The sequence below is a fragment of the Luteimonas dalianensis genome (assembly GCF_049339425.1).
Classification (GTDB): Bacteria; Pseudomonadota; Gammaproteobacteria; order Xanthomonadales; family Xanthomonadaceae; genus Luteimonas; species Luteimonas dalianensis.
The window spans coordinates 168,804-281,497 of sequence record NZ_JBMPPO010000004.1 but is presented as its reverse complement, the minus strand read 5'-3'; the positions used below and the strand labels follow the sequence as shown (position 1 = coordinate 281,497).

The window sequence follows — 112,694 nt, the reverse complement described above, 5'->3', positions numbered from 1 at the left end:
TGGAAGGCGGGGTGATGCGGGTGCTGGGCGGCAGCCGCCGCCAGCTCCGGCTGGCGCAGGCGTCGGAGTTCGCCGCGATCGGCCTGCTGGCCGGGCTGGTGGCCGCCATTGCGGCCTCGGTGCTCTCGGGCGTGGTCGCCACCCAGGTGTTCGACCTGCCGTGGCGGCCGAACTGGGCGATGGCCGCCTTCGGCGGCGCGCTGGGCATGCTGGTGACCCTGGCCGCCGGCATGTTCGCCACCCGCCGGGTGCTGGATGCGCCGCCCTCGGTGACCCTGCGCGAACTGCAGGGGTAGGGCGCGCTCGGGCTGTTTGCACGCGTTTCCGGCGGATAAGGCGTGGCGACGTAGAATCCAGCACGCCCTTTGCCACCCGTTGATCCGATGCCGCCCCGCCAGGACGATCCCGCGCTTGAAGCCCTGCTGTTCCCGTTCCTGACCGGCCGCCTGCAGTGGCCGCGCGCGGGCTCGCTGTTCCTGCGCGCGCGGGCGGGCCGGGGGCTGGTGCCGTCGGCGTGGCCGGGACTGGTGTGCGAGCAGAGCTTCAGGCCGGAGGCCGGGGAGCTGGAGCGGGCGGGGTTCAGCCTGAATGCACAGGGCGGCAGCCGGCACCCGCTGGTGCTTGTCCTGCCGCCGCGTCAGCGCGAGGAGTCGCGCGCGCTGCTGGCCGAAGCGGTGGCGCGGGTGGAAGGGGCCGATGGCGTCGTGATCGCCAGCGTGCCCAATGCCGAGGGCGCCAAGGCGATCGAGGCGGATCTGGCGCGCATCGCCGGGCCGGTGAGCACGCTGTCCAAGCACAAGTGCCGGGTGTTCTGGGCGCGGCCGAATGCCGGCCAGGGGGACGCCGGGCTGGCCGCGCAGTGGCGCTTGCTGGATGCGCCGCGGCCAATCCTGGAAGACACCGCCCTGGCGGGGCGCTTCACAAGCCGCCCGGGCGTGTTCGCCTGGGATCGCATCGACCCGGCGTCGGCGCTGCTGGCCGGGCACCTGCCCGAAAGCCTTGCCGGCCGCGCCGCCGACCTTGGCGCGGGCTGGGGTTTCCTCTCCGACGCGCTGCTGCAGCGCTGCCCGGGCATCACTTCGCTGCACCTGTATGAAGCCGAGGCGCGCGCGCTGGATCTGGCGCGGGTGAACCTGGCGCCGCACGCCGACCGCGCGGCGCTGGAGTTCCGCTGGCACGACGTCACCGCCGGGCTGCCGGATCGCTACGACGTGATCGTGACCAACCCGCCGTTCCACGACCACGGCCGCGCCACCCGGCCCGACATCGGCCGCGCCTTCATCCACGCCGCGGCGCAGGCGCTCGAACCCGGCGGCGCGCTGTGGCTGGTGGCCAACCGTCACCTGCCCTACGAGCAGGCGCTGGCCGAAGGCTTTGCCGAAGTGGAGACCGTTGCCCAGCAGGCCGGCTTCAAGGTGGTGCGCGCGCGCAGGGCGGGCCGATGAAGCTGGTTCGGCTGATCGCCAACCTCGGCTACGGCAGCCGCAAGCAGGTGGCGCAGATGTTCCGCCAGGGCCTGGTCACCGACGCCCGCGGCGAGGTGCTCTACGCCGACGACCGCGTGGATCACGCCGATATCCGCATCGACGGCGAGCCGTTGGATCCGGCGCCGGGCCTGCTGCTGATGCTGCACAAGCCGGTCGGCCATACCTGTTCGACGAAGGATCCCGGGCGCGTCGTCTACGACCTGCTGCCGCCGCGCTTTCGCCTGCGCAAGCCGCTGCTGTCCACGGTCGGCCGGCTGGATCGCGACACCTCCGGCCTGCTGCTGATGACCGACGACGGCGCGCTCTTGCACCGGATCACCTCGCCGAAGTCGCAGGTGCCCAAGACCTACGAAGCAGGACTGGCCGAACCGCTGCGCGGCGACGAGGCGGCGCTGTTCGCCAGCGGCACCCTGATGCTGGAATCGGAAACCACGCCCCTGCAGCCGGCGCTGCTGGAACCCACCGGCGAGCGCAGCGCCCGCCTGGTCATCACCGAGGGCCGCTACCACCAGGTGCGGCGGATGTTCGCCGCCGCCGGCAACCACGTCCAGACCCTGCACCGCAGCCGCGTCGGCGCGCTGGAGCTGGGCGACCTGCCCGCCGGTGAATGGCGCCCGCTCGACAACGCCGAGCGCAACGCCATCTTCAACGGCGAAACGTAGGAGCGCGCCACGCGCGCATGGCGCGCTCCTACCGGGGGTGGTCTTCGGCGGCGTGGTCGAGCATGTCGGTGAGCATGTGGCGCACGTGCTCGTCGGCGGTGGCGTACAGGATCCGCCGCTGCTGGCGCTCGCCGCGCACCAGGCGCGCGCCGCGCAGCAGGCGCAGGTGGTGGCTGACCAGCGGCTGCGAGGCGCCGATGCCGGCGGCGATGTCGCCCACCGCGATCGGGCCGTGCATGCAGGCCAGCAGCACCCGCAGGCGGGTGGGGTCGCCGAGCAGGCGGAAGGTGGCGGCGATGGTTTCGATGCGGGCGTCGTCGCCGCTGCTCACCGTTCCAGCTCCGGCGCCGGAGCGGGGCCCAGCACGCAGGCGGGCGGCGGCTCGAACAGCACCTCCACCGTGGCGTGGCCGATGCCGAAGTGGTCGGCCAGCGCCTGCTTCACCGCCGGCACCACCCGGCCCTGGTCGGCGCCGGGCGCCAGCCCGAGCTCGAGCGTGGCCAGCACCTTGCCCGAGGTGATCGACCACACGTGCACGTGCTGCACGTGGGCCACGCCGGGCACCTGTTCCAGCAGGTGCCGCTGCAGCCGGTCCACGTCGATGTCCGGCGGCGCGCCCTCCATCAGGATGTGGAAGGTGCTGCGCAGCAGCGCCCACGCCGCGCGCAGGATCAGCAGGCAGATCAGCACCGACAGGATCGGGTCGATCGGCATCCAGCCGGTCAGGCGGATGGTGACCGCCGCCGCGATCGCCGCCACCGAGCCGAGCATGTCGCCGACCACGTGCAGCATCGCGCCGCGGATGTTGACGTGGTCGCGGTCGCCCCGGTGCAGGATCACGAACACGGCGATGTTCACCAGCAGCCCGATGATCGCCACCGCCAGCATCGGCCCCGACAGCACCTCCACCGGCTGGCGCAGGCGCTGCACCGCCTCGAAGAAGATCCAGGCCACCAGCGCGAACAGGGTCAGCGCGTTGATCAGCCCGGCCAGCACCTCCATGCGCATGTAGCCGAAGGTGCGGCGCGCGTCGGCGGCGCGGCGGCCGATGCGGAAGCCCGCCCAGGCCAGCGCCAGCGCGGCGGCGTCGGTGAGCATGTGGCCGGCGTCGGCCAGCAGCGCCAGCGATCCGGACAGCAGGCCGCCGGCCACTTCCACCAGCATGTAGCCGGCGGTGAGCGCGAGCGCGGTGAGCACGACCCGCTCGTTGCGGGTCGAGACCTCGGGCGCGTGCGAATGCGTGTGCCCGTGGTCGTGGTGGCCGTGGCTATGGGCGTGTGACAAGGCGATGGGGCGGCGATGGCCGGACTGGCGGGCGGGCCATCATATCAACATATGTTTATGTGTTGAACTTCAGTCGGTGAACAGCTTGCGCCAGCCCTTGTGCCCCAGCGCCTGGAGCGTGCCCAGGTTGCGCTCGATGATCACGTCCGGATCCGGGTACGCCTCCACCGCCCGGCTCACGCTGTCCTCGCGCAGCAGGTGCAGGGTGGGATAGGGCGAGCGGTTGGTGAAGTTGCCGATGTCGTCCTCCCCGGCATCGGCAAAGCGGTAGTCCGGGTGGAAGCTGGCCACCTGCAGCACCCCGTCCAGCGCCATGTCCTCCACCAGCGCGTCGGCCAGGTCGAGGAAGTCGTTGTAGTCCAGGAAGTCGCCCAGCACCTGCGGATGGATCAGCAGGGTGGTGTCGGTCTGCGCCGGATCCGCATCGCTTAGGTGCGCCAGCTCCCGCCCCAGCTCCTCCAGCAGCGCCTCGGGCGTGGTGGCATCGCTGAGCACGAAGCGCACCTGGTCGCGCACCGCCACGGCCTTGGCGAACGGGCACAGGTTCAGGCCGATCACCGCGCGCTGCATCCACTCCCGGGTGCGGGCAACGGGGTCGTCGTGGTCGCGGGGCGTGGTCATCGGCGGGCTCGCAGGCGGGAGAGGCAACATGGTAGGCCGGCGGCGGCTGCAGCGCGCGGCGCAGGCCGCTGCTGGTAGGCTGTCGGCCCGTTCCGCGCCGATCAGGGCCCATGTCCGTTTCCGACCCCAGCCGCCGCGCGATCCTGCTGATGCTGCTGGCCGTGGGGCTGTTCGCGCTCATGGACGGCGGCATGAAGTGGCTCGGCGCCGACTATCCGCCATTGCAGGTGGCCGCGCTGCGCGGCGCGGTGGGCCTGCCGCTGGTGGTGGCGTGGATCATGATGCGCCGGCGCATGCACACCCTGTGGCCGATCCGCTGGCCGCTGCACCTGCTGCGCGGCGCGCTGGGCATCGCGATGATGACCGGCTTCGTCTACGGCCTGGCGCGGATGCCGATGTCCACCGCCTATGCGATCACCTTCGTCGCCCCGCTGGTGATCACCGCGCTGGCGGTGCCGCTGCTGGGCGAGCACGTGGGGCCGCGGCGCTGGGCGGCGATCGTGGTCGGCCTGCTCGGCGTGCTGGTGGTGCTGCGCCCCACCGGCGAGGGCATGGTGAGCCTGGCCGGCCTTGCGCTGGTGGGGGCGGCGATCTGTTACGCGCTGGCGGCGATCACCGTGCGGGTGCTGACCCGGCACGACAGCACCGAGGCGATGGTGTTCTGGTTCCTGGCGATGCTGGCGGTGGGCGCGGGCCTGCTGGCGCTTCCGGGCTGGGTGTCGATCCGGCCCGGCGACTGGTGGGTGATCCTGGGGGTGGGCGTGAGCGGGGCCCTGGGCCAGGTGGCCCTGACCAGGGCCTACCGGGTGGGCGAGGCATCGCAGCTCGCGCCGCTGGAATACACCGGCCTGGTGTGGGTGGTGCTGCTGGACCTGACCGTATGGGGCGTGCTGCCCGACAACGCCACCTGGATCGGCGCCGGCATCATCATCGCCAGCGGCATCTACATGCTGCACCGCGACCGGATCAAGGATCCCGATCGCGACCGCCCGCCGGTGGAGCCGCTGTGAGGCAATGAAGCGGGGACGGCGCGCAGCCGTCCCCGCCGGTGTTGCCATGGCGCGGGTGCGCCGGGATCAGAAGCGCGCGCCCAGGCCGACGCCGACCGTCCACGGGTCGAGCTTGAGCTCCTCGCCGGTGGGCTGGCCGGCCACGTTGACGTCGCTGCGGGCGCGCATGTAGCGCGCGTCGGCGCGGGCGAACCAGGTCGGGGTGATGTTCACGTCCACGCCCACGGTGCCGATGGCGCCGCGCGGGGTCTCAAGGCCGACGTGGTCGCCGCCCTGGGCGATGTCCTCGTTGCTGATGTTGGACTCGTACACGCCCAGGCCCACGAACGGGCGGAAGGTCATGTCCGGTTCGCCGAAGTGGTACTGGCCGCTCAGGGCGACCGGCTGCTGCTCGATCGTGCCGATCTTGCCCTCGGGGCCGCGCACGCGGTGGTTGAAGCGATCCGCCGCGCCCCACAGCTCCACGCCCCAGTTGTCGTCCACGTGCCAGGTGGCGCTGAGGGTGGGGGCGGGGCCGCCGTCGATGTCGATGCCTTCGGCCGGGTCGCTGTGCGGCTCGAGCAGGGTCACGCCGCCGACGACCGAGACGCGCTTGCCGCCGTAGTCGCTGTCCTGGGCCTGCTGGGCGAATGCGGCCGGGCTGGCGGCCAGGGTGATGGCGGCGGCGATGGTCAGTTTGGTGGGGAAGGAAGTCATGTGGGGAGTCCTCTGTTGTTATGGGTAATGCTGCGTGCCTGAGGTGGCACGCGGGGCCATCCTGTCCGCCGCCGGGTGAATCGCGCTTTGCTGATTCGTTAAATCGGGAGGGCTGCTTTCACAACCGCTTCAGAAACGCCGCACGCGCGCGCCGCGGTTGGCGGGCGGGCGGCATGCGTCCACAATACGAAGCCTGTCCCTCCTGTTCTGGCGGAGAAGCCGCATGGCCGAGCTGAAAGAAGCGCGTGTACCCGACATCGGTGATTTCGATGGTGTTCCGGTGATCGAGATCCTGGTCGCGCCCGGCGATACGGTCGAGAAAGATCAGGGCCTGGTGCTGCTCGAATCCGACAAGGCCACGATGGAAGTGCCCTCGCCGTTCGCCGGCGTGGTCAAGGAGATCAAGGTCTCCGTCGATGACAAGGTCGCCGAGGGCGCGCTGGTGGCCACGATCGAGGCCGGTGGTGAGGACAGTGGCGAAGATGCTGCCGGGGCCGATGACGGCGGCAAGGCCGGAAAAGACGGCGACGGGGACAAGGCTCGCAAGGACGGGGATGGCAAGGCCGGATCCGCGCAGCCCGGAGGCACCGATGAGCGCGCCGAGCCCGCAGGCCAGGCACCGGCGGCCGAACAGGACGACCCGGCGGTCGAGCCGGCCTCGCCCGGCAGCCGGCCCGACAACATCGCCAAGGCGGCGATGGATCATGCCCCGGCCGGCGGCGGCGCGCCGCCGGTGCGTTTCGAGGCGGCCGCGGTGCTGCCCGACAAGGTGCCCTATGCCAGCCCCGCGGTGCGCCTGTTCGCACGCGAGCTGGGCGTCAACCTGGGCCAGGTGGAAGGCAGCGCGCGCGGCGGGCGCATCACCCGCGAGGACGTGCAGAAGTTCGTCAAGTCGGCGCTGGCCGGCGGCGCCGGCAGGGCGGCTGCGGCCGGTGGCGGCGGCGGGCTGGATCTGCTGCCGTGGCCGAAGGTCGACTTCAGCAAGTTCGGCGAGGTCGAGGAAAAGCCGCTGTCGCGGATCCAGAAGATCTCCGGCGCCAACCTGGCGCGCAACTGGGCGATGATCCCGCACGTCACCCAGCACGACGACGCCGACATCACCGGGCTGGAGGAACTGCGCAAGCAGCTCAACCGGGAGAACGAGAAGGCCGGCATCAAGCTCACCATGCTCGCCTTCCTGATGAAGGCCAGCGTGGCGGCGCTGCAGAAGTACCCGCAGTTCAACGCCTCGCTCGACGCCTCCGGCGAGACCCTGGTGATGAAGAAGTACTTCCACATCGGCTTCGCCGCCGACACCCCGAACGGGCTGGTGGTGCCGGTGGTGCGCGACTGCGACAAGAAGGGCGTGATCGAGATCGCCCAGGAAACCTCTGCGCTGGCGAAGAAGGCCCGCGACGGCAAGCTCGGCCCGGCCGACATGTCCGGCGGCTGCTTCTCGATCAGCTCGCTGGGCGGCATCGGCGGCACCCACTTCACCCCGATCGTCAACGCGCCGGAGGTGGCCATCCTCGGCGTGTCCCGGTCGGAGATGAAGCCGGTCTGGGACGGCAAGGAGTTCCGGCCGCGGCTGGTGCTGCCGCTGTCGCTGTCCTACGACCACCGCGTGATCGACGGCGCCGCCGCGGCGCGCTTCACCACCTACCTGGGGCAGCTGCTGGCCGACATGCGCCGGGTGCTGCTGTGAGCGCGGTGGAGGTCAAGGTCCCGGACATCGGCGATTTCTCCGACGTGCCGGTGATCGAGGTGCTGGTCAAGCCCGGCGACACCGTGGAGGTCGACCAGGGCCTGGTGCTGCTGGAATCGGACAAGGCCACCATGGAAGTGCCGTCCTCGGCGGCGGGCGTGGTCAAGGAACTGCGGGTCAAGGAGGGCGACAGCGTCTCCGAGGGCCAGGTGGTGGCGGTGCTCGAGGCCGACGGCGCCGATGGATCGTCCGGCGACGATTCCGGCGGTGGGGACGCGGACAAGGCGAAGGGCGAAGACAAGGACCAGGACAAGGACGAAGCCCCCGCGAAGGACGCCGGCGACAAGGCCGGCCCCGGCAAGCCGCCGGTGGCCACCTCGCACCGCGCGCCGGCCGAGCCGGACCCGGTCAGGGCCGCGCCGTCCTCGGGCCGCAAGGCCGACGTGGAATGCGAGGTCGTGGTGCTCGGCTCCGGCCCAGGCGGCTACACCGCCGCCTTCCGCGCCGCCGACCTGGGCCTGGAGACGGTGCTCATCGAGCGCTACGACACCCTGGGCGGGGTCTGCCTCAACGTCGGCTGCATCCCGTCCAAGGCGCTGCTGCATTCGGCCGCGGTCATCGACCAGGCACAGCACGCCGCCGACTACGGCGTGGAGTTCGGCAAGCCGAAGATCGCGCTCGACAGGCTGCGCGAGTACAAGGACGGCGTCGTCGGCCAGCTCACCAAGGGGCTGGCCGGCATGGCGAAGCAGCGCAAGGTGCAGGTGGTGCAGGGCACCGGAAAATTCGTCTCCGCCAACGAGATCGAAGTCGATGCCGGTGACGGCAAGACCAAGCTTGTGCGCTTCGGGCAGTGCATCATCGCCGCCGGCTCGCAGGCGCTGAAGCTGCCCGGCTTCCCGTGGGACGACGAGCGGATCATGGATTCCACCGACGCCCTGGAGCTGGCGGAGGTGCCGAAGAACCTGCTGGTGGTGGGCGGCGGCATCATCGGCCTGGAGATGGCCACCGTGTACCAGGCGCTGGGCAGCGAGGTGACCGTGGTCGAGCTGGCGGGCCAGCTGATCCCGGGCGCCGACGCCGACCTGGTCAGGCCGTTGGCGGCCCGGCTCAAGAAGCAGGGCGTGGCGGTGCACCTGAAGACGAAGGTGACCGAGGCCAAGGCGCAGAAGAACGGCATCGCGGTCACCTTCGAGGGCGACTCGATCCCCGAGCGCAAGCGCTACGAGCGGGTGCTGGTGGCGGTGGGCCGCAGCCCCAACGGCGCGAAGATCGACGCCGACAAGGCCGGCGTGCGCGTGGGTGAGCGCGGCTTCATCAACGTCGACGCGCAGATGCGCACCAACGTGCCGCACATCTTCGCCATCGGCGACATCGTCGGCCAGCCGATGCTGGCCCACAAGGCCACGCACGAGGGCAAGCTGGCGGCGGAAGTCGCGGCCGGCGAAAAGAAGGAATGGGTGGCGCGGGTGATCCCGTCGGTGGCCTACACCGACCCGGAGATCGCCTGGGTGGGCATCACCGAGGCCGAGGCCAAGGAGAAGGGCCTGAAGCTGGGCGTCGGCAAGTTCCCGTGGGCGGCCAGCGGCCGCGCCATCGGCATCGGCCGCACCGAAGGCTTCACCAAGTTGCTGTTCGACGAGGCCACCAAGCGCGTGGTTGGCGCCGGCATCGTCGGCCCGCATGCGGGCGACCTGATCTCGGAGGCCGCGCTGGCGATCGAGATGGGCGCCGAGGCCGCCGACATCGCCCACACCATCCACCCGCACCCGACCCTGAGCGAATCGGTGGCGATGGCCGCCGAGGTCTACGAGGGCACCGTCACCGACCTGTACGTGCCCCGCAAGAAATAACGCCGGCCCGACGCCGGCCTCGGGAGGCCGGTTTCACGCGCCCGGTCACGTGGCCGGGTGACCGGCTTCGCGTTTCCGTGATCTCTAGGGAATTCCCCAGCTGTCGCCGCGGTCGCGGCGGGCGTATCGGATGGGTACGGGCGGCAGCCGCCGCTTCCGGGGCGGGGGGGATCGACCAGGCGCATTCGCGCAGAGGGAAGATCATGGAGACACGTACCAGGGAAGTGCTGGCCGCCGCACTGCTGTCCGGGGTGGCCGTGTTCGCTGTATCCGCGCAGGACCTGCACGCGCAGGACAGGCTGGACAGGCCCGGCCCGGCCGGGGAGGCCGTGGAGTACCAGCCGCAGCTGCTGCAGCACCTGCGCCAGGAGGAAGCCCGGCTGCGGGCCGAGCGCGCGGCCTATCCCGCCTATTTCGCCCGCGCATACCGGGCCTATCCGTCGATTCCGCGGGGCACCCTGGAGGCCATCGCCTTCGTCCAGAGCCGCTGGCATCACGTCGCGGCAGCGGCGGACGAGCCGATGCATGGCCACCACCACATGCCCCGTGCCCACGGCCTGATGGGGCTGTATGCGGGCGAGGGCTTCGCCGACCAGGTGGGCGAGGCGGCGGCGCTGCTGGGCGTCCCCGCCGACCAGGTTCGCGATGACCCGGCCACCAACGTGCTGGCCGCCGCGGCGCTGCTGGATCGCCAGCTGCGCGGCCGCCAGGTCGACGGGCTGGAAGCCATGGCCCCCGAGCTGGCCCGCTATGCGGGCCTCTCCGCGGCGCCTGATGGCGGCGCGATCGACGACTACGCGCGCGCCAGCTTCGCCTTCGACGTGCTGCTGGCGCTGGATCGCGGCGTGGACGAAAAGGGCATGGTGGTGCCGATGCGCGAGGTGGCGTGGGAGCAGGCGTTCGAGCCGGACATGCTGGTGGCGCTGAACGCCCCGTTCGTGCGCCTGGACGCGGCCGCCGACCGCATCGAAGCGGGCGACTATGCGGTCGATCCGGTCAGCGAGCAGCTGGTGCGCCAGCCGACCGCCAGCGGCGCCCCGCGCGGGCTTGAGCAGCCGCTGAGCACCGACTACGGCCCGGCGATCTGGAATCCGGCACATTCGTCCAACTACACCGCATCGCGCAGCGCCGCGGCCAGCGCCGCGGTCATCCATACCGCGCAGGGCACCTATGCCGGCACCATCTCCTGGTTCAAGAACCCGGCGGCGAACGTCAGCGCCCACTACGTGATCCGCAGCTCCGACGGCCAGGTGACCCAGATGGTCCGCGACGCCCACACCGGCTGGCACGTGCGCAACCACAACGGCTACACGCTGGGCATCGAGCACGAGGGCTACGTCAACAACAGCAGCTGGTACACCAGCGCCATGTACAACGCCTCGGCGGCGCTGGTGCGGCACTGGTGCGCGCGTTTCAGCGGCATCAGCTGCTCCAGCGCCTACCGCGGCGCGCCCAGCAGCGGCATCAACGTGCTGCCCACCAGCGTGCGGATCAAGGGCCACCAGCACTACAGCGGCCAGACCCACACCGACCCGGGCATCAACTGGAACTGGGGCCACTACTACAACCTGCTCAACCCGGGCGGTGGCGGCGGCAGCACCAGGATCCTGGATTCGTTTGAAAGCACGGTCGGGCACTTCAACACCAGCCCGGCGTACTCCGGAAGCACGGTGGGCATCTCCACCGCTTCCAGTGCTACCCGCAGCTGCACCATCCGCCGCAACGGCAACTGCTCGCTGCGGGTTCTGCTGCGCGACAACCCCAACAGCAGCGCCAACTGGTCGGTGCGCCTGCTCTCGGGCGCCGGCCGCCCGGCCAGCAACGTGTCGCTCAGCCGTGCCAACGGCCGGGTCGGCTTCTGGGCGTTCGCGGCGGGCAGCGGCATGAGCGTGGCGGTCGGCATCGACGACAGCGACGGCACCGAGCGCTCGGTCAGCCGCGCGCTGCCGGCCAACCAGTGGACGTACGTGCAGTGGAACCTGGCCGACGCCGCGCAGTGGAACGCCTGGGTCGGCGGCAACGGCGCGATCACCGCGGGCACCGTGACCCTGGATGCGATCTGGCTGTACCGGGCGCAGACCAGCTACGACGTCAACGTGTACATCGACGACGTGCAGATCAACAACTGATCGCCCGGGCCGCGCCTACGCCAGCGCCCCGGTCGCCACCGGGGCGCTGGCCGTCACGGGAACCCGTGGGCGCGGGGCCGGAAAAGAGCGAGCCCCAGCAGGGCCGGGGCTCGGGTGGCGATCTGGGGCTGGACCGACGAGGAAGTGCGCCAGATCGGGCACACGGGGTCAGACAGGCGCCTGGCGCGGAAGTTCCCTGAATTCGTGCTTCCGGGCGCAGGACTGCCGGCGGTTGTGACCGGTTCGTGTCGGCTGTTATAATTCCGCGGCTCGACCGGACCGTTTTGCTGGGTTCGGCCCCTTTCAAACCTCCGGAATCCTCAAGTGATCACGTTCGCCGCCGAAGGTCGGCGCCTGGCACGGCGCGCCATCATCTGGCAGGCCGCTGCGGTCGCAGTGGCAGCGCTCGCGTTCCTGGCCAGGGGGGCTGAATGGGCCGCGGCGGTGGCGGTGGGTGGAGCGGCGATCGCGGCCGGCGCCTGGCTGTCGAGCGTGATCGCGCTGGGGGGCGGCATCAGCCCGTCCACGGTCGCGCTGGCGCGGCTGATGGCGGGGGTGGCGGTGAAGTGGGTGGTGGTCGTGGGTGTGCTGCTGCTGGGCATTGCGCTCGCAGGCCTCCCGCCGCTGCCGATGTTGGTGGGAGTGGTTGTGGCCCTGGTGGCGCAGCTGCTTGCAATGGCCGGGCCGGCGCCCAGGCCCTGAATCGTTGACTGGCAGGATCATCTGACTCATGGCGGCTGAAACACTCACCCCCTCCAGCTACATCCAGCACCATCTGGCCAACCTGACCGCGTCGGTGGGCGAGGGCGAATTCTGGACGCTGCACGTGGACACCGTGGTCGGCGCGCTGGTGCTGGGCGGCATCATGTACCTGATGTTCTGGGCCGCGACCCGCAAGGCCACCGCCGGCGTGCCGGGCAAGTGGCAGGCCTTCGTGGAAATCCTGCTCGAGTTCGTCGACCGCCAGGCGCGCGACACCTACCACGGCTCCAGCAAGCTGGTGACGCCCATCGCGATCACCCTGTTCTTCTGGATCCTGCTGATGAACATGATGAAGTTCATCCCCGCGGACTTCATTTCCAAGCCGCTGGAGCTGCTCGGCGTGGGCTACTGGAAGCCGGTGCCCACCGCCGACGTCAACGCCACCCTCGGCCTGTCGATCAGCGTGTTCTTCCTGACCCTGTTCTTCGGCCTGCGGGCCAAGGGCATCGGCGGCTTCACCAAGGACTTCCTGGTCACCCCGTTCGGCAAGTGGATGTTGCCGTTCAACCTCATCCTCAACATCGTCGAGTGGATCTCCAAGCCGATTTCGCTGGCGATGCGTCTGTTCGGCAACATGTTCGGCGGCGAGATCGTGTTCCTGCTGATCTGGGTGCTCGGCGGCTCGGCCCTGCTGGGCGTGCTCGGCGGCGCCGTGTTCGGCCTGGGCTGGATGATCTTCCACATCCTGGTGGTGCCGCTGCAGGCCTTCATCTTCATGATGCTGTCGATCGTCTACCTCAGCCTCGCCGAGGATTCCCACTGACCGGTCGCAACATCCCGGTTTCGATTCAGTTCCACCCCTCACCTCAACTTCCAACTAGCAAGCCGTTCTGGAGACAACCATGGAAACCGCACTCGCACTCATCGCTTCCGTCCAGGCCTCGACCGCAATGGCCGTGGGCCTCATGGTCGGACTGGCCGCGCTGGGCGCCGGCCTGGGCATGGCCATCATGGCCGGCAAGTTCCTCGAGTCCGCCGCCCGCCAGCCGGAGCTGATCCCGGTGCTGCAGGTCCGCATGTTCATCACCGCCGGCCTGATCGACGCCCCGTTCATCATCAGCGTCGCGGTCGGCCTGCTGTTCGCCTTCGCCAACCCGTTCCTGGTGGGTGGCCTGGCCCCGTAACCGGAAGGTTCCGGAGCAACGAGCGCCGGACGGGCCACAGGGCCTGTCCGGTCGCAACACGGACAGCCCCGGCATTCGTGCCAGGGGCGCCCCGAGTACAGGCAGAGCACGACGATGAGTATCAATCTGACCCTAATCGCCCAGGCGCTGGCCTTTGCAGGCTTCATCTGGCTGATCGCCACCTTCGTGTGGCCGCCGCTGCTCAATGCGATCGAGGAGCGGCAGAAGAAGATCGCCGAAGGGCTGGCCGCGGCCGACAACAGCCAGCGTGCGCTGGCCCAGGCGCAGGAAACCGCGGACGCCGAGCTCAAGGCCGCGCGCACCAAGGCCAACGAGATCATCGACCAGGCGCACAAGCGCGGTGCCCAGATCGTGGAGGCCGCCAAGGCCGAGGCGGTCACCGAGGGCCTGCGCCAGAAGGCCCTGATCGATGCCGAGATCGAGGCGTCGGCCACCCGCGCCCGCGAGGAGCTGCGCCAGCAGGTCTCGCTGCTTGCGGTGAGCGGCGCCGAGCGCCTGCTCAAGCGCGAGATCGACGCCGGCGCCCACAAGGCGCTGCTTGACGAACTCGCCGCGGAGATCTGAGCCCATGTCCACCACCATCGCCCGCCCCTATGCACGCGCCGCCTTCGCGGTCGCGCGCGAAGACGGCAAGGCCGCGGAGTGGTCGCAGGCACTGGCGTTCGCCGCCCGCGTGGCGGCCGACCCCGGGGTCGAGGCGCTGCTGGCGCATCCGGCCCTGGCCAGTCAGCAGGCGGTCGAGCTGCTGGCGCCCGAGGGCGCCGACGGGAAGTTCGCGGCCTTCCTGGCCCAGCTGGCGGACAACGGCCGGCTGCCGGTGCTGCCGGAGATCGCCGGCATGTTCGAGCAGCTGCGTGCCGAGGACGAGCAGGTGGTGCTGGCCACGATCACCTCGGCCGCCGAGCTGCCCGAGGCCGAGGTGGAGCAGCTGCGCGGCGCGCTCAAGCGCCGCTTCGGCCGCGAGGTGCAGGTGGAGACCGCCATCGATGAAAGCCTGATCGGCGGCGCGGTCATTTCTGCCGGCGACGTGGTCATCGACGGCTCGCTCAGGGGCAAGCTCGGGCGCCTGCAGTCGGCGCTGGCGCATTGAACCATCACAGATAACGAAGGGCGGGCCCGGCTCGCCACCAACGGCGGCCTCCGGGCCGACCCCACAGGAAAAGACGCAATGGCAACCACCACGCTCAACCCTTCCGAAATCAGCGAGCTGATCCGCTCGCGCATCGACAAGGTCAAGCTGTCCGCCGAGGCCCGCAACGAAGGCACGGTGACCTCGGTCGCCGACGGCATCGTGCGCATCCACGGCCTGGCCGACGTCATGCAGGGCGAGATGATCGAACTGCCGGCGACCGCCGATGGCACCGCCACCTACGCGCTGGCGCTGAACCTGGAGCGCGACTCGGTCGGCGCGGTGGTGCTGGGTGACTACGAGCACCTGAGCGAGGGCAACACCGCCAAGACCACCGGCCGCATCCTGGAAGTGCCGGTCGGCCCCGAGCTGCTGGGCCGCGTGGTCAACGCTCTGGGCGAGCCGATCGACGGCAAGGGCCCGGTCGACGCCGCGCTCAGCGCGCCGGTCGAGCGCGTGGCGCCGGGCGTGATCTGGCGCAAGTCGGTCGACCAGCCAGTGCAGACCGGCTACAAGGCCGTCGACTCCATGATTCCGATCGGCCGCGGCCAGCGCGAGCTGGTCATCGGCGACCGCCAGACCGGCAAGACCGCCCTGGCCATCGACGCGGTGATCAACCAGAAGGGCACCGGCATCAAGTGCGTGTACGTGGCGATCGGCCAGAAGGCCTCCACGGTTGCCAACATCGTGCGCAAGCTGGAAGAGAACGGCGCCCTGGAGCACACCATCGTGGTCGCCGCCACCGCGTCCGAGTCGGCTGCGATGCAGTACATCAGCGCCTACGCCGGCTGCACCATGGGCGAGTACTTCATGGATCGCGGCCAGGACGCGCTGATCGTGTACGACGACCTGTCCAAGCAGGCCGTGGCCTACCGCCAGATCTCGCTGCTGCTGCGCCGCCCGCCGGGCCGCGAAGCCTACCCGGGCGACGTGTTCTACCTGCACTCCCGCCTGCTCGAGCGCGCCGCGCGCGTGTCCGAGGAGTACGTGGAGCAGTTCACCAAGGGTGAAGTGAAGGGCCAGACCGGCTCGCTCACCGCGCTGCCGATCATCGAGACCCAGGCCGGCGACGTGTCCGCGTTCGTGCCGACCAACGTGATCTCGATCACCGACGGCCAGATCTTCCTGGAAACCGACCTGTTCAACGCCGGCATCCGCCCGGCCGTGAACGCCGGCATCTCGGTGTCGCGCGTGGGTGGCTCGGCCCAGACCAAGATCATGAAGAAGCTGTCGGGCGGCATCCGTATCGCCCTGGCCCAGTACCGCGAGCTGGCGGCCTTCGCCCAGTTCGCCTCCGACCTGGACGACGCCACCCGCAAGCAGCTCGAGCGCGGCCAGCGCGTGACCGAGCTGATGAAGCAGAAGCAGTACGCGCCGATGAGCGTGTTCCACCAGGCGCTGTCGATCTACGCGGTTGACAAGGGCTACATGGACGACGTGCCGGTGAACCGTATCGGCAGCTTCGAGGAGGCGCTGCACGCGCACTTCGAGAACACCGCCGGCGAGCTGATCGGGAAGGTCAACGACAGCGGCGCCTGGAACGACGAGATCGAGAGCGCGTTCAAGGCCGGCATCGAGGACTTCAAGAAGACCGGTTCGTACTGAACCGGCGTGGCTGGTACCTGGTAACCCCGACGAGCGGAGCGAGTTAGATGGCAGGCGGCAGAGAAATCAAGACCAAGATCAAGAGCGTGCAGAACACCCGCAAGGTGACGCGCGCGCTGGAAATGGTCTCGGCCTCCAAGATCCGCAAGGCGCAGGAGCGCATGCGCGAGTCGCGCCCGTACGCGCGCGCGATGAAGCAGCTCATCGGCCACCTGGCCCAGGCCAACTCGGAGTTCCAGCACCCGTACCTGGTCGAGCGCGAGGACGTGAAGCGGGTCGGCTACGTGATCGTGTCGTCCGACCGCGGCCTGGCCGGCGGCCTGAACAACAACCTGTTCCGCAAGCTGCTGGGCGAGTTCCGCAAGCACCAGGAGAACGGGGTGGAGGTCGACCTGGTCACCATCGGCCAGAAGGCGACCACCTACTTCCGCCGGATCAAGGTGAACATGCTCGCCACCGTCACCCACCTGGGCGACACCCCGCAGGTGGAGCAACTGGTGGGCGTGATCAAGGTCATGCTCGACGCCTACAACGAAGGCAACGTGGATCGCGTGTACCTGGTCTACAACGACTTCGTGAACACGATGGTGCAGCGCGCTGCGTTCGACCAGCTGCTGCCGCTGCCGGCTTCCGAGGAGAAGGTGGCCCGGCACGACTGGGACTACATCTACGAGCCGGATCCGGAAGGCGTGCTCGGCCACGTGCTCACGCGCTACATCGAATCGCTGGTGTACCAGGCGGTGATGGAGAACGTGGCCTCCGAACACGCCGCGCGCATGGTGGCAATGAAGGCCGCCAGCGACAACGCCAACAAGCTGATCGACACCCTCAACCTGTCCTACAACAAGGCCAGGCAGGCAGCGATCACCCAGGAAATCTCGGAGATCGTCGGCGGCGCGGCGGCGGTCTGATCAATCATCAACGAATCAAACAGAGTCAGTGGAGTTCCACAAATGAGCAACCAGGGCAAGATCGTCCAGATCATCGGCGCCGTCGTCGACGTCGAGTTCCCGCGCGACAGCGTGCCGAACGTGTACGACGCGCTGAAGGTGGACGGCACCGAGATCACGCTTGAAGTGCAGCAGCAGCTGGGCGACGGCGTCGTGCGCACGATCGCGCTGGGTTCCACCGACGGCCTGAAGCGCAACCTCGTGGCCACCAACACCGGCAGCGCCATTTCGGTGCCGGTCGGCGAAGGCACGCTGGGCCGCATCATGGACGTGCTCGGCCGCCCGATCGACGAGGCCGGCCCGGTCGACGCCAGCGCCAACTGGGAAATCCACCGCGCCGCGCCGTCCTACGAGGATCAGTCCGCGGCCAACGAGCTGCTGGAAACCGGCATCAAGGTCATCGACCTGATGTGCCCGTTCGCCAAGGGCGGCAAGGTCGGCCTGTTCGGCGGCGCCGGCGTGGGCAAGACCGTCAACATGATGGAGCTGATCAACAACATCGCCAAGGCGCACGAGGGCCTGTCGGTGTTCGCCGGCGTGGGCGAGCGTACCCGCGAGGGCAACGACTTCTACCACGAGATGAAAGACTCCAACGTCCTGGACAAGGTGGCGATGGTCTACGGCCAGATGAACGAGCCGCCGGGCAACCGCCTGCGCGTCGCGCTGACCGGCCTGACCATGGCCGAGTACTTCCGCGACGAGAAGGACGCCAGCGGCAAGGGCAAGGACGTGCTGCTGTTCGTGGACAACATCTACCGCTACACCCTGGCCGGCACCGAGGTCTCGGCGCTGCTGGGCCGCATGCCGTCGGCGGTGGGCTACCAGCCGACCCTGGCCGAGGAAATGGGCGTGCTGCAGGAGCGCATCACCTCCACCAAGACCGGCTCGATCACCTCGATCCAGGCCGTGTACGTGCCCGCCGACGACCTGACCGACCCGTCGCCGGCCACCACCTTCGCCCACCTGGACGCGACCGTGGTGCTCAGCCGCGACATCGCCTCGCTGGGTATCTACCCGGCGGTGGATCCGCTGGATTCCACCTCGCGCCAGCTGGATCCGAACGTGATCGGCACCGAGCACTACGAGGTCGCCCGCAAGGTGCAGTCGACCCTGCAGAAGTACAAGGAGCTCAAGGACATCATCGCGATCCTGGGCATGGACGAGCTGAGCGAAGAGGACAAGCAGGCCGTGTCGCGCGCGCGCAAGATCGAGCGCTTCTTCAGCCAGCCCTTCCACGTGGCCGAGGTGTTCACCGGCTCGCCGGGCAAGTACGTGCCGCTGAAGGAAACCATCCGCGGCTTCAAGGGCATCGTCGAGGGCGAGTACGACCACCTGCCGGAACAGGCGTTCTACATGGTCGGCAGCATCGACGAGGCGGTCGAGAAGGCCGCCAAGATCGCCGAGAAGGCGTAAGAAGGCAGGCCCATGACCACCATCCGCTGTGACATCGTCAGCGCCGAGGCCGAGATTTTCCGCGGCGAGGCCACGCTCGTCGTCGCCACCGGCGAGATGGGCGAGCTGGGCATCGCCCCGCGCCACGCGCCGCTGATCACCCGCCTCAAGCCCGGCAAGGTCGTGGTCACCCAGGCCGACGGCAGCAAGCTGGACTTCGCCATCGGCGGCGGCATCCTGGAGGTGCAGCCGCAGGTGGTGACGATCCTGGCCGACACCGCGATCCGCGCCGACGAGATCGACGAGGCCGCGGTGAAGGCGGCCAAGGAAGAGGCCGAGCGCGTGCTCGCCGGCCGCGGCGAGGCGATGGACATCGCCGAGGCCCAGCAGAAGCTGGCCGAGATCACCGCCCAGCTGCAGGCGCTGGAGCGGCTGCGCAAGAACCTCAAGCACTGAGGCGACGGGCAGTTGCACCCCGTCCGAACGCCGGCCCCGCGCCGGCGTTTTCTTTTCCCGGCAACCCTCCGGATTGCCTCTCCTCTGTAGGAGCGCGCATGGCGCGCTCCTACCCGTGGTTGCGGATCTTCGTGTCGGGGGCTAGGTTCGCGGGATGATCCGGCTTTTGCTCCTGCTGGCCGTCGCGCTGGCGCCTCTGGCAGCCCAGGCGCAGGACATGGCCCCCGGCGAACGTCCGCGTGCCAGGGACGCCGGCGTGGTCATCGGCACCCTGCCCACCGGCCCGCGCAACGCCATCGTCGACGTGGAGGGCGTTGCCGTCGGCCACGCGACCCTGGATGACGAAGACGGGACGATCCGCACCGGCGTCACCGCGATCCTGCCTCACGGCGGCGACCTGTTCCACGAGCGGGTGCCGGCGGCGATCCACGTCGCCAACGGCTTCGGCAAGCTGCTCGGCGTGACCCAGGTGCGCGAGCTGGGCGAGCTGGAGACGCCGATCCTGCTCACCGGCACCCTCGGCGTGTGGAAGGCCGCCGACGCCATGGTGGACTGGCAGCTGGCGCGGCCGGGCATGGAGCAGGTGCGCTCGGTCAACCCGGTGGTGGGCGAGACCAACGATGGCTTCCTGAGCGACATCCGCGCCCGGCCGCTGCGGCCGGAGCACGTGGTGCGGGCGCTGGAGTCGGCTTCCATCGATGATGTCCGCGAGGGCGCAGTGGGCGCGGGCGCGGGGACGGTCGCATTCGGTTGGAAAGGCGGCATCGGCACCAGCTCGCGGCGGGTTCCCGCCACCGGCGGCGAGTACACCGTGGGCGTGCTGGTGCAGAGCAACTACGGCGGCGAACTGGTGGTGGCGGGCGTGCCGGTCGGGGGCCGTCTTCCCGATCCGGCGCATTACCTGCAGTCCGGGGGCGAGACCCCCGTCGCCGATGGCGACGGCAGCATCATGATCGTGGTCGCCACCGACGCGCCGCTGGATGCGCGCCAGCTCGGGCGCCTGGCCTCGCGCGCGATCGTTGGCCTGGCGCGCACCGGTGCTTCGATGTCCAACGGCTCGGGTGACTACGTGATCGCCTTCTCCACCGCCCGCCAGAGCCGGCGCGCGCCGGGACTTGCGGTGCTGGCGCCGGCCACGCTGTCCAATGACGCCATGACCGGGATGTTCGTGGCCGTGGCCGAGGCCACCGAGGAGGCGATCCTCAACTCGATGTTCCGTGCCGAAACCATCCGCGGCCACCGCGGCACCGTGCCGGCCCTGCCGCTGGAGCTGGTGCTGCCGATGGTGCGCGCCTCAGCGCCGGTAGACCCAGTGCTTTGACAGCGTGAACCCGACCGCCGCCAGGCCCAGCTCCACCAGCGGCTTGGCCAGCCAGGCCCATTTCAGCCCGAGCACGTCGTCCACCCGGCCGATGGCCCAGGTGCTGACGATGGTGGTGCCGATCCACAGCACGACGAAGCGCTGCAGCTGCACGCGCCCCAGCGCGGTGTCCTCGCCGGCGAAGGTGATCTTGCCGTTGGCCCAGAAGCCGAGCAGGGCGCCACACACGCGGCCGGCCACGTTGGCCTGGCGCACCGGGATCCCGGCGTGGCTGAGCGCCACCATCACCGTCCAGTCCAGCAGCCACTGCAGGCCACCGATCACCAGGTAGGAACGCGATTGCCGCAGCAGGCTCAAGGATTGAGGGCGCCTTCAGGGAATCGCGGCATCCTAGCAGCGCACCCCGTTAGAATCCCGCATTCAACCTGCACGGAGCCGTCATGAGCGCACCCCTCCACGTCATCATCCTCGCTGCCGGCGAAGGCAAGCGCATGCGTTCCACGCTGCCCAAGGTGCTGCAGAAGGTCGCCGGCCGGCCGATGCTGGCGCACGTGGTCGATGCCGCGCGCGGGCTGGGCCCGGCGGCCATCCACATCGTGTACGGCCACGGCGGCGACCAGGTGCAGGCGGCATTCGAAGGCCAGGCCGGCCTGCAGTGGGCCGAGCAGGCCGAGCGCCTGGGCACCGGCCACGCCGTGCAGCAGGCGCTGTCTGCGGTTCCGGACGGCGCCGAAGTGCTGGTGCTGTACGGCGACGTGCCGCTGATCACCACCGATACCCTGCGCAGGCTGGTCGCCGACGAGCGCGAAACGCGGCTGGCGGTGCTGGTGGCCGAACTTCAGGATCCCACCGGCTACGGCCGCGTGGTGCGTGATTCGGAGGGACACGTGGCGGCAGTGGTGGAGGAGAAGGACGCCAGCCACGAACAGCGCGCCATCAGCATCGTCAACACTGGCATCCTCGCCGCCGAGTCCACCGCGCTCAAGCGCTGGCTGGGCGCGGTGTCCAACGACAACGCCCAGGGCGAGTACTACCTGACCGACGTGTTCGCCCTGGCCGCGGACGAATTCAGTTCGGCCGAGATCGTGATGATCGACGACCCGGTGGAGGCCGAGGGTGCCAACGACCCCTGGCAGCTGGCCCAGCTGGAGCGCGCGTTCCAGCTGCGCCAGGTGCGTGAACTGTGCCGCCGGGGCGTGCGCTTCGCAGACCCGGCGCGGGTGGACATCCGCGGCGAGGTCATCGTCGGCAACGACGTGGAAATCGACGTGGACGTGGTGCTCGAAGGCCGGGTGGAACTGGGCGATGGGGTGCGCATCGGGCCCTTCTGCCGGCTGCGCGACGTCAAACTGACCCTGGGCACCGAGGTGCGGGCGCACTGCGACCTGGAGGGCGCGGTGACCGAGGGCGCGGTGCGCATCGGCCCGTTCGCGCGCCTGCGGCCGGGCACGGTGCTGGCCGACGGCGCGATGGTGGGCAACTTCGTGGAGATCAAGAACAGCGTCGTGGGCGTGGGCAGCAAGGCCGGCCACCTCACCTACCTGGGCGATACCACCGTCGGCGCGGGCGCCAACATCGGTGCCGGCACCATCACCTGCAACTACGACGGCGCCAACAAGTCGAAGACGGTGATCGGCGACGGCGCCTTCATCGGCTCCAACGCCTCGCTGGTGGCGCCGGTGACCATCGGCAAGGGCGCCACCACCGCCGCCGGCTCCACCATCGTCGCCGACGTGCCGGACGACACCCTGGCCATCGCCCGCGCCCGCCAGACGACGGTCGAAGGCTGGGAACGCCCGAAGAAGAAATAGGAGCGCGCCATGCGCGCGAAGCCGCGTGAACGCTGGCGCGGCGCGAAGCATCGGAACCGGTGCGGCATCCGAAGCCACGTCCCACGCGATCCGTCACGCGGCTTCGCGCGTAAGACGCGCTCCTACCCCCAAGGGCCGATCATCCGTCAGGGCCGATCATCCCGTCCGGTTTTCAGCCCGGGAAGGTGAGGCCGACCCTCAGCCCGCCGCCTTCGCGGTTCTGCAGGGCGATCCGGCCGCCGTGGGCCTCGCAGATCTCGCGCGCCAGGGCCAGGCCCAGGCCGGTGCCGTTGCGCTTGGTCGAGTAGAACGGCAGCAGCGCGTTGGCCAGCACGGCATCGTTCATGCCGCTGCCGCGGTCGAGCACCTCGATCCGCCAGGCGTCGGGCAGCCGGCGCAGCTCCAGCCGCACCTGCGAGGCCGGCGAGCCGGATTCGTGGGCGTTGCGCAGCAGGTTGATCAGGCACTGCTCCACCTGCACCTGGCCGACCTGGCCCTCGAACGGCGAGCGCAGGGTGAGGGCATCGACCTGGCGCTGGACTTCGGCCACCACCGCGCGCTGGCGCTCGGCCAGCAGCTGGCGGTTGCGGGTGTCCAGGCCCGAGCCCTGGCCCTGCAGGCTGTAGTCCTCGTTGGCCGACTCCAGCCCGATCTGCGCGCTCTTGAGCCGGTCGCGCGCGCGGGCCAGGTCGACCTCGGCCACCGCGCCGCCTTCGAAGGCGCGCTCGTAGCGCTCCACGTCGCGTTGGGCGGCCACGCGCTCCACTTCGGCCTGCTCCACCAGCTTGCGCGCGCTGGATCGGACGATGCGCGCATCCAGGTCCGCGCGGTCGGCCTCGGCCTCCAGGCTGGCCAGGGTGGACTGCTCCTGCACCAGCTGGCTGCGCAGCTCCGGACTGTCGATCTCGGCCAGCACCTGGCCCCGCTCCACCCGGTCGCCGGCGACCACCTGCAGGCTCACCGTGCCGCCGGCGATCGCGTACAGGGTGGGGCTGTTGGCCGAGATCACCCGGCCGTCGGCGGCGATGTCGCGCACCAGGCCGCCGCGCGCCACTTCGGCCACGCGGATCCGCGCGCCGTCATGGGAGCGGGCGCCGGCGCTCCAGGCCGAGATCGTCCATGCCAGCAGCCCCAGCACCACCAGCGCGCCCACCGCCGGCAGCAGCCAGCGCTGCAGGCGCTGGCGCGGCGTGGGCGCAGTGTCCAGCACCGTGTCCTGGGCGGAGGTGTCCTGGATCTGTCCGGGTCGTGGCATTGTTGCTTCAGCTGTCGTCAGGGGCGTGGCCCTTGGAACTACGCAGGATGCATGCCAGTATCCAAGATGTTGATTGAGCAGTATTTTTTATCGCTCCTGCGGTGTCCGTCCGGGCCGCGGACGCGTCCGCCCGGACACCCGCTGCGGTTACAATTGGCGCCTTGCGAACAAGGGAAGTGCTGTCTCCATGTGTGGAATTGTTGGTGCGATTGCCGATCGCGATGTCGTCCCCGTCCTGGTCGAAGGACTCAAGCGCCTGGAATACCGGGGTTACGACTCGGCCGGCATCGCCGTGGTCGAGGGCGACGACATCCGCCGCGTGCGCCGCACCGGCCGCGTGTCGGAAATGGAAGCCGCCGCCGTCGATGAGAATCTCCAGGCCAGCCTGGGCATCGGCCACACCCGCTGGGCCACACACGGCGGCGTCACCGAGTCCAACGCCCATCCGCACATCAGCCACGGCGTGGCGCTGGTGCACAACGGCATCATCGAGAACCACGAGGAGCAGCGCGAGCGGCTGAAGGCGCTCGGCTACGCGTTCGAGTCGCAGACCGACACCGAGGTCATCGCCCACCTCATCCATCACTACCTGGAAGGTGGCGATGACCTGCTGGCCGCGCTGCAGCGCGCGGCCAGGGAGCTGCACGGTGCCTATGCGCTGGCCGTGGTCAGCCGCAAGGAGCCGGGCCGCATGGTGGTTGCGCGCATGGGCTGCCCGCTGCTGGTGGGCCTGGGCGAAGGCGAGAACTTCATCGCCTCCGACGTCTCGGCGATCGTGCAGGCCACGCGCCGGGTGATCTTCCTGGAAGATGGCGACACCGCCGAGCTCACCCGCGCCGGCGTGCAGGTCTTCGATGCCGATGGCGCCACCATCGATCGCCAGGAGCACCTGTCCGACGTCTCGCTGGCCTCGCTGGAGCTGGGCCCGCACGCCCACTACATGCAAAAAGAGATCCACGAGCAGCCGCGCGCGCTGGGCGACACCATCGAGGCGATCATCGACGCCGGCGCGTTCGTGCCCGAGCTGTTCGGCGCCGACGCCGAGGACGTGCTCAAGGACATCGAGGGCGTGCAGATCCTCGCCTGCGGCACCAGCTTCTACGCCGGCTCGGTGGCGCGCTACTGGATCGAGGACATCGCCGGGGTTCCCTGCAGCGTGGAGATCGCCAGCGAGTACCGCTACCGCAATGCGGTGGCCAACCCGAAGCACCTGGTGGTCACCATCTCCCAGTCGGGCGAAACGCTCGACACCATGGAGGCGCTCAAGTACGCCAAATCACTGGGCCAGGAGCGCACGCTGTCGATCTGCAACGTGCCCGAGAGCACCATCCCGCGCGCGAGCCGGCTGGTGTTCCTGACCCGCGCCGGCGCCGAGATCGGCGTGGCCTCCACCAAGGCCTTCACCACCCAGCTGGTGGCGCTGTTCGCGCTTGCCGTCACCCTGGCCAAGCTCAAGGGCCGGCTGCCGGAGGACAAGGAGGCCGCGTACCTGGAAGACCTGCGCCACCTGCCCGGCAGCGTGCAGCACGCGCTGAACCTGGAGCCGCAGGTGAAGGCCTGGGCCCACGGCCATTTCGCGGCGAAGGACCACGCGCTGTTCCTGGGCCGCGGCGTGCACTTCCCGATTGCGATGGAAGGCGCGCTCAAGCTCAAGGAAATCTCCTACATCCACGCCGAGGCCTATCCGGCCGGCGAGCTCAAGCACGGCCCGCTGGCGCTGGTGGACGACCAGATGCCGGTGGTGGTGATCGCGCCCAACGACCTGCTGCTGGAGAAGGTGAAGTCCAACGTCCAGGAAGTGCGCGCGCGCGGCGGCCAGATGTACGTCTTCACCGACGCCGACAGCCAGTTCGGCGAGTCCGAGGGCGTGTACGTGATCCGCACGCCGCGCCACATCGGCGTGCTCAGCCCGATCGTGCACACCATCCCGGTGCAGATGCTCGCGTATCACACCGCGCTGGCCCGCGGCACCGACGTGGACAAGCCGAGGAACCTGGCCAAGTCGGTGACGGTGGAGTAGCCGCTAGAAGCGGGTGTTGAGGTGAACCTAATAAATTAAGTCTGTAGAAAATAACGAAGTCTGTGGCGACAAGCCTGATTCGGTGCCACCCCATGCCTGACGAGCCGGTCTGGAGTCAGTACATCCGGACCATGCACATAAACGGCCTGCCAAGTGATCAGGCCATGCTCGACGCCATTCACGCATTGGGAGATCCGTCCCCTCGGCATAAGCGCAGGATTGCTTTGTATTTTCTTGCCGGCACACATCACACTTGGGACTACCTCCGGGCGCAGGCTTGATGATATTCGCTGAAAGTTATAAAAAACAACCATGAAGTTGGAAAAGAAAACGATAGCCGCAGGGCGCGCGCCGAAGCGCTGGTACCAGGACGCCTGCGGCACCGCGCTGGCGCTGGAGTTCGTGGGCGAGCGCTGGGCGCTGCTGGTGATGCGCGAGCTGATGCTGGGGCCGCGCCGGTTCTCCGACCTGCGCGCCGACCTGCCCGGCATCAGCGCCAACGTGCTGACCCAGCGGCTGGAAGGACTGGAGCGGTCGGGGATCGTGCGTCGGCGCAAGCTGCCGCCGCCGGCCGCGGCCCAGGTCTATGAGCTGACCGGGTGGGGCCTGGAGGCGGAGCCGATCTTCCAGGCGATGGGACGCTGGGCGGTGCGCTCGCCGTGCCACGACCCGATGCTGCCACTCTCGCCGGTGTCGGCGATGCTGTCGCTGCGAACCATGCTCAGGCCCGACCGCAAGCCGCTGTCGATGACCGTGGGCTTTCGTTTTTCCGACAGCGTCTTCGTCGGCCGGCTGTCGCCGGACGGCCTGGAGATCGCCCGCGGCGAGCCGGAAGCCGCCGACGTGGTGTTCGACACCGACACCACCACCTTCGCCACCCTGGTCTACGGCAAGCACCCGCTGGAACAGGCCGAAGCCGACGGCCGGCTGCGCCTGCAGGGCGGCCGCAGGCTGGCGCGGCGCTTCATCGACTGCTTCGCCCTGCCGCCCAAGCTGGAGCCGGAAGGGCCGGAAGGCGGCCCCTGACCCGCCGCATCGCGACCGGCGGCTGGGGCACAATGGTTGTCCCTGAACCGGATGAGCGATGCGATGACGCGTATTCCCCTGCGCACCTTCGCCGCGGCCCTGGCGGGCCTGGCGCTGGCAGCCTGCGGCAACGAGGCGCCGCTGGACGCGGCCGCGCCGGTTATCCCGGATACGCCATCGGCCGAGGTGGCGCCGGGCGAAATCAGCGGCGACAACCTCGCCGCGCACCTTCGCATTCTCGCCTCCGATGAATTCGAAGGCCGCGCGCCGGCCACCCCGGGCGAGGAAAAGACGGTTGCGTACATCAGCGAGCAGTTCGCCGCCGTCGGGCTGCAGCCGGCCGGCGAGGACGGCGGCTGGACACAGGCGGTGACGCTGGAGCGCACGGAGATCGCCGGGCCGGTGGCGGCGTCGTTCACGGTCGGCGGCCAAACCCGGGAGCTGGCCAACGGCGAGGACATCGCGCTGGAGACCCTGCACCCGGACGGCAATGTCGACCTGCGGAACCTGCCGGTGGTGTTCGCCGGCTACGGCATCACCGCGCCGGAGCTGGACTGGGACGACTACGCCGGCATGGACGTCACCGACAAGCTGGTGCTGGTGTTGGTCAACGACCCGGACTTCGAGACCGAACCCGGCCGCTTCGGCGGCCCGGCCATGACCTGGTACGGGCGCTGGGTCTACAAGTACCTCGAGGCGGCCGGGCGCGGCGCGGCGGGTGTGCTGATCGTGCACGAGACCGAGCCGGCGGCGTACCCGTGGGCCACCGTGCGCAACGGGCGCGCGGCGCCGCAGTTCGACATCGTGCGCGAGGACGCCGCCGAGCATCACCTGCGGGTGCGTGGCTGGATCCAGCGCGCCACGGCCGAGCGCCTGTTCGCCGATGCCGGGCTGGACTTCGAAGACGCAAAACGCGCCGCGCAGCAGCACGGCTTCCGCGCCCACGCGCTGGGAGATGCCACGTTCTCCACCGCGTTCCAGGTCGAGCGCGGCCGCATCAGCACCGACAACGTGCTCGGTCTGCTGCCCGGAGGCGGGCGCGCCGACGAGACCGTGATCGTGTCCGGCCACTGGGACAGCTTCGGCATCGGCGAGCCGGACGCGGATGGCGACGCGATCATGAACGGCGCGGTCGACAACGCCACCGCCATCGCCTCGATGATCGAGATCGCACGGGTCATGGCCGAAGGCTCGCCGCCGGCGCGCAGCGTGCTGTTCATCGCCCTGACCGCGGAGGAGAGCGGCCTGCTCGGCGCCACCTGGTACGCGGCCAACCCGCTGCGCCCGCTGGCCACTACCGCCGCCGCGATCAACATGGAGATGTGGAGCCCCGACGGGCCGACCCGCGACATCTCCAGCTGGGGCCTGGGCAAGGTGTCGCTGGAGCGCGACCTGGTGGCCGCCGCCGAAGCGCTGGGCCGCGGCTACTCGCCGGACCCGAACCTGGAGGCCGGCTTCTTCTACCGCGCCGATCACTTCGCCTTCGCCCAGGCCGGCGTGCCGGCGATCACCGTCGGTCCCGGCATGGATCAGCTCGACGGCGGCGTGGAAGGCGGCCTGGCCGCGCGCGCCGAATATTTCGACAGGCACTACCACCAGCCCGGCGACGAGTTCGGCGACTGGTGGGACATGCGCGGCCCGACCGAAGACACCGAAGTGGTGCTGCGGCTGCTGCGCGACGTCGCCAACGCCGACGCCTGGCCCGCGTGGGATGAGGACAGCGAGTTCCGCGCCGCGCGCGAAGCCAGCGCGGCGGAGCGGGTGCGTTGAGCAACGGCGTTTCCAGGCCGCTGCCCCACGCCCCCGCCTGCGACCGCAACCGCGATCCCATCCTCGAAGTGCTGCGCGAGCACTTCGCCGACCGCCGGCGGGTGCTGGAGATCGGCAGCGGCACCGGCCAGCACGCGGTGTATTTCGCCCGGGCCATGCCGTGGCTGCAGTGGCAGGCGAGCGACGTGGCGGACAACCTGCCGGGCATCCGCGCCTGGCTGGACGAAGCGCGCCTGCCAAACACGCCGGCGCCGCTGGCGCTGAACGTGCTGCAGCCGTGGCCGGTGGTACGGGCGGACGCGGTGTTCACCGCCAACACCCTGCACATCATGGGCTGGAACGGGGTGCAGGCCTTCTTCCGCGGGGTGGGGCAGGCGCTGGCCGATGCGCCCTGCGGCACCCTGGTGGCGTACGGCCCCTTCAGCTATGGCGGCGATTACACCAGCGACAGCAACCGCGAGTTCGATGCGTGGCTGAAGGCGCGCGATCCGCAGTCGGGCATCCGCGACATCGAGGCGGTCGATGCGCTGGCCGGCGAAGCGGGCCTGCGGCTGGAGGCGGATATCGCCATGCCCGCCAACAACCGCTGCCTGGCCTGGCGGCGCCCGGCCTGAGCGGGCCAGAGCGCCTGTCTGGCTCCCTGGCGCTATTCGATGTGGGCGTTGAGCGCGTTACCCGCCGTCTTTTGCATTCGCACGGCTTTGCGCGAACTCGGGGAAGGCCTCCGCCAGCGACATCGTATCGGGCAGGATGTAGAACACGCCGCCCCGTTCGAACGTCGGCTGCATGATCCGCTCGTAGAACCCCGGCTCGACGTTGATGCACCCATGGGTGACGCGGTTGTCGTCGGGCGAAGCCGAGGCCAGGCGTTCGGGGCGATTTTCGGACGGGACGCCGGTGGCGGTGGGGTGGATGGAGACCGCGGAATCGTAGTCCACCCACAGCACGCGCCCGGCGTCGATCGACGGGCCGTAGCCGCCCACGAAGCGGCCGGCGGGCGTCGTGCGATCCCGGCCCGGGATCTCGCGCAGCGCCAGTCCGGCAATGCCGGGGGCCGTGTGATCCCCCGTCGCCGAGCCGAACAGCCCGGGTGCCGCACCGCGCAGCCGGCCGTCACCGTCGAACACCAGGATCTGCGCCGCGTCCTTGTCCATGATCGCGAACGGATAGCCCTGGCTGTCATTGCTTGCGACCACCCAGCCCGCAAGCTCGATCACCGTGTCGGACACGTCCTGGCCTGGCGGAAGCTGGTCGGCGGCGACCGCCGGCTGGGCGGCGGCCTCCCCCGCGTTGGCGAGGCCGAAGCCGGCGCACGCCAGCGCCAATACCAGCGCGCCGCGGGTGATGCGCGGCGCGCGGGGGATACCGGTGCGGATCGGACGATGCAAAGCGGTTAGCCGCGCGGCGTCCGGCGCGGCGCCGTTTCGAGCTGCTGGACGCGGCTTTCGATCTGATCCAGCCGCTGGTTGGCCTGCTGGGCGGACTGGTTGGCGGATTCGGCGCTCTGGGCCGCCCCCTGCACCCGGCTGTCGAGCTGGTCGAGGCGCGAGTTGATCGTTGCGAACTCGGCGTCATAGGTGGCGCAGCCGGCAAGGCCCACGGCGGCAACAGCCGCCACGCCGAGCATACGCACCGTCGTCATCTGTCGTTTGGTCGAAAGCATTGCAGTCTCTCCTTGCGTGGGGCTTCGAATATATACCGCCTCCTTGCCGCTGCTCCGGCGGCCCTTCAGCTGGCGTTGGAATACATTGATGTGCCGTGAATGCGTGGCCGGGGCCTGCCCCGCGGCCGATAAAGCGCTAGATGCCGCTGCCGCCCGCCGGCCTGTGGTAAAACCGGGGTTCATCCGCACAGCGGGATCCCGCGATGATCACCCGACGCCAATACCTGAAGCTGTCCGCCCTGGCCGGCGTGACGCTGGCCATCAAGCCCGGGCTGCTGCTGGCAGACGACAGCCCGCGCGAACTGATCACGCGGGTGATCCCCGGCACCAGCGAACGGCTGCCGGTGGTGGGGCTGGGCAGCTCGGCCTCGTTCTCCCGCATCGCCGGGGAGGGCAACGTCGATCGCATCCGCGAGGTGCTGCAGGCGCTGGTGGAGCAGGGCGGCCGGGTGTTCGACACCGCGCCCAGCTACGGCGCGGCCGAGGAGGTCGCCGGCAACGTCGCCCGCAACAGCGGCCTGGCCGAAAAGATCTTCTGGGCCACGAAGCTCAACGTGGTGCCGCGCGGCAGCGACGACGGGGCCGACCCGGAGGCGGCGCGCGCGCAGGTGGAGCAGTCCTTCGCCCATGTCGGCAAGGATCCGGTCGACCTGATCCAGGTGCACAACATGGCCGACGTGGCCACCCAGCTGCCGATCCTGCGGGAGTACAAGCAGGAGGGCCGGCTGCGCTACGTGGGCGTCACCACCACCTCGTCCAGGACCTATGGCGCGCTGGAGGCGCTGATGCGCAGCGAGCCGCTGGACTTCATCGGCGTGGACTATGCGGTCGACAACCGCACCATGGAGCAGACCATCTTCCCGCTGGCCGCCGAGCGCGGGATCGCGGTGCTGGTGTACGCGCCGTTCGGACGCACCCGGCTGTGGCAGCAGGTGGAAGGCAGGCAGGTGCCGGACTGGGCCGCCGAGTACGACATCGCCACCTGGGGCCAGTTCTTCCTCAAGTTCGTGGTCTCGCACCCGGCGGTGACCGCCGCCACCCCGGCCACCAGCAATCCGAAGCACCTGGTCGACAACATGGGCGCGGCCATGGGCCGGCTGCCGGACGAGGCCGCCCGCCAGCGGATGATCGAGCACATCGAATCGCTCGGATGAGGCGCGGCGGGCCCTGACCCGCCACGGCTGGCGCCGGGGGAGGCGCCGAACCTGAACGCGGATGCTGCGTTGCAAAATCCGCTTTGACAAAAAAAGAATGATCGTTCATTCTATCTCGCGCCGCCGGGATCACGCCCGGCGGTTTTCCTTTTCCCGATCGAGCCTCCCCCATGCGCACACCCGCCTTCCGCCTGGCCATTCCCCTGTTCATGTCCCTCGCCCTGGTGGCCTGTGGTGGAGACGAGGAGGCCGCGCAGCCGCCGCCGCCGGAGGTGTCGGTGGTGACCCTGGACGCGGAGACCGTCACCCTGACCCGTGAGCTGCCGGGCCGCACCAACGCCTATCTGGTCGCCGAAGTGCGCCCGCAGGTGAACGGGATCATCGAGGAGCGCCTGTTCACCGAGGGCACGGTGGTGAAGGAGGGCGAGCCGCTGTACCGGATCGACGCCGCCGACTACCAGGCCACCGCCGCCAGCGCCCGCGCCCAGCTCGCCCGCGCCGAGACCGCGCTGGTCAACGCGCGCTCGCTGGAAAGCCGGATGCAGCAGCTTGCCGGCACCCGCTACATCTCCGCGCAGGAGCTGGAGAATGCCGAGGCCGCCGCGCGCCAGGCGCAGGCCGAGGTCGGCGCCGCGCGCGCCTCGCTGGACGCCGCCAACGTCACCCTGGGCCGCGCCCGCATCACCGCGCCGATCTCCGGCCGCATCGGCCGCTCCTCGGTGACCGCCGGCGCGCTGGTGACGGCGGCCCAGGCACAGGCGCTGGCCACCATCCAGCAGCTCGACCCGATCCACGTCGACCTCACCCAGTCCGCCAGCGAGCTGCTGGATCTGCGCCGCGAACTGGCCTCCGGGCGGCTTGAGAACGGCTCCGAACTGCCGGTCACGATCCTGCTGGAGGACGGCACCCCGTTCCCGCACCAGGGCACGCTCGCCTTCTCGGAGGTCAGCGTGGATCCGTCCACCGGCAGCTTCGGCCTGCGGGTGGTGGTGGACAATCCCGACCACATCCTGATGCCCGGCATGTACGTGCGCGCGGTGGTCGGCGCCGGCGTGCGCCAGGACGCGGTGCTGGTGCCGCAGCGCGGCGTGGCCCGCGACCCCAAGGGCAACACCAGCGTGATGCTGGTCAACGCCGAGGGCGTGGTGGAGAACCGGCCGGTCACGGTCAGCCGCACCATCGGCGACCAGTGGCTGGTCGAGGACGGCCTGGCCGCCGGTGACCGGGTGGTGGTGGAAGGCCTGCAGAAGATCCAGCCTGGCATCCCGGTACAGGCGGTGCCGTTCGAGGCCGGCCAGGCGCCGGCCCAGCCGGCAGCGCCCGCGCCCGCCGCCGAAGACGCGGCGCCGGCCGCGCACCCCGATGCGGCCGAACCGGCCGCCGACGCCCCGGCCTCGCAGCAGTAAGCGGAGAACCCCATGGCACGCTTCTTCATTGACCGCCCGATCTTCGCGTGGGTCATCGCAATCGTCATCATGCTCGCCGGCGGCCTGGCCATCACCGGCCTGCCGGTGTCGATGTACCCCACCGTGGCCCCGCCGGCGGTCGAGATCCGCGCCACCTACCCGGGTGCTTCGGCGCAGGTGGTGAGCGACTCGGTGACCCAGGTCATCGAGCAGAACATGACCGGCCTGGACGGGCTGATGTACTTCTCGTCGCAGTCCTCCTCCAACGGCATCGCCACCATCTCGCTGACCTTCGAGACCGGCACCGACCCCGACATCGCCCAGGTGCAGGTGCAGAACAAGCTGCAGCTGGCGATGCCGCTGCTGCCGCAGGCGGTACAGCAGCAGGGCGTGAACGTGGCCAAATCCACCTCCGGCTTCCTGCAGGTGGTCGGCTTCGTGTCCACCGACGGCAGCATGGATCGGGTCGACCTGGCCGACTACGTCAACGCCAACGTCGTCGATCCGCTCAGCCGCGTGCCCGGCGTGGGCAACATCCAGGTGTTCGGCGGCAAGTACGCCATGCGCATCTGGCTGGATCCGAACAAGCTGCACACCTACGCGCTGTCGGTCGACGAGGTCGTGGCCTCGATCCGGGGCCAGAACGCGCAGGTCGCCATCGGCGCCCTGGGCGGCGCGCCGGCCGTTGACGGCCAGATGATCAACGCCACCATCAACGCGCAGGATCGGCTGGAGACGCCGGAACAGTTCCGCGACATCGTGGTGCGCGCCGAGCCGGATGGTTCCGTGCTGCGCCTGGGCGACGTCGCCCGGGTGGAGATGGGTACGGAGATGTACGAGTTCGACTCCCGCTACAACCGCCAGCAGACGACGGGCATCGCGATCTCCCTGGCCACCGGCGCCAACGCGCTGGATACCGCCGCCGGCGTGCAGGCAACGCTGGCCGAGCTGGAGCCGTACTTCCCGGCGGGGATGGAGTCGGTGATCCCGTTCGACACCACCCCGTTCGTGCGGGTGTCGATCAAGAGCGTGATCATGACCCTGATCGAGGCGATCGCCCTCGTGTTCCTGGTCATGTACCTGTTCCTGCAGAACTTCCGCGCCACCCTGATCCCGACCATCGCGGTGCCGGTGGTGCTGCTGGGCACCTTCGGGGTGATGGCCGTGCTCGGGTTCTCGGTGAACATGCTGACCATGTTCGGCATGGTGCTGGCGATCGGCCTGCTGGTGGACGACGCCATCGTCGTGGTCGAGAACGTCGAGCGCATCATGACCGAGGAGGGGCTCTCGCCCCTTGAGGCGGCGCGCAAGTCGATGGATCAGATCACCGGCGCGCTGGTGGGCATCGGCGTGGTGCTGTCGGCGGTGTTCGTGCCGATGGCCTTCATGGGTGGCTCCACCGGCGTCATCTACCAGCAGTTCTCGGTGACCATCGTGACCGCGATGGCGCTGTCGGTGCTGGTGGCGATCGTGCTGACCCCGGCGCTGTGCGCCACGATGCTCAAGCCGCTGAAGAAGGGCGAGCACTACGACAGCGGCACCGGGTTCATGGCGCGCTTCTTCCGCTGGTTCAACCGCAGCTTCGACAACACCAGCGGCAAGTATCGCCGCGGCGTGCGCGGGATCCTGTCGCGTCCGGGGCGCTCGATGGCGATCTTCGGCCTGATGGTGGTGCTGATGGGCCTGCTGTTCATGCGCGCGCCCACCTCGTTCCTGCCGGATGAGGACCAGGGCGTGCTGATGGCGATGGTGCAGACCCCGGTGGGCGCGACCCAGGAGCGCACCATCGAGGCGATCAAGCTGCTGGAGGATCACTTCCTGGAGAACGAGCCCGATGCGGTCGAATCGACCATGGCGGTGCAGGGCTTCAGCTTTGCCGGCATGGGCCAGAACAACGGCATGGCCTTCATCAAGCTCAAGGACTGGGGCGAGCGCGCCGCCGACTCGCTCAGCGCGGCGGCGGTGGCCGAGCGCGGCATGGCGGCGATGAGCCAGGTGAAGGACGCGATGATCTTCGTGCTTGCGCCGCCGGCGATGCCGGAGCTGGGCGTGGCCGCCGGCTATTCGTTCTTCCTCCAGGACAACGGGGCCCTGGGCCACGAGGCCCTGCTGGACGCGCGCAACCAGCTGCTGGGCATGGCCGCGCAGAGCGACCTGCTGGTCAACGTGCGTCCGAACGGCCAGGAGGACACCCCGCAGCTCCGCGTGGACGTGGACGTGGCCCGGGCCGCGGCGCTGTCGCTGCCGCAGGCGTCGATCAACCAGACCCTGGCCGCGGCCTGGGGCGGGCAGTACATCGACGACTTCATCGATCGCGGGCGGGTCAAGCGGGTCTATATCCAGGCCGATGCGCCGTTCCGGATGACGCCGGAGGACTTCAACCAGTGGTCGGTGAAGAACACCCAGGGCGAGATGGTGCCGTTCTCCGCGTTCGCCACCACCCACTGGGAGTACGGCTCGCCGCGGCTGGAGCGCTACAACGGCGTGCCGGCGATGGAGATCCAGGGCGAGGCCGCGCCGGGCGTGTCCACCGGTGACGCGATGGCCGAGATCGAGCGCCTGGCCGGGGAACTGCCGCAGGGCTTCGGCGTGGAGTGGACCGGGCTGTCGTACCAGGAGCGCGAGGCCGGTACCCAGACCCCGCTGCTGTACACCCTGTCGCTGCTGATCGTGTTCCTGAGCCTGGCCGCGCTGTACGAGAGCTGGAAGGTGCCCACCGCGGTGCTGCTGGCCGCGCCGCTGGGCATCCTGGGCGCGGTGCTGGCCGCCAACCTGTTCGGCCTGGATCGCGACGTGTACTTCCAGGTGGCGATGCTGACCACGGTGGGACTGGTGAGCAAGAACGCGATCCTGATCGTGGAGTTCGCCAAGCAGAACCTGGAAAGCGGCATGGAGCTGATCGAGGCCACCATGCAGGCGGTGCGCGACCGGCTGCGCCCGATCATCATGACCTCGCTGGCCTTCGGCCTGGGCGTGACGCCGCTGGCGCTGTCCACGGGCGCGGGCTCGGGCGCGCAGAACGCGATCGGCACCAGCGTGCTGGGCGGCATGATCGTGGGCACCCTGATCGGGGTGTTCTTCATCCCGCTGTTCTTCGTGGTGGTGCAGAAGGTGTTCGGCGGGCGCAAGGCCGACAAGGAGCCGGAGGCGATTCCGGCGGCGGGCAGCAGCGATGGCTGAGCCCCGCACGGCCCGCGTCGAGGCCCAGCGCAAGCGCATCCTCGACGCCGCCCAGCAGTGCTTCATCGAGCACGGCTTCCACGGCGCCAGCATGGCCAGCATCGCCGAGACGGCGGACATGAGTGCCGGGCTGATCTACCGCTACTTCGAGAACAAGAGCGCGATCATCCTGGCCATCGTGGAAGAGCAGCTGGTGCTGCTGCGCGAGGAAATCAGCCTCAGCGACCGGCCCGACCTGGCGACGCTGATGGCCGACAACTACGCCCGCACCTGCGGCGCCCGGCGTGGCATGAACGCCGCGCTGCTGCTGGAGATCTCCGCCGAGGCCACCCGCGACCCGCAGATTGCCGCGGCGCTGGACGATTACGACGCCACCGTGCGCCAGGCGCTGTGCGAGTGGCTGGCGCGCGATGCGGAAGCGGGAGGGTTCGGCCAGGAGCCGGGGCTGGCCCGGCAGCGGGCGCTGGTGCTGCAGTGCCTGTTCGAAGGACTGAAGCTGCGCGAGACGCGTGAGCCCGGCCTGGATCGCGGGCTGCTGCTGGCCGCGCTGCAGGGCGTGATCCCGGGCATCCTCGAACCCTGATCCGGTCGCACCGGCTGCCCGGCGGCGGCCGATAATGGGGCGTGCGCAAGATCCTGCACATCGACATGGACGCGTTCTACGCGTCGGTTGAACAGCGCGACGACCCCTCGCTGCGTGGCCGCCCGGTGGTGGTGGCCTGGCGCGGCGCGCGCTCGGTGGTGGTGGCGGCGTCCTACGAGGCGCGGCCGTACGGGGTGCGCTCGGCGATGCCGGTGGCGCGCGCCGAGCGGCTGTGCCCGGACGCGATCTACGTGGCGCCGGATTTCACCCGCTACCGGGCGGTGTCGCAGCAGGTGCGGGAGATCTTCCGCGAACACACCGAGCTGGTGGAGCCGCTGTCGCTGGACGAGGCCTACCTGGACGTCACCGCGCCGAAGATCCCTTCGCCCAGCGCCACCGCCACCGCCCAGGCGATCCGCGCGCGGATCCGCGAGGTGACCGGGCTGACCGCGTCGGCCGGGGCGGCGCCGAACAAGTTCCTGGCCAAGATCGCCTCGGACTGGAACAAGCCGGACGGGCTGTTCGTGATTTCGCCGGCACGGGTGGAGGCCTTCCTGACGCCGCTGCCGGTGGCGAAGATACCGGGCGTGGGCAAGGTGATGCAGGGCCGGCTGGAGGGGCTGGGCGTGCGCACGGTGGGCGAGCTGCGGCAGATTCCGCGCGAGGAGCTGCAGGCGCATTTCGGAAGCTTCGGCCTGCGCCTGCATGAGCGCGCGCGCGGCATCGACGAGCGTCCGGTGCAGCCGCACCAGCCGGTGCAGTCGATCTCCTCGGAGGACACCTTCGAGACCGACCTGCCGCTGGAGGCGCTGGAGGAGGTGATCCGCGCGCTGGCCGACAAGACCTGGGCCGCCACCCGCAAGACCGAGCGCGTGCCCCGCACGGTGGTGCTCAAGCTCAAGACCGACCGCTTCCGCATCCTCACCCGCAGCCACACGCCCGAAGTTCCACCCGCGTCGGCGGCCGAACTGGCCGCGATCGCACTGGCCCTGCGCGAGCGGGTGGGGCTGCCGCCGGACACCCGCTACCGGCTCGCCGGCGTCGGCCTGTCCGGCTTCCGTGACCGCGAAGAAATCCCCACCCAGCCCGCCCTCTTCATGTAGGACGCACTTTCTACAATAGGAGGCCCGCCTTTCCGGAGTGAGCCGTGCCGTTTCCGTTTTCCGCCGTCCTGTTCGACCTCGACGGCACCCTCGTCGACAGCGCTTCCGACATCGCCGAGGCGGTCAACCGCATGCTCGCCGAGCAGGGCCTGGGCCCGGCCGACGAGGCGCTGGTGCGCAGCTGGATTGGCGAGGGCTCGCGGATGCTGCTGGAAACCGCGCTGGAGCACTTCGGCAGCAGCGCCAGTGCGGAAGTGCTGATGGAGCGCTTCATGCTCCACTATGGCGACTGCCTGCTGCGCAGCCCGCGGCTGTATCCCGGCGTGGCCGAAACCCTGGCCGAGCTCGACAGGCGCGGCGTGTCGATGGCGGTGTGCACCAACAAGCCGGAGCGCTTCGTGGCGCCGATGCTCGAACACATGGGCATCGCCGGCCGCTTTGCCGGCGTGGTGGGTGCCGGCACGCTGCCCGAGCGCAAGCCGCATCCGCGCCCGCTGCTGCACCTGGCCGAACGGATGCGGGTAGAACCCGGCCGCTGCCTGATGGTCGGCGATTCGCAGACCGACTTCCTGGCCGGACAGGCGGCCGGGATGCCGGTGGTGCTGGTCAGCTACGGCTACGCCCGCGGCTTCGACCTGCGCGCCGCCGGCGCCCTGGCCGTCATCGACCGCTTCCAGGATCTCCTCACCCTCGACATGTAGGAGCGCGCCATGCGCGCTCCTACAGCGGGGGTGTCCGGCGTCAGGGGGCGGGGCGCCAGCGCAGGGTCAGGCCGTACTCGCGGCCGGGCTGGTTGTACCAGGCGATGGTTTCGTAGTCGCGGTCGAAGACGTTGCCGGCCCGCGCCAGCAGCGTCCAGTCGCGGTGGAAGGCGTACTCCAGGCGCAGGTCGGCGGTGGCGTAGCCGCCCAGGCGCACGCTGTTGGCGGCGTCGTCGTAGCGGCTGCCGGCGCCCTGCACGGTGATGCCGGCGCGCACCGGGCCGAAGCCGCGATCCAGGTCGATGCGGCCGCTGGCGCGCGCGCGGCGGGCCAGCAGGTTGTCGTCGTTGAAGCCGCCGCTGCGATCGCGCGGATCCGTATAGCTGAGCTGGGTGGACAGGTCGAAGCCGGCGAACGAGGTGCCGAAGGTCGCCTCGGCGCCGCGGATGCGGGCTTCGTCCACGTTCGCGCCCACGCCCTGGAAGGTCGGCGGCTCGTAGGTGAACACGATCAGGTTGTCGATCCGGCTCTCGTAGAGGTTGAACGACCAGCTGAAGTCCTCGGTGGCCTGAGACACGCCCAGGTTCAGGCTGGTGGACTTCTCCGGCTGCAGCCACGGGCTCTCCGAACCCGGGTAGTACAGGTCGTTGAAGGTCGGCGCCTTGAAACCGGTGCCGACGGTGGCATTCAGGCGCAGGCCGCTGTCGAACGACAGGCCCCAGCCGAGGCTGCCGGTGGTGTGGCTGCCGAACTGCTCGTTGTCGTCGTGGCGCAGGCTGGCCTGCCAGCGCTGGCGGCCGGCGCCGCCGTCGTAGCCGACGAACACGCCGGTGTTGTCGCGCTCGTCGGCGCTGTAGGCGGTGGTGCTGTCGAGGACGTCGTTGCTCCAGTCCACGCCCAGGCTGAGCAGGTGCGCCGGCGCCAGGCGCACGTCGGCCTGCACCGAGGCGCTGTCGCGGCGGGTCTCGAAGGTGCTCATGTGCACGTCTTCGTGGTAGTCGTTGGAGCGGTCCTTGCTGCGGCCGACCGCGGCCTTGAGCGCAAGGCGGCCGTCTTGCGGCGCGTACTCCAGGGTGGCTCCGGACACCTGCTGCCGGGTTTTGGAGCGGTTGGTCCAGGTGCCGTCGTATTCGTTCTCGCCGGCGATGTCGAGGAAGCTGCCTTCCAGGGCCAGCGCTTCGGTCAGCTGCATGCCGCCGCGCACGTTCATCGACACGCTACGGTAGCCGTCGTCGTCGGGCTCGTCCGTCCAGCAGCCGGCGAACAGCTCGGCCGAGCCGCGGCAGGCATTGAAGCCGTCGGTGCGCTGGTAGCCGCCATGGGCGCCCAGCCAGCCGCGCTGGCCGCGGTAGTTGAATCCGCCGCTGACCTCGCGGGTGGCGTTGCTGCCCGCGCCGAGGGACAGGTGCGGGGCGAAGCCTTCGGCGTCGTCGCCGCGGGTGAAGATCTGGATGACGCCGCCGATCGCCTCGGCGCCGTAAAGGCTCGAGCGCGGGCCGCGCACGATCTCGATGCGCTCGATCTGCGACAGCGCGAGATCCTGGAAGGCCGCCATGCCCGAGGTGGCCGAGCCGATCTTGATCCCGTCGACCAGGACCAGCACGTGGTCGGACTCCGCGCCGCGCAGGAACAGGCTGCTGAGCTTGCCACGGCCGCCCTGGTTGCTGATGTCCACGCCGGCGCGTCCGCGCAGCAGGCCGACCAGGTCGGTGGCCTGGGTGCGTTCGATCTCCTCGCGGTCGATGACCTGCGCCGGTACCAGGCTGTCGGTGAGCAGCACCTCGGTGCGGGTGCCGGTGACGACCACTTCGTCCAGGTCGGTGGCCTGGATCAGGCTGCTGGCCGCGGCGGCCGGGGACAGGGCCAGGGCCACTGCCAGGGTGAGGATCTGGTGCTGCGCTTTCATCGGGTTCTCCATGCATCGCGCACGCCCGCGCGACCGTAACGGTGTGGGGCTGGATGCATGGGGGCGACGGTAGGGACGTGCCGGGCATGGCGCGCGCTGCCGCCGCAATGCCCTCCGCATCGCAACCAGTCTTCTCCCTGGCCGGTCTCCGGGCTTGCGGGAGGAGCGATGCGGCTGCTCCGGCCCCGGCGCCTTCCCGTGCGATGCACAGTGGCGGTTTGCCGGGGGTGTTCCACGCTTACCGTTGCGGGGGCAGCGCCGGAATGCTTCCCCGCCGTGGCGGCGGGCGGAAGGTCACCGGCTTCCCGTTTCAACCCTTGGGGGAATCCCCTCGGGTCACCAGAAAGTCGGCGCAGTTTAAGCCATTGCCGCCGCGTGCGCCAAAGCCGGTGCGCGGCTGTCGGAGGCCGCCAGCCGATAGAATGCCGCCTTTTCACTGGATGCCGGACAGATGGAACAGGGGTGGTGGAGCCAGGCGTGCAGGACGCCGTCGATCGGGCATGCCGACCGGGCGCGGGCGCGCCAGCAGCAGCTGACCAAGCCGCCCGGCGCCCTCGGCCGGCTGGAGACCCTGGCCATCGAGCTGGCCGCCCTGCAGGCCCGCGACCGGCCCCGCGCCCAGGTGGTTCCGGTGCTGCTGTTCGCCGGCGACCACGGCGTGGTCGCGCAGGGGGTGTCGGCGTTCCCGGCCGAGGTCACGGTGCAGATGCTGGCGAACTTCGCCGCGGGCGGCGCGGCGATCTCGGTGCTGGCGCGCGAGCTGGGCCTGCCGCTGCACCTGCGCGACGTGGGCACGCTGGCGGACGGCGCCGTGGCCGGCGCGGTCGTGGACAAGCCCTGCCGCGGCACCCGCGACCTGGGCGTGGAGGCGGCGATGTCCGCCGCCGAGGTGGCCCATGCCCTGGACGCCGGCCGCCGCGCGGTGGAGGAGGCCGATGCGGGCGCAGACCTGCTGCTGCCCGGCGAGATGGGCATCGGCAATACCACCGCCGCCAGCGCGCTGGCCTGCATGCTGGGCGACCTGCCGCCGGCGGACTTGGTGGGCGCCGGCACCGGCCTGGACGAGGCCCGCATTGCGCTCAAGCAGGCCGTGGTGGAGCGTGCCATGAACCTGCACCGCGATGCGGTTGCGGCGGCGCCGCAGCCCGCGCTGGAAGCCCTGCGCCGCGTCGGCGGGCTGGAGATCGCCGCGCTGGCCGGGGCCATGATCGCTGCCGCCCGCCGCGGGGTACCGGTGCTGGTGGATGGTTTCATCGTTTCCGCCGCAGCGCTGGCGGCGGTGCGCATCAACCCGGGCGTGCGCGACTGGCTGCTGTTCTCGCACTGCTCGGCCGAGCGCGGCCACGCCCGCCTGCTCGAAGCGCTCGATGCGGAACCGCTGCTGCGGCTGGATCTGCGCCTGGGCGAGGCCTCCGGCGCCGCCCTGGCGCTGCCGCTGCTGCGGCTGGCCTGCGCCCTGCACAACGACATGGCGACCTTCGAGGATGCCGCGGTGGCGGGGGCAACGCCGGCGTGATCCTGGATCTGGTGCGCCATGCGGATACCGGGCGCCGCGGCCGCATGGACGGACGGAGCGATCCGCCGCTGCTGGCGGGCGTTGCGGATGCATTGGCCAGCCGCCACGCCGGCATAGGCTGGGCGCGCGCGGTCACCTCGCCGCTGCGCCGGGCGCACGACACCGCGCTGGCGCTGGCCGCGCCGCAGGGGATCGGGGTCACCATCGACCCGCGCTGGGCCGAGTTCGACTTCGGCGGCTGGGACGGCCGGCGCGGCGATGAGCTGCCGGCCGAGGCCGTCGCCGCCTTCCATGCCGATCCGCTGCGCCACCCGCCGCCGGGCGGCGAGGACTGGGGGATTTTCGGCAAGCGCATCGCGGACGGGCTGCGCGCGCTGCTGGCCCATGGCGCCGATGGCGATGGCCCGGTGCTCGTGGTCAGCCACGCCGGCGCGCTGCGCATGGCGCTGACGCAGGCCTGCGGCCTGCCGCTGGCGGCGCTGTGGGCGCTGCGCATCGACTACGGCACGCGGCTGCGGCTGCGGCTGGGAGAGGACGGGGAAGGCAGGCTGTGGGGCGAACTGCTGGAGCTGTCCCAGCCATGAGCCTGCGCCGCCTGATCCTCGCCTTCCAGTTCCTGACCCGGTTGCCGACGCCGCAGGTGCACGACTTCCGCGATGACGACCTGACCCGTTCGGCCGTCTACCACCCGCTGGTCGGCATCGTGATCGGCCTGCTGCTGGCGCTGGTGCTGTGGGGGCTGGGCGATCGTCCCTGGCTGGCGGCGGTGCTGGCCATGGCGCTGTGGACCTGGGTGACCGGGGCGCTGCACCTGGACGGCCTGAGCGACGTGGCCGACGCCATGGGCGCGGCGCACCGGGATCCCGATCGCTTCCTGGCCGTGCTCAAGGATCCGCACGTGGGCGCGTTCGGCGTGGTGGTGCTCATCGTGCAGCTGCTGCTCAAGCTGGTGCTGCTGGCCGAGCTGGCCGGATCCACCTGGTGGGCCGGCATCGTGCTACTGCCGGCCTGGGCGCGCTGGGGCACGTTGTGGTGGAGCCGACGCCTGCCGCCAATCCAGCATGCGGGGATGGCCGAGCGCTTCTCGTGGAAGCTGGGCATGCGCGCGGTGTGGCTGTGGGCGGTGGCGCTGGCGGCGCTGAGCCTGCTCGCGGCGCCGCCGCTGCTGGCCGCGCTGGTGCTGGTGCCGCTGGTCGGCGTGTACTGGAAGCGCCGGCTGGGCGGCATCTCCGGCGATTGCCTGGGGGCCAGCATCGAGGTGATGGAAACGATGCTGCTGCTCGCGCTGGTGCTTGCGTCCGGCTAGGAGCGCGCCCCGTGCGCGCAAAGGCACGCGCCTACAGGGAGTCGTCGCCGTCCGGGTCGGGCTGCATGATGGTGGTGCGCACCGGGCCGGCCTCCTGCTGGCCGCGCGGCAGCGGCAGCTCGGCGATGGCCGCCTCGGCCGCTTCCACCAGTTGCTTGCGGCGGGTGTCCGGCACGTCCTGCCAGTGGCAGTCGTTGAGCGCGCCTTCCAGCGCGTAGAGCAGGTTGAGGCTGGGCCGGAAGCCGGCGCGGCGCACCCGCATGTAGGCGTCCACCGGGCCGGCGGCCTCCAGGTCGGCGCGGGTGTGCAGCCCCACCTGGCGCAGCCAGGCGGCGGACTTGGGGCCGATGTTGCGCAGCTTGTCTTCGCTCATCGCAGCGACTCCATGAAGGTGGCGGCGATGCGCTCCAGGCCCGCCTGGTCGTCTTCGTCGAACCGGCCCGGCAGCGGGCTGTCGATGTCGAACACGCCCACCAGGCTGCCGTCGGCATCCACCAGCGGCACCACCAGCTCCGAGCGCGAGGCGGCGTCGCAGGCGATGTGGCCGGGGAAGGCGTTGACGTCCTCCACCCGCTGGGTGGTGCGGGTGCTGGCCGCCGCGCCGCACACGCCGCGATCGAGCGGGATGCGCACGCAGGCCGGCTGGCCCTGGAACGGGCCGACCACCAGCTCGGTGCCGTCGTAGAAATAGAAGCCGGCCCAGTTCAGGTCGGGCAGGGCGTGGAAGACCAGCGCGGACAGGTTGGCGGCGTTGGCGATGCGGTCGGATTCGCCGGCCAGCAGCGCGCGGGCCTGTGCATCCAGCTGGTCGTACTGGCCGGGCTTGTCCCCGTAGAGGGCTTGCGATGCGAACATGTGGCCAGTGTAGCAAGCAGGGTCGAAGGCATATGGGCAGCGCAATGGCGGTGGGAAGGGTTCAAGCACGGCGGGGATGCGCGGGCGGGGCAGGGCGGTGAGCGCGGCTTCGCTGTTCGTGACCGGCACCGACACCGGCGTCGGCAAGACCCTGGCGTCCGCCGCGCTGCTGCACGCGCTGCGCGCCCGCGGCCTGCGCGCGGTGGGCATGAAGCCGGTGGCCAGCGGCTGCGACGGCACGCCCGATGGCTGGCGCAACGAGGATGCGCTGATGCTGCAGGCGGCGAGCGAGCCGCGCCCGGCCTATGAGGACGTGAACCCGTTCGCACTGCCGGCGCCGACCGCTCCGCAGCTCGCCGCGCGCGAGGCTGGCGTTGAAGTCGACCTGGAAACACTCCTGGCCGCCCACGCGCGGCTCGCGGAAGGCGTGGATCGGGTGGTGGTGGAAGGCGTCGGCGGCTGGCTGGCACCGCTGGCCGACGGCCTCGACCAGTCGGCGCTGGCCGCCGCGCTGGGGGCGCCGGTAGTGCTGGTGGTCGGCCTGCGCCTGGGCTGCCTGAGCCACGCGCGCCTGACCGCACGCGCGGTCGAGGCCGACGGCCTGCGCCTGGCCGGCTGGATCGGCAGCGGAGTCGACCCCGTGTTCGACCGCAGCCAGGATTACCTGGCCCTGCTGCGCGATGCGCTACCCGCCCCGTGCCTGGGCGTCATCCCCCACCTGCCCGAACCCGACCCGACCCTCGCCACCCCCACCCTCGACGCATCCCCGTTGTAGGAGCGCGTCCTACGCCTGCGGGACCGGCTCGCTTTCGCGGTCGTGCGAATGATCGCGCGCCAGGAACAGGTAGAACGCCGGCAGCACGAACAGGGTGAACGCGGTGCCGATGGTCATGCCCGCGGCCACCGTCATGCCGATCGCGAAGCGCGCCGCCGCGCCCGGCCCTGTGGCCAGCAGCAGCGGCACCATCGCGAACACCAGCGCGGCGGTGGTCATCAGCACCGGGCGCAGGCGGATGCCGGCCGCGCGCTCGATCGCCTCGCGCTTGGACAGCCCCTCGTCCACCTGCAGCTTGTTGGCGAACTCCACGATCAGGATGCCGTGCTTGGCGATCACGCCCACCAGCGTCACCAGGCCCACCTGGGTATAGATGTTGATGCTCATGCCGGGGAACATCTCCAGCCCGGCGAACTGCAGCACCCCGCCCAGGATCGCCAGCGCGTTGAGCACCAGCAGCGCGCCGCTGATCGCCATCGGCACCGTCACCAGCATGATCAGCGCGTCGCGGAAACTCTCGAACTGCGCCGCCAGCACCAGGAAGATGAACACCAGCGCCAGCAGCAGGGTCACCAGCATGCCGGCGCCCTCCTGCTTGAACTGGCGCGACTCGCCGGCGTAGTCGACGCTGTAGCCCTGCGGCAGTACCTCGGCCGCCGCCTCCTCCAGCACCCGCAGCGCGTCGCCCTTGGACACGCCCGGGCGCGGCATGAAGGTGATCGCCACCGCGTTGAGCTGCTGGAAGCGCTTGAGGTTCTGCGGCTGCACGCTTTCCTTGAGCGTCACCAGCGTGGACATCGGGATCAGCTCACCGTCGCGGGTGCGGGTGTAGTAGTTCTCCAGCTGCGCGGGGTTGAGCCGGTCGACGCGCTGCACCTGCGGGATCACCCGGTAGGAGCGGTTCTCCATCGCGAAGCGGTTGACGTAGCCGCCGGCCAGCATCGCCGTCAGGTCGGCGGCCAGGGTGCGCATGTCGATGCCCATCATCGCCGCCTTTTCGCGGTCGATCTGCACTTCGATGCGCGGGCTGTCGATCTTCAGGTCGGTGTCCAGGAAGATGAAGCGCCGGCTTTCCTGCGCCCGCTCCAGGATCGCGTCGGCCAGGGTGCTGAGCTGCTCTTCCGAACCGATGCCGCCGATGATGAACTCGCCGCCGCCGCCGCCGCCCGCGGTGGGCAGCGAGGGTGGCACCTGGGCGAAGAAGTTCAGCCCCGCCAGCTCGGCGAGCTTGGGCTGCAAGTCCTGCTGCAGCACCTGGTTGGCCGAGCGGCTGCGCTCGCTCCAGGGTTCGAAGATGAAGCCGGCGATCGCCGCCATGCCGCTGCCCGGGCCCATGCCGCCGTTGACCAGGAACACGTCGCTGATCTCGTCGATCTCGTCGACGTAGCCGTTGATCTCGGCGGTGTAGCGCTCGATGTAGTCCAGCGTGGCCGGGGCGTCGGCGAAGGCGATGCCGAAGATGAAGCCCTCGTCCTCCATCGGCGCCGGCTCCTTGGGCGCGATCATGTACAGGCCGACGCAGGAGGCGAACACCAGCGCGCCGAAGATGCCGATCACGCCCTTGGTGTCGAGCGCGCCGTGCAGCTTGCGCTGGTAGGTGGCATGCAGCCGGTCGAACTTCGTGTCCAGCCAGGCTTCCAGCCGGCCCTTGCCGTCCCCGTTGCCATCGCCGTGGCCCTTGAGCAGGCGCGCGCACATCATCGGCGACAGGGTCAGCGCGACCACGCCCGACAGCAGCACCGCCCCGGCCAGGGTGAAGGCGAACTCGGTGAACAGCACGCCGGTCATGCCGCCCTGGAAGCCGATCGGCAGGTACACCGCCACCAGGGTGGTGGTCATCGCCACCACCGGCCAGGCCAGCTCGCGCGCGCCCTTGAGCGCGGCCTCGGTGGGCGTGAGCCCTTCCTCGATGTGGCGGTGGATGTTCTCCAGCACGATGATCGCGTCGTCCACCACGATGCCGATCGCCAGCACCATCGCCAGCAGGGTCAGCAGGTTGATGGTGAAGCCCATCAGCAGCATCAGGAACATCGCGCCCACCAGCGACAGCGGCACCGCGATGGTCGGGATCAGCACGCTGCGGATCGAACCCAGGAACAGGAAGATCACCACGATCACGATGATCAGCGCCTCGATGATGGTGCGCACCACCTCGTTGATCGCGTCCTGGATCGCCTCGGTGCTGTCGTAGGCGATCGTGGCCACGATCCCCTCGGGCAGCTGCGGCACCACCTCCTCGCCCAGCACCCGCCGCACCTCGGCCATCACGTCCAGCGAGTTGGCGTCGGGCGAGGTGAACATGCCCATGAACGTGGCCGACTCGCCGTTGATGGTGACCGAGGCGTCGTAGTTCTCCGAACCCAGCTCGACCTCGGCGATGTCGCCCAGGCGCACGATCGCACCGTCGGATTCGTACACCACCAGCTCGCGGAACTCCTCCGGCGTGCGCAGGTCGGTGCGCGCGGTGAGGTCCACCGACACCATCTGCCCGCGGGTGGAGCCCAGCGCCGACAGCACGTTGTTGGACTGCAGCGCCATGTGCACGTCGCTGGCGGTCACGCCCAGCGCGTTCATGCGGTCGGGCTGCAGCCACACCCGCATCGCGAACGTGCCCGCGCCCATGATCTCGGCGCGCTGCACGCCGGGGATCGTGGCCAGGCGCGGCTCCACCACCCGCACCAGGTAGTCGGTGATCTGGTTGTCGTTGAGATGCTCGCTGGAGAACGACAGGTACATGCCCGCCACCTGCTGGCCCTGCTGCAGGTCGATCACCGGGTCCTCGGACTCGGCCGGCAGCTGGCTGCGCAGCTTGTTCACCTTGGCCGCGATCTGGGTCAGCGCCTCGTTGGCGTCGTAGTCCAGGCGGATGTAGGCCTGGATGATGCTGATCCCGGCCGCGCTGGTGGAGGTGATGTAGTCGATGCCCTCGGCGCTGGCGACCTCGCGCTCCAGCGGGGTGGTGATGAAGCCCTGGATCAGGTTGGCGTCGGCGCCGAAGTAGGTGGTGCTGACGGTGACCACTGCGTTCTGCAGCTCCGGGTACTGGCGCACGTTGAGCTCGGTGTACGAGCGCATGCCCAGCAGCAGGATGAACAGGCTGACGACCATCGCCAGCACGGGCTTCTTGATGAACAGGTCGGTGAATTTCATCAGCGGTTGGCCGGTTGCGGGTCTTCGTCCGCGCTGGGCTGCACTTCGTTGTTGACCACCACCGCGGCGTCGTTGCGCAGGCGCAGCAGGCCGCCGTTGACCACGGTCTCGCCCGGCTCAAGCCCGCGGGTGACCTCGATCATGTCGCCGCGGGTGCGGCCGGTGGTGACGAAGCGCTGGCGGGCGACCAGGTTCGGCCCCTCGGCGTCATCCTGGTCGGTGGCCTCGCCCTCGGGGCCGGGCACGACCAGGTACACCACGTTGCCATACGGGTTGAAGGCGACCGCGGTCTGCGGGATCACCACCACGTCCTCGTCCCCGCCCACGTCGAACCCGACCCGGGCGAACGAGCCGGGCCGCAGCAGGCGCTCGGGATTGTCCAGCGTGGCCTGGACGCGGAAGTTGCGGGTGGCTGCGTCCACCGCCGGCTCGATCGCGGTCACCGTGCCCTCGAACTCGCGCCCCTCCAGCGAATCCACCCGCGCGCGTACCAGCATGCCCTCGCGCACCTGGCCCAGCTCCTGCTCGGGCAGGGTGAAGTCCAGGAAGATGGGGTCGAGCGACTGCAGGCTCACGATCGGATCGCCCGGGGCCACGTACTGGCCCAGGTTGACCCGGCGGATGCCGAGCTCGCCGTCGAACGGCGCGCGGATGCGCTTCTGGGCGATCAGCGCGCGCTGGGATTCGGCCTGGGCGCGGGCGGTGGCGGCCTGGGTGGCGCGTTCTTCCACCTCGGCCTGCGAGACCAGCCGGTCCGCGCCCAGGGTGCGCCAGCGCTCGGCCTGCACCGTGGCCAGCCGGGCCGAGGCCTCCAGCGCTTCCAGGCTGGCCAGCTCGGCGGCGGAGTTGAGCTCCACCAGCAGGGTTCCGGCGCTGACCGGCTGGCCGGCCTGGAAGGCGATCTTCTGCACCACGCCACCGGCCTCGGTGGTCACGTCGGTGCCGTTGACCGCCACCAGCGTGCCCACCGCCTCAAGCTGCCCGCTCCACTGCTCGGCGCGGGCGTCGAAGGTGGCCACCGACACCGGCGGCTGCGGCATGTCGTCGAAGAAGGCGTTCATCATCGACTGCATCAGCGCCCAGACGGCGAATACGCCGCCAAACACGAGCACGGTGATCAGCAAAGTCCAGAACATGCGCTTGCGCGCGGACGGCGGGCGTTTGGCGTGGGAAGCGGCCATGGGATTCTCGCGTGGAGAGCGGGCAGGGACTGCGTCGGGGGAGCGGGGGAACGGGCGGGCTGCGTCCAGTGATCCTGCAGGAGGAGGCTAGCGGCGTTGCGCACCCGCGGGCACCTGCCGATCGTAAGCCTGCCGATGGAGGGGGTTCCAGCGGGAGAGGCCAGACCGGATCGCGGCGCAAGCATACAGTTCTTGAACTGTCAGGTACAGCAATGAGCCCGGGCCGCCTGCGCGGCCGCGCGCACAAAAAAACCCGGCCGCTTGCGCGGCCGGGTTCCAGAAGACGATGGCTGCCGGAGAGAGCCGGCAGCCTGTCGTTTGCTTCAGGCCTTGCGGGCAGCCTTGGTCGCCTTGCTGGCAGCGCTCTTGGCCTGCTCGGTGGCGGACTCGATCTGGCCCTTGGCGATCTGGCCGATGGCCTCGCTGGTCTTCAGCGAGCTGGCGAAGGCTTCCTGGCCGGCGTTGACGCTGCGCTCGACGTTCTCGCGGGCAACCTGCACGCCCTTCGGCCACAGGGTCTTGTAGCTGTCGGCGTCGCGGGCCTCGGCCACTTCACCCAGGAAGGCGAAGGCGGCGTTGGTGTTCTGCTCGATGATGCCCATCTGCAGCGCGAACACCTTCTCGGCGTTCTCCAGGGCCAGCTGGTTGACCTGGGCGGCGGTGTCGGCGAACTGACGGGTGGCGGCGGCGAACTGCTCGTTGTACTGGTTGTACTGGTTCATGGCGATGCTCCTGCGTGGGGGTGGTGCCGGCAGGGTTTTGCCGGTTTGTGCGATGCAGCATAACCGGGCTTTTGTTGCAATGCAACATTCTGGGGCGATTTTTATTCAGCCCCGGCAATTATCCTTGTGAATCAGCCATGTAGGAGCGCGCCATGCGCGCGAAGCCGCGTTACGAGCCGCGGTAGCGGCAGCCGGCGGTGCAGGTTTCGTGCACCACCACCTCGTCCAGCGCGGGCAGGGCCGGCTTCAGCCGTTCCCAGATCCAGATCGCCAGGCGCTCGCTGGTGGGATTCTCCAGCCCTTCGATGTCGTTGAGGTAGTGGTGGTCAAGCTGGCGGTACAGCGGCTCGAAGGCCGCCTTGACGTCGGCGAAGTCCATCACCCAGCCGCTGTGCTCGCCCGGCTCGCCGGCCACGTGCAGTTCGATGCGGAACGAATGCCCGTGCAGGCGCGCGCACTTGTGGCCCTCGGGCACGTTGGGCAGCCGGTGCGCGGCCTCGATGGTGAAGACCTTGAAGATGTGCATGGAAGGCAGCCGCTCGACGCGGGCAGGAAAAAAGGCGGGCGCACAGGATACCGCCACGGGTGTCCGGTAAGGTGCGGGTTTCCCCCACAGCATCCGGCCCCCCCGTGAGCACCTACGCCCTCGACGCCGTTTTCAGTCCGAAGTCGGTCGCGCTGGTCGGCGCCAGCCCGCGCGAGCGGTCGCTGGGGCGGCTGGTGCTGCGGCAGCTGCTGGACGGCGGCTTCCCCGGGCCGGTCGGGGTGGTGAACGCGCGCTACCCGGAGATCGACGGCGTGCGCACGGTGCGCCGGATGCAGGAACTGGATTTCACGCCCGACCTGGTGCTGATCGCCGTGCCGCCCAAGGACGTGGCCAAGGTGGCCGGGCATGCCGCCGACTGCGGCGCGCGCGCGGTGGCGGTGCTGACCCGCGGCATGGGCGCCGGGCCGGGCTCCTACAACGCCGCGCTGGAAGCGGTGACGCGCCCGCGCGGGCTGCGCGTGGTCGGGCCCAACTGCCTGGGCGTGGTGGCACCGCATTCGAAGCTGTTCGCCAGCTTCGCCGCCAGCCGCCCGCTGGCCGGCGACCTGGCGCTGGTGTCGCAGTCCGGGGCGGTGAGCGCGGCGGTGCTGGAGTGGGCGCACAGCCGCTCGATCGGGTTCTCGGCCGCGATCTCGCTGGGCGACTCGGTCGACGTCGACTTCGCCGACATGCTCGACTGGTTCGCCATCGACCGCCACACCCGCGCGATCCTGCTCTACATCGAACAGGTACGCGATGCGCGCAAGTTCCTGTCCGCCGCCCGCGCCGCCGCCCGCGCCAAGCCGGTGGTGGTGGTCAAGCCCGGCCGCCATGCGCCGCTGGCCAGCGCACCGCGCACCCACGCCGCGGCGCTGGCGCCGCCCGACCACGTCTACGACAGCGCGTTCCGGCGCGCCGGCATGCTGCGGGTGCATGCGCTGGACGAACTGTTCGCCGCCGCCGAGACCCTGTCGCACCTGGTGACCCTGCCCGGCAACCGGCTGGCGGTGCTCACCAACGGCCTGGGCACCGGCATGCTGGCGCTCGATCGCCTGGTCGATGCCGGCGGCACGCCCGCCAGGCTGTCGGCGCAGACCATGGAAACCCTGGACGCCGGGCTTCAGCGCGGCTGGTCGCGGCGCAACCCGGTGGATCTGCTGGGCGATGCGGACGGCCCGCGCTATGCGCAGGCGCTGGAGGCGCTGCTGGCCGACGGCGACACCGACGCCGTGCTCGCCATCCACGTGCCCACCGTGCTCTCGCCGCCGCTGGACACCGCGCGGGCGGTGGCCGACGCGCTGCGCGCCGGCAAGGGCCGGAGCCGGCGCAAGCCGACCCTGGCGGTGTGGATGGGCGGCGACGGCGAGGCGACCCGGATGCTGGGCGAGGCCGGGGTGCCGACCTACGCCACCGAGGCCGAGGCGGTGCGCGGCTTCATGTACCTGGCGCGCCACCGGCAGGCGCAGATTGCCCTGCGCGAGACGCCGCCCAGCCTGCCGGACGATTTCAACGTCGACGTGGACGCCGCCCGCGCGCTGGTGCGCGAGGCGCTGGACGCCGGGCGCGAGTGGCTGGATCCGGTGGAGGTGGCCCGGCTGTTCGCCGCCTACGACATCCCGATCGCGGCCAGCGTGGTGGCGGCCGATGCCGCTGCCGCCGCCCAAGCGGCCCGGCCGCTGCTGGACGCGGGCCATCCGGTTGCGGTGAAGGTGTTTTCGCCCGACATCCCGCACAAGTCGGACGTGGACGGCGTGCGCCTGAACCTGGTCAGCGCCCAGGCCGTGCGCGAGGCGGCCGGGGAGATCCTGGCGCGGGCGGCGCAGCTGCGTCCGGGCGCCCGGCTGGACGGGGTGACCGTGCAGCCGATGATCCTGCGGCCCAAGGCGCGCGAGCTGATCTGCGGCATTGCCGACGACCCGGTGTTCGGGCCGGTGGTGGTGTTCGGCCGCGGTGGGGTGGCGGTGGAGATCATCGACGACAAGGCGCTGGCGCTGCCGCCGCTGGATCTGCGCCTGGCCCACGAGCTGATCGGCCGCACCCGGGTCTCGCGCATCCTCAAGGCGTATCGCGACGTGCCGGCCGCCGATGAGCGTGCGGTGGCGCTGCTGTTGGTCAAGCTGGCCCAGCTGGCCGCCGACCTGCCCGAGGTCAGCGAGGTGGACATCAACCCGCTGCTGGCCGACCGCGAGGGGGTGATCGCGGTGGACGCGCGGGTGTCGATCGCGCCGTCGCGGCGCCTGCACCGCGGCCGCGGCCATCCGCGCTTCGCGGTGCTGCCGTATCCGCGCGAATGGGAGCGCACGATCACCCGGGCGGACGGGAAGGAGGCCTTCGTGCGGCCGGTGCGGCCGGAGGACGAGGCGATGTTCCGCGCGTTCTTCGACAAGGTGTCGCAGGACGACCTGCGGCTGCGGTTCTTCCAGGCGGTGAAGGATTTCAGCCACGAGTTCATCGCCCGCCTCACCCAGCTCGACTATGCGCGGCAGATGGCGCTGGCGGCGATCGACCCGGACAGCGGCGAGATGCTGGGCGCGGTGCGGCTGGTGTCGGACGCCAACTACGATCGCGGCGAGTACGGGATCATGGTGCGCTCCGACCTCAAGGGCGCGGGCCTGGGCTGGCAGCTGATGCAGGTCATGATCGAGCTGGCCGGCTGGCTGGGCCTGAACACCATCGAGGGCCAGGTGCTGCGCGAGAACACCACGATGCTCTCGATGTGCCGCAACCTGGGCTTCAACGTCGCCCCGGATCCGGACGACATGACGGTCATGCTCGTCACCCTGCCGGTCAAGAAACCACCCGTGTAGGAGCGCGCATGGCGCGCTCCTACACGGGCGGGTGGTTCGGATGGGTGTGGGCAAGCGACGCCGTCACGGGGCTTCGCGGCCGCCGGCGACGGGCAGGCGCCAGCCCTTGCGGACGGCCAGCCAGCGCAGGGTGAAGCACAGGGTGGCACCGGCCACGGCGACGGGCACGTGGGGCAGGCCGAGTTCGTGGCCGATGACCATCACCACCGCGGCGGCCAGCGCGGCCAGCGCATACAGCTCGTAGCGCAGCACGGTGGGCACCTGGGCCACCAGCACGTCGCGCACGATGCCGCCGCCGATGCCCGAGAGGATGCCCATCATCACCGCGCCCACGGGGCCGATGCCGGCGTGCAGGGCCTTGTCGGAGCCGATGACGGCGAACAGGGCCAGGCCGACGGCGTCGGTGAGCTGGACGGGATTGCGCAGGCGTTCGACTGCCTCGTGGCGGAAGAAGGTGAGCAGGCCGGCGGCGATGGAGAGGGCGAGGTAGCGCCAGTCGGTGACGGCCACCGGGGTGATGTTGAGGATGACGTCGCGGGTCATTCCGCCGGCGGTGGCGGCGGCAAACGAGAGCACCAGCACGCCGAACAGGTCGAGGCGGTGGCGCACGGCGACCAGGCCGCCGCTGATGGCGAAGGCGAAGGTGCCGATGAAGTCGAGCAGGGTGACGAAAGACAGGCCCATGGGTGGAGTAGACCCTGTGGGGATTCAGGATGGAAGCCGGTGGGGGGTTTGAGGTTTGGGGTGTGGGGTTCGTGGGCTGTGGGGCGTGGGGTTCGGGGGGCGTGGGCTGTGGGGCGGAGGCTTCGGGGGGACGCCGTGCCCTGCCGGGAGGGGGTATCGCTTTTCGCGCGGCGGGACGTCGTGTCCCGACGCGCGCGCAATACGTCCTTGTATTGCTTGGCGCGATACCCCCTCCCGGCAGGGCACGGCTCGCTCCAGCGGTGGGGACGGCTCTTCGGTGGCAAGGGAGGCGTTGTTTCCTGGGTGCAGGGGGTGCGGCCATGCGCCTGAGGCCCTGCGACTTCCACGTTCTCGCGGTTGCTGCGGGTGGCGTGGCCGGTTCAGCGACAAAAATCTCCGGTTGGAGTACAAATGTACTCCATGAACTCTTCCCTCAGCCCCCGCCGCGCCGCCGTCCTTTCCTTCATCCGTGACCGGGTGGCCGGCCATGGGCAGCCGCCGACGCTGGCGGAGATCGCGCAGGCCTGCGGGCTGGCCTCGCGCGGGGCGGCGCGCAAGCACGTGCTGGCGCTGGCCGGGGCCGGGCTGGTGGAGGTTGCGCCGGGACAGGCGCGCGGGGTGAGACCGGCGGGGATGCGGGCGCGGGCGGATCTGCTGCGGGTGCCGGTGCTCGGCAGGGTGGCGGCGGGCGCGCCGATCGGGGCGGATGCGGGGCTGGCGGACACGCTGACGCTGGATGCGCGGCTGTTTTCCTCTACGCCGGACTACCTGTTGCGGGTGGAAGGCGATTCGATGATCGACGACGGGATCCTCGACGGCGACCTGGTGGGGGTGAAGCGCACGCCCGAGGCCCGCGACGGTCAGACGGTGGTGGCGCGGCTGGACGGGGAGCTGACGATCAAGCGGCTGGCGCGTTCGGCCGATGCGCTGCGGCTGCTGCCGCGCAATCCGGCCTATGCGCCGATCGAGGTGGAGGCGGGGCAGGACTTCGCGGTGGAAGGGGTGTTCTGCGGGCTGGTGCGGCGGGGCTGAGATGGGCGCGGTGGTGGCGATCGATGCGCTGCTGGATCAGCGCCGGATCTGGAAGGGCCGGCCGGCGCCGCGTCCGGCGTCGGGGCAGCCGACCGGGCATGCGGGGCTGGATGCGGCTTTGCCGATCGGCGGCTGGCCGGAGGCGGCGCTGAGCGAAATCCTCATCCCGGCCGACGGCGTGGGCGAGCTGCGGCTGCTGTGGCCGGCGCTGGCGCGGCTCACGCGGGCGGGGGAGCGGGTGGTGCTGGTGGCGCCGCCGTACCTGCCGTTCGCGCCGGCCTGGCAGGCGGCGGGGGTGGACCTGCGACAGGTGGAAGTGGTGGAAACGGATTCGCCGCGCGATGCGCTGTGGGCGAGCGAGCAGTGCCTGCGTTCGGGCAGCGCCGGCGCGGTGCTGTGCTGGCCGCTGAAGGCCGACGACCGCGCGCTGCGCCGGCTGCAGGTGGCGGCCGAGGCCGGGCGCACGCTCGGGTTCGCGACCCGGCCGCTGGCGGCGGCGCGCAATCCGTCGCCGGCGGCGCTGCGGATCGCGATCGATGCGCACCCCGCGCAGCTTCGCGTGCTCAAGTGCCGCGGCGGGCTGGCGCCGCCGCGGCCGATCCCGCTGGACGCCTGAGCCATGCGCTGGGCCTGCATCCTGCTGCCGCGGCTGGCGCTGGACGGCGCGCAGCGGCGCTGCGCCGACCCGGAAGCGCCGCTGGCGCTGGTGTCCGGCGCGCGCCAGCGGCGGGTGCTGCACGCGGTCAATCCGGGCGCGCGCGCGCTGGGCCTGCGCCGGGGCATGACGCTGACCGCGGCGCAGGCGCTGGCGGACGGCTTCGCCACCATCGACCACGACCCGGACGAGGAGGCGCGCTGGCACCGCTTCCTGGCCGCGTGGGCCTACCGCTTCAGTTCGCAGGTGAGCACCCGCTGGCCGCACGCGCTGCTGGTGGAGATCCGGGGCAGCCTGGGGCTGTTCGGGCCGTGGCCGCGGTTCCAGGCGCGGCTGCGCGATGAGCTGCGGCAGCTTGGCTTCGCGCACCGCATCGTGGCCGCGCCCAACCCGGTGGCGGCGCGGGCGCTGGCCAACGTCCACGACGGGCTGGCGATCGATGCCGATGCGCCGCTGCGGCGCGCGCTGGGCCAGCTTCCGGTCGAGCGCGCGGGCTTCGGGCCGGACACCGCATCTGCGTTCGCGCGCATGGGCCTGCGCACGCTGCGCCAGGTGTGGGCGCTGCCGCGCGATGGCATTGCGCGGCGCTTCCCGGCCGCGGTGCTGCGGCACCTGGATGAGCTGGCCGGCGAGCGCGAGGTGGCGCTGGACTGGTACCGGCCGCCGGACCGCTTCCAGATGCGGATCGAGCTGGGCCATGAGGTCGAGTCCTCGCAGGCGCTGCTGTTCCCGCTGCGGCGCCTGGCCGCGGACCTTGCGGCGTACCTGGCCGGGCGCGACGGCGGGGTGCAGCGGTTCGCGCTGCAGCTTGAGCACGAAGGCCGCGCGGACACGCGGGTGCCGGTGGGGCTGCTGGCGCCCGAGCGCGACGCGGCGCTGCTGTTCGAACTGGCGCGCGGGCGGCTGGAGCAGGCGCCGGTGCCGGCGCCGGTGCGGGCGATCGCGCTGGTGGCCGACGAGCTGCCGGCGTTCGTGCCCGCGCACCGCGAGCTGTTCGACCAGCGCCCGCAGCAGGCGATGGCCTGGGAGCAGCTGCGCGAACGCCTGCGCGCGCGCCTGGGCGAGGCTTCGGTGCACGGCCTGCGCGTGCACGCCGACCATCGGCCGGAGATGGCGTGGCGTGCGGAAGAGGAGGGCGATGGCGGCCTGCCGCCGCTGCGGCCGCCGCGGCCGGGATGGCTGCTGCCGCGGCCGATCCCGCTGCGCGGGCCGCCGCCGCGGGACATCGGCGGCTGCGAGCGCATCGAGACGGGATGGTGGGACGGCGGCGACGTGCGCCGCGACTATCGCCTCGCGCGCCTGTCTACCGGTCAACAGGCGTGGGTGTTCCAGCCGGTGCCCGGCCAGGGCGACTGGTGGCTGCACGGATGGTTCGCATGAGCGCGGGCTACGCCGAGCTGCACTGCCTGTCGAACTTCAGCTTCCAGCGCGGGGCGTCGAGCGCGCGCGAGCTGTTCGAACGGGCCAGGCGCCACGGCTACGAAGCGCTGGCGATCACCGACGAGTGCACCCTGGCCGGGATCGTGCGCGCCTGGCAGGCGGCGAAGAAAGCGGGCCTTCCGCTGATCACCGGCAGCGAGATGCGGGTGGAGGGCGGGCCGAAGCTGGTGCTGCTGGCCGAAGACCTGGCCGGCTACCAGGCGCTGTGCCGGACCATCACCGCCGCGCGCAGGCGCGCGCCCAAGGGTGAATACCGGCTGCTGCGCGAGGACTTCGAGGAAGGCGTGGACGGCCTGCTGGCGCTGTGGGTGCCCGATGACGCGGCGATGGACAGGGACGCGCAGTGGCTGCGCAGGCTGTTCCCCGACCGCCTGTGGATTGCGGCGGAACTGCACCGCGGTGCGGATGACGCCGCGAAGCTGGTCCGGCTGCAGGCGCTGGGCGAACGCCTCGGCCTGCCGCTGGTGGCCGCCGGCGACGTGCACATGCACGCGCGCGGCCGGCGCGCGCTGCAGGACGTGATGACCGCCATCCGCCACCACGTCAGCGTGGCCGAAGCCGGCTGGCGGCTGTTTCCCAACGGCGAGCGCCACCTGCGCCCGCCGTCCGCGCTGGCGGAGCTGTATCCGCCGGAACTGCTGGAAGAGAGCCTGCGCATCGCCCGCCGCTGCCGCTTTGACCTGGGCCAGCTGCGCTACCGCTACCCGCACGAGCTGGTGCCCGCCGGCCACACCGCGACTTCCTGGCTGCGCGCGCTGACCGAAGAGGGCCTGCGCTGGCGCTGGCCGGAAGGCATTCCCGCCAAGGCGCGCACGCTGGCGGAAAAGGAGCTGGCGCTGATCGCCGAGCTCGGCTACGAGAGCTACTTCCTCACCGTGCACGACATCGTGCGCTTCGCCCGCAGCCGCGACATCCTCTGCCAGGGCCGCGGCTCGGCCGCCAACTCGGTGGTCTGCTACGCGCTGGGGATCACCGCGATCGACCCGGACCGGATCGGCATGCTGTTCGAGCGCTTCATCTCGCGCGAGCGCAACGAGCCGCCGGACATCGACGTCGACTTCGAGCACGAGCGGCGCGAGGAGGTGATCCAGTACGTGTTCGAGCGCTACGGCCGCCACCGCGCCGCGCTCACCGCCATCGCCAGCAGCTACCGCGGCGCCGGCGCGGTGCGCGACGTGGCCCGCGCGCTGGGGCTGCCGCCGGACCAGGTCGATGCGCTGGCCGGCTGCGTCGGGCGATGGAGCGATGCGGTGCCTTCGGGCGAGCGCCTGCGTGAAGCGGGGTTCGACCCGGACGCTGCGCTGATCCGCCGGGTGCTGGCGCTGACCGCCGAACTCATCGGCTTCCCGCGCCACCTGTCGCAGCACCCCGGCGGGTTCGTGATCAGCGAGCAGCCGCTGCACGCGCTGGTGCCGGTGGAGAACGCCAGCATGCAGGGGCGCACCGTGGTGCAGTGGGACAAGGACGACCTGGACGTGCTGGGCCTGCTGAAGGTGGACGTGCTGGCGCTGGGCATGCTGACCGCGCTGCGCAAGACGTTCGACCTGGTCAGGCGGCACCACGGCCGCGAGTTGACGCTGGCAACGATCCCCGCCGATGACGGCGACACCTGGGACATGATCGGACGCGCCGACACCGTCGGCGTGTTCCAGATCGAATCGCGCGCGCAGATGGCGATGCTGCCGCGGCTGCGGCCGCGCGGGTTCTACGACCTGGTGATCCAGGTGGCGATCGTGCGGCCGGGGCCGATCCAGGGCGACATGGTCCACCCCTACCTGCGGCGGCGCAGTGGCGAGGAGCCGGTGAGCTATCCGTCCAAAGCGCTGGAAAAAGTGTTTGGACGTACCCTGGGCGTGCCGCTGTTCCAGGAGCAGGTGATGGAGCTGGCGGTGGTGGCCGCGGGCTACACGCCGGGCGAGGCCGACGACCTGCGTCGTTCGATGGCGGCGTGGAAGCGCCACGGCGGGCTGGAGCACCACCGCGAGCGGCTGACCGCCGGCATGCTCGAACGCGGCTACACGGCCGGGTTCGCCGCCCGCATCTTCGAACAGATCAAGGGTTTCGGCAGCTACGGCTTCCCCGAGTCGCACGCGGCCAGCTTCGCCCTGCTGACTTGGGCGAGCTGCTGGCTCAAGCAGAACTACCCGACGGCCTTCGCCTGCGCCCTGATCAACAGCCAGCCGATGGGCTTCTACAGCCCCGACCAGATCCTGCAGGATCTGCGCCGGCACGGCGGCCGGGTGCGGCCGGTGGACGTGCGCTGGAGCAACTGGGACTGCAGCCTGGAGGCGGACGGCAAGGACGGCTTTGCGCTGCGCATGGGGCTGCGGATGGTGCGCGGCTTCGGCGAAGAAGACGCGCTGCGCATTGAACGCGCGCGCATGGCGCATGCCTTTGCGGACGTGGAAGACCTGTGCGAACGCGCTGCGCTCAATTCCCGCGCACGCGAACTGCTGGCCGACTCCGGCGCCCTGCGCGGCCTGGCCGGGCATCGCCACCGCGCGCGCTGGGCGGTGGCCGGCGTGGAGGAGCGGCGGCCGCTGCTGGGTGCGGCCACGCAGCCGCGCGAGCAGCAGGCGGCGCTGCCGCTGCCCAGCGTGGGCCAGGATCTGCAGGCCGATTACGCCACCGTTGGCACCACCCTGGGCCGGCACCCGATGGCGCTGCTGCGCGCGCAGCTTCGCGCCCGCCGCTGCCGCAGCTCGAAGGAACTGCCCGGCATCGAACACGGCCGCAGCATCGCCGCCGCCGGCCTGGTGGTCGGCCGCCAGCGCCCGCAGACCGCCAGCGGCGTCACCTTCGTCACCCTGGAAGACGAGCACGGCATGATCAACGTCGTCGTCTGGCGCCAGCTCGCCGAACGCCAGCGGCGCCCGTTCCTGGAGGCGAAGCTGCTGATGGTGGAAGGCCGGCTGGAAGCCGAGAACGGCGTGCGCCACCTCATCGCCAGGCGCCTGCACGACCTCACCCCCCTGCTGGGCAGGCTCGACACCCGCAGCCGGGATTTCAGGTGAACGCTCCAATCCGGGGCACAAGGAATGCGCCCCGGATTGGTGGTCTTCAGAACCGGTAGTTCAGATCCACGAACCAGGTGCTTCCGATCTCCAGGTTCGCGCGGAACAGGTCGTTGTTCGGGCCGATCGTGCGTCCGCGTTCCTTGCTGAAGATGCTCCGCCCGCGAAGGCGGAGCTGCAGGTTCTGGTCAATCCGCCATTTCGCGGTCAGGTCGAAGGTGGTGAACGGCTCGATCCAGAGGTTCTGCCAGGGGTTGGCGGCGAACTCGTTCATGTACTCGCCCTGGAAGTTGGCGGCCAGGCGCACCTCGGTTCCGGGGCGAACGTCCAGAACACCGCGGCGTTGCCGGCGTACTTGGACTGGTACTGCAGCTGGTCGATCTCCTGCAGGACGTCGTTGTAGATGTATGAGGACTCGCCGTCGCATCGCGCCGATCAATGTAGGTGTTCCAGTTCTCGTAGTTCGACGGATCCCTCAGCGCGTCTGAATCGTCCGCGGTGAAGGGCCGGTCCAGGTCGGTGAGGTCGTAGCTGAGCCGGCCAGCGCCGCGGAAGCGGAACGCCGAGAACGGGCGGTCGGAGCGGTACCAGGCCTTGGACCTGCCCAGCTGCAGGTTGAGGTGTCCGTGCTCCTCGAAATCCCACTCGGCCTGGCCCTGGATGCCCATCTGGTCGCGGTTGAAATCGTTGTAGCGCCACTGGTGATCCGCCGCGCGGATGTTGGCGGTGCCCGTGTACTCGGTCTGGTCGCGGTGCTGGTTGAGGTTGAGCACCTGGCTGGTATTCCGGTTTTCCTGCTCGTCGGACAGGTAGGCGAAGCCGATCTGGAACGTCTATAAGATGGGGCGCTGCGTCCGCTGCTGTCCGTGTCGGCCTCACCGCGAATTCACCGCCAATGGCGGACTTTCATGGCGCCATGGAAGCAGTCGCACACAGCCTGTTCTCGCTTGGCCACCCGTGGTGGGAGCTGCTGCTGCGCGCCGTTGCCGTCTACGTGGCGGTGCTGGTGATGGTGCGGATCGTGGGCAAGCGCACCGTCGGCCAGTACACGCCGTTCGATCTCATCGTGGTGGTGCTGCTCGGTACCGCGGTGCAGAACTCGCTGGTCGGAAGGGATGTCTCGCTGGTCGGCGGCCTGCTGATCGCCGCGACCCTGCTCGCGCTGAACTGGGTGGTCGGTTTCTTCAGCGCCCGCTCGCTGCTGTTCGACACCATCGTGGAGGGCCGGCCGGTGGTGCTGGCCCGGCACGGCGAGCTCTATCCCGACGCGCTGCGCCAGCAGTCGGTCAGCCAGCGCGATTTCGACGTCGCCATGCGCGCCGCCGACTGCCGCGAGGTGTCCGAGGTCGACCTGGCGATCCTGGAAACCTCCGGCCATATCAGCATCCTGAAGAAGAGCGCCTGAGGCGGCCGGAGTCCCGGCCCGGCCCGACCTGCCTGCGGATCCGGGATTGCGACTTCATGCGGCTGCTGTCAGAGTAGGCAGGCGCACAGGTTCAGGGAGCGGTCGAATGAAAGCTGCAAGCCTGGTGTCAGTCCTCAGTTGGGTTGGGCGGCTCGTCCTGCTGCTCATGGCCGTGGCCGTGATCTACGCCGGCTACACCGCGATTTCCTATTGGCCCGATATCCGCGTCTGAGGAAAGCCCCATGAACAAGCGGCAGTCCAGAATCTTCGCCATCGTCGCAACCGGCCTGGCCGCGGTTGCCTTCCTCGGCTTGACCGTGCACAGCCACATGCGCTTCGGCGAGCTGACCAACGCGGAGAACATCACTCCCGAGGTCACCGCCGGCAAGGATGTCTGGCACAAGTACAACTGCATCAACTGCCACACCCTGTTCGGCGAAGGCGCCTACTACGCGCCCGACCTGACCAAGATCACCCAGCATCGCGGCGAGGCCTACCTGACGGCCTACATGCGCGATCCGTCCCAGTTCTACGACGAGCAGCGGCATCGCCGCCTGATGCCCACCCAGGATCTGAGCGACGAGGAAATCCACAACCTCATCCAGTTCCTGGACTGGGTGGCCAACGTCGACAACCAGGGCTGGCCGCCGCGGCCGATCCTGGTGACCGGCAGCGGCATGAGCGTCGCCGCCGAGGGCGCCGGGGCCTCACAGGAGGTCAGGCCGGTGACCGCCGACAGCGACCCGCGCGCGATCGGCGAGCACCTGTTCCGCACCGCGGTGCCGGTGTGCACCGCCTGCCACTCGCTGCAGCCGGGCGTGCAGCTGGCCGGGCCGTCGATGGCGCACATCGCGCGCACCGCCGAGCAGACCCTGGCGTCTCCCGAATACACCGGCAGCGCCACCGACGTGGAGGGCTACCTGCGCGAGTCGATCACCGATCCCAGCGCGCACCTGGTGCCCGGCGCGATGTTCTCCGCGGGCGGCACGTCCTTCATGCCCAACACCTACGCGGATGAGCTGACCGAAGAGCAGATCGACCAGCTCGTGGCCTACCTTGCAACGTTGAACTGACGGCGCGCGCGCCGCGCCGGCACGGGGAGATTTCCATGCGATACAAGTCCCAATCGGTGGCCTACTGGTATTTCGCCTTCGCCATGGTGCTGTTCGGGCTGCAGATCGTGTTCGGGCTGCTGTCGGCGGCCAAGTACCTGGGGCCGGATCCGCTGCTCTACATCCTGCCGTTCGACGTCACCAAGACCATCCACACCAACCTGCTGATCGTGTGGGTGCTCACCGGCTTCATGGGCGCCACCTACTGGATGGTGCCGGACGAATCGCGCACCGAGCTGTACAGCGTCAAGCTGGCCTACTGGCAGCTCGGGCTGTGGGCGCTGATGGGCGTGAGCGCGGTGATCGGCTACCTGTTCCGCTACGGCACCGGCAACAAGCTGCTCGAACAGCCGCTGCCGCACAAGATCGTCATCGTGATCTGCATGCTGATGTTCCTCTACAACATCGGCATGACCATCAAGCGCGCGGGGCGGCTGACCACCACCGAGGGCGTGCTGCTGCTGGGCCTGGGGCTGTCGGCGCTGCTCTACATCCCGGCGCTGCTGCACTACGAGAACTACACCGTCTCCATCTTCTACCGCTGGTGGACGATCCACCTGTGGGTGGAGGGCGTGTGGATGATGATCATGGGCAGCTTCCTGGCCTACCTGCTCATCCGCCTGTCGGGCATCGACCGCGAGGTGATGGAGAAGTGGCTGTACGTGATCGTGGGCCTGGTGTTCTTCGCCGGCATCCTGGGCACCGCGCACCACTACTACTGGGTCGGCGTGCCGTACTACTGGCTGCCGATCGGCGGCTTCTTCAGCGCGCTCGAGCCGCTGGCGCTGGCGGCCATGGCCATCTACGCCTACACCGCGATGCGCCGCGGCGGGGTGCGCCACCCGAACACCCTGGCCCTGCACTGGACGATCGGCGCTGCGATCTTCGCCCTGTTCGGCGCCGGCCTGCTCGGCCTGGCCCACACCTGGCCGTCGGTGAACAAGTGGACGCACGGCACCCTGATCACCGCCATGCACGCGCACTCTGCCTTCTACGGCGCCTACGCGATGATCACCCTGGCGATGATCACCTACGCGCTGCCGGGCCTGACCGGGCGGCCGCAGGACAGGTACTCGCCGCTGGGCTTCTGGGCGTTCTGGCTGCAGGTGACGGGCATGTTCGGCATGACCCTCTCCTTCGGCACCGCCGGCATCGCCCAGGTGTACCTGGAGCGGATCATGGGCATGGGCTACCTGGACGCGCAGCTCAAGATCCAGGTGCACTTCATGATGCTGATCCTGGCCGCGACCATCTTCGCGGTGGGCGTTGCGCTGTTCATCATCGACTTCTTCCGCCATCGGCCGCGCTTCGAGGTGGTGGACGAGGCCGTCGAGGGCGAGCCCGCGGTGGCAAGGGAAAGCTGATTGGTGGAGCAGCGCAACGGGCCGGAGGCCGCCGGGCCTTACTACCTGCCCAGCGGCAACGAAGTCGAGGTGGTCGAGCAGTGCCATGCCGGCGGCCTGGCGGTGATGCTCAAGGGGCCGACGGGCTGCGGCAAGACCCGCTTCGTCGAGCACATGGCGTGGCGGCTGGGCCGCCCGCTGATCACCGTGTCCTGCCATGACGACCTCACCGCCAGTGACCTGATCGGGCGCTTTTTGATCCGCCACGACGAGACCGTCTGGCAGGACGGCCCGCTCACCCGGGCCGTGCGCGAAGGCGCCATCTGCTACCTGGACGAAGTGGTGGAGGCGCGCCAGGACACGATCGTGGTGCTGCACCCGCTCACCGACTACCGCCGCATCCTGCCGATCGACCGCACCGGCGAGACCATCGAGGCCGCGCCCGGTTTCCAGCTGATCATCAGCTACAACCCCGGCTACCAGCGCATGCTCAAGGATCTCAAGCCGAGCACGCGCCAGCGCTTCGTCGCCATCGACCTGGACTTCCCCAGGCCTGAGGCGGAAGCGGCGATCGTCGCCGCCGAAAGCGGGGTGGAGAACGGCACCGCGGTGGCGCTGGTGGAGCTGGCCGGCCGCGTGCGCCTGCTGCGCGACCGCGGCCTGGCCGAGGTGCCGAGCACGCGCCTGCTGATCGCCGCCGGCCGCCTGGTGGCCAGCGGCATCGGCCTGCGCGAGGCCTGCAACGTGGCGGTGATCTCGCCGCTGAGCGACGACCCGACCCTGCTCGCGGCGATGCGCGAACTCGTTGACGCGATGTTCCCGTAGGCGGATGCCGGCGTGTCCGAGCCCGAAGACCTGGTCATCGATGCGGCGCGCCACGCGACGATCTTCATCCGCGACACCTGGCGCCGGCACTATCCCGAAGACCCCGACGAACCGGTAGCGCTGGCCTCGTTGGCGCGGCGCCTGGACCTGCTGCTCTCGGCCGCCTGCGGCGCCAGCCTGCCCATGCGCGTGGCGCTGCCACCGGCGCGGCCGACCATGCTGCACCGGTTCTTCAAGCCGGCCGCCTACCCGCGCCATCGCCGCGCGCTGCCGGCCACCAACGGCGATGCCATCTGGCTGCCGGCGCACCTGGACACCTGTGATCCCGCCGAGGCGTCGGCGCTGTACCGGGCGATGGCCCTGCAGCAGGCGTTCCGGGCCAGGCGCGGCACCGCCCGGGCGATCCTGGCGCTGCCGAACCCGCTGCTGCGCGACGCCGCCCTGGTGCTGGAAGCACAGGCCGCCGAGGCCGAGGTCGCGCGGGGCTTCCCCGGCCTGGTGCCCGCGCTGATGCGGCTGCGCCGGCTGGCGCTGGAGGCGCGCCCGAAGCCGGATGCCCTGGCGCCGCCAAGGCGTCCGCTGGAGCGGCTGGTGCGGGAGATCCTCGAAGACGGGCTGTCGCCCGCCGCCAGCGCCGCGCCCGGCACGGTGGAGGGCTCCATCGCCCGTGCCCGGCGGCTGCTGGAGGAATGGAACATCGACCGCGCCCAGTCCCGCCGCGTGGGCCCGATGCCGCTGTACCGCGACTGGTGGACGGGGGAGCTGCGCGACGCCACGGGCACGCCGGCCCACGTCGCCGACGGCGAGCCGTTCCAGCACGACGATGCGCCCGAGGAAGTGCGCAGCGCGCGGATGGATCGGCGCCCCGAGCAGCGCGAGGCGACCGAGGACGAGGACAAGCCCGGCGACCCGGGTGCCTGGATGATCCAGCAGGACGCCCCGCACGAGGTCGCCGAGGATCCCTTCGGCCTGCAGCGCCCGGTGGATCGCGACGACCAGACCAGCGCCGACGAGTACGGCGACATGCTCTCCGAGCTCGCCTCCACGCGCATGGTGGCCGCGCCCGATCCGCCGCGCGAAGTGCTGCTCTCCGACGATCCGCCCGACAGCCGCGCGGTGCTGGAGTTCAAGGGCCAGGGGGAAGCGGAGGCCCGCTACCGCTATCCCGAGTGGAACCATGTCGACGCGAGCTACGTCGAGGACGGCGTCACTGTGCGCATGCGGCCGCCGCCGGCCGGCGACCCGCGCTGGGTCGACGCTACCCTGGCCCGGCACCGCTCGCACCTGGACGGCATCCGCCGCCAGTTCGAGGCCCTGCGCCCCGAACGCGTGCGCCTGCGCCGCCAGGCCGACGGCGAGGACATCGACATCGACGCCTGCGTGGAGGGCCGCGCCGACCTGCGCGCCGGCGGCTTCCTGCGCGAAGGCCTGTACGAGCAGCGCCGCCCCGGCCGCCGCAGCATCGCGGTCTCGCTGCTGGTGGACGCCAGCGGCTCGACGGACGGCTTCATCGGCGACGGCCGCCGGGTGATCGACGTCGAGCGCGAGGCGCTGCTGCTGGTGTGCATGGCCCTGCAGGGCCTGGGCGAGCCGTTCTCGGTGCTGTCGTTCTCCGGCGAGGGCCCGCACGGGGTTTCGATGCGCTCGCTCAAGGCGTTCGACGAAGCCTACGGCGACGACGTCGCGCTACGCATCGCCGGCCTGGAGCCGGAGCACTACACCCGCGCCGGCGCCGCCATCCGCCACGCCACCTCGCTGCTCATGCGCCAGCCCGCCGAGCACCGCCTGCTGCTGATGCTCTCGGACGGCAAGCCCAACGACGCCGACCGCTACGACGGCCGCTACGGCGTGGAGGACATGCGCCAGTCCGTCACCGAGGCGAAGCTGCAGGGCGTGTTCCCCTTCTGCCTCACCGTCGACCTGCAGGCGCCGGGCTACCTGCCCAAGGTGTTCGGCCCGGACAACTATGCGGTGCTGTCCACGCCGGAAAGGCTGCCGACGGTGTTGCTGGATTGGACGCGGCGGTTGTTGGCGAGGTGAGGGGCGCCCAGTGACGTCCTCCCCTCACTAGGACCGACCGGAACTGGAAAATTCGGCAGCGCCCGGCCCAGAATCGGTAGCGGGATCGGTGCAGGCGCAAGGTGTCAGGGTCATTTCGGCCGCGAACAGCCCCGATGGCCTGCATGACTTGGGCACGGAACCGGGCACAGGCGTTTTTGCCCGTCTGGAAGGAGCCGGCGGTGAACCCTTTGCTGAACGGCGCCGAGACCCGTTGTGCCCCCTGATTGGGCACAAAAAAGCCCGCGTCGATGGCGGGCTTTCATCATCTAACTTGTTGTTTTTGCGCGGAAATTTGGTGGCTATGGGTGGAATCGAACCACCGACCTCGGGATTATGAGTCTCGCGCTCTAACCGTCTGAGCTACATAGCCACTGCGTGCCGCACGCTGGCGCGGCGAACCCTCAATTTTCCATGCTTGCCCCCTTGCCGTCAATCTCCCGGGCCCGCGCTTGTCGGAGGGGGCGGTGCGTGGCAGAGTCGGGGCAGTCAAATTTTTCGGAGTCCGTGCCGTGATCGATCCGGACGGATACCGGCCCAACGTCGGGATCGTGCTGATGCACGACGATGGCCGGGTGTTCTGGGCCCGACGCGTGCGCCGCGATGGTTGGCAGTTCCCGCAGGGCGGGATGAACACCGACGAGACGCCGCTGGAGGCCATGTACCGCGAGCTGCACGAGGAGACCGGGCTGCTGCCCGGCCACGTGGTCGTGCTGGGCGTCACCCCCGGCTGGCTGCGCTATCGGCTGCCGCCGCGGGCGATCCGCCGCAACGACCGGCTGGTGTGCATCGGCCAGAAGCAGGTGTGGTTCCTGCTGCGCTTCACCGGCCAGGAGACGGATCTGAAGCTGGATCTGACCCCCAAGCCCGAGTTCGACCACTGGCGCTGGGTGGATTTCTGGTACCCGATGGACAACGTGGTGACCTTCAAGCGCGGGGTGTATGCCAGCGCGCTGCGGCACCTGGCGCCGTTTGCGCGCCAGGTGGCGGGGCCGCAGGCGATCCCGTTCATGAAGTTCGACCCGCCGCGCCGGCACGGGACGCGGCGGCGCCGTCCGCATCGCGAACGCGTGGGCGGCGGCCCGAACCAGGCGCCGGGGCAGGGCCGGGAAAAAGATCCGGGCTGAGAATCGTTTTCGTCCAGAATTGACAATCATTCTCGGTTGGGCCCAGAATGCACCTGTCCCACGATCCAGGTGCGCGCCCTTGTACGTCTGCCTCTGCCACGGCATCACCGACAGCGAAATCCGCGACGCGGCGGAAGCCGGCTGCGGCTCCATGTCGGAGCTGATGATGCGCACCGGCTGCGGTTCCAACTGCGGCAGCTGCATCGAGACCGCGACCGGTCTCATGGCCGAAGCCCTCCTGCCGCTGCCGGTCATCGACCAGGCTGCCTGAGCCCTCCGCGCGGCGTCGCCGCCGCCCCTTGAATGATGACGATTCGCGTTCCGCCATGAAAATGGCGGGAGCGGTACAGTGGTGGGCGATCGATCCAGGAGACCCCAGATGAAAGGTGACAAGAAGGTCATCGAGTTCCTCAACAAGGCGCTCTACAACGAGCTGACCGCGATCAACCAGTACTTCCTGCACGCCAAGATGCTCAAGAACTGGGGGCTGGGGCGCTGGGCCAAGCACGAGTACGAGGAATCGATCGACGAGATGAAGCACGCCGACAAGCTGGCCGAGCGCATCCTGTTCCTCGAAGGGCTGCCGAACTTCCAGGCCCTGGGCAAGCTGAAGATCGGCGAGGGCCCGCGCGAGATCCTCGAGTGCGACCTGGCGCTGGAACTGGAAGGCATCCCGCTGCTGCGCGAGGCGATCGCGTACTGCGAGCAGGTCGACGACTACGTCAGCCGCGAACTGTTCGTGGACATCCTCGAGGACGAGGAGGAGCACGTGGACTGGCTGGAGACCCAGCTCGACCTGGTCGAGCGGGTTGGCCTGGAGAACTGGCTGCAGGAGCAGATGGAGGACTGACCGGGGTCAGGCCCCGGTGCGGATCCCGGCCTTGAGCTGGCGCCGCGCCCGCGCGAACTCGTTGACCACCAGGGCGACGGCGACGGCCGGCCGCTCCAGGTTGCGTTCGCGCGCGCCCAGCTCCACCCGCCTGGCGGCGGCCGAGAGCAGCATCGCGCCCAGGTTGGCGCTGGACGACTTGAGTGAGTGGGCGGCGTCGCGCAGGTCGTCGTAGTCGGGGCCGGCGGCGGCGATCTCCAGCCGCGCCAGCAGTTTCGGGGTGTCTTCCAGGAACACGTCGACCAGGTGTTCGACCTCGTCGCCCAGGATGGTGCGCAGCTCGCCGAGCACTTCCTCGTCGATCACCGGCGGAGCCTGGCGAACCGGGGCGGCGGGTGCCGCGGGAGGCTCGACGGCGGGGCTGGGCGGCGCGGCCGGTTCGATGTCCGCCGCGCCGGGCGCGGCCGCGGGAAGAGCGGAGGTGGGCTCGACGGGTGTCGCGGCTTCGGCGACGGCCGCGGCGCCGGGCGCCGCCGTTCCGGCTGCGGCCGTTTCAACGCGGTCGCTGGCTGCGTCCGCGTCATCGCCGATGTCGGGGGCATCCCCGGCCGCGGCCATCTCCGGCCCGGATTCCTCCTCCTCCATCCCGGGCTCGTCGCGCGCGGGCTGGTCGGGGTTCCACCAGTGGTAGATGCAGCGCTCCAGTTCGCTGCGGGTCACCGGCTTGGGCAGGTAGTCGTCCATGCCCGCGTCCAGGCACTTCTGGCGGTCGCCGGCCATGGCGTTGGCGGTCATGGCGATGATCGGCAGGTGGCGGGTGCCGCCGGCCTCGATCTCGCTGTTGCGCCACTGGCGGGTGGCGGTGTAGCCGTCCATGACCGGCATCTGGCAGTCCATCAGCACCAGGTCGTAGCGCGAGGCGGACATGCGCATCAGCGCCGCCTCGCCGTTGCCGGCGGTGTCGCAGGTGATGCCCAGCATCGCCAGCAGGCGCTGGCCGACCATCAGGTTGACGGGGTTGTCTTCCACCAGCAGCACCCGCGGGGTGCGCGCCGGGCGCGCGGTGGCAGGGTCGGTGTCGGTGGCTGCGGGCGCCGTGCCCGCGGCGGCGGGAGGCGTGGCCGGGGCGAATGATTCGGGTGATCCGGCCGGCACGATCTCCGCGCCCGCGGTGTCCCCGTCCAGCAGCATCTGCGACCGCGCCTCGGGCTGGCCCAGCAGGGCCGCGCGCAGGTCGGCGTCGGGGGCCTGGCGGCTGAGCACGGTGGTGTCGCGGCGCAGTTCCTCGGGCACTTCATCATCTCCGTACAGGCACACCAGCTTGAGGTCGCCGTAGATGGCCTGGCGGCCAAGGTTGCGGTGCAGGGCCAGCGCGGTGTGGCGCATGCCGGCCAGGTCGGCCAGCACGGTCGAATACGCCCACGGCTCGCCCTGGCTGGCCGCCGAGCGCAGCCGGTTGAGCGCTTCCTGGGTGGTCTCCACGGTACTCACCCGCAGCCCCCAGTTGGGCAGCAGCATCGACAGGCGCAGGCGCAGGCGCGGGTCGGTGCTCAGCAGCAGCAGGCGTCCGCCGTCGGCCAGGCGCTCGTGCGTCGGCATGTCGCCGTGCACCTTGAGCAGCGGCACCTCGAACCAGAACATGGCGCCCTGGCCGGCCTCCGACTCCACCCCGATCTGCCCGTCCATCAGCTCCACGATGCGCTTGGAAATCGCCAGGCCCAGGCCGGTGCCGCCGTACAGGCGGGTGGTGGAGGCATCGGCCTGGTTGAAGGCCTGGAACAGCCGCCCCTGCGCGGCCTTGGCGATGCCCACGCCGGTATCGCGCACTTCGAACCGCAGCTGGTGCTGGGCGGTGCTCTCGCCGATCCGGCGCACGCTGACGCTGATGGAGCCGCGCTCGGTGAACTTCACCGCGTTGCTGAGCAGGTTGCCCAGCACCTGGCGCAGCCGCACCGGGTCGCCGCGCACCGGCAGCCGCACGCCCGGGTCGATCTGCAGGTGCAGGCGCAGGCCCTTGCTCTGGGCCGGGCGCTCCATCAGCTCGATCACGTCTTCCAGCAGCTCGCGGATGTTGAAGGCGGTGGATTCCAGCTCCAGCTTGTCGGCCTCCAGCTTGGAGTAGTCGAGGATGTCGTCGACGATCCGCAGCAGCTGCTGCGAGGAGGTGTGGGCGGTGCGCACCAGCTCGGCGTGGTCGGGCGCCAGGCGCGCGTGCATCAGCAGGTCGAGCATCGGCACGATGCCGTTGAGCGGGGTGCGGATCTCGTGGCTCATGGTGGCCAGGAACTCGCCCTTGGCCATCACCGCGGCTTCGGCGGTGCGCTTGGCGTGGCGCAGCTGCTGCTCCAGCTGGGCCTGGCGTTCGATCTGTCCGCGCAGCTCCTCGCGCTCGGCTTCGCTGCGCTTGACCAGCGCCTCGATGTCCTCCAGCTCGCGCTCGTGGCGGTGCATGGCGATCGTGGTCGCGCTGACCGCGAAAGCGGCCAGCAGCACCAGCACCAGTCCGATGCCCTGCCAGGGGCCGGCCAGGCCGAAGTAGTCCAGCAGCAGCACCAGCGCCGCGCCGCAGGCCGCGCCCAGCGCGAGCCAGCGGAGCATCAGGGCGAACGGGCCAATCCTTGCCTGCGTACGCATGTTCAGAGCACCGAGTCGTGGAAGTCGAAGTCCAGTTCACCTGCGGCCTGCTGCACCAGGTTGCCCTGGATGAAGTCGATGCCGCTCATCCACAGCGTGGCCGCCGCCTGCGGATCCTCCACCTGCTGGCCGATCACCAGCAGGCCGTGGCGGTGGGCGCGCTCGATCGCCTCGCGCATCCGGTCGCGCACCGCGCCGTCGGTGAGCTTGCTGGAGAAGTCCGGCGCCAGGCGCACGAAGCTCAGTGGCAGCTGGCTGAGCAGGGCGTCCACCTCACCGCCCGGGTCGTAGTGGCCCAGGCACAGCTGGACGCCGGCCGGTACCATCTTCGCGCCGAACTCCAGCAGTGAAATGCTGTGGATCAGGGCGTCGTCCTGGCGCACGTCGATCACCAGCGCGGAGGCCTCCACGCCGGCGGTCGCCAGTTCGCCCAGCAGCCACTCCGGATAGCCCTCGTGCGACAGGCTGTGCGGGGACTGGGACACGAACAGCCGCACCGGCGCGCCCTTCTGCTGCTGGCGCGCGAGCACGGTGATGGCCAGCTCCATCACCTGGCGGTCGATCTCGTGCATCAGGCCCGATGCCTCGGCGACCGGCAGCAGCGCGCCGGCCGGGTGCAGCACGCCTTCGCCGTCGCGCATCCGCAGCAGGGTCTGGTACTGCGCGTCGTCGCCGCCGGCCACCGCCACGATCGGCTGGTAGGCCAGCTCCAGCCGGCGCTCGGACACCGCGTCGGCAAGCTGCCGGGACAGGCCCTCGGACGCGCTTTCCTGGGCGGCCGGCGCGGCGTACACGGCGATGCCATGGGCGGCGGCGCGGGCCTCGCGCAGCGCCTGCTCGGCCGCCGCCAGCGCGGCGCCCGCACTGTCGAAGGCGGGGGTGATGCGCGCGCTGCCCACCGCGGCGCGCAGGCGCAGGCTCCCGGTTCCGGCGGTGAACGCATCGCGGGCCAGGCCGTCGCGCAGGTAGCGGGCGAAGTCTTCCACGTCGCCGTCGCCGGCCACGTGGATCAGGAAGGTGTTGTCGTTGATGCGGGCGGCGGGGTGGTCGCCGGCCAGCGTGGCCATCTGGCGCGCGGCTGCGCCCAGCACTTCCTCCAGGGCGGTGTAGCCCAGGCGGGCGCGCAGCGCCGACAGGCCCGCGATCTCCAGCACGTGCAGGGCGCCGCTGTCGTTGGGGATGGCCGCGGCCAGGCGCTGGAACATGCGGCTGCGGGTGAGCAGGCCGGTGCCCGGGTCGGGCCTGTCGGCCGCGCGCCGGGCCTGCTGCTGGCGGGCACGCATGATCCGGTTCTCGACCGCGGCCACCAGGTGGCGGGGGCGCACCGGCTTGGTCAGGAAGTCGTCGGCGCCGATCTCCAGCACTTCGAACTGGCGCTCCGGATCCGGATCGCCGGTGAGGAACACGATCGGGGTGTGCGAGAGGGTGGCGTGCGAGCGGATCATGTCGGTCAGCTCGGCGCCGTCGATCGCCGGCATGTGCAGATCCATCAGCACCAGGTCGGGGCGCAGCGACTCCAGGGTGGCGATCACCTGTTCCGGATCCGACACCGCCTGGGCCTGGATGCCCGCGCCGCCCAGCACGCTTGCGGCGAACAGCGCCTGGCTCGGATCGTCCTCCACCACCAGCACGCGGTAGGGCGGCTCGCCGCTGCTGGCGGCGGCGGACGCCGGGCCGGGCACGGCGGGGCGATCCGCGTGGGCCTGCGCGGCATCGGGCTCGGCGGCCGGCAGCGTCGGCGGATCCGCGTCCGCGCACCAGCGTCGCCAATACCGCGCCGGCGGGAATTCGGCGCGGGGAATGTCTGTGCTCGTCCCCATCATTCGACTGTGCCGCTATTGGCGGATGCAGGCAAGCCGCCGCGCGGGCGCGGGGCTTCGTCCGGTGCAACGTGGATCATGCTTGGTGCCGGCCGCAGGTTCCGTGCGCCGGCGCACAATCAGGCGCTCAGGAGCGGATCGGCTCCGGCGGCCGGCGGCGCCTGAACAGCCGCCGCCACACCCACCACACCACCAGCGCGCTGCCGATGCCGATCGTCAGTACCAGCGCCAGGGCCAGCCACGGCGAGGCAAGCGCCAGGGCCAGCGCGCCCACCACCACCGCGTCCTCGGAGGTGGATACGGCCAGGTTGCTGACCGGTTCGGGCGAGGTGTTGAGCATGGCCCGCGAGACGGCCTTGAGCACGTGGCTGCCCAGCGCCACGCCGGCGCCGGTGGCCAGCATCCCCGCGCCCAGCTCTCCGTCCGGCGACAGCGCGGCGGCGGCCAGGAAGGCGCCGGCCGGCACCCGCGCCAGGGTCTGCAGCAGATCCCAGGCCGAATCCACGCCCGGGATCTTGTCGGTGAAGAATTCCAGCAGCGCCAGCACGCCGGAGATACCCAGCACCCACGGCGAGGTGGTGACCTGCAGCGCCTCGGGCAGATCCAGCCAGCCCAGCGCGCCGGCCAGGCCCACGCCGAACACGGTCAGGTAGGCGCGGATGCCGGCCAGCCAGGCCAGCAACACGCCGATGGCGAACAGGTGGGCTTCGGACATGGGGCCTCCGGGTGCCCGCGGCACGGCGGGACGCTGTGGCGAGTATAGGCAATGGGCGTGCTGAACCCGCGCGAACCCCGGGCGGGGCCGGCCGTGTCGCAGCCGCGGGCGGGCGATACCATTGGCCGGATGAGCAACAGCGAGCACCCCGGACAGGAGGCGCGGGACGAGGCCGTGCCCGGCGGCCCGGCCCCGGCTGCCGGCGACGGCGATGCGCCGGCCGGGCCACGCGAGTTGCACGTCAACTGGTTCTACGGGCTGTTCGCGCTGGTGCTGCTGTCGCTTGCCTTCGGCATCTGGGGCACGTGGATCGTGTTCGGCGCCGGGCCGGGCGAGGATCCGGCCACCCTGCGCCAGCAGCTCGACGAGCTGGAGCAGCGGGTGACCACGCTGGCGCGTTCGGATCAGATCAGCCGCGAGGCCAACCGCGACCTGCAGGGCGCCCTGGCCGAGCGCGAGGAGCAGGTGGCCGGACTGCGTGCCGAGGTCGCCTTCTACGAGCGCTTCGTCGGATCGACCGCCGAGCGTCGCGGCCTGACCGTGCACGAGCTGCAGATCCGGCCCGGGGAGGGCCAGGTGTGGCACTTCTCGGCCACGCTGACCCAGAACCGGGAGCGCGGCCAGGCCAGCGAAGGCACGCTGACCCTGGCCATCGAAGGCAGCCGCAACGGCCGCCTGGAAGAGCTGGCGTGGACGGATCTGCGCCAGAACGACGACGCGCCGGCGGTGGACTACTCGTTCAGGTATTTCCAGCAGGTGCAGGGCGACATCGTGCTGCCCGAAGGGTTCACCCCGGTGCGGGTGACGGTGCGCGCCGCGCCCGCCCGCGGCAGCGCGGTGGAGCAGTCGTTCCCGTGGGCGGATGCGACGGGACGTTCCACCCCAGGCGCTTGAACCGGGCGCGCCGGGCCCCCATGCTGGCCACATGGATATCGTTGGGCTCCCCGAAAACGACGCCGGCTACCAGTCGCTGCAGCGGCCGATCGACTTCACCCCCGCCGCGGCGGCCAAGGTCAGGGAACTGATCGCCGGCGAGGGCAATGAGGCGCTCAAGCTGCGTGTCTACATCCAGGGCGGCGGCTGTTCGGGCTTCCAGTACGGCTTCGAGTTCGACGAGGAGCAGGGCGACGACGACGTGGCGGTGGATACCGACGGCGTGCGCCTGCTGGTCGATCCGCTCAGCCTGCAGTACCTGATGGGCTCGGCGGTGGACTACGTGGAAAGCCTGCACGGCGCCCAGTTCACCATCCGCAATCCGAACGCCAAGACCACCTGCGGCTGCGGCTCCAGCTTCACCATGTAACTTGCCGGCATCGGCGGCCGTGCGATGATGGCGGCCATGGCATTTTCCTTCGTCGACGCGCCGCTGGATCGCGCCGAACACCTGCGCAGCAACCCGTCCGGGCTCGCGGCACTGTGGCCGCAGGCGCGCCTGCTGCTGCTCGACGGCGAAGGCCTGGCGCTGGCGGACGCGCAGGATGCGCTGCTGGCGGTGAGCGGCGGCGACGTGGCCGCGGCGCTGCCGGCGGACGCGGTGTTCCTGGGCCTGGACGATGGGCGCGGCTGGTTCGCCCTGCCGGCCGAATCGGCCGGCCTGCCGGCGCCGCGCCGGATCGCACTGCGCGCGGCGGCTGCGGCGTGGCCGGTGCGCGAGGCGACCGCCTTCGCCCAGGCGCGGGCGGTGCTGCACTGGCGCTCGCGGCACCGCTACTGCGGCGCCTGTGGCGGCGAGCTGGCGTTTGAACGCGCCGGCTGGCTGGGCCGCTGCGGGCGCTGCGCGATCGAACACTATCCGCGCACCGACCCGGCGGTGATCGTGTCCGTCAGCGACGGCGAGCGCCTGCTGCTCGGGCGCGAGGCGACGTGGCCGGCGGGACGCTGGTCGGTGCTGGCGGGCTTCGTGGAGCCGGGCGAGACGCTGGAGCAGACGGTGCTGCGCGAGGTGTTCGAGGAATCGGCGGTGCGGGTGACCGCCTGCCGCTACCTGGCCTCGCAGCCGTGGCCGTTCCCGTCCTCGCTGATGCTCGGCTTCGAGGCCGACGCCGGGCCCGACGAGCCGGTGCCCAACACCGACGAGCTGGAGGCGGTGCGCTGGTTCACCCGCGAAGAGATCGGCGCCGCCCTGCGCGGCGAGGGCGAAATCCAGCTGTCGCCGCGGATCTCGATCTCGCGCTGGCTGATCGAACGCTGGCACGCCCGCCCGCGCAACTGACCACCCCCGTAGGAGCGCCTGAGAGGCGCTCCTACGGGTTGGGGCCGCGCAATTCCCTGACCCGCGCCTCCAGGCTCTCCGCGGTCGCGTCCGCGCCGGTGACCGGCGGGCCGGCGACTACGCCGATGCGCGCGCGCAGGCGGCGCGGCAGGCGCATCCGGCCGGGGCCGCCGGCCTCGGCCGCGGCGCCGCGCCGGCTCCACATGCTGGCCCACATGTTGCGCAGCGCCATCGGCACCACCGGGATCTGCTGCCCGCGCGCGGCGGCACGCTCGACGATGTGCTCGATCCCGCGCCGGAACGGCGCGATCTCCCCGTCCACGGTCAGTCGCCCCTCGGGGAAGATCGCCACCAGCCCGCCCTCGGCCAGGGTGCGGTCGATCTCGTCAAAGGCCCGCTGCATCAGCGCCGGATCCTCCTTCTCCGGCGCGATCGGGATCGCGCGCGCGGTGCGGAAGATCCAGCGCATCACCGGGATGTCGAAGATCCGGTGGTACATCACGAAGCGCACCGGCCGCGGCGTGCTGGCCGCCAGGATCAGCGCGTCCATGTAGCTGACGTGGTTGCACACCAGCAGCGCCGGGCCCTCGTCGGGCACGTGTTCCTCGATGCCCTCGATCCGCAGCCGGTACAGCGTGCGCACCAGCAGCCAGCTCAGGAACCGCATCAGGAACTCGGGCACGATGGTGACGATGTACGTGGCCACCAGCAGGTTGGCGATCGCCAGGGCCAGGAACACCTGCGGGATGCTCCAGCCCAGCAGCCGCTGCACCGCGATGCCCACGATCGCCGCGAAGACGATGAAGGCCGCGTTCTGGATGTTCATGCCCGCGATCACCCGCGACAGCTCCGTGCGCGGCGTGCGGCTCTGGATCAGCGCGAACAGCGGCACCACGTAGAAGCCCACGAACAGGCCGATGCCGGTCAGGTCCATCGCGATCCGCCAGCTGCCCGGCTCGCGCAGGAACGCGGCCACGTCCAGGCCCGCCGCCAGCGCCTCGCCCGGGCGGGCGAAGTACAGGTCGAGCATGAACGCGCTCACGCCCAGCGCGCCCAGCGGCACCAGGCCGATCTCCACCGTGCGCGCCGACAGCTTCTCGCACAGCAGCGAGCCCACGCCCACGCCGATGGAGAACAGTGCCAGGGCGAAGATGTACAGCTCCTGCGCGCCGCCCAGGTTGACCTCGGCATAGGTGGGCAGCTGCGCGGTGAGCATGGTGCCGATGAACCAGAACCACGACACGCCCAGCACCGCGTTGCGCACCGCCGGGGTGCGGCGGGTGAGCTTCCAGACCGCCCAGTTCTCCGGGATGGGATTCCAGTTGACCTTCAGCGACGGATCGCCCGCGTCCACCCTCGGGATCCGGCGCGCCACCACGTTGCCCAGCACGGCCAGCGCAACGATCGATGCGGCGGCCGTTTCCGGCCCCCAGCTGCCCGCGATCTGGAACACCAGCCCGCCGTAGATCATCCCGCACAGGATCGAGATGGAGGTGCCCATCTCGACCAGGCCGTTGCCGCCGGTCAGCTCCTCGGGCTTGAGCACCGAGGGCAGGATCGAATACTTCACCGGCCCGAACAGCGCCGCCTGCACCCCGGTGAAGAACAGCGCCACCAGCAGCACGGCCATGCTGGACATCAGGAAGCCGACCGCGGCCACCGCCATGATCGCGATCTCCATCGCGGTGGTGACCACGATCAGCTTCTGCTTCTCCATCCGCTCGGCGATCTGGCCGGCGATGCCGGAGAACAGGAAGTACGGCAGGATGAACAGCGCCGGGGCGAGGTGGGTGTAGAGCGTGCGCTCCTCGCTGCTCACGCCCATGAAGAACAGCAGGCCGATGATCGCCTGGCGGTACACGTTGTCGTTGAACGCGCCCAGCGCCTGCACCGTGAAGTAGGGCAGGAACCGGCGCTGGGTGAGCAGCGAGAACTGGCTGTGGCCGGCCATGCGGGCCTCCGCGGAGGGACCGGCGGAGCCTAGCAGAGGCGGGAGGCTGCGCACGCGCGCGGGCGCCTCCAGAGGGCCGCGGGTGGTGCAGCGCACGATTGCCGCGCCCGCCGCCGCCGTGTTAGACCGCAGGCTTGCGCTGGCCGAGTGGGCCGGTGCTGCCACGAGGTGAGGGAGTCTGGAATGTCGGAAGCATCGATGCCGCGCGGCCAAGCGGTTGCCAGTACCGGGGCCGTTGGACGGGAGTCTCCGCGGGGCCTGGCGATACCGGCCGCCTGCCTGGTGGCCGGGGCGCTCGCATTCGCCGTTCCCCTCGCAGTGCTCGCGGGGCCGGACCGCAGCTTTGCCGATACGCTCGCCTTCGCCGCCTGGGCCTGGCTGCTGCTGGGCCTGCCGCTGCTTGCGGTGCTGACCGTCGGCGGGGTGCGCGCGGCACGCACCGGCCGCGAGCCCAGGCTGCTGGTTGCCACCAAGTGGTTCGCGATCGGCCTGGCCTGCGCGGTCGTACTCAGCGAAGTCCAGCGGGTGCTCTTCCTTTAGAACGCGGCGCTGGCCCCGCATTTACGCGCGGGCACGCGGCTCCTGGGTCCTCAGGCCCGCTCGCGCTCGATGGCCCGCCAGCCGATGTCGTGGCGATGGAACTCGCCATGCCAGGAGATGCCGGCCACTGCCTCGTAGGCCCGGCGCTGCGCCTCGGCGACGTCCTCGCCCAGGGCGCACACGCACAGCACGCGGCCGCCGGCGGTGACCACCTGGTCGTCGACCAGCCGGGTGCCGGCGTGGAAGACCTTGCTGTCCTCCGGCTCGGGTACGTCCCAGCTGCTGATGACGTCGCCGGTGCGCGGCGTGCCGGGATAGTTCTCGGCGGCCATCACGACGCCGAGGCTGGCACGCGGGTCCCAGTCGGCCTCGACGCCCTCCAGCCTGCCGTCGACCGCGGCTTCCACCAGCTCCAGCAGGTCCGAGCGCAGCCGCATCATCACCGGCTGGGTCTCGGGGTCGCCGAAGCGCACGTTGAACTCGATCACCTTCGGCGCGCCGTCGGCGCCGATCATCAGCCCGGCGTAGAGGAAGCCGGTGAACGGCGCCCCATCGGCCGCCATGCCGCGCACGGTGGGCTCGATCACCTCGCGCATGATCCGCGCGTGCACCTCCGGCGTGACCACCGGGGCGGGGGAGTAGGCGCCCATGCCGCCGGTGTTGGGGCCGGTGTCGCCGTCGCCGACCCGCTTGTGGTCCTGGCTGGTCGCCATGGGTAGCGCGGTGGCGCCGTCGACGATCGAGATGAAGCTGGCCTCCTCGCCGTCCAGGAACTCCTCGATGACCACCCGCGCGCCCGCGTCGCCGAACGCGTTGCCGGCCAGCATGTCGCGCACCGCGGCCTCGGCCTCCTCGATCGTCGTGGCCACGATCACGCCCTTGCCCGCGGCCAACCCATCCGCCTTCACGACAACCGGCGCGCCCATGGCGCGCACGCGGTCGAGCGCGGGGCCGACCTCGGTGTGCACCTCGTAGCGGGCCGTGGGGATGCCGTGCCGGGCCAGGAAGTCCTTGGCGAAAGCCTTGCTACCTTCCAGCCGGGCGGCCGCGGCGGTGGGGCCGAAGATGCGGTGCCCGGCGGCGCGGAAGCGGTCGACCACACCCGCGACGAGCGGCGCCTCCGGCCCGACGACGGTGAGACCCACCCCCTCGCGCGCGACCAGCGCCAGCAGGCCGTCGATATCGGTGGCCGCCACCTGCACGTTGCGGCACCCGGCCTCGGTCGCGGTGCCCGCGTTGCCGGGGGCGACCAGCACCTCGTCCACGCGGGGTGACTGGGCGAGCTTCCAGGCGAGGGCGTGTTCGCGGCCGCCGGAGCCGATGACGAGCACTTTCATGGGGCACCTTGGGGCGTGCGGGAGTGCCGGCGATTCTACGGGGGCGCTGCGCGGCCGGCGACCCGCACCCGCTGCTAGCATCATCGGTTTACCGCATGGGAACGCCGATGGACTTCCTGGTGCAGCTGGTGGAGTCGGCCCTGTCGCCGGTGGTCGGCCTGGTCAACGGCGTGCTGTGGAACTACGTGCTGGTCTACGGGCTGCTGGGCGTCGGCGTGTTCTTCACCCTGCGGCTGCGTTTCCTGCAGATCCGCCGCCTGCCGCACATGCTGCACGTGATCGGCCGTGGCACCGATGGCGACGACGCCGGCATCTCGCCGTTCCAGGCGCTCTGCACCAGCCTCGCCTCGCGCGTGGGTACCGGGAACCTGGCCGGGGTGGCGATCGCGCTGGGCGTGGGCGGGCCGGGGGCGCTGTTCTGGATGTGGTGCACCGCGATCGTCGGGATGGCGACGGCCTACGCCGAGAGCACGCTCGCGCAGCTGTACAAGGTGCGCGACGCAGACGGGCAGTACCGCGGCGGCCCGGCGTACTACATGACCCTCGGGCTCCGGAAGCGGTGGATGGGCATCACCTTCGCGGTGGCGTTGCTGCTGACCTACGGCCTGGTCTTCAGCAGCGTGCATGCGAACGCGATGGCGCTGGCACTTGGGGACGCGTTCGGCTTCAGCCGCGCGCAGATCGCCACCGGGCTGGTGCTGCTCACCGCCGTGATCATTTTCGGCGGCCTGCGCTCGGTGGCGCGCTTCGCCGAATGGGCGGTGCCGTTCATGGCGGTCGGCTACCTGGCCCTGGCGCTGTGGGTGGTCGTGACCAACCTCGCCGAGGTGCCGGCGGTCCTGTCGCTGGTGGTGCGCAGTGCCTTCGGGCTGGAGCCGGCGGCAGGCGGGGTGCTGGGCGGCATCGCGGCGGCGATGCTCAACGGCGTCAAGCGCGGCCTGTACTCCAACGAGGCGGGCATGGGCAGCGCGCCCAACGTCGCCGCGGCGGCCACGCCGGTGCCGCACCATCCGGCCAGCCAGGGCCTGGTGCAGTCGCTGGGCGTGTTCATCGACACCCTGCTGATCTGCAGCGCGACCGGCTTCGTGATCCTGCTGTCGGGCGTGGTCGCCGACGGCCACGACGGCGTGCGGGTGACCCAGCAGGCGATGACGGTGTTCTTCGGCGAGGCCGGCAACTGGTTCGTGGCGATCGCGATGTTCTTCTTCGCCTTCACCACCATCCTGGGCAACTACACGTATGCCGAGAACAACCTGCTCTACTTGGGCGGCGGCAAGGCGGGGCTGCTGGTCCTGCGGCTGGCCGCGCTCGCGGTGATCGTCTGGGGCGTGTACTCGAGGGTGCAGATCGTCTGGGACGCGGCCGACGCGGCGATGGCGATCATGGCCTCCATCAACCTGGTGGCGATCGTGATGCTGTCGGGCGTGGTGGTGAAGCTGACCCGCGACTACGACCGCCAGCTTGCGGCGGGCCGATCCCCGGTGTTCCACATCGCCGACCACGCGGACCTGGCGGACGGGGTCGACCCCGGAATCTGGCGCGAGCGCCGGCCTAGCTGAGGCCGCCCGCAGTCCGCCGTTCGCGCAGCGAGCGCACCAGCACCACCGCCAGGGTGAGCACCGTGAGCGGGACCACGAAGTACATCATCACCATGCCGAAGGCAGGCTGCGCGTCGTGCCCGGTCGCGTCCAGCAACAGGTAGGCGGTGTAGGCGACGTAGTAGCCCAGGAACACCGCGCCCTCCCAGCGCTGGATGCAGTGGCCGGTGAAGAAGATCGGCAGGCAGGCGACCGCGGTGGCGACCATCACCGGCAGGTCGAAGGTGATCACCGCATGGCCGACCGGCACGCCATTTGGCGCGAAGACCGCGGTCAGCCCCAGCACCACCAGCAGGTTGAGCACGCAGCTGCCGACCACGTTCCCGACGGCCATGTCGCGCTCGCCGCGCACGGCGGCGATCACCGAGGTGGCGAGCTCGGGCGCGGAGGTGCCGACCGCGACCACGGTCAGCCCGATGACCAGCTCGCTCACGCCCAGCCGACCGGCGATCTCCACCGCCGAGTCCACCAGCCAGCCGGCGCCCAGCACCAGCAGCACGAGCCCGGCGACGACCATGGCGATGTTGAGCAGCATGTTCCTTGGCTTGCCGGCAGGCACGTCGGGTGCCTCGTCGTTGCCCTCGCGGCGTCCAAGCACCACCTGCAGCGCCAGGTAGGCGGCACCCACGACCGCCAGCAACCCGCCTTCCCAGCGGCCGATGGTGCCGTCGAGCGCGAGCAGCAGTACCAGCACCGAGCAGCCGATCATCACCGGCACGTCCAGCCGTACCAGCTGGCGTGAGACCACCAGCGGCAGCACCAGCGCACTGACCCCGAGGATCAGCAGCACGTTGGTGATGTTGCTGCCGACCACGTTGCCCATCGCGATGTCCGCCGATCCACCACGCACGGCGTCGATGCCCACCGCCAGCTCCGGCGCGCTGGTGCCGAGCGCGACCACCGTGAGGCCGATGACCAGGGGCGACAGGCCGGTCGCCAGCGCCAGCCGCGAAGCCCCGCGCACCAGAACCTCGGCGCCACCCACCAGCGCCGCCAGGCCAACCAGGAAGAGCAGGACGACCGTCATCAGTGGCGGAAGTGGCGAACCCCGGTGAACACCATGGCGATGCCATGCTCGTCGGCTGCTGCAATCACCTCGCCGTCGCGCATCGAGCCTCCCGGCTGGATCACCGCTTTGATCCCGGCCTCGGCCGCGGCGTCAATGCCGTCGCGGAACGGGAAGAACGCGTCGCTCGCCATCACCGAGCCTTCCACCACCAGCCCCGCATCCGCGGCCTTGATGCCGGCGATGCGCGCCGAATACACCCGGCTCATCTGCCCGGCGCCCACGCCGATGGTGCGATGGTCCTTCGCGTAGACGATGGCGTTGGACTTGACGAATCTGGCGACCTTCCAGGCAAACAGCAGGTCGTCCACCTGCGCGTCCGTTGGCGCCAGCTTCGTCACCACCTGCAGCTCGTCGCGGGCGACGACGCGATCGTCGGCGGTCTGCATCAGCAGGCCCGAGCCCACGCGCTTGACGTCGATGAAGCCGGGCGAGGGTGGCGCCAGCGGGATGCGCAGCAACCGCACGTTGGCCTTCTTCGCCGCGTACTCCAGCGCGTCCGGCTCATAGTCCGGGGCCAGCAGCACCTCGACGAACTGGCGGTCGAGGATGGCCCTGGCGGTCGCTGCGTCGAGCGTGCGGTTGAAGGCGATGATGCCGCCGAAGGCGCTGGTCGGATCGGTACCGTAGGCCAGCTCATACGCCTGGCCGCAGCCGCTGCCCACCGCCACGCCGCACGGGTTGGCGTGCTTGACGATCACGCAGGCCGGCGCATTGAACTGGCGCACGCACTCCCAGGCCGCGTCGGCGTCGGCGATGTTGTTGTAGCTCAGCGCCTTGCCCTGCAGCTGCTCGAAGGTCGCCAGCGAGCCGGGCGCCGGATACAGGTCGCGGTAGAACGCGGCCTGCTGGTGCGGGTTCTCGCCGTAGCGCAGGTCCATGACCTTGGTGAAGCTGGCGTTGGACTGGGCCGGGAACAGGCTGCGCCCGGCCGCGCCGGCGTCGGTCGGCTCACTGATTGCCGACAGCACGTCGCTGATCCGCGCGTCGTACTGCGCCACGCGATTGAACGCCTCCACCGCCAGCGCAAAGCGCGTCTTCGCCGAAAGCGTGCCGTCATTGGCATCCAGCTCGGCCAGCAGGCCGGGGTACTGCGCCGGATCGGTCGCCACCGCCACGAAGGCAAAGTTCTTGGCCGCCGCGCGCAACATGGCCGGCCCGCCGATGTCGATGTTCTCCACGATGTCGGCGAACTTCGCCGCCGGGTCGGCCGAGACCCTCTCGAACGGATACAGGTTCAGCACCAGCAGGTCGATCGCCCCGATCCCGTGCTCGGCCATCACCGCGTCGTCGGTGCCGCGCCGGCCCAGCAGGCCGCCGTGCACCTTCGGGTGCAGGGTCTTGACCCGGCCGTCCATGATCTCGGGGAACCCCGTCACCTCGGACACGTCGCGCACCGCCAGCCCCGCGTCGCGAATCGCCTTCGCGGTGCCGCCGGTGGACAGCAGCTCGACGCCGCGCGCGGCCAGCGCGCGGGCAAGGTCGACCAGCCCGGTCTTGTCGGAAACGGACAGCAGCGCCCGGCGCACGGGCAGTCGTTTGGCAATCATGGGGTCAGCTCAGGCCGTAGTCGCGCAGCTTCCTGCGCAGGGTGGCGCGGTGGATGCCGAGCATCGAGGCGGCGCGGCTCTGGTTGCCGTCGCAGTGGTTCAGCACTTCCACGAACAGCGGGATCTCCAGCTCGCGCAGGGCGATCTGGTACAGCTCGTCGGTGTCGCTGCCGTTGAGGTCGCCAAGATAGCGCCGGACCGACTTGGCGACGTGGTCGCGCAGCGGCGTCCGCGGGCCGGGACGAGGGGCGGCATCAGTGCGATCGGAGGCGTTCAAAGGTCTTCCCGGTGGTGCGTTGTTGCGCCCGCCCGCCAACGCGTGCAGCCGCTGACTGCGCGGCCGGGGGTGCGGCGGAGGGGGAAAGGAGTCTATCGCGCCGCGGCGGCGGGTGCCAATGTGCGATTGCTGGAATCCGGCTGCCGCAGTCACTCGAAGCTGAAGTTGAATGCGACCGCGTGCGGCGAAGGCTCCACGATGTCCATCAGCAGGGAGGCGGACGCGCCGCGGGCGATGGTCACGTCCTGCGGCGGCGCGGCCAGGTACTCGGCCGGCTCGAACGCGCGCATGCCCAGCGCGCGCCCGTCCACGTCGGAAAGTGTCAGCACCAGCCGCGGCCATGCCTGCGCCCAGCGTCCGTCGTTGCGGATGGTGGCGCTGGCCCGCAGCACGCCCGGGCGGCCGGGCGCCGGCCGCACGTCGCGCTGCTCGACCGCGATCGCGGCCGGTTCGCGCCAGGCCGGCAGGCTGCAGCGCAGCGCGCCGCACAGCGTGGTCACGACCGGGCGCCAGCCCGCGTCGGTGGCCAGGCTCGCGCGATCGGCCAGCAGCAGCTGGACCACCAGCAGCGCGGCCAGGCCGGCGGCGATGGCGACCAGACGCCGGTCGCCGCCGCGCTGCGTGGCACCGGCCGCGCGGGCGAGGAAGCGCGGGGCCGGGCGTGGCGGTGGTGCAGGAGGCTCGGCTGCGACGGTGTCCGCCGGTGGCTCCGGCACCGCGGGGCCAGGCTGGGGCGGTGGCTCCGGTGCGAGCGCAGGCTCGGTCTCGGGCACGGGTTTGGGTTCGGGCGTGGGTACGGACTCCGGTTCCGGATCAGTCTCGGTCTTGCTCTCGGGCTCCGGAGCCGGGCGCGACGGGCTGAGCGGGATGAAGACCACCTTGTCCGGCTGCAGGCGTTCCGATCCGGGCTCCGGCGTCACCGGCGATGCCGGCGCGGCGGTCGTGGCAGCGGCCTCCGGCGCCAGCGGGCCGAACCCGCACCGCGGGCACCGCTGCGGTGGCAGCCCGGTGGCCAGGTTGGTGGCCACCAGCGCGCTGCAGTCCGGGCAGTTGATGAACATGCCCCTATTCAATCATGGCGGCGCACGCCGTCGATGCGCACCCAGTCACCTTCCCGGGCCACGGCGAGCTGTTCGAACCACGGGCGGTAGCGGCGCAGCAGCGCCTCCTCCTGGCCGTCGAGGATGCCGGACAGCGCGATCCGGCCGCCCGGCAGGGTGCGCCCGGCCAGGGCTTCGGCGAGTCCGTCCAGGGCGGAGGCGAGGATGTTGGCCACCACCACCGGGCAGGCGTCGTCCGAGGTTTCCCCGGGCGCGGTCGCTGCCAGGTCCTGCGGCCGGTGCAGCGTGAGCGCCGCCGAGACGCCGTTGCGCTCGGCGTTGTCACGGCTGGCGGCCAGCGCCTGCGGGTCGTTGTCCACGCCGGCCGCGGCGGCGGCGCCCAGCCGCAGCGCGGCCAGGGCGAGGATGCCGCTGCCGCATCCGTAGTCCAGCACGGTCCGGCCCTGCAGCTCCCCCGCTTCGGCCAGCGCGTCCAGCCACTGCAGGCACAGCGAGGTGGTGGGGTGGGTGCCCGAACCGAAGGCCAGGCCGGGATCGAGCCGGACCACGGCCGCGTCGCCGGCCTGCGCTCCCTCCGGCAGGTCGTGGTCCCAGGGCACGATCCAGGTGCGGCGGCCGAACTGCAGCGGCGCGTAGGTGTCCATCCATGCGCGTTCCCAGTCCTGGTCCTCGACGGTGTCGAACTGCACCCGCGACCAGTCCAGACCCGGGTCGAAGGCTTCCAGCGCGGCCAGCAGCAGCAGCCCGTCGGCGTCGTGCGGGAACAGCGCGCTCAGGGCCACGCTGTGCCAGATCGGGGTCTCGCCCACGGCGGGCTCCAGGATCGCGGCCTCGTTGCCGGTGTCGGCGTCCGCATCCAGCAGGGTCACCGCCACCGCGCCCACGTCGTCAAGGGCGCGCTCATAGCGCGGCTGTTCGGCTTCGCTGCAGCGCAGGGACAGTTCCAGGTACGGCATGGGTCACATCCAGCAGTGGGGACCGGCATGGTGCGCGGCCGGGCGCGGCGGGTAAAGGGCGCGGGGGCTTTGCTTTACCATGCGTGCTTTCGAACCTGCGAGGCAGGCGGCTGCGATTTCAATGGGTATGGCGCTTTCCAGGCCGATGGTCGTGCTGGTGCTGCTGGCTTCGCTGGTGCTGGCGGTGCTGCAGGGCATGCGCGAGGACGCCGGGTTCCCCGGAACCGGGCGCCCGGCGCCCGACGGGCAGCTGGCCGGCAGTGCGCCCGCTGCGCGTGGAGCGGTGGCCCCGGCCTCGGCGCCAGTGGCGGAGCGAGCGGCAGCATGGCAGCCCGCCGCGCTTGCCCTGGATGCCCCCGCGTCGCGTCGCCGGGCGGGTTTGAGCGAGGGATTCGAGCAGGCGGACGACCTCTACGCCTACCTGCAGGCGCTGCTGCCCGCCGCGCAGGCGGGCGATGCCGACGCGGCCTGGTTCGCCAGCCGCGTCTACGACTACTGCGCCGCTTACGCCGCGGACCCGGGCGCCTACGCGCGCGACTCCGGCGCGCTGGGCCGCATGCAGCTGGCCGCGTCCGCGGCGATGACCGGCGCCCGCGACCGGGTCGCCCATCGGTGCCGGCAGTTCGTGCCCGGCGATGGCCTGGGCACCGGGCTGGTGATCCTGCAGCGGCTGGAGGCGGCCGAGGCCGGCAGCCTGGCCGCCGAGGCGGGCCTGCTGGCCATGGGCGAGCCGCTGGAGGAAGACGGGGACTACCGCCGCGGGCTGGTGGACCGGGTGCAGGCGTCGGCCGACGCCGAGGCCTTCTTCGCGCTGGCGCCGGCGATGGGCCTGGCGGCCAGCGGCGACCCGGCGCACGCCGGCCAGGTTGCCGGCACGGTGCAGGCCGAGCTGGCCTGGCACCTGGCGGCCTGCGAGCTGGGCATGGACTGCGGCGCGCAGGGCGCGCTGATGACGGCATGGTGCGCCAACGGCGGGGTGTGCGCCTCCAGTCCGCACCAGGACTTTCCGGGCTTCGTCCACGCTGCGCGGAAGCCGCGTGGAGGCAAGCCCATCAACGATCTGATTGACTCGCTGTTGCGCGAGGGAGTACCGAGATGACCAGGAAAACGATCATGCCCAGGCTCAGGTTCTGGTTCTGGGCGCTGCTGTTCGGGGCCTATTCGGTGACGGCCGCCGGGGTGATGATCCACGCGCTGGTGGGTGCCGAGCACGGCGAGCTTTCGCAGGTGACGGTGACCACCGTCGATTCCTCCGCCGAGGCGCGGATCGGCGGCGCCGCCCAGCTGGCGGCGGTCTACCGCGCCCAGAGCGGCGCGCCGTTCTCCACCCTGCCGCCGGGCAGCACCTTCCAGGTGATCTGGCCCGACGGCTCCAGCGAGTACGTCACCGTGGTCAGCCAGTCCTCGGCAGCGGGCGTGCGGCTGCTGCCCGATACCCAGATGCGCGCCGCGGGCGCGGCGCCCCATTCCCACCCGGCCGCGCTGGAGCTGGTGCCGCTGCCGGCCCAGGAGGCCGGGGCAGCGGAGCGCCGGTAGTACGGGCTCAGCTGATCGACAGCGACTTGTCGCGGCGCTCGGCCAGGCGCTTTTCCAGGTAGTGGATGTTCTGCCCGCCCTGCTGGAAGCCGACGTCGCGCATGATCCGCTGCTGCAGCGGGATGTTGGTCCTGATCCCGTCGACCACCATCTCGCTCAGCGCCACCCGCATGCGGCAGATCGCCTGTTCGCGGTCGGCGCCGTGGACGATCAGCTTGCCGATCATCGAGTCGTAGTTCGGCGGCACCTGGTAACCGGCATAGACATGGGTGTCCACGCGCACGCCGGGACCGCCGGGGGCATGGAAATGCTGCACCAGGCCGGGTGAGGGCAGGAAGCTCTCCGGATCCTCGGCGTTGATCCGGCATTCGATCGCGTGCCCGGTCAGCACCACGTCTTCCTGTTTGATCGACAGCGGCCGGCCGGCGGCGATCATCAGCTGTTCGCGGATCAGGTCGATGCCGGTGACCATCTCGGTGACCGGGTGCTCGACCTGGATGCGGGTGTTCATCTCGATGAAGTAGAAGCGGCCGTCCTCGTAGAGGAACTCGAAGGTACCCGCGCCGCGGTAGCCGATGCGGATGCAGGCCTCGGTGCACACCCGGCCGATCTCGGCGCGCTGCTCGTCGCTGATGCCCGGCGCCGGGGCTTCCTCGACCACCTTCTGGTGGCGGCGCTGCATCGAGCAGTCGCGCTCGCCCAGGTGGATGGCGCCACCCTGGCCGTCGGCCAGCACCTGGATCTCCACGTGGCGCGGGTTCTCCAGGAACTTCTCCATGTACAGCATGTCGTTGCCGAACGCGGCCTTGGCTTCCTGGCGGGTGGTGGAGATGGCGTTGGCCAGCGCGGCCTCGGTGTGGACCACGCGCATGCCGCGGCCGCCGCCGCCGCCGGCGGCCTTGACGATCACCGGGTAGCCGATCTCGCGCGCCAGCTTGGCGTTGACCGCGGCGTCGTCGCCCAGCGGGCCGTCGGAGCCGGGCACGCAGGGCACGCCGGCCTCCTTCATCGCCCGGATCGCCTCGACCTTGTCGCCCATGAGCCGGATCGTGTCCGCCTTCGGGCCGATGAAGACGAAGCCGGACTGCTCCACGCGCTCGGCGAAGTCCGCGCTCTCGGCCAGGAAGCCGTAGCCCGGGTGGATGGCCTGGGCGTCAGTGACTTCGGCCGCGGCGATGATCGCCGGCATGTCCAGGTAGCTGCGGTTGGACGGGGCCGGGCCGATGCACACTGACTCGTCGGCCATGGCCACGTGCTTGAGGTTGCGGTCCACGGTGGAGTGCACCGCGACCGTGCGGATGCCCAGCGCGTGGCAGGCGCGCAGGATGCGCAGGGCGATTTCGCCGCGGTTGGCGATAACGACTTTGTCGAGCATCTGCGGCGCCTCAGGCGATCACGAACAGCGGCTGGTCGAACTCGACCGGCTGGCCGCTCTCGCACAGGACGGCGGCCACCGTGCCGGCCTGGTCGGCTTCGATCGGATTGAACATCTTCATTGCCTCGACGATGCCCAGGGTGTCGCCCACCGCCACGGTTTGGCCGACGGTGACGAACGGCGGCTTGTCCGGCGCCGGCGAGGAGTAGTAGGTGCCGACCATCGGCGAGGCCACCACGTGGCCGGCCGGCAGCTCGGGCCCGGCATCGGCTTCGGCCTCGGCGGGCGCGCGGCCGCCGGTGGCCGCCTGCACCGGCGACTGCATCGGCATCACCGGCTCGCTGCGCGGCACGGCGACGACCGCGGGCGCGGCCATGTGTGCCGGCGCGGCGGGCGCGCGCGAAAGCCGCACGGATTCCTCGCCCTCCCTGATCTCGATCTCCGACAGGTTGGACTCCTCGAGCAGGTCGATGAGCTTCTTGATCTTGCGAAGATCCATGGTGGCCTCGTGCTGTGTTCGCTGGAAAGGAAAGGGTTTCAGACGCCGGTGGCGGTTTCGAGCCGGTCGAGCGCGGCGGTCAGCGCCAGCTGGTAGCTGGACGCGCCGAAGCCGCAGACCACGCCCACGGCCAGGTCGCTGAAGTAGCTGGTGCGGCGGAACGGCTCGCGCGCGTGCGGATTGGACAGGTGCACCTCGATGAACGGGATCTCGACCGCCGCCAGAGCGTCGCGGATCGCCACCGAAGTATGGGTGAAGGCGGCCGGGTTGATCAGGATGAACGCGGTGCCGTCCCGCGCCGCGGCCTGGATCCGCTCCACCAGCGCGTGTTCGGCGTTGGACTGGAAGCTCTCCAGCTCATGCCCGGCATCGGCCGCGCGGCGCTGCATGCCGGCGTCGATCTGCGCCAGCGTGGCGCGCCCGTAGACCCCCGGCTCGCGGCTGCCGAGCAGGTTGAGGTTGGGGCCGTGCAGGAGCAGGAATCTGGCCATGGGTGCCGCAGTCAAAACAGGCGCGCAGTCTGCGGCAAGCCGATATTGCTGTCCAGTTCGCCGACATTCACCGATTTTAAGCGGTTGTTTGATTCGCCCTCAGTGGCGGGCCCAGGCGTCGATCTCGCCGTGCTCGAACGGCCCGATCCGCTGCTTGAGCACCACCCCGTCGGCCGACACCAGCACCGTGTACGGCAGCACCCCGCGCGGGTTGCCCAGGCGCACGCCGGCATCCGAGCGCCCCGGGGCGTCGATGCCCTGCGGATAGTCCACCGGCACCTTCTGCAGGAATTCGCGCACCGCCTCCGGCTCGTCCAGGGCGATGCCCAGCACCTGCACCCCGTCCGCGCCCTGGCTGCGGGCGAAGCGATCCAGCTCCGGCATCTCCTCCACGCACGGCGGGCACCAGCTGGCCCAGACGTTGACCAGCACCGGCTGACCCGCGAAGTCGTCGGGCAGCGTCCACTGGCCGCCGTCGAGCTGCTGCACGTCGAACCTGGGCAGCGGGCCGCCACGTTTGGCCACCTCCACGCCCTCGGGCACCGGCGGCGCGTTGGCCTGCAGCACCTGGTTGGCCAGCCGCTGTCCCGCCTCGGTGCGCAGGAACGGGCCCGGGCCGGTCATCATCAGGCTGGCCGCCACGCCCAGCAGGCCGGCCACCAGCGCCACCACGATCACCTTGGTCGTCGTCAGTTTCATTGCACGGCCCTGCGCAGCGCGCCGATGGCGATATCGTCGGTCAGCAGCGCCGGCAGCACCTCGCCCGCGCCGCCGCCGGCGGGATAGACCACGTACAGCGGGACGCCCACCGCCCTGTGTTCCTGCAGGAAGGCGCTGATGGCCGGATCCACGTGCGTCCAGTCGCCGACCAGGTAGGCGGCGCCGGTCTCCTCCAGCGCGGCGCGGAACGGCTCGCGGGCCAGCACGCGCTGTTCGTTGGCCTTGCAGGTCACGCACCAGTCGGCGGTCATGTTGACGAACACCGGGCGGCCCTGGGCGCGCAGCTCGGCCAGCCGCTCCGGCGACCAGACCTGTTCGCTGCCGGCGGCCGTGGCGGCCCCGGCTGGCGCGGGCTCCAGCCGCGCCACCGCCGCCACCGGCAGCAGCGCCGCCAGCAGCAGCAACACCGCCACCGCGCGGCCGGCCTTCGAGCCGCTCCAGCGCTTGCGCTCGTACCACCACAGGCCCAGCGCCAGCAGCACCAGGCCCACGGCGACCAGCGCCATCGCGTCCACGCCGTGCTGGCGGCCGAGCACCCAGGCCAGCCAGATCGCGGTCAGGTACATGGGGAAGGCCATGAACTGCTTGAGCGTTTCCATCCACGCGCCGGGCCTGGGCAGCCGCGCCGCCAGCGCCGGCACGAAGCCGATCAGCAGGAACGGCAGCGCCAGGCCCAGGCCCAGGGCCAGGAACACGGTCATCGCCACCGGTGCGGAGGCGGTGAAGGCGAACGCCAGCGCGCCGCCCATGAACGGCGCGATGCACGGGCTGGCCACCACGCAGGCCAGCACCCCGGTGAAGAAGTCGCCGGCCGGCCCGCCCTTCGCGGCCAGCCGCTGGCCGGCCGCGCCCACGCCGCCGCCCACGCTGAACACCCCCGACAGGCTCAGCCCCACCGCGAACATCAGGTACACCAGCAGCGCCACGAACCACGGCTGCTGCAGCTGGAAGCCCCAGCCCAGCGCCAGCCCGGCCGCGCGCAGGCCCAGCACCAGCGCGCCGATCGCGGCGAAGGCGCACAGCACGCCGAGCGTGTACCACAGCGCGTGCGAGCGGGCGGCCGAACGGCTCTCGCCGCTCTGCACCAGGCCGACCACCTTGAGCGAGAGGATCGGCAGCACGCAGGGCATCAGGTTGAGCACCAGGCCGCCGAGCAGGCCCAGCGCCAGCGCGCCCAGCAGCCCGCCCGTGGGCAGGGCCGGGGCGGTGCTGCGCGCGGCGTTGTCGGCGGACGCGTCGGCAGTGCCGGCAGGTGCGCCCGGCGCGGTGGAGGCGGGCTCGACTGCAGCTTCCGGGGAAATCCCGGTGTCGATGCCGGATGCGGACACCGGGTCGGGTCCACTTTCCGCGGCCGCCGATCCGGCTGCGCTGTCCACCGGGGAAAGCGGGCCCGGCCCCGCTGGCTCCGTTTCCCCCGTCACCCTGCCCGCGGGCAGGGACACCTGCACGCTGCGGGTCATCGGCGGATAGCAGATGCCCTCGTCCTGGCAGCCCTGGAAGCTGGCGGTGAGGGTGACTTCGGCGGCCTCGCCGTGCGCGCGGCGCAGCGCCAGCGGCACGTGCACCTGCTCGAAATAGACCACGGTGTTGCCGAAGTAGGGGTCCTCGTGGGCGGTGCCCTCGGGCCAGCGTGGCTCGCCCGCTTCGATGCCGCCGGCGCCCTCGACGATGAAGCTGCTGCGGTCGCGGTAGAGGTAGTAGCCGCGCGCCGGGGTCAGGCGCATCAGGATGGTGTTGCCGTCGTCGGCGATGGCCTCGAAGCCGAACGCCTGCTGCTCGGGCAGTGGCAGTGGCTGGGCCGCGCCGTCGGCATCCACGCCCATGGCCTGGCCGCGGGTGCCGGCGCCGAGCTCGAGCGCGCGCCCGAGCGCGGCCAGCCCGTCGCCGCCCATGGCCGGCGTGGCGGCGGCGGCCGGAAGCGCGACCCGCACCGTCCGCGTATCGGGCGGATAGCACACGCCGATGTCGGCGCAGCCCTGGTAGCGCACCTTCAGCTCCAGCGTGTCCACGCCCGGGTCGGCGCGGCCCTGCAGGGTGCCGGTCACCCGCTCGCGGTAGGTCTCGACCTCGCCGAAGAACTCGTCGACGTGGTGGATGCCTTCGGGCCACTCCAGCTCGCCGGACTGGAAGCCCTCGGCGCTGGCGCCCATGCGGTGCCGGTACAGGTAATAGCCTTCGGCAACGTCGAAGCTGATCTGGATGCGGTCGCGGGAGGGCGCCGTCGCCTGCAGGCGGAAGGCCTCCTCGATCGGCAGCAGGTCTTCGGGATTGACGCCCTGGGCATGGGCGCTGCCCGCCGCCAGTCCGATGGCCAGCAGGAGAAGGCCGGCAATGCGCGCGAACAGGTTCAAGCCGGCGCGCTCCCGGCGGCGGTGGCAAGGCGGAGCAGGGCGTTTTCGGCGGACAAGGGCGGGCTCGGAGTTGGCTGCGGATCAACTGCATAGGGTATCCGACGGCCGCCGCGCGGGCGCGGATGGAACGGTTCGTCCCGTCGAAACTGGCTGCCTGTTAACGCGGCGTTGCAGGTGCCGGGGGCTAAGCTTCCCGGCCCTGAACAGGGGTACACCTGCTTCGTGCGGCCCGCATCCAACAAGTCTTTTCCATGCACAGATTCCTGCTTCGCACTTTCCTCGCCCTGGCCATCCTGTCCGTCGTCCCGCTTGCCCAGGCGCAGGCCCAGGTTGAAGTGGCCGGCGGCGTTTCGGTCACCCGCGACTCGGAGACCACCGGCATCGCCTCGATCGCCTGGATGCCCGAATGGCGCCAGGCATACGGCGGCACCCTGCGCTGGGAGCTGGGCGCGATCTACGTGCCCGGACGCTCCGGTACCCACCTGGATCTGGACGACGACGTGGGCGTGTTCCACGGCGGCCTGCGCTACGACCGGCCCAACGGCTTTACCGCCGGGTTCGGCGCCGGCGTGCAGGTGGGCGAGACCGATGCCCTGTCGGGCAATCCGCAGTTCGTCAGCACCGTCGGCTGGCGCTGGAACCGCTTCTCGCTGCTGGCCCGCCATATCTCCAACGCCAGCATCATGCAGCCCAACGACGGCGAGACGATGCTGCTGGCGGCCTGGCGCTTCTAGCCCGCCGCTTCCACCGGCGCAGCGTATTCGCGGCGCACCCGCTTCAGGCCCGACAGCAGCCGGTACGGGCTGCTGGCGCAGTGCGCGGCGACCTCGGCCACCGGTAGATCCGGGCCCCACAGTTCCACCGGCGTGCCGACCCCTGCGTGCGGATGCGCGGTGAGATCAACCGTCAGCATGTCCATCGAGACCCGGCCGATCAGCCGGCTGCGCGCGCCATCGACCAGCACCGGCGTGCCCATCGGCGCGTACTGCGCGTATCCATCCGCATAGCCCATCGCCACCACGCCCACCCGCGTGGGCACGTCGGTGACGAAGCCGCCGCCGTAGCCGATCGGCTCGCCCACGGCCAGCTCGCGCACCGCGATCACGCGTGACTGCAGGCGCATCACCGGGCGCAGCGCGTCGGCGGCCGCGCACGGGGCGTCGAGCATGTGGGTGCCGTAGAGCATCAGTCCCGGGCGCACCCAGTCGCGGCGCGCGCGCGGCCATGCCATCAGCCCGGCCGAATTGGCGACGCTGGCCGGCGTGCCGGGCGGCAGCGCCGCCAGAGCGGTGTTGAAGGCGTCCAGCTGCTGTGCGGTGCGCGGCTGGGCAAGCTCGTCGGCGCGGGCGAAGTGGGTCATCGCGACCATGTCTTCGACCCATCCCAGCGCCTGCAGCCGCTGCCAGGCATCGGCGAATTCGCCTGCCGACAGGCCCAGCCGGTGCATGCCGGTGTCCAGCTTGAGCCAGGCTGTCCAGGCGCGGCCGGGCCGGTGCCGCTCCAGCGCCTCCACCTGCCAGGGCGAGGCGATCACCGTCCACAGCCCGTGGCGTTCGATCAGCGCCAGTTCGGTGGCCTCGAAGAAGCCTTCCAGCAGCAGGATCGGCGCGCGGATCCCCGCTTCGCGCAGCTCCAGCGCCTCCTCGATGCAGGCCACCCCGAAGCCGTCGGCCTCGCCATCAAGCGCCTGCGCGCAGCGCACCGCGCCGTGGCCGTAGGCGTCGGCCTTGACCACCGCCAACGCGCGCCCGCCGCCCAGCCGCCGCGCGTGGCGGTAGTTGTGGCGCAGGGCGTCGAGGTCGATCCGGGCGAGGGCGGGACGCATGTGGGGGCAGCCGGTCAGTGCGAGGCGGCCGGTGCCACCGGCCAGGGTCGATCGTAGCGCGAGATGTCCAGCCCTTCCGGATCGATCGCCGGGGTGCGGCCGTCGACCAGGTCGGCCAGGTAGCGGCCCGAGCCGCAGGCCATCGTCCAGCCCAGGGTGCCGTGGCCGGTGTTGAGCAGCAGGTTGGAGTAGCCGGTGGCGCCGATCACCGGCGGGCCGTCGGGGGTGGACGGGCGCAGGCCTGTCCAGAACTCGGCCGCCTCCAGGTCGCCGCCCTCCGGGTACAGGCTGCGCACCACCATCTCCAGGGTCTGGCGGCGGCGTTCGGGCAGCGACATGTCGTAGCCGGACACCTCGGCCATGCCGCCGACCCGGATGCGGTCGTCGAAGCGGGTGATGGCGACCTTGTAGCTCTCGTCCAGCACGGTGGAGATCGGCGCCATGCCGGGGTCGCGGATCGGGATGGTCAGCGAGTAGCCCTTGAGCGGGTAGACCGGCAGGCGGATGCCCAGCGGCGCGAGCAGGGGGGCGCTCCAGCTGCCGGTGGCCAGCACGTAGCGGTCGGCGCTCTCCAGGCGGCCGTCGATGCGCACGCCGGAGATCTTGCCGCCGCCGGCCTGCAGCGCCTCCACGGTGCCCTGGCGGAACTCCACGCCCTGGCGGGCGGCCAGTTCGGCCAGCTGCACGGTGAACAGGTGGCAGTCGCCGGTTTCATCGCCCGGCAGGCGCAGGGCGCCGACCAGGTCGTCCTGTACCTTCGCCAGCGCCGGCTCGGCGCCGATGATGCCGGCGCGGTCGAGCAACTGGTAGGCGACCCCGTACTGTTCGAGGATGGCGATGTCGCGGGCGGCGGCGTCGAGCTGGGCCTGGGTGCGGAACAGCTGGGTGGTGCCCAGGGTGCGCTGTTCGTACTGCAGGCCCTGCTCCTGGCGCAGCTGCTCCAGGCACAGGCGGCTGTATTCGGCCAGGCGCACCATGCGCGCCTTGCTCACGCCGTAGCGGGCGCTGGTGCAGTTGCGCAGCATCTGCCACATCCAGCGGTACTGGGCCGGGTCGGCGGTGGGCTTGACCGCGAGCGGGGCGTGGCGCGAGAGCAGCCACTTGATGGCCTTGAGCGGGATGCCGGGGGCGGGCCAAGGCGAGGCGTAGCCGGGCGAGACCTGGCCGGCGTTGGCGAAGCTGGTTTCCATCGCCGGCTCGGGCTGGCGGTCGACGACGACGACGTCGTGGCCGGCCTGGCGCAGGTACCAGGCGCTGGTGACGCCGACGACTCCGGAACCGAGAACCAGGATGCGCATGGTGATGTCTTCGCGTGCAATCGCGTCAAAGCAGGGAGGCCGGCCAGTATATTTTTGATATGGCAGTGATATTTCCCGTTTATGATCCACAGATCGGGGAAAAATCCTGTTTTCCCGCTGTTTGGAGGAGGCTTGCATGGCCAGGCGAGGGCTGGATCGGATTGACCGCAGGATCCTGCGCATCCTGCAGCGCGAGGGGCGCATTCCTTTCACCGAGCTGGGCGAGCGGGTGGGGCTGTCGACCACGCCGTGCGCGGAGCGGGTGCGAAGGCTGGAGCGCGACGGGGTGATCACCGGCTATCACGCGCGGGTGACCCCGGAGGCGGCGGGGGCGGCGCTGCTGGTGTTCGTGCATATCAGCCTGGCGTACAAGTCGGGTGACATCTTCGAGGAGTTCCGGCGCGCGGCGCTGAAGCTGCCGCACGTGCTGGAGTGCCATCTGGTGTCGGGGGATTTCGACTACCTGATCAAGGCGCGGATTTCGGAGATGGCGTCGTACCGCAAGCTGCTGGGGAGCACGCTGCTGACGCTGCCGTATGTGCGCGAGTCGCGGAGCTACATCGTGATGGAGGAGGTGAAGGAGACCCTGGAGCTTCCGCTGGCGGATTGACGCGGGGTGGTTCGGGAAGGCTGCGTTGGCTTGGGTGCGGCGCGATGATCTGGAGGGCCCCGCCGCGGCCGGGAGGCCTTTTCGCTCCATGTCCCCCGGCCTCCGCCTGCGGCTACCCCGCCGGCCCGCCCGTGGAACATTCCATCCAGCGCTGGAAAATTTCCCCTGCTTGCCCTTGAACCCGGAAATCGGGGCCCCATGTTCGGGTCACGCCCGGTTCGCCGGGTCTTGCTGCCCGCGGCTTTGGCACTCCCAAGGGTGGAGTGCTAAGATCGCCGCCCAATTTCCAACCCGATCAATCACTTGACGAGGATCGACATGAGCAATATCAAGCCGCTTTACGACCGCGTGGTCATCAAGCGTACCGAGGAAGAGAAGATGTCGGCCGGCGGGATCGTGATCCCGGATTCGGCGACCGAGAAGCCCATCAAGGGCGAAGTCGTGGCCATCGGCGACGGCAAGGCGCTGGACAACGGCGACGTGCGCGCGCCGAAGGTGAAGGTCGGCGACCAGGTGCTGTTCGGCAAGTACAGCGGCACCGAGGTGAAGCTGGAAGGCACCGAGTACCTGGTGGTCCGCGAGGACGACATCCTGGCGATCCTGGGCTGATCCGCGGCTCTTTCGATCCCCATATCCCCCCAATCACAAGACATCACATTCCGGAGTTAGCAAATGGCTGCCAAGGAAATCCGTTTCGGTGAGGACGCGCGCTCGAAGATGGTGCGCGGCGTGAACACCCTCGCCAATGCCGTCAAGGCCACCCTCGGCCCCAAGGGCCGCAACGTCGTGCTCGACAAGAGCTTCGGCGCCCCCACGATCACCAAGGACGGCGTGTCCGTCGCCAAGGAGATCGAGCTGGCCGACAAGTTCGAGAACATGGGCGCGCAGATGGTCAAGGAAGTCGCTTCCAAGACCTCCGACAGCGCCGGTGACGGCACCACCACCGCCACAGTGCTGGCCCAGGCGCTGATCCGCGAGGGCTCCAAGGCGGTTGCCGCGGGCATGAACCCGATGGACCTCAAGCGCGGCATCGACCAGGCCGTGCGCGCCGCCGTGGACGAGCTGAAGAACATCTCCAAGCCCACCGCCGACGACAAGGCGATCGCCCAGGTCGGCACCATCTCGGCCAACTCCGACGAGTCGATCGGCTCGATCATCGCCGACGCGATGAAGAAGGTCGGCAAGGAAGGCGTGATCACCGTTGAAGAGGGCTCGGGCCTGGACAACGAGCTGGACGTGGTCGAGGGCATGCAGTTCGACCGCGGCTACCTGTCGCCGTACTTCATCAACAACCAGCAGTCGATGAGCGCCGAGCTGGATGATCCGTTCATCCTGCTGCACGACAAGAAGATCTCCAATGTTCGCGACCTGCTGCCGGTGCTGGAAGGCGTGGCCAAGGCCGGCAAGCCGCTGCTGATCGTGGCCGAGGAAGTCGAGGGCGAGGCCCTGGCGACCCTGGTGGTCAACACCATCCGCGGCATCGTCAAGGTCGTGGCCGTGAAGGCCCCGGGCTTCGGCGACCGTCGCAAGGCGATGCTGGAAGACATGGCCGTGCTGACCGGTGGCACCGTGATCTCCGAGGAAGTGGGCCTGCAGCTGGAAAAGGCCACCATCCAGGACCTGGGCCGCGCCAAGAAGGTGCAGGTGACCAAGGAGAACACCACCATCATCGACGGCGCCGGCGACGTGGCCGACATCGAGGCCCGCATCAAGCAGATCAAGGCGCAGATCGAGGAGACCTCCTCGGACTACGACCGCGAGAAGCTGCAGGAGCGCGTGGCCAAGCTGGCCGGCGGCGTGGCCGTGATCAAGGTCGGCGCTTCGACCGAGATCGAGATGAAGGAAAAGAAGGCCCGCGTCGAAGACGCCCTGCACGCCACCCGCGCCGCGGTTGAAGAGGGTGTGGTGCCGGGCGGCGGCGTCGCCCTGATCCGCGCGCTGCAGGCCATCGGCGAGCTCAAGGGCGCCAACGAGGACCAGACCCACGGCATCGCCATCGCCCTGCGCGCGATGGAGGCCCCGCTGCGCGAGATCGTCGACAACGCCGGCGAGGAGCCCTCGGTCATCGTCAACAAGGTCAAGGACGGCCAGGGCAACTACGGCTACAACGCCGCCAACGGCGAGTTCGGCGACATGATCGAGTTCGGCATCCTGGATCCGACCAAGGTCACCCGCTCGGCGCTGCAGAACGCGGCCTCGATCGCCGGCCTGATGATCACCACCGAAGCCATGGTGGCCGAGCTTCCGAAGAAGGAAGAGCCGGCCATGCCGGGCGGCGGCGACATGGGCGGCATGGGTGGCATGGGCGGCATGGGCTTCTGATCCCGCCCCATCTGCCGTACCGCAACACGGAAAACCCCGCCGCGAGGCGGGGTTTTCTTTTGGACGTCCGTTACAGATGTGGGAGACGTGACTGTTGTCGCGGTGGGCTGACGGGCCCCGCCGCGGCCGGGAACCCTTTGCGCTCCATGTCCCCCGGCCTTCGCCTGCGGCTACGGCCTCCTCCTTTACTTACGCGCAAAGGCCTCCCGGCCACGGCGGGGCTCGGCTGCGGGGACGGCGCCGACGTGGCGACGCGTGTGCTTTGTGGGTGGGGGAAGAATGGCTACCTTGTGCGGGTGTCCGTCGGACCTGTCGACGGTCGACTCTCACGATGGAGTGCGCCTGATGAAGCTGATCCTGTCCCTTGCCGCGGTTCTGACCGCCGGATCCCTGCCGGCTGGTGCCCTCGCCGCGCCCGTTTGCGCCGACCTGCTGGTGGTCGATGCCGACATCCGCACGCTGGATGAGGACATGCCGCGTGCGAATGCGCTGGCGACGATCGGGTCGCGCATCGCGGCTGTCGGAGATGAAGAGGAGGTCCGCGGGCTGGCCTGCGGGTCGACCCGGGTGATCGACGCCGGCGGGCGGCTGGTGCTGCCCGGCTTCAACGACAGCCACGTGCACTTCATGGACGGCGGCCAGGGGCTGTCGTCGGTGGACTTGCGCGATGCCGATTCGCAGCGGGAGTTCGCGCGCCGGATAGCGGACTTTGCCGCGGATCTGCCGGAAGGCGCCTGGATACTCAATGGCAACTGGGACCACGAGCGCTGGAATCCCAACGACCTGCCCACGCGCCAGCTGATCGACGCGGCGACGCCGGACAACCCGGTGTTCGTGCAGCGCCTGGACGGGCACATGGCGCTGGCCAACAGCCTGGCGCTGGAGCTGGCCGGGCTCACCCGCGACACGCCGGATCCGCCGGGCGGGGAGATCGTACGCGACGCCGAGGGCGAGCCGACCGGGGTGCTCAAGGACGATGCGATGGCCGCGGTTTCGGCGGTGATTCCCGAGCGCAGTTTTGAACAGGCGCTGGCGGTCGCGCAGGCGGCCACCGACCACGCCGCGTCGCTGGGCGTGACCAGCGTGCAGGACATGGGGCCGAACCGGCCGGGCGTATACCAGGAGCTGGCGCGCCAGGGCCGGCTCAAGACCCGGATCTATGCGGTCTCGCCGCTGGGTGACTACCAGCGCTGGGTGCGCGCCGGCATCCGCGCCGCGTTTGGCGGGCCGATGCTGCGGGTGGGTGGGCTGAAGGGCTTCACCGACGGCAGCCTGGGCTCGACCACGGCCTGGTTCTTCGAGCCGTACCTGGACCAGCCGGACTCCACCGGCCTGGCGCTGGAGCAGGCCAGCCGCCATCCCGACCTGGTGGCCGGCGCCGAAGAGGCCGGGCTGCAGGTGATGATCCACGCCATCGGCGACCGCGCCAACCACGAGGCGCTGGAGGTGTTCGAACAGGTGGCCCGCGAACACGGCGAACGCGACCGTCGCTTCCGCATCGAGCATGCCCAGCACCTCAACGACGGCCTGATCCGCCGGTTCGCCGAGGGCGACGTGATCGCCTCGGTGCAGCCCTACCACGCCATCGACGACGGCCGCTGGGCGCACCGGCGGCTGGATGCCAAGCGCCTGGCCGGCACCTATCCCTTCCGCAGCATGCTCGACGCCGGCGTGAGGCTGGCGCTGGGCACCGACTGGTACGTGGCCCCGCTCGATCCCATGCTCACCGTCCACGCCGCGGTGACCCGCGCCACCCTCGACGGCAGGCATCCGGACGGCTGGTTCCCGGAACAGAAGCTCACGGTCGAGCAAGCCGTGCGCGCCTACACCGTCGGCTCGGCTCACGCCGAGCTCCAGGAGCACCAGAAGGGCACATTGGCCCCCGGCATGCTGGCCGACTTCGTGGTCTGGTCGCAGGACATCTTCGACATTGCCCCGGAAGCGATCCGCGACACGCGCGCGCTGGTGACGGTAGTGGACGGGCGGGTGGTGTACGAAGCCGAGTGATTCGCGGCTCCATTGGCGCGCACCGCGCTGGTGCCTTGCGTGCGGATACAAAAAGGCCCCCGCATTCCTGCGGGGGCCCGGTTGGCGCGGAGGGGGAGCGGAGTTACAGGTCCACGCCAAAACCGATGCCGGCGCTCGCTTCGCCGCTGCTGAAGGCGCCGCCGATGGAGAACGAGGCGGTGCGGCCGATGCGCTTGCCGTAGCCGATCGACAGGCCGTGCTCGCCGCCCTGGAAGCCGGCGCCCACGGCGATGCGACCCCGTTCGCTCTGGGTGCCGGCGGCGTTGATCGCCATGTTCAGCATGGCCGTGCTCATCGCGCCGATGCGGTCGATGCGGCGGTCCTGGCGGTGCAGGCGGTGGTCGAAGTCGTCGAAGCGGTCCTCGAGCGTCGTCAGCCGGCTGTTGATGCCGTCGGTGTCGAAGCCGACCAGTGCCTGGATGGCGTTGTCGGTGTAGGTGTTGGCTGACGACAGGGTGGAGGCGCTGCGCGCGTCGGTGTACTCGTTCGCCTCGGCGAGGGTGGCTTCGTCGCCTGCCTCCATGTCCGCGCGGATCGCGGTTTCGCGGACATCGGTGTAGCCGTTGGCCTCGGCCAGGGTGGCGGCGTCGCCGGCGTCGGCGATCTCCTGTACCCGGGTTTCGCTGACCAGGTCGAGGCCGGCGATCTGGGCGTCGGTGTAGTCGTTGGCCGCGGTCAGGGTGGTGGCGTCGCCGGCGTCGGCGATCTCGCGCACCCGCGCTTCGGTCACCCCGCCGCCGCCGACCACGCCGTCCAGCGCGGCCTGAAGCTGGCGCAGGTTGACCGCGTCGGTGCCGCCGGTCGCGTCGTCCACGTTGGTGATCCGGCGCAGGTTGTCGGTGCTGCCCACCGAAACCGTGTTGGCTTCGCTGGCGGTGGAGCGGGCACCGATCGCCACCGAGTTGGTGGCCTCCACCTCGACCAGGGCATTGACGCCGATCGCGATGCCGCCGCTGCCGGTGGCACCCGTGCCGCCTTCCGCCAGCACCGTGGCCTCCCTGCCGATGGCCAGGGCTTCGTAACCGGCGGCATTGGCCCGCACGCCAATGGCCAAGCTCTGATGGCCCGCGGCCGTCGAATCGTAGCCGAAGGCATTGCTGCGCAAGCCGCTGGCGGTGTTCAGGTAGCCGAAGGCACTGCTGCGCTCACCTTCGGCGGTGTTGTTCGTGCCGAACGCGTTGCCGCCGCTGCCGGTCACTTCATTGGAGTGGCCGAATGCGTTGCCGCCGCCGCCACTGACGCTGTTCGCGTAGCCGACGGCGGCCGCGTTGTTGGCCGTGACCTCGTTCATGTAACCGAAGGCGCTGGACTGCGAGTTGCCCACAGTGTTCCGGAAGCCCACCGCGGAGGCGGATCCGCCGGCAGCCGTGTTGTGGGCGCCGAAAGCGGTGCTGGCGCCGCCGCTGGCGGTGTTGGAGTAGCCGAATGCGTTGGCGTTCCCGCCGCTGGCGGTATTTTGCCAGCCGAACGCGTTGGCGTAGGTGCCGCTGCTCGTGTTGGCGATGCCGAACGCGGCGCCGCTCTCGGCCGTGTTGGAGGTGCCCACGGCTGCGCTGTTCTGGGCTACAGCGGTGTTGCGGTGGCCGATGGCCGACGTCTGCACGCCGCTGGCGATGTTCCGGTCGCCGACCGCGGTGCTGCTTGAGCCGCTCGCGGTGTTGGAACCACCGACCGCGGTGCTGCCGGTGCCACGGGCGATATTGTTGGCGCCAACGGCAGTGCTGGCCGAGGCACTGGCGTTGTTGCCTTCGCCGTAGGCGCTGGCGTTTGCGGTACAGGTGCTGTTGGGCGTGCCGGCATCGCCGGCGTGGCCGGAGTGTTCGTTGCCTTCGGTACGGCTGGCGCTGTTGTCCTGTTCCCATTCCCCGGTCGTGGAGTTGAACACCCAGCAGCCGGGGCCGGCCGGGTCGGCCTTGGCCGGAAGCGCAAAGGCCAGGCCCAGGGCGAGGCTGAGCGGTACGAGCTTGAGTGCGGTACGGGTGGTGGCGTGGTGCATTGTCTTTCTCCTTGTCGGGTTGGTGGTGAAGTGGCCGCATGCGCATGCCGGACCCTCCATCCACGCGAACGCATGGCGGAAACTGACAGCTGGCGGGGTCTGGATCAGCGGCCCGGTCCTTGCCGCGCCGGGCACGCGCGGCAACGGCTTACCGGGCCTCGTAGTACACGGTGCCTGCGAGCCCGGGGGCTTCTCCTTCCGGATGGAAATGGAACCGGAAGCCGAGGGACAGGCTGCCCAGGCGGAACAGCCAACGGCATTTCGCCTCTGGCAGCGCGGTACGCCGCATCATTTGGTGATGATCCGCAGGCGCTCGACCTGCCCCGAGGCGGGCGCGTCGCAGGTCTGCTGGCCGGAGAAGTCCGCGACCGGCATGTTCTGCGTCGACAGGCCCTGGCCCCCGGCCATCCCGTGGCAGGCCGATGCGCTCATCACGCCCTCGTTCCTGCAGGTGATGACCAGATCCCAGCAGGCCTGGAAGGCGCCGTCGCCGCCGGTGCGGGTGACCGTGCAGTCGACCCCGTGCGGGCCGGGGGTGCCGCAGTCGACGCGCGCGGCGACCGGGTTGGCGTTGACGGTGCAGGCGGCGAAGGCCAGCCCGGCGAGGGACAGCGCGGCGGCGTGGACGATGGCCTGGAATTTCATGATCGGGCGTTCCTTGAGTGTCTGCATGGGGCTCAGTAGCCGATGGCGATGGTCGCCGTGCTGTCCGGACTGCCGGACGAGTCGGGGATGAATTCAAGCTGCATGTTCTCTGCGGGCTCCTCCTCGGTGTCCCAATCGCGGAGCTTCAGCGGCTGCCTGGACTCGCCGTCCATGAGCACCGCGCTGGCCGTGTAGCGGCCGATCGGGATGTCCTCCAGGTAGGCGAGCTGCCGCCAGTAGTTGTCCCCCGGCCGCAGCACGAGCGTCCTGCCTTCCGAGCCGTCGATCAGCGGGCCTTCCGGCTCCAGCGTGATCTCGACGTCCTCCATTTCGTAGAAGCCGGTCTCGTTGAAGACCTTGACCAGTCCGCCGTAGTAGCCCCATTCGCTGTCCGGTTTGCGCCCTTCCAGCTTCCAGGTGAAGTTGCGCACCGCGCCGCTGTCGTCGAAGGAATCGATGCTGTCCGGATGCAGGTCGAGCGAATAGGTCCGCCCGTTGTAGTCCTTCCTGATCGTGGCGTAGGCGCGCCATGCGCCGGGCTGGACCTTGAGGCGATAGCTGCCGTCTTCGGCGGTGGAGCCGTTGATGTAGGAGGCGTAGAAGACGGTGTTGTCGAGCAGGATCTTCGCGCCGGCGATGGGGTTGCCCCGGGTGTCGACGACCGTGCCGGTGGCGTAGCCGCTTTCCGGCCTGGCCGTTGCGGCGGCGCCGGATCCGTCGCAGGCGGACAGCAGCGGCAGCAACACGGTGGCCAGCATGGTCATGGAAGCCTTTGCCATGGCCATGTCAGCGGCGGAACAGCCCGCGCAGCAGGCCTTTGGCGCCTTCGCCGGCGGCCTCTTCACCGACCTCGCGCGCGGAAGGCGCGGCGACGCCGGACGGCATCAGCATCGCGGTGGACTTGGTGCGCACGCGCACGCTCCAGCCGGGGCGGGCGGAGTCGTCGGTGATGGTGCGTTCGTTGCCGTAGGCGATCATCTGCACCATCGGCGCGCCGGCCGCGAACACCTCCTCCGGCACTTGGCAGCTGCGCGCGTCGCTGCCCAGCAGCGTGCCCTGTTTCGTCCACTGCGCGACCAGCGACTCGGGCAGGAAGTCGACCAGCTCCGGACCCGCGTAGGCGTCGGCGGCGCTGCTCCACATCACGATCGCGTCGCCGTCCATCACGGTGGCGTGGATGAAGTAGGCGCGGGCGCCCTCGACGCCGTTCCAGCTCAGCAGGGTGCCGTGGTCGTTGCTTTCGCGCTCGAGCTCGAGTTCGGGCAGGAAGTCGTGCGCGGGGCCGAGGTCGAACCGCATCGAGGCCGGCACGCCCTCGCCGCTGACCTGGTGGGAACCGGCCAGCGAGGCCTTCCCCGACACCGACCTGCGGCTGGAGGGATTCGGCCAGAGCGCATACTCGGGGCCGGCGCTGATCCCGCGCTGCGGCACGCTGCGCGGGGTCATGGCGCGGCCGCTGTTGACCGGCTTGCCGTCGCGCACGCTCATCGTGAACGTCGCCGGCTGGCCGGAGCGCACCTGTTCGCCGCAACCCCAGTAGTAGCGGATGGTGTAGGGGCCGCCGTCGGCAAGCGCGTGGCCGCCGGTCGCGCCGTTCGTGCCGCCGTTGCTGCTTTCCCGCGCGGCGGGCGCCAGCAGGTCGATCTCATCGCCCAGGCGCAGGCCCCGGGGAACGGCCTGGCTGGCCGGTGCGCCGGGCCGGGCGCTGCTGTGCAGGGCGACGTCCATGTACCTGCCGGGCATGCCCGGGTGACGCGCCATGCCGTAGTGGGCGTTGCCGCCGGTCACGCCTCCTGCAAGGCGGCCGAGCACGCCCATGCCGCCCATGCCGGGCATGGCGTGGGTGGCGACGTCGATGTAGAGCTCGGCCGGCGCATCCTGTGCGGCGGCCGGCGTGGATGCAGCGGCGGCCAGTGCAAGCGCCAGCGCCGCGGAGACGAGGGAACGGGAACGATGCATGTCGGAACCACCCGGTGGAGGGGGCCGAACGGCGGCCCGGCCGTGCCCGGTGCGTCCGGACACCTCATCCACGCAATCGGGGGGTGGGAACTGACAGCCCGGCAGGGCGTGCAGCCGGGAAGGCCAATGCCGGGCTACGGCACCGCCAGACAGTTCGCCTCGTTGGGCAAGGCAAGGCAGTGGGAAAGCGGAGGGGTGTCCCCGAGGTCGCCCAGCGCCGCGGCCAGTTCCATCTGGGCCGCAGCGTCGCCCGACCTGCGCGCCAGCAGCAGCGACAGCATCCAGGGTCGCATCCACTGGGTGCGGGTGATGTCGGTCTCGGCCGGATGGCTTTGGCGGATCCCGGCGGCAAGCCCGGTGGCCTCGGAGATCTCGCCGCGCGCAAAGTGCAGCTCCGCCTGGGCCTGCATCCGCATGATGGCCACCGGTGCGCCCTCGGCCTGGGGGCACTGGGCCAGGGTGTGTTCCGCCTCTTCCACCTTGTCCAGTCGCAGCTGGGCAGTGGCCAGCAGGCCGCAGGTGTCATAGCCCTGCTTGGTGTCGCGGTGGTCGAGCTGCCCGAGGATCCGCCAGGCGCGCTCCAGGTTTGCGAGCGCGATATCGACCTTGCCCACGCTCAGGTGGGCGTGGCCACTCATTCTGAAGCAGGATTCGATCTGCTGCCCGTTGTTCGGGAGCTGCGCGTGGATCGCGTCAGCTACTGAATAATATTGCAGCGAATCGGCGCTGTGCCCGGTGTAGTAGAGGTAACCGCCGAGGGCGCAGTACGCGAGGGCTTTGGTGGAGTGGGGGTTGGCATAGATGCGATCGACCAGCTCGACCGCCTCGAAAGCGATCTCCCCGGCGCGGTCGTCATGCCCCGCCGCCAGGAACACGACCGCGCTGTCGGCAAGGGTGTGCGCATGGCGGCCGCTGCCAGGCCCGTATACCAGGCGCGAGAGCCGGATTATCTCCTCCGCGTTCGCAACGTGCCGTTCCGCGCCGGGCTCGCCGGACATGTAGGCAGCGCTGGCCAGGCCATACAGTGCGGCAAGGTGGGTTTCGGTGTCCTGGAGTCCGTGCCGTGGCAACGCCTCCATGACCGCCTCGGACTCGGCGCGGGAGGCGTCGCGGTCGGTGAAGAAGAGCGCGCTGGCGAGCGTGATCCTGGCGTCGAGATAAGGCGTCGCGCTGCCATTTTCCGCCATGGCCAACGCGCCAAGGTCGACCGCACGGCGCGCGTGCATGACCGCAGCTTCGGTTTCGCCGCTCCGCCTGAACACGCGGCTCAGATCGGCCTGGATACGGGAGCGTTCGGGATATGCATGCGTCTGCTTGCCCGACAGGATCCTGGCCGCCTGCGCCAGGTCGGCCTTGGCGTTGTGCAGGTCGTCCAGCTCCGCCCTTGCACTGCCAGTCAACATCAGGATGTCGGCGGCGGCCAGTTGGTCGGTGTACAGGACGTCCGAGCGCGCGCGACGCGCGCTTTCGTCGAGCAGTTCCAGTGCAGTGGGCGTTGTGCCCGAGGCGGGTTCGGTCGACTCGAACACGCCCGCAAGGAAATTGCGTACCAGCACGGCACGCTGTGCCTGTTCCTGAGCATTCCCGGCTTCGCGCCGTGCCTCGCCCGCTTGCCACAGCGTCGCGCCGATACCGCCGGCCAGGCTGGCCGCCAGCAGCACGGCCGCCGCCACGCCAACCTTGTTGCGCGCGGCGAACTTGCGCATGCGGTAGCCCAGCTTCGGCTGCTGGGCCAGTACCGGCCGGCCGTCCAGCCATCGGCGCAGGTCGTCGGCGAAGGCCTCGGCGGTGGCATAGCGCTGCTCTGGCTCCTCGGCCAGGGCCTTGAGCAGCACCCGGTCCAGGTCGGTCTTCAGCGGCACGTAGTGGCGGTGGTAGGCGTCGCCGGCGTTGCGCACCAGCAGCGAAGGACGGGTTGAACGGGTGCTGTCGGTGCCTGCCTCCGGGGTGCGCCCGGTCAGCAGCCGGTGGAGCAGGGCGCCCAGGCCGTATACGTCCACCGCGGTGCTGGGCGGGTCGCCGCGCAGCTGTTCGGGTGCGGCGTAGCCGGGGGTCAGGGCGCGCCACATGGTCCGGGTCTGTTCGCCCTCGGCGTCTGCGAATGCACCGATGCCGAAGTCCAGCAGGCGCACGTGCCCGCCCTCGTCGACCAGCACGTTGGACGGCTTGATGTCGCGGTGGATGACCAGGTTGCGGTGGGCATAGGCCACGGCGCCGCAGACCTGCAGGTACAGACGCACGATGGCGTGCGCGTCCAGCGCGTTGGCGTCGCACCAGCGGTCGATGCGCTCGCCGTCCACCAGCGGCATCGCCAGCCAGCAGGTGCCGTCGCCGGCCACGCCCGAATCGGTCAGGGCGGTGACGTTGGGGTGGTTGAGACGCGCCAGGATCTCGGCCTCGCGCTGGAAGCGCTCGCGTCCGATCGTGCCCAGCGCGCCCAGGGTCAGGATCTTCACCGCCGCCTGCTGGCGGGCGATGCCCTGTTCGCGCCAGGCGCGGTAGACCACGGCCATGCCGCCGCGGCCGATTTCGCTGTCCAGCGTCCAGTCGCCCAGCCGGTTTCCGGTGAGGTTGCTGCCGGCGGGATCCATTCCGCCGCGCGGCTGGAGATGGGCGGCAACGAGTCGGGCCAGGCGCCGGCGCACAGGTTCGGGCAGCGTCTGCGCCGCCAGCCAGGCGTCGCGCTCGCTGGCGGGCAGATCCAGCCACTGGTCGAACAGCGCATCGGCGGCCTGCCAGTGCGCGATTTTGTCGGGATCCATCATCGTCCTCGTTGTGATCCGGACTCACCGGCGCGTCTGGACACCTTGTTCACGAAATCCTGCAGCCAGGACTGACAGCCCGACCCGCCAGCGCGAATCGTTCAGGGTCCAGCGCCGTCCTCGTCGAGCATGGCCTGCAGGAACGCGCGGGCGCGCTCCCACTCGCGGTGCACGGTGCGCTCGGAGACCTCCAGCATCGCCGCGATCTCGGCGAACTCGAGCCCGCCGAACCAGCGCAGCTCGACCACCTTCCGGCGCTGCGGGCTGATCGCTTCCAGCGCCTGCAGCCCCTCGTCCAGCGCCAGCACGTTGGTCAGCGCCGGGTCGGCGCCGGGGATCTGTTCGTCCAGCTCGATCATCACCTGGCCGCCGCCGCGCTTGGCGGCCCCGCGCGAGCGCGCGTGTTCGACCAGGATCCAGCGCATCGCCTTGGCCGAGGCGGCGAAGAAGTGGTTGCGGTCGTTGAGCGGCAGCGGGTTGCCCTGGGTGATGCGCAGGAACAGCTCGTGCACCAGCACGGTCGGGGAGATCGTGGCTTCGTTGCCGCGCAGGCGCGAGTTCGCCAGCCGCACCAGTTCCGGGTACAGGGCCTCGAACACCGCCGACAGCCGCTCGGGCTCACCCGCGCGGGCCTGGGCGAGCAGTACGGTGATTTCGCTGTCGGCCACCCTGGCTTCCCCCTCTTCCCGGGGCGACGCTAGCAGCCGGACGCGGTGCGCGCAATCGGTCGCGCGCCTGCAAACAAGGTGAATGGGCGCTGGCCGAACCCGGTGCGCGCTATCCCGCGGTGGTGGTCGCCGCCGCAGGCTCGCGCACGAACCGCGCCCGCAGCCGCGCCAGCGCCAGGTAGATCGCCGGCGTGGTGTAGAGCGTGAGCACCTGGCTGACCAGCAGGCCGCCGACGATGGCGATGCCCAGCGGCCGGCGCATTTCCCAGCCCTCGCCGGTGGCCAGCATCAGCGGCAGCATGCCCAGCAGCGCGGCCAGGCTGGTCATCACGATGGGACGGAAGCGCAGGCGCGCCGACTCCAGGATCGCCGCCTCCGGCGTCATCCCGCGCTCGCGCTGCGCGGCCAGGGCGAAGTCGACCATCAGGATGGTGTTCTTCATCACCACGCCCACCAGCAGGAACAGGCCCAGCAGTGAAATCAGATCCAGATCGGTGTCGAACAGCATCAGCGCCAGCAGCGCGCCCACGCCGGCCGAGGGCAGGATCGACAGGATCGCCAGCGGCAGGACGAAGCTCTCGTAGAGCACGCCCAGCACCAGGTACACCGCCAGCACCGCGCCCAGGATCAGCCACAGCTGGCGCTGGCCCATGTCCTGCAGGCTGCTGGCGTCCTCGCTCAGCCTGGCCTGCACCTCGTTGGGCAGCATGATCCCGGCCATCGCGCGGTCGATCGCCTCCACGCCCTCGCCCAGCGACACGCCCGGCGCGAGGGCGAAATTCACCCGCGTGGCGACGAACTGCTGGCGGTGCTGGATGCGGTCGGGCGCCATCCCGTACGACCAGCTGGCGAACGCCGAAAGCGGCACCCGCCGGCCGCCCTCGCCGATCGCGTACACCTGCTCCAGGGTGTCGGGCGACTGGGTATGGCGCGGATCCAGTTCCATCACCACCCGGTACTGGTTGAGGCTGTCGTACAGCGTTGCCACCTGGCGCTGGCTGAAGGAGTTGTTGAGCACGGTGGCCACGGTGCGCATGTCCACGCCCAGCTGCGCGGCGGTGGTGCGGTCGATGTCCAGCACCACCTGGCGGCTGCCCTCGTCGCCGCGCGCGTCCACGTCCACCAGCTCCGGCAGCGCCTCCAGCGCGTCTCCGATGCGCGGCGTCCACTGGCGCAGCGGGGCGATGTCGCCGGACATCAGGTCGAGGCGGTAGGTCTCCTCGTCGCCGCCGCCACCGCCGCCGCCGATGCGGATGTCCTGGTCCACCCACAGCCCCATGCGCCCGCCCGGGATGGACGGCATCTGCATGCGCAGGCGGTCGATCACCTCGCGGCTGGACACGCCGCGCTCTTCCAGCGGCTTCATCTGGATCATGATGAAGGCGTTGTTCACGCCGCTGTTGCCGCCGATGTAGCCGGAGATATGCTCGATTGCCGGGTCGGCCATCAGCAGCTGGCGGTAGGCGTCGATCTTGGGCTGCATGACCTGGAAGGAGAGGCCGTCGTCGCCGCGGGCAAAGCCGCGCAGCTGGCCGGTGTCCTGCTGCGGCACAGTGCCGCGCGGCACCTGGCCCGACAGCCACACGCTCAGGGCGATGGCGGCGGCCAGGGCCAGCAGCGCCAGCGGCACGTGCCGCACCACCCCGCCCAGCGAGCGCAGGTAGCCGCCGCGCAGGCCGTCGAACGCCATCCCGCCCAGGCGCTGCCAGGGAGTGACGATGCGATCGGGATCCTTGCGCCCGAGCAGCCGCGCGGACAGGGTCGGGGTCAGGCTCAGCGATACCAGCAGCGAGATGCCCATCGCCGCCACCAGGGTCAGCGAGAACTCGCGGAACAGGCGCTCGACGAAATCGTCCAGGAACAGGATCGACACGAACACCACCGCCAGGGCGAGGTTCATCGACAGCAGCGTGGCGCCGACCTCGCCGGCGCCGCGCATCGCCGCCTTCCACGGCGACAGCCCGTCGTCGATATGGCGGGCGATGTTCTCCAGCACCACGATCGCATCGTCCACCACCAGCACCGCGGCCACGATCAGCGCCATCAGCGACATGGTGTTGAGCGAGAAGCCCAGCAGCCAGATGATCGCCAGCGCGCCGAACAGCGAGACCGGGATCGCCAGCGTCGGCACCAGCGCCGCGCGCCAGCTGCCCAGGAACGCCAGCACCACCAGCACCACCAGCGCCACCGCCAGGAGCAGGGTCGTTTCGGCCTCGCCCAGGGTGGCGCGGATCACCGGCGAGCGATCCATCACCACTTCCATGTCCACGCCGGCCGGCAGCAGCGCGCGCAGGTGATCCATCTGCGCGTGGATCGCGTCCACGGTCTCGATGATGTTGGCGTTGGGCTGGCGGCTGACCACCAGCAGCACCGCGTCGCGGTCGTTGTGGAAGCCCGCGGCGTAGCGGTTCTCGGTGCCTTCGGCCACCTGGGCCACGTCGCGCAGGTGCACCGGGCGGCCGTTGCGCCAGGCCACGATCAGGTCGCGGTACTCCTCGGCGGCGCGCAGCTGCAGGTTGGCTTCCACCTGCCACTGGCGCGCGTCGGTGGCCACGTGGCCGAGCGGGCGCAGGGCGTTGGCGTTGCGGATCGCGCCGGCCACCTCGTCCAGGGCGATGCCGTACTGGTTGAGTGCCGAAGGGTTGAGCGAGACCCGCACCGCCGGCAGCGAGGCGCCGCCGGCCTCCACCTGGCCCACGCCCGGGATCTGGGCGATCTTCTGGGCCAGGATGGTCGAGCCCACGTCGTACAGCTCGCCGGGCGAGAGCGTCTCCGAGCTCAGCGCCAGCGACATGATCGGCGCCTGGGAGGGATTGATCTTGCGGTACTGCGGCATCCCCGGCATGCCGGAGGGCAGCTGCGCGCGCGCGGAGTTGATGGCCGCCTGCACCTCGCGCGCGGCCTCGTCGACGTTGCGGTCGAGCGAGAACTGCAGGTTGATCCGGGTCGAGCCCTGGCTGTTGGAGGAGGTGATGCGGGTGACGCCGGGGATGGTGCCCAGCGCGCGCTCCAGCGGGGTGGCCACGGTGGCGGCCATCGACTCGGGGCTGGCGCCGGGCATGCTGGCGGAGACCTGGATCGCCGGGTAGTCCACCTGCGGCAGCGGCGCGACCGGCAGCATCCGGTAGGCGAGGATGCCCGCCAGTACCACCGCCACCGCCAGCAGCACGGTGGCCACCGGCCGCTCGATGAACGGCCGCGAGAGGTTGAGCCGCTCCGGTTCCATCAGCGCGCCGGTTCCGCTTCAGCCGTCGCCCCGGCCTGCCGGCGGCGGTGGAACAGGCGGTCGAAGAACAGGTAGATCACCGGCGTGGTGAACAGCGTCAGCACCTGGCTGACCAGCAGCCCGCCCACCATCACCAGGCCCAGCGGCTGGCGCAGCTCGGCGCCCGAGCCGGAGGCCAGCATCATCGGGATCGCCGCGAACAGCGCGGCCAGGGTGGTCATCAGGATCGGCCGGAAGCGCAGCAGCGCCGCCTGGTGGATGGCCTGGCGGGGCTTCATGCCCTGTTCGCGCTCGGCCTCCAGCGCGAAGTCCACCATCATGATGCCGTTCTTCTTGACCAGCCCGATCAGCAGGATGATGCCGATCACCGCGATCATGTCCAGGCTGCGGCCGGTGAGCAGCAGCGCGGCCAGCGCGCCCACCGTGGCCGAGGGCAGGGTGGAGAGGATGGTGATCGGATGGATGAAGCTCTCGTAGAGCACGCCCAGCACGATGTACATCACCAGCACCGCGGCCAGGATCAGCCACAGGGTGCTGGAC

101 protein-coding genes, 1 tRNA gene and 1 riboswitch (2 of these 103 cut by a window edge) are annotated in these 112,694 nt (G+C 70.5%); of the genes, 59 read left to right on the top strand and 43 right to left on the bottom strand.

From position 1 onward, the window contains the following. The 3 genes from ACOZ90_RS07905 to ACOZ90_RS07895 form a co-directional block, all read left to right on the top strand. On the top strand, positions 1–296 hold the final stretch of the coding sequence (locus ACOZ90_RS07905; protein WP_422893111.1) for an ABC transporter permease. 2,200 nt of this gene lie to the left of the window's left edge; only the last 296 of its 2,496 coding nucleotides appear in the window; its start codon lies beyond the left edge, outside the window; it ends in the stop codon at positions 294–296. Between the two features lie 87 nt (positions 297–383). Next, on the top strand, positions 384–1,445 hold the full coding sequence (locus ACOZ90_RS07900) for a class I SAM-dependent methyltransferase (RefSeq protein ID WP_422893110.1): 1,062 nt from the start codon (positions 384–386) through the stop codon (positions 1,443–1,445). Then, positions 1,442–2,149 carry a pseudouridine synthase gene (locus ACOZ90_RS07895; protein ID WP_422893109.1) on the top strand — a complete coding sequence of 236 codons (708 nt, stop codon included), beginning with the start codon at positions 1,442–1,444 and terminating at the stop codon, positions 2,147–2,149. The genes ACOZ90_RS07900 and ACOZ90_RS07895 overlap by 4 nt, the downstream gene beginning before the upstream one ends. A 28-nt stretch (positions 2,150–2,177) precedes the next feature. Here the strand turns inward: ACOZ90_RS07895 and ACOZ90_RS07890 are convergent, their stop codons facing one another. From ACOZ90_RS07890 to ACOZ90_RS07880, 3 genes are all read right to left on the bottom strand, one after another. Continuing rightward, a complete protein-coding gene (locus ACOZ90_RS07890) occupies positions 2,178–2,480 on the bottom strand; it encodes an ArsR/SmtB family transcription factor (protein ID WP_422893108.1) in 303 nt (100 codons plus the stop codon). After that, entirely contained in the window at positions 2,477–3,433 is a 957-nt protein-coding gene (locus ACOZ90_RS07885) for a cation diffusion facilitator family transporter (protein WP_422893107.1), read from the bottom strand. The genes ACOZ90_RS07890 and ACOZ90_RS07885 overlap by 4 nt, the downstream gene beginning before the upstream one ends. 69 nt (positions 3,434–3,502) lie before the next feature. Then, positions 3,503–4,054, bottom strand: coding sequence for a DUF1415 domain-containing protein (locus ACOZ90_RS07880; protein ID WP_422893106.1), 552 nt, complete (start codon positions 4,052–4,054; stop codon positions 3,503–3,505). A gap of 110 nt (positions 4,055–4,164) precedes the next feature. Here ACOZ90_RS07880 and ACOZ90_RS07875 point away from each other — a divergent pair, with 110 nt between their 5' ends. Then, a complete protein-coding gene (locus ACOZ90_RS07875) occupies positions 4,165–5,064 on the top strand; it encodes a DMT family transporter (protein ID WP_422893105.1) in 900 nt (299 codons plus the stop codon). A 66-nt stretch (positions 5,065–5,130) separates the two neighbouring features. Here ACOZ90_RS07875 and ACOZ90_RS07870 read toward each other — a convergent pair whose 3' ends face one another. After that, positions 5,131–5,760, bottom strand: a complete 630-nt coding sequence (locus tag ACOZ90_RS07870) for an OmpW/AlkL family protein (RefSeq protein ID WP_422893104.1) — start codon at positions 5,758–5,760, stop codon at positions 5,131–5,133. 223 nt (positions 5,761–5,983) lie between these two features. On the opposite strand from ACOZ90_RS07870, the gene ACOZ90_RS07865 reads away from it, so the two are divergent. From ACOZ90_RS07865 to ACOZ90_RS07805, 13 genes are all read left to right on the top strand, one after another. Then, positions 5,984–7,444 (top strand): dihydrolipoyllysine-residue acetyltransferase, encoded by a 1,461-nt coding sequence (locus tag ACOZ90_RS07865; protein WP_422893103.1) that lies wholly within the window; start codon positions 5,984–5,986, stop codon positions 7,442–7,444. Then, positions 7,441–9,297, top strand: a complete 1,857-nt coding sequence (gene lpdA, locus ACOZ90_RS07860; RefSeq protein WP_422893102.1) for a dihydrolipoyl dehydrogenase — start codon at positions 7,441–7,443, stop codon at positions 9,295–9,297. The genes ACOZ90_RS07865 and lpdA overlap by 4 nt, the downstream gene beginning before the upstream one ends. A gap of 203 nt (positions 9,298–9,500) precedes the next feature. Continuing rightward, positions 9,501–11,426 (top strand): N-acetylmuramoyl-L-alanine amidase, encoded by a 1,926-nt coding sequence (locus ACOZ90_RS07855; protein WP_422893101.1) that lies wholly within the window; start codon positions 9,501–9,503, stop codon positions 11,424–11,426. Positions 11,427–11,750: 324 nt separating this feature from the next. Beyond that, the gene (locus ACOZ90_RS07850; protein ID WP_422893100.1) at positions 11,751–12,128 is read left to right on the top strand and encodes a hypothetical protein; all 378 of its coding nucleotides are present in this window, start codon (positions 11,751–11,753) and stop codon (positions 12,126–12,128) included. A gap of 28 nt (positions 12,129–12,156) precedes the next feature. Next, a complete protein-coding gene (gene atpB / locus ACOZ90_RS07845) occupies positions 12,157–12,951 on the top strand; it encodes a F0F1 ATP synthase subunit A (RefSeq protein WP_422893099.1) in 795 nt (264 codons plus the stop codon). A gap of 79 nt (positions 12,952–13,030) precedes the next feature. Further along, positions 13,031–13,312, top strand: a complete 282-nt coding sequence (atpE, locus tag ACOZ90_RS07840; RefSeq protein WP_422893098.1) for a F0F1 ATP synthase subunit C — start codon at positions 13,031–13,033, stop codon at positions 13,310–13,312. A gap of 114 nt (positions 13,313–13,426) precedes the next feature. Next, a complete protein-coding gene (locus tag ACOZ90_RS07835) occupies positions 13,427–13,897 on the top strand; it encodes a F0F1 ATP synthase subunit B (RefSeq protein ID WP_422893097.1) in 471 nt (156 codons plus the stop codon). A 4-nt stretch (positions 13,898–13,901) separates the two neighbouring features. Further along, complete coding sequence (locus tag ACOZ90_RS07830; protein WP_422893096.1) at positions 13,902–14,423, top strand: F0F1 ATP synthase subunit delta; 522 nt, start codon at positions 13,902–13,904, stop codon at positions 14,421–14,423. Between the two features lie 78 nt (positions 14,424–14,501). Continuing rightward, positions 14,502–16,067 (top strand): F0F1 ATP synthase subunit alpha, encoded by a 1,566-nt coding sequence (gene atpA / locus ACOZ90_RS07825; RefSeq protein WP_422893095.1) that lies wholly within the window; start codon positions 14,502–14,504, stop codon positions 16,065–16,067. Between the two features lie 47 nt (positions 16,068–16,114). Then, positions 16,115–16,978, top strand: a complete 864-nt coding sequence (gene atpG, locus ACOZ90_RS07820) for a F0F1 ATP synthase subunit gamma (protein ID WP_095207385.1) — start codon at positions 16,115–16,117, stop codon at positions 16,976–16,978. Between the two features lie 42 nt (positions 16,979–17,020). After that, the gene (atpD, locus tag ACOZ90_RS07815; protein WP_422893094.1) at positions 17,021–18,430 is read left to right on the top strand and encodes a F0F1 ATP synthase subunit beta; all 1,410 of its coding nucleotides are present in this window, start codon (positions 17,021–17,023) and stop codon (positions 18,428–18,430) included. Positions 18,431–18,442: 12 nt separating this feature from the next. Further along, positions 18,443–18,865 (top strand): F0F1 ATP synthase subunit epsilon, encoded by a 423-nt coding sequence (locus tag ACOZ90_RS07810; RefSeq protein ID WP_422893093.1) that lies wholly within the window; start codon positions 18,443–18,445, stop codon positions 18,863–18,865. Between the two features lie 154 nt (positions 18,866–19,019). Then, positions 19,020–20,186 carry a DmpA family aminopeptidase gene (locus ACOZ90_RS07805; RefSeq protein WP_422893092.1) on the top strand — a complete coding sequence of 389 codons (1,167 nt, stop codon included), beginning with the start codon at positions 19,020–19,022 and terminating at the stop codon, positions 20,184–20,186. Here the strand turns inward: ACOZ90_RS07805 and ACOZ90_RS07800 are convergent. Then, a complete protein-coding gene (locus ACOZ90_RS07800; RefSeq protein WP_422893091.1) occupies positions 20,160–20,543 on the bottom strand; it encodes a GtrA family protein in 384 nt (127 codons plus the stop codon). The two genes, ACOZ90_RS07805 and ACOZ90_RS07800, sit on opposite strands and share 27 nt — an antisense overlap. 83 nt (positions 20,544–20,626) lie before the next feature. Here ACOZ90_RS07800 and glmU point away from each other — a divergent pair, with 83 nt between their 5' ends. Continuing rightward, complete coding sequence (glmU, locus tag ACOZ90_RS07795) at positions 20,627–21,997, top strand: bifunctional UDP-N-acetylglucosamine diphosphorylase/glucosamine-1-phosphate N-acetyltransferase GlmU (protein ID WP_422893090.1); 1,371 nt, start codon at positions 20,627–20,629, stop codon at positions 21,995–21,997. 172 nt (positions 21,998–22,169) lie between these two features. Here glmU and ACOZ90_RS07790 read toward each other — a convergent pair whose 3' ends face one another. Continuing rightward, the gene (locus ACOZ90_RS07790) at positions 22,170–23,252 is read right to left on the bottom strand and encodes an ATP-binding protein (RefSeq protein WP_422893089.1); all 1,083 of its coding nucleotides are present in this window, start codon (positions 23,250–23,252) and stop codon (positions 22,170–22,172) included. A gap of 187 nt (positions 23,253–23,439) precedes the next feature. Here ACOZ90_RS07790 and glmS point away from each other — a divergent pair, with 187 nt between their 5' ends. The 4 genes from glmS to ACOZ90_RS07770 all read left to right on the top strand — a co-directional run bounded on the left by glmS (position 23,440) and on the right by ACOZ90_RS07770 (position 28,682). After that, a complete protein-coding gene (glmS, locus tag ACOZ90_RS07785; RefSeq protein WP_422893088.1) occupies positions 23,440–25,272 on the top strand; it encodes a glutamine--fructose-6-phosphate transaminase (isomerizing) in 1,833 nt (610 codons plus the stop codon). A gap of 312 nt (positions 25,273–25,584) precedes the next feature. Continuing rightward, positions 25,585–26,298, top strand: coding sequence for a winged helix-turn-helix transcriptional regulator (locus ACOZ90_RS07780; protein ID WP_422893087.1), 714 nt, complete (start codon positions 25,585–25,587; stop codon positions 26,296–26,298). 63 nt (positions 26,299–26,361) lie between these two features. Then, a complete protein-coding gene (locus ACOZ90_RS07775) occupies positions 26,362–28,068 on the top strand; it encodes a M28 family metallopeptidase (RefSeq protein ID WP_422893086.1) in 1,707 nt (568 codons plus the stop codon). Continuing rightward, a complete protein-coding gene (locus ACOZ90_RS07770) occupies positions 28,065–28,682 on the top strand; it encodes a DUF938 domain-containing protein (protein ID WP_422893085.1) in 618 nt (205 codons plus the stop codon). Before ACOZ90_RS07775 ends, ACOZ90_RS07770 begins: the two co-directional genes overlap by 4 nt. Before the next feature lie 57 nt (positions 28,683–28,739). On the opposite strand, the gene ACOZ90_RS07765 is transcribed toward ACOZ90_RS07770, so the two are convergent. Beyond that, the gene (locus tag ACOZ90_RS07765; RefSeq protein ID WP_422893178.1) at positions 28,740–29,399 is read right to left on the bottom strand and encodes a hypothetical protein; all 660 of its coding nucleotides are present in this window, start codon (positions 29,397–29,399) and stop codon (positions 28,740–28,742) included. A gap of 62 nt (positions 29,400–29,461) precedes the next feature. Continuing rightward, complete coding sequence (locus ACOZ90_RS07760; protein WP_422893084.1) at positions 29,462–29,731, bottom strand: hypothetical protein; 270 nt, start codon at positions 29,729–29,731, stop codon at positions 29,462–29,464. A gap of 203 nt (positions 29,732–29,934) precedes the next feature. Between ACOZ90_RS07760 and ACOZ90_RS07755 the strand changes: the two genes are divergently transcribed. From ACOZ90_RS07755 to gph, 6 genes are all read left to right on the top strand, one after another. Beyond that, on the top strand, positions 29,935–30,885 hold the full coding sequence (locus ACOZ90_RS07755; RefSeq protein ID WP_422893083.1) for an aldo/keto reductase: 951 nt from the start codon (positions 29,935–29,937) through the stop codon (positions 30,883–30,885). Between the two features lie 170 nt (positions 30,886–31,055). Then, positions 31,056–32,291, top strand: coding sequence for an efflux RND transporter periplasmic adaptor subunit (locus tag ACOZ90_RS07750; RefSeq protein WP_422893082.1), 1,236 nt, complete (start codon positions 31,056–31,058; stop codon positions 32,289–32,291). Between the two features lie 12 nt (positions 32,292–32,303). Further along, entirely contained in the window at positions 32,304–35,471 is a 3,168-nt protein-coding gene (locus tag ACOZ90_RS07745) for an efflux RND transporter permease subunit (protein ID WP_422893081.1), read from the top strand. Further along, positions 35,464–36,054, top strand: coding sequence for a TetR/AcrR family transcriptional regulator (locus ACOZ90_RS07740; RefSeq protein ID WP_422893080.1), 591 nt, complete (start codon positions 35,464–35,466; stop codon positions 36,052–36,054). The genes ACOZ90_RS07745 and ACOZ90_RS07740 overlap by 8 nt, the downstream gene beginning before the upstream one ends. Before the next feature lie 41 nt (positions 36,055–36,095). Continuing rightward, positions 36,096–37,157 (top strand): DNA polymerase IV, encoded by a 1,062-nt coding sequence (dinB, locus tag ACOZ90_RS07735; RefSeq protein ID WP_422893079.1) that lies wholly within the window; start codon positions 36,096–36,098, stop codon positions 37,155–37,157. A gap of 44 nt (positions 37,158–37,201) precedes the next feature. Further along, positions 37,202–37,858, top strand: coding sequence for a phosphoglycolate phosphatase (gph, locus tag ACOZ90_RS07730; RefSeq protein ID WP_422893078.1), 657 nt, complete (start codon positions 37,202–37,204; stop codon positions 37,856–37,858). Positions 37,859–37,898: 40 nt separating this feature from the next. On the opposite strand, the gene ACOZ90_RS07725 is transcribed toward gph, so the two are convergent. Further along, complete coding sequence (locus tag ACOZ90_RS07725; RefSeq protein WP_422893077.1) at positions 37,899–39,764, bottom strand: TonB-dependent receptor domain-containing protein; 1,866 nt, start codon at positions 39,762–39,764, stop codon at positions 37,899–37,901. Between the two features lie 122 nt (positions 39,765–39,886). Beyond that, positions 39,887–40,123: riboswitch (cobalamin riboswitch) on the bottom strand. A gap of 92 nt (positions 40,124–40,215) precedes the next feature. Between ACOZ90_RS07725 and cobT the strand changes: the two genes are divergently transcribed. From cobT to cobS, 3 genes are read left to right on the top strand one after another with little or no spacing between them, the layout of a single operon-like run. Then, the gene (gene cobT / locus ACOZ90_RS07720) at positions 40,216–41,280 is read left to right on the top strand and encodes a nicotinate-nucleotide--dimethylbenzimidazole phosphoribosyltransferase (protein ID WP_422893076.1); all 1,065 of its coding nucleotides are present in this window, start codon (positions 40,216–40,218) and stop codon (positions 41,278–41,280) included. Then, positions 41,277–41,864: a histidine phosphatase family protein gene (locus ACOZ90_RS07715; RefSeq protein WP_422893075.1), complete on the top strand. Its 588-nt coding sequence runs from the start codon at positions 41,277–41,279 to the stop codon at positions 41,862–41,864. The genes cobT and ACOZ90_RS07715 overlap by 4 nt, the downstream gene beginning before the upstream one ends. Further along, positions 41,861–42,586, top strand: coding sequence for an adenosylcobinamide-GDP ribazoletransferase (gene cobS / locus ACOZ90_RS07710; RefSeq protein WP_422893074.1), 726 nt, complete (start codon positions 41,861–41,863; stop codon positions 42,584–42,586). Before ACOZ90_RS07715 ends, cobS begins: the two co-directional genes overlap by 4 nt. Before the next feature lie 31 nt (positions 42,587–42,617). On the opposite strand, the gene ACOZ90_RS07705 is transcribed toward cobS, so the two are convergent. Beyond that, positions 42,618–42,959: a TfoX/Sxy family protein gene (locus ACOZ90_RS07705; RefSeq protein WP_422893073.1), complete on the bottom strand. Its 342-nt coding sequence runs from the start codon at positions 42,957–42,959 to the stop codon at positions 42,618–42,620. After that, on the bottom strand, positions 42,956–43,441 hold the full coding sequence (locus ACOZ90_RS07700) for a GAF domain-containing protein (protein ID WP_422893072.1): 486 nt from the start codon (positions 43,439–43,441) through the stop codon (positions 42,956–42,958). Before ACOZ90_RS07700 ends, ACOZ90_RS07705 begins: the two co-directional genes overlap by 4 nt. A 97-nt stretch (positions 43,442–43,538) precedes the next feature. Between ACOZ90_RS07700 and bioD the strand changes: the two genes are divergently transcribed. Next, the gene (gene bioD, locus ACOZ90_RS07695; RefSeq protein ID WP_422893071.1) at positions 43,539–44,216 is read left to right on the top strand and encodes a dethiobiotin synthase; all 678 of its coding nucleotides are present in this window, start codon (positions 43,539–43,541) and stop codon (positions 44,214–44,216) included. 9 nt (positions 44,217–44,225) lie between these two features. Here the strand turns inward: bioD and ACOZ90_RS07690 are convergent, their stop codons facing one another. The 4 genes from ACOZ90_RS07690 to queD all read right to left on the bottom strand — a co-directional run bounded on the left by ACOZ90_RS07690 (position 44,226) and on the right by queD (position 49,795). Beyond that, a complete protein-coding gene (locus tag ACOZ90_RS07690) occupies positions 44,226–47,366 on the bottom strand; it encodes an efflux RND transporter permease subunit (RefSeq protein WP_422893070.1) in 3,141 nt (1,046 codons plus the stop codon). Next, the gene (locus ACOZ90_RS07685; protein WP_422893069.1) at positions 47,366–48,547 is read right to left on the bottom strand and encodes an efflux RND transporter periplasmic adaptor subunit; all 1,182 of its coding nucleotides are present in this window, start codon (positions 48,545–48,547) and stop codon (positions 47,366–47,368) included. Before ACOZ90_RS07685 ends, ACOZ90_RS07690 begins: the two co-directional genes overlap by 1 nt. 323 nt (positions 48,548–48,870) lie before the next feature. Next, on the bottom strand, positions 48,871–49,269 hold the full coding sequence (locus ACOZ90_RS07680) for a phasin family protein (protein ID WP_422893068.1): 399 nt from the start codon (positions 49,267–49,269) through the stop codon (positions 48,871–48,873). A 169-nt stretch (positions 49,270–49,438) separates the two neighbouring features. Beyond that, positions 49,439–49,795, bottom strand: coding sequence for a 6-carboxytetrahydropterin synthase QueD (gene queD / locus ACOZ90_RS07675; RefSeq protein ID WP_422893067.1), 357 nt, complete (start codon positions 49,793–49,795; stop codon positions 49,439–49,441). Between the two features lie 104 nt (positions 49,796–49,899). Here queD and ACOZ90_RS07670 point away from each other — a divergent pair, with 104 nt between their 5' ends. Further along, a complete protein-coding gene (locus ACOZ90_RS07670; RefSeq protein WP_422893066.1) occupies positions 49,900–52,602 on the top strand; it encodes a bifunctional acetate--CoA ligase family protein/GNAT family N-acetyltransferase in 2,703 nt (900 codons plus the stop codon). Positions 52,603–52,665: 63 nt separating this feature from the next. Here the strand turns inward: ACOZ90_RS07670 and ACOZ90_RS07665 are convergent, their stop codons facing one another. Continuing rightward, positions 52,666–53,286 carry a trimeric intracellular cation channel family protein gene (locus ACOZ90_RS07665; RefSeq protein WP_422893065.1) on the bottom strand — a complete coding sequence of 207 codons (621 nt, stop codon included), beginning with the start codon at positions 53,284–53,286 and terminating at the stop codon, positions 52,666–52,668. A 411-nt stretch (positions 53,287–53,697) separates the two neighbouring features. Between ACOZ90_RS07665 and lexA the strand changes: the two genes are divergently transcribed. The 4 genes from lexA to ACOZ90_RS07645 are packed head-to-tail and all read left to right on the top strand — an operon-like array spanning position 53,698 to position 59,427. After that, on the top strand, positions 53,698–54,318 hold the full coding sequence (gene lexA, locus ACOZ90_RS07660; protein ID WP_422893064.1) for a transcriptional repressor LexA: 621 nt from the start codon (positions 53,698–53,700) through the stop codon (positions 54,316–54,318). A 1-nt stretch (position 54,319) separates the two neighbouring features. Next, positions 54,320–54,934 carry a translesion DNA synthesis-associated protein ImuA gene (imuA, locus tag ACOZ90_RS07655; protein ID WP_422893063.1) on the top strand — a complete coding sequence of 205 codons (615 nt, stop codon included), beginning with the start codon at positions 54,320–54,322 and terminating at the stop codon, positions 54,932–54,934. Between the two features lie 3 nt (positions 54,935–54,937). Next, entirely contained in the window at positions 54,938–56,353 is a 1,416-nt protein-coding gene (locus tag ACOZ90_RS07650) for a Y-family DNA polymerase (protein WP_422893062.1), read from the top strand. After that, a complete protein-coding gene (locus tag ACOZ90_RS07645; RefSeq protein WP_422893061.1) occupies positions 56,329–59,427 on the top strand; it encodes an error-prone DNA polymerase in 3,099 nt (1,032 codons plus the stop codon). The genes ACOZ90_RS07650 and ACOZ90_RS07645 overlap by 25 nt, the downstream gene beginning before the upstream one ends. Positions 59,428–59,473: 46 nt before the next feature. Here ACOZ90_RS07645 and ACOZ90_RS07640 read toward each other — a convergent pair whose 3' ends face one another. Next, complete coding sequence (locus ACOZ90_RS07640) at positions 59,474–59,734, bottom strand: hypothetical protein (RefSeq protein WP_422893060.1); 261 nt, start codon at positions 59,732–59,734, stop codon at positions 59,474–59,476. A gap of 319 nt (positions 59,735–60,053) precedes the next feature. Here ACOZ90_RS07640 and ACOZ90_RS07635 point away from each other — a divergent pair, with 319 nt between their 5' ends. From ACOZ90_RS07635 to ACOZ90_RS07605, 7 genes are all read left to right on the top strand, one after another. After that, on the top strand, positions 60,054–60,266 hold the full coding sequence (locus tag ACOZ90_RS07635; RefSeq protein ID WP_422893059.1) for a hypothetical protein: 213 nt from the start codon (positions 60,054–60,056) through the stop codon (positions 60,264–60,266). Positions 60,267–60,343: 77 nt separating this feature from the next. Continuing rightward, positions 60,344–60,832: a DUF421 domain-containing protein gene (locus ACOZ90_RS07630; RefSeq protein ID WP_422893058.1), complete on the top strand. Its 489-nt coding sequence runs from the start codon at positions 60,344–60,346 to the stop codon at positions 60,830–60,832. A 106-nt stretch (positions 60,833–60,938) separates the two neighbouring features. Beyond that, complete coding sequence (locus ACOZ90_RS07625) at positions 60,939–61,064, top strand: hypothetical protein (RefSeq protein WP_422893057.1); 126 nt, start codon at positions 60,939–60,941, stop codon at positions 61,062–61,064. A 10-nt stretch (positions 61,065–61,074) separates the two neighbouring features. Then, on the top strand, positions 61,075–61,905 hold the full coding sequence (locus ACOZ90_RS07620) for a c-type cytochrome (protein ID WP_422893056.1): 831 nt from the start codon (positions 61,075–61,077) through the stop codon (positions 61,903–61,905). 35 nt (positions 61,906–61,940) lie between these two features. Beyond that, positions 61,941–63,308, top strand: a complete 1,368-nt coding sequence (locus tag ACOZ90_RS07615; RefSeq protein ID WP_422893055.1) for a cbb3-type cytochrome c oxidase subunit I — start codon at positions 61,941–61,943, stop codon at positions 63,306–63,308. Positions 63,309–63,311: 3 nt separating this feature from the next. After that, positions 63,312–64,112: a CbbQ/NirQ/NorQ/GpvN family protein gene (locus ACOZ90_RS07610; RefSeq protein WP_422893054.1), complete on the top strand. Its 801-nt coding sequence runs from the start codon at positions 63,312–63,314 to the stop codon at positions 64,110–64,112. A 12-nt stretch (positions 64,113–64,124) separates the two neighbouring features. Further along, complete coding sequence (locus ACOZ90_RS07605) at positions 64,125–66,152, top strand: nitric oxide reductase activation protein NorD (protein ID WP_422893053.1); 2,028 nt, start codon at positions 64,125–64,127, stop codon at positions 66,150–66,152. Positions 66,153–66,466: 314 nt separating this feature from the next. Here ACOZ90_RS07605 and ACOZ90_RS07600 read toward each other — a convergent pair. Beyond that, positions 66,467–66,543: transfer RNA gene (locus ACOZ90_RS07600), tRNA-Met, on the bottom strand. A 139-nt stretch (positions 66,544–66,682) separates the two neighbouring features. Here ACOZ90_RS07600 and ACOZ90_RS07595 point away from each other — a divergent pair. From ACOZ90_RS07595 to bfr, 3 genes are all read left to right on the top strand, one after another. Continuing rightward, positions 66,683–67,297 carry an RNA pyrophosphohydrolase gene (locus ACOZ90_RS07595; RefSeq protein WP_422893052.1) on the top strand — a complete coding sequence of 205 codons (615 nt, stop codon included), beginning with the start codon at positions 66,683–66,685 and terminating at the stop codon, positions 67,295–67,297. Positions 67,298–67,376: 79 nt separating this feature from the next. Further along, positions 67,377–67,568 (top strand): (2Fe-2S)-binding protein, encoded by a 192-nt coding sequence (locus ACOZ90_RS07590; protein WP_422893051.1) that lies wholly within the window; start codon positions 67,377–67,379, stop codon positions 67,566–67,568. A gap of 108 nt (positions 67,569–67,676) precedes the next feature. Continuing rightward, positions 67,677–68,147, top strand: a complete 471-nt coding sequence (bfr, locus tag ACOZ90_RS07585; protein WP_422893050.1) for a bacterioferritin — start codon at positions 67,677–67,679, stop codon at positions 68,145–68,147. Positions 68,148–68,153: 6 nt separating this feature from the next. Here the strand turns inward: bfr and ACOZ90_RS07580 are convergent, their stop codons facing one another. The 3 genes from ACOZ90_RS07580 to ACOZ90_RS07570 all read right to left on the bottom strand — a co-directional run bounded on the left by ACOZ90_RS07580 (position 68,154) and on the right by ACOZ90_RS07570 (position 73,295). Further along, on the bottom strand, positions 68,154–70,760 hold the full coding sequence (locus ACOZ90_RS07580) for a hybrid sensor histidine kinase/response regulator (protein ID WP_422893049.1): 2,607 nt from the start codon (positions 70,758–70,760) through the stop codon (positions 68,154–68,156). Positions 70,761–70,762: 2 nt separating this feature from the next. Beyond that, on the bottom strand, positions 70,763–72,580 hold the full coding sequence (locus tag ACOZ90_RS07575; RefSeq protein WP_422893048.1) for an EAL domain-containing protein: 1,818 nt from the start codon (positions 72,578–72,580) through the stop codon (positions 70,763–70,765). A 127-nt stretch (positions 72,581–72,707) separates the two neighbouring features. After that, a complete protein-coding gene (locus ACOZ90_RS07570; RefSeq protein WP_422893047.1) occupies positions 72,708–73,295 on the bottom strand; it encodes a DUF4126 domain-containing protein in 588 nt (195 codons plus the stop codon). Between the two features lie 129 nt (positions 73,296–73,424). On the opposite strand from ACOZ90_RS07570, the gene ACOZ90_RS07565 reads away from it, so the two are divergent. The 3 genes from ACOZ90_RS07565 to nudC are packed head-to-tail and all read left to right on the top strand — an operon-like array spanning position 73,425 to position 75,507. Then, positions 73,425–74,189, top strand: coding sequence for a DUF6776 family protein (locus ACOZ90_RS07565; protein WP_422893046.1), 765 nt, complete (start codon positions 73,425–73,427; stop codon positions 74,187–74,189). A gap of 31 nt (positions 74,190–74,220) precedes the next feature. Next, positions 74,221–74,598: an iron-sulfur cluster insertion protein ErpA gene (gene erpA / locus ACOZ90_RS07560; protein ID WP_422893045.1), complete on the top strand. Its 378-nt coding sequence runs from the start codon at positions 74,221–74,223 to the stop codon at positions 74,596–74,598. 27 nt (positions 74,599–74,625) lie between these two features. After that, the gene (gene nudC, locus ACOZ90_RS07555; RefSeq protein WP_422893044.1) at positions 74,626–75,507 is read left to right on the top strand and encodes an NAD(+) diphosphatase; all 882 of its coding nucleotides are present in this window, start codon (positions 74,626–74,628) and stop codon (positions 75,505–75,507) included. A gap of 31 nt (positions 75,508–75,538) precedes the next feature. Here nudC and ACOZ90_RS07550 read toward each other — a convergent pair whose 3' ends face one another. Further along, the gene (locus ACOZ90_RS07550; RefSeq protein ID WP_422893043.1) at positions 75,539–77,458 is read right to left on the bottom strand and encodes an MFS transporter; all 1,920 of its coding nucleotides are present in this window, start codon (positions 77,456–77,458) and stop codon (positions 75,539–75,541) included. 318 nt (positions 77,459–77,776) lie between these two features. Between ACOZ90_RS07550 and ACOZ90_RS07545 the strand changes: the two genes are divergently transcribed. Further along, positions 77,777–77,998 carry a hypothetical protein gene (locus ACOZ90_RS07545; RefSeq protein ID WP_422893042.1) on the top strand — a complete coding sequence of 74 codons (222 nt, stop codon included), beginning with the start codon at positions 77,777–77,779 and terminating at the stop codon, positions 77,996–77,998. A 50-nt stretch (positions 77,999–78,048) separates the two neighbouring features. Here the strand turns inward: ACOZ90_RS07545 and purD are convergent, their stop codons facing one another. Further along, a complete protein-coding gene (purD, locus tag ACOZ90_RS07540) occupies positions 78,049–79,335 on the bottom strand; it encodes a phosphoribosylamine--glycine ligase (RefSeq protein ID WP_422893041.1) in 1,287 nt (428 codons plus the stop codon). A gap of 95 nt (positions 79,336–79,430) precedes the next feature. Between purD and ACOZ90_RS07535 the strand changes: the two genes are divergently transcribed. Beyond that, the gene (locus tag ACOZ90_RS07535; RefSeq protein WP_422893040.1) at positions 79,431–80,894 is read left to right on the top strand and encodes an alanine/glycine:cation symporter family protein; all 1,464 of its coding nucleotides are present in this window, start codon (positions 79,431–79,433) and stop codon (positions 80,892–80,894) included. On the opposite strand, the gene ACOZ90_RS07530 is transcribed toward ACOZ90_RS07535, so the two are convergent. The 5 genes from ACOZ90_RS07530 to prmA form a co-directional block, all read right to left on the bottom strand. Continuing rightward, positions 80,887–81,960, bottom strand: coding sequence for a calcium/sodium antiporter (locus tag ACOZ90_RS07530; protein ID WP_422893039.1), 1,074 nt, complete (start codon positions 81,958–81,960; stop codon positions 80,887–80,889). The genes ACOZ90_RS07535 and ACOZ90_RS07530 overlap by 8 nt on opposite strands. After that, positions 81,960–83,549, bottom strand: coding sequence for a bifunctional phosphoribosylaminoimidazolecarboxamide formyltransferase/IMP cyclohydrolase (purH, locus tag ACOZ90_RS07525; protein ID WP_422893038.1), 1,590 nt, complete (start codon positions 83,547–83,549; stop codon positions 81,960–81,962). Before purH ends, ACOZ90_RS07530 begins: the two co-directional genes overlap by 1 nt. Positions 83,550–83,553: 4 nt before the next feature. After that, positions 83,554–83,826 carry a DNA-binding transcriptional regulator Fis gene (gene fis / locus ACOZ90_RS07520; RefSeq protein ID WP_422893037.1) on the bottom strand — a complete coding sequence of 91 codons (273 nt, stop codon included), beginning with the start codon at positions 83,824–83,826 and terminating at the stop codon, positions 83,554–83,556. 149 nt (positions 83,827–83,975) lie between these two features. Further along, entirely contained in the window at positions 83,976–84,887 is a 912-nt protein-coding gene (locus ACOZ90_RS07515) for a DUF3426 domain-containing protein (RefSeq protein ID WP_422893036.1), read from the bottom strand. Between the two features lie 8 nt (positions 84,888–84,895). Beyond that, positions 84,896–85,843 carry a 50S ribosomal protein L11 methyltransferase gene (gene prmA, locus ACOZ90_RS07510; RefSeq protein WP_422893035.1) on the bottom strand — a complete coding sequence of 316 codons (948 nt, stop codon included), beginning with the start codon at positions 85,841–85,843 and terminating at the stop codon, positions 84,896–84,898. A gap of 127 nt (positions 85,844–85,970) precedes the next feature. Between prmA and ACOZ90_RS07505 the strand changes: the two genes are divergently transcribed. Together ACOZ90_RS07505 and ACOZ90_RS07500 are read left to right on the top strand one after the other, a co-directional pair. After that, positions 85,971–86,942: a hypothetical protein gene (locus ACOZ90_RS07505; RefSeq protein WP_422893034.1), complete on the top strand. Its 972-nt coding sequence runs from the start codon at positions 85,971–85,973 to the stop codon at positions 86,940–86,942. Beyond that, entirely contained in the window at positions 86,939–87,379 is a 441-nt protein-coding gene (locus ACOZ90_RS07500) for a hypothetical protein (protein WP_422893033.1), read from the top strand. The genes ACOZ90_RS07505 and ACOZ90_RS07500 overlap by 4 nt, the downstream gene beginning before the upstream one ends. A gap of 7 nt (positions 87,380–87,386) precedes the next feature. Here ACOZ90_RS07500 and accC read toward each other — a convergent pair whose 3' ends face one another. The 5 genes from accC to ACOZ90_RS07475 form a co-directional block, all read right to left on the bottom strand. After that, positions 87,387–88,754: an acetyl-CoA carboxylase biotin carboxylase subunit gene (accC, locus tag ACOZ90_RS07495; RefSeq protein WP_422893032.1), complete on the bottom strand. Its 1,368-nt coding sequence runs from the start codon at positions 88,752–88,754 to the stop codon at positions 87,387–87,389. A 10-nt stretch (positions 88,755–88,764) separates the two neighbouring features. Next, positions 88,765–89,253, bottom strand: coding sequence for an acetyl-CoA carboxylase biotin carboxyl carrier protein (gene accB, locus ACOZ90_RS07490; protein ID WP_422893031.1), 489 nt, complete (start codon positions 89,251–89,253; stop codon positions 88,765–88,767). Between the two features lie 38 nt (positions 89,254–89,291). Next, a complete protein-coding gene (gene aroQ / locus ACOZ90_RS07485; RefSeq protein WP_422893030.1) occupies positions 89,292–89,744 on the bottom strand; it encodes a type II 3-dehydroquinate dehydratase in 453 nt (150 codons plus the stop codon). A 99-nt stretch (positions 89,745–89,843) separates the two neighbouring features. Then, positions 89,844–90,443 carry a TlpA family protein disulfide reductase gene (locus ACOZ90_RS07480; RefSeq protein ID WP_422893029.1) on the bottom strand — a complete coding sequence of 200 codons (600 nt, stop codon included), beginning with the start codon at positions 90,441–90,443 and terminating at the stop codon, positions 89,844–89,846. Continuing rightward, a complete protein-coding gene (locus tag ACOZ90_RS07475) occupies positions 90,440–92,815 on the bottom strand; it encodes a protein-disulfide reductase DsbD family protein (protein ID WP_422893028.1) in 2,376 nt (791 codons plus the stop codon). The genes ACOZ90_RS07480 and ACOZ90_RS07475 overlap by 4 nt, the downstream gene beginning before the upstream one ends. Before the next feature lie 251 nt (positions 92,816–93,066). Between ACOZ90_RS07475 and ACOZ90_RS07470 the strand changes: the two genes are divergently transcribed. After that, on the top strand, positions 93,067–93,549 hold the full coding sequence (locus ACOZ90_RS07470; RefSeq protein ID WP_422893027.1) for an acyloxyacyl hydrolase: 483 nt from the start codon (positions 93,067–93,069) through the stop codon (positions 93,547–93,549). On the opposite strand, the gene alr is transcribed toward ACOZ90_RS07470, so the two are convergent. Together alr and ACOZ90_RS07460 are read right to left on the bottom strand one after the other, a co-directional pair. Then, positions 93,546–94,640, bottom strand: a complete 1,095-nt coding sequence (gene alr, locus ACOZ90_RS07465; RefSeq protein ID WP_422893026.1) for an alanine racemase — start codon at positions 94,638–94,640, stop codon at positions 93,546–93,548. The genes ACOZ90_RS07470 and alr overlap by 4 nt on opposite strands. Positions 94,641–94,654: 14 nt before the next feature. After that, positions 94,655–95,938: a D-amino acid dehydrogenase gene (locus ACOZ90_RS07460; protein ID WP_422893025.1), complete on the bottom strand. Its 1,284-nt coding sequence runs from the start codon at positions 95,936–95,938 to the stop codon at positions 94,655–94,657. Positions 95,939–96,074: 136 nt separating this feature from the next. Here ACOZ90_RS07460 and ACOZ90_RS07455 point away from each other — a divergent pair, with 136 nt between their 5' ends. The 4 genes from ACOZ90_RS07455 (at position 96,075) to ACOZ90_RS07440 (ending at position 100,877) form a co-directional block, all read left to right on the top strand. Beyond that, positions 96,075–96,548 (top strand): AsnC family transcriptional regulator, encoded by a 474-nt coding sequence (locus ACOZ90_RS07455; RefSeq protein WP_422893024.1) that lies wholly within the window; start codon positions 96,075–96,077, stop codon positions 96,546–96,548. Between the two features lie 318 nt (positions 96,549–96,866). After that, a complete protein-coding gene (gene groES, locus ACOZ90_RS07450; RefSeq protein WP_422893023.1) occupies positions 96,867–97,157 on the top strand; it encodes a co-chaperone GroES in 291 nt (96 codons plus the stop codon). 63 nt (positions 97,158–97,220) lie between these two features. After that, positions 97,221–98,870: a chaperonin GroEL gene (gene groL / locus ACOZ90_RS07445; RefSeq protein WP_422893022.1), complete on the top strand. Its 1,650-nt coding sequence runs from the start codon at positions 97,221–97,223 to the stop codon at positions 98,868–98,870. 345 nt (positions 98,871–99,215) lie between these two features. Then, positions 99,216–100,877, top strand: a complete 1,662-nt coding sequence (locus tag ACOZ90_RS07440; protein ID WP_422893021.1) for an amidohydrolase — start codon at positions 99,216–99,218, stop codon at positions 100,875–100,877. Between the two features lie 103 nt (positions 100,878–100,980). On the opposite strand, the gene ACOZ90_RS07435 is transcribed toward ACOZ90_RS07440, so the two are convergent. The 8 genes from ACOZ90_RS07435 to ACOZ90_RS07400 all read right to left on the bottom strand — a co-directional run. After that, a complete protein-coding gene (locus ACOZ90_RS07435; protein WP_422893020.1) occupies positions 100,981–102,894 on the bottom strand; it encodes a hypothetical protein in 1,914 nt (637 codons plus the stop codon). A gap of 288 nt (positions 102,895–103,182) precedes the next feature. Beyond that, a complete protein-coding gene (locus ACOZ90_RS07430) occupies positions 103,183–103,539 on the bottom strand; it encodes a hypothetical protein (protein WP_422893019.1) in 357 nt (118 codons plus the stop codon). 32 nt (positions 103,540–103,571) lie between these two features. Next, entirely contained in the window at positions 103,572–104,318 is a 747-nt protein-coding gene (locus ACOZ90_RS07425) for a carboxypeptidase-like regulatory domain-containing protein (protein WP_422893018.1), read from the bottom strand. Between the two features lie 7 nt (positions 104,319–104,325). Further along, the gene (locus tag ACOZ90_RS07420) at positions 104,326–105,498 is read right to left on the bottom strand and encodes a hypothetical protein (RefSeq protein ID WP_422893017.1); all 1,173 of its coding nucleotides are present in this window, start codon (positions 105,496–105,498) and stop codon (positions 104,326–104,328) included. 134 nt (positions 105,499–105,632) lie between these two features. Then, positions 105,633–108,260 carry a serine/threonine-protein kinase gene (locus ACOZ90_RS07415; protein ID WP_422893016.1) on the bottom strand — a complete coding sequence of 876 codons (2,628 nt, stop codon included), beginning with the start codon at positions 108,258–108,260 and terminating at the stop codon, positions 105,633–105,635. Between the two features lie 101 nt (positions 108,261–108,361). Continuing rightward, positions 108,362–108,928, bottom strand: coding sequence for an ECF-type sigma factor (locus ACOZ90_RS07410; protein ID WP_422893015.1), 567 nt, complete (start codon positions 108,926–108,928; stop codon positions 108,362–108,364). 109 nt (positions 108,929–109,037) lie between these two features. After that, positions 109,038–112,154 (bottom strand): efflux RND transporter permease subunit, encoded by a 3,117-nt coding sequence (locus tag ACOZ90_RS07405; RefSeq protein ID WP_422893014.1) that lies wholly within the window; start codon positions 112,152–112,154, stop codon positions 109,038–109,040. After that, positions 112,154–112,694, bottom strand: the 3' end of a protein-coding gene (locus tag ACOZ90_RS07400) for a multidrug efflux RND transporter permease subunit (protein ID WP_422893013.1). 2,573 nt of this gene lie beyond the right edge of the window; only the last 541 of its 3,114 coding nucleotides appear in the window; its start codon lies beyond the right edge, outside the window — the gene reads right to left on this strand; the stop codon is at positions 112,154–112,156. Before ACOZ90_RS07400 ends, ACOZ90_RS07405 begins: the two co-directional genes overlap by 1 nt.

Bases quoted from the DNA above. Each gene is read 5' to 3' on its own strand.
- ACOZ90_RS07900 (WP_422893110.1), top strand. From the start codon at position 384: ATGCCGCCCCGCCAGGACGATCCCGCGCTTGAAGCCCTGCTGTTCCCG.
- ACOZ90_RS07895 (WP_422893109.1), top strand. From the start codon at position 1,442: ATGAAGCTGGTTCGGCTGATCGCCAACCTCGGCTACGGCAGCCGCAAG.
- ACOZ90_RS07880 (WP_422893106.1), bottom strand. From the start codon at position 4,054: ATGACCACGCCCCGCGACCACGACGACCCCGTTGCCCGCACCCGGGAG.
- ACOZ90_RS07875 (WP_422893105.1), top strand. From the start codon at position 4,165: ATGTCCGTTTCCGACCCCAGCCGCCGCGCGATCCTGCTGATGCTGCTG.
- ACOZ90_RS07870 (WP_422893104.1), bottom strand. From the start codon at position 5,760: ATGACTTCCTTCCCCACCAAACTGACCATCGCCGCCGCCATCACCCTG.
- ACOZ90_RS07865 (WP_422893103.1), top strand. From the start codon at position 5,984: ATGGCCGAGCTGAAAGAAGCGCGTGTACCCGACATCGGTGATTTCGAT.
- ACOZ90_RS07855 (WP_422893101.1), top strand. From the start codon at position 9,501: ATGGAGACACGTACCAGGGAAGTGCTGGCCGCCGCACTGCTGTCCGGG.
- atpB (WP_422893099.1), top strand. From the start codon at position 12,157: ATGGCGGCTGAAACACTCACCCCCTCCAGCTACATCCAGCACCATCTG.
- atpE (WP_422893098.1), top strand. From the start codon at position 13,031: ATGGAAACCGCACTCGCACTCATCGCTTCCGTCCAGGCCTCGACCGCA.
- ACOZ90_RS07835 (WP_422893097.1), top strand. From the start codon at position 13,427: ATGAGTATCAATCTGACCCTAATCGCCCAGGCGCTGGCCTTTGCAGGC.
- ACOZ90_RS07830 (WP_422893096.1), top strand. From the start codon at position 13,902: ATGTCCACCACCATCGCCCGCCCCTATGCACGCGCCGCCTTCGCGGTC.
- atpA (WP_422893095.1), top strand. From the start codon at position 14,502: ATGGCAACCACCACGCTCAACCCTTCCGAAATCAGCGAGCTGATCCGC.
- atpG (WP_095207385.1), top strand. From the start codon at position 16,115: ATGGCAGGCGGCAGAGAAATCAAGACCAAGATCAAGAGCGTGCAGAAC.
- atpD (WP_422893094.1), top strand. From the start codon at position 17,021: ATGAGCAACCAGGGCAAGATCGTCCAGATCATCGGCGCCGTCGTCGAC.
- ACOZ90_RS07810 (WP_422893093.1), top strand. From the start codon at position 18,443: ATGACCACCATCCGCTGTGACATCGTCAGCGCCGAGGCCGAGATTTTC.
- ACOZ90_RS07805 (WP_422893092.1), top strand. From the start codon at position 19,020: ATGATCCGGCTTTTGCTCCTGCTGGCCGTCGCGCTGGCGCCTCTGGCA.
- glmU (WP_422893090.1), top strand. From the start codon at position 20,627: ATGAGCGCACCCCTCCACGTCATCATCCTCGCTGCCGGCGAAGGCAAG.
- ACOZ90_RS07790 (WP_422893089.1), bottom strand. From the start codon at position 23,252: ATGCCACGACCCGGACAGATCCAGGACACCTCCGCCCAGGACACGGTG.
- glmS (WP_422893088.1), top strand. From the start codon at position 23,440: ATGTGTGGAATTGTTGGTGCGATTGCCGATCGCGATGTCGTCCCCGTC.
- ACOZ90_RS07780 (WP_422893087.1), top strand. From the start codon at position 25,585: ATGAAGTTGGAAAAGAAAACGATAGCCGCAGGGCGCGCGCCGAAGCGC.
- ACOZ90_RS07775 (WP_422893086.1), top strand. From the start codon at position 26,362: ATGACGCGTATTCCCCTGCGCACCTTCGCCGCGGCCCTGGCGGGCCTG.
- ACOZ90_RS07760 (WP_422893084.1), bottom strand. From the start codon at position 29,731: ATGCTTTCGACCAAACGACAGATGACGACGGTGCGTATGCTCGGCGTG.
- ACOZ90_RS07755 (WP_422893083.1), top strand. From the start codon at position 29,935: ATGATCACCCGACGCCAATACCTGAAGCTGTCCGCCCTGGCCGGCGTG.
- ACOZ90_RS07750 (WP_422893082.1), top strand. From the start codon at position 31,056: ATGCGCACACCCGCCTTCCGCCTGGCCATTCCCCTGTTCATGTCCCTC.
- ACOZ90_RS07745 (WP_422893081.1), top strand. From the start codon at position 32,304: ATGGCACGCTTCTTCATTGACCGCCCGATCTTCGCGTGGGTCATCGCA.
- ACOZ90_RS07740 (WP_422893080.1), top strand. From the start codon at position 35,464: ATGGCTGAGCCCCGCACGGCCCGCGTCGAGGCCCAGCGCAAGCGCATC.
- ACOZ90_RS07725 (WP_422893077.1), bottom strand. From the start codon at position 39,764: ATGAAAGCGCAGCACCAGATCCTCACCCTGGCAGTGGCCCTGGCCCTG.
- cobT (WP_422893076.1), top strand. From the start codon at position 40,216: ATGGAACAGGGGTGGTGGAGCCAGGCGTGCAGGACGCCGTCGATCGGG.
- cobS (WP_422893074.1), top strand. From the start codon at position 41,861: ATGAGCCTGCGCCGCCTGATCCTCGCCTTCCAGTTCCTGACCCGGTTG.
- ACOZ90_RS07705 (WP_422893073.1), bottom strand. From the start codon at position 42,959: ATGAGCGAAGACAAGCTGCGCAACATCGGCCCCAAGTCCGCCGCCTGG.
- ACOZ90_RS07700 (WP_422893072.1), bottom strand. From the start codon at position 43,441: ATGTTCGCATCGCAAGCCCTCTACGGGGACAAGCCCGGCCAGTACGAC.
- ACOZ90_RS07690 (WP_422893070.1), bottom strand. From the start codon at position 47,366: ATGAAATTCACCGACCTGTTCATCAAGAAGCCCGTGCTGGCGATGGTC.
- ACOZ90_RS07685 (WP_422893069.1), bottom strand. From the start codon at position 48,547: ATGGCCGCTTCCCACGCCAAACGCCCGCCGTCCGCGCGCAAGCGCATG.
- ACOZ90_RS07680 (WP_422893068.1), bottom strand. From the start codon at position 49,269: ATGAACCAGTACAACCAGTACAACGAGCAGTTCGCCGCCGCCACCCGT.
- queD (WP_422893067.1), bottom strand. From the start codon at position 49,795: ATGCACATCTTCAAGGTCTTCACCATCGAGGCCGCGCACCGGCTGCCC.
- ACOZ90_RS07665 (WP_422893065.1), bottom strand. From the start codon at position 53,286: ATGGGCCTGTCTTTCGTCACCCTGCTCGACTTCATCGGCACCTTCGCC.
- lexA (WP_422893064.1), top strand. From the start codon at position 53,698: ATGTACTCCATGAACTCTTCCCTCAGCCCCCGCCGCGCCGCCGTCCTT.
- imuA (WP_422893063.1), top strand. From the start codon at position 54,320: ATGGGCGCGGTGGTGGCGATCGATGCGCTGCTGGATCAGCGCCGGATC.
- ACOZ90_RS07650 (WP_422893062.1), top strand. From the start codon at position 54,938: ATGCGCTGGGCCTGCATCCTGCTGCCGCGGCTGGCGCTGGACGGCGCG.
- ACOZ90_RS07630 (WP_422893058.1), top strand. From the start codon at position 60,344: ATGGAAGCAGTCGCACACAGCCTGTTCTCGCTTGGCCACCCGTGGTGG.
- ACOZ90_RS07625 (WP_422893057.1), top strand. From the start codon at position 60,939: ATGAAAGCTGCAAGCCTGGTGTCAGTCCTCAGTTGGGTTGGGCGGCTC.
- ACOZ90_RS07620 (WP_422893056.1), top strand. From the start codon at position 61,075: ATGAACAAGCGGCAGTCCAGAATCTTCGCCATCGTCGCAACCGGCCTG.
- ACOZ90_RS07615 (WP_422893055.1), top strand. From the start codon at position 61,941: ATGCGATACAAGTCCCAATCGGTGGCCTACTGGTATTTCGCCTTCGCC.
- bfr (WP_422893050.1), top strand. From the start codon at position 67,677: ATGAAAGGTGACAAGAAGGTCATCGAGTTCCTCAACAAGGCGCTCTAC.
- ACOZ90_RS07580 (WP_422893049.1), bottom strand. From the start codon at position 70,760: ATGCGTACGCAGGCAAGGATTGGCCCGTTCGCCCTGATGCTCCGCTGG.
- ACOZ90_RS07575 (WP_422893048.1), bottom strand. From the start codon at position 72,580: ATGGGGACGAGCACAGACATTCCCCGCGCCGAATTCCCGCCGGCGCGG.
- ACOZ90_RS07570 (WP_422893047.1), bottom strand. From the start codon at position 73,295: ATGTCCGAAGCCCACCTGTTCGCCATCGGCGTGTTGCTGGCCTGGCTG.
- ACOZ90_RS07565 (WP_422893046.1), top strand. From the start codon at position 73,425: ATGAGCAACAGCGAGCACCCCGGACAGGAGGCGCGGGACGAGGCCGTG.
- erpA (WP_422893045.1), top strand. From the start codon at position 74,221: ATGGATATCGTTGGGCTCCCCGAAAACGACGCCGGCTACCAGTCGCTG.
- nudC (WP_422893044.1), top strand. From the start codon at position 74,626: ATGGCGGCCATGGCATTTTCCTTCGTCGACGCGCCGCTGGATCGCGCC.
- ACOZ90_RS07550 (WP_422893043.1), bottom strand. From the start codon at position 77,458: ATGGCCGGCCACAGCCAGTTCTCGCTGCTCACCCAGCGCCGGTTCCTG.
- purD (WP_422893041.1), bottom strand. From the start codon at position 79,335: ATGAAAGTGCTCGTCATCGGCTCCGGCGGCCGCGAACACGCCCTCGCC.
- ACOZ90_RS07535 (WP_422893040.1), top strand. From the start codon at position 79,431: ATGGGAACGCCGATGGACTTCCTGGTGCAGCTGGTGGAGTCGGCCCTG.
- ACOZ90_RS07530 (WP_422893039.1), bottom strand. From the start codon at position 81,960: ATGACGGTCGTCCTGCTCTTCCTGGTTGGCCTGGCGGCGCTGGTGGGT.
- purH (WP_422893038.1), bottom strand. From the start codon at position 83,549: ATGATTGCCAAACGACTGCCCGTGCGCCGGGCGCTGCTGTCCGTTTCC.
- ACOZ90_RS07515 (WP_422893036.1), bottom strand. From the start codon at position 84,887: ATGTTCATCAACTGCCCGGACTGCAGCGCGCTGGTGGCCACCAACCTG.
- prmA (WP_422893035.1), bottom strand. From the start codon at position 85,843: ATGCCGTACCTGGAACTGTCCCTGCGCTGCAGCGAAGCCGAACAGCCG.
- ACOZ90_RS07505 (WP_422893034.1), top strand. From the start codon at position 85,971: ATGGCGCTTTCCAGGCCGATGGTCGTGCTGGTGCTGCTGGCTTCGCTG.
- ACOZ90_RS07500 (WP_422893033.1), top strand. From the start codon at position 86,939: ATGACCAGGAAAACGATCATGCCCAGGCTCAGGTTCTGGTTCTGGGCG.
- accC (WP_422893032.1), bottom strand. From the start codon at position 88,754: ATGCTCGACAAAGTCGTTATCGCCAACCGCGGCGAAATCGCCCTGCGC.
- accB (WP_422893031.1), bottom strand. From the start codon at position 89,253: ATGGATCTTCGCAAGATCAAGAAGCTCATCGACCTGCTCGAGGAGTCC.
- aroQ (WP_422893030.1), bottom strand. From the start codon at position 89,744: ATGGCCAGATTCCTGCTCCTGCACGGCCCCAACCTCAACCTGCTCGGC.
- ACOZ90_RS07480 (WP_422893029.1), bottom strand. From the start codon at position 90,443: ATGAAACTGACGACGACCAAGGTGATCGTGGTGGCGCTGGTGGCCGGC.
- ACOZ90_RS07470 (WP_422893027.1), top strand. From the start codon at position 93,067: ATGCACAGATTCCTGCTTCGCACTTTCCTCGCCCTGGCCATCCTGTCC.
- alr (WP_422893026.1), bottom strand. From the start codon at position 94,640: ATGCGTCCCGCCCTCGCCCGGATCGACCTCGACGCCCTGCGCCACAAC.
- ACOZ90_RS07460 (WP_422893025.1), bottom strand. From the start codon at position 95,938: ATGCGCATCCTGGTTCTCGGTTCCGGAGTCGTCGGCGTCACCAGCGCC.
- ACOZ90_RS07455 (WP_422893024.1), top strand. From the start codon at position 96,075: ATGGCCAGGCGAGGGCTGGATCGGATTGACCGCAGGATCCTGCGCATC.
- groES (WP_422893023.1), top strand. From the start codon at position 96,867: ATGAGCAATATCAAGCCGCTTTACGACCGCGTGGTCATCAAGCGTACC.
- groL (WP_422893022.1), top strand. From the start codon at position 97,221: ATGGCTGCCAAGGAAATCCGTTTCGGTGAGGACGCGCGCTCGAAGATG.
- ACOZ90_RS07440 (WP_422893021.1), top strand. From the start codon at position 99,216: ATGAAGCTGATCCTGTCCCTTGCCGCGGTTCTGACCGCCGGATCCCTG.
- ACOZ90_RS07435 (WP_422893020.1), bottom strand. From the start codon at position 102,894: ATGCACCACGCCACCACCCGTACCGCACTCAAGCTCGTACCGCTCAGC.
- ACOZ90_RS07430 (WP_422893019.1), bottom strand. From the start codon at position 103,539: ATGAAATTCCAGGCCATCGTCCACGCCGCCGCGCTGTCCCTCGCCGGG.
- ACOZ90_RS07425 (WP_422893018.1), bottom strand. From the start codon at position 104,318: ATGGCAAAGGCTTCCATGACCATGCTGGCCACCGTGTTGCTGCCGCTG.
- ACOZ90_RS07420 (WP_422893017.1), bottom strand. From the start codon at position 105,498: ATGCATCGTTCCCGTTCCCTCGTCTCCGCGGCGCTGGCGCTTGCACTG.
- ACOZ90_RS07415 (WP_422893016.1), bottom strand. From the start codon at position 108,260: ATGGATCCCGACAAAATCGCGCACTGGCAGGCCGCCGATGCGCTGTTC.
- ACOZ90_RS07405 (WP_422893014.1), bottom strand. From the start codon at position 112,154: ATGGAACCGGAGCGGCTCAACCTCTCGCGGCCGTTCATCGAGCGGCCG.